Source organism: Pseudomonas lini, assembly GCF_964063345.1.
Classification (GTDB): domain Bacteria; phylum Pseudomonadota; class Gammaproteobacteria; order Pseudomonadales; family Pseudomonadaceae; genus Aquipseudomonas; species Aquipseudomonas lini_B.
In genome coordinates this window covers 3612113-3727455 of the sequence record NZ_OZ061318.1, presented here as the reverse complement: position 1 = coordinate 3727455, position 115343 = coordinate 3612113, and the positions used below count along the sequence as shown (strand labels likewise).

The following is a 115343-nucleotide window of genomic DNA, read 5'->3' as shown; positions in this document are numbered from 1 at the left end:
CGAGGCCTGCATTATCGGCAGCGTCGCCACTCAACACATCTACGGGTTGCTGTTTCGGGTGCTGTGGCCGTTGTGCGCCGGGCGTTCGTTCGTACGTCAACAACTGGCCTTCCCGGAAGACCTGCAACGCGCCAGCCGCGAACACCCGGCCTTCGCCTGGGTCACCAGCCCGGCGCTGCTCAAACGCATGGGCGACAACCTCGACTGGCCAGCTCTGAGCGCAGTGCGCCGAGTATTTTCCTCCGGTGGCGCGTTGCCCGCTGAAGCGGCGCAAAGCCTGTATGAACGCCTGCAACAGTGGCCGACAGAAATTTTCGGCAGCTCGGAAACCGGCGGCATCGCCTGGCGTCAGGGCCAGAATCTCTGGCAGCCCTTCGCCGACGTTGCACTGAGCCAGGACAGCGATGGCGCCCTGCTGATCGCCTCACCGTACTTGCCGGCCGGCCATATCGAACACACCGCCGATGCCGCGCGCATCGCCGCCGACGGCCGTTTCGAGCTACTGGGACGGCTGGACCGAATCGTCAAACTGGAAGAAAAACGTATCTCGCTGCCGATGCTCGAACAGGCGCTGATGGCGCACCGCTGGGTTGCCGAAGCGCGCCTCGGTGTGGTTCAGGAAAACCGCGCCTCATTAGGGGCGCTGATGGTACTCAGCGAACAAGGCCTGCATGCCTTGCGCAATCAGGGTCGACGCAGCCTCACTCAAGCCTTGCGTCAGCATCTGAGTCAGCATTGTGAAACGCTGGCCCTGCCACGCCGCTGGCGCTTGTTGCGGCAACTGCCGCTGAACGCGCAAGGCAAACTGCCCCAGGCCGAGGTTGAAGCCTTGCTGCTGGCGCCCCGCCCAAAGGCGCCACAAGTACTGGAGCAGTTGGAAGTCGATGGCGAGTGGAACCTGCAACTGGCCGTCCCGCCAGACCTGGCGTATTTCAGCGGCCACTTTCCCCGAGCGCCGGTATTGCCCGGCGTGGTGCAGGTGGATTGGGCATTGAGCCTGGGCCAGCAATTGATGGATCTGCCGGCAAAATTCGCCGGTATGGAAGTGCTGAAATTCCAGCAACTGGTACGCCCCGGTGATGAAATCCAGTTGCACCTGCGCTTCGACTCGGCGCGCAGCAAATTGTATTTCGCCTATCGCAATGAAACCGCCACCTGCTCCAGTGGGCGGATTTTGCTGGAGGCCTCAGGCGATGCATAACCTGTGGCGAGGGAGCTTGCTCCCGCTGGGCTGCGAAGCGGCCCCAAAATCAACCGACGTAGACTTCATTGCGAGCGCTTCGCACTCGAACGGGAGCAAGCTCCCTCTCCACAGTAAGCGCCTTCACAACAAGGGTTCGGTGGAGATTTCTGATCATGCATAACCCCTGCGCCGTAATCCCGGTCTACAACCACGAAACCGCAATCACCGCCGTGGTCGATGCCCTGCTTGCCAGCGGCCTGCCATGCATTCTGGTGGACGATGCCAGCAGCCCGGCCTGCGCCAAGGTCCTTGACCGACTGGCCCTGCGTGACCGGGTTTACCTGATCAGGCTCACCATCAATCAAGGCAAGGGCGGCGCGGTGATGACCGGTTTGCGCGAAGCTTCGCGCCTGGGCTTCAGCCATGCCTTGCAGGTGGACGCCGACGGCCAGCATGACCTGCAAGACGTCAAAGTCTTCATCGAGCATTCGCGGACCCATCCAGAGTCAGTGATCTGCGGTTATCCGCAATATGACGCCAGCGTCCCGAAGGGGCGTTTGTACGCCCGCTACCTGACTCATGTGATGGTCTGGATCAACACCCTGTCGTTGCAGATTCGCGACTCGATGTGCGGCTTCCGCGTCTACCCGTTGCCGCCAACCCTGGCACTGATCGACTCGGCCAGGATCGGCAAACGCATGGACTTTGACTCCGACATTCTGGTGCGCCTGGCCTGGCGCAATCAGCCGATGCAGTGGCTGAAAACCAAGGTCCATTATCCTTCGGATGGCGTCTCGCATTTCCGTCTGTTCCACGACAATGTACTGATTTCGAGCATGCACACCCGGCTGTTCTTGGGCATGTTGCTGCGGGCACCGGTGATCCTCTGGCGACGGTGGCGAGCATGAGCGACAACGCAGACAAACAACACTGGGCCGACCGCCAGGAACGCGGCAGCTTCTGGTTGATGAAGTTCACCGCGCTCTGCGCAAAAGTCTTGGGTCGTCGACTGCTGAGCCCGTTGCTGTACGGCATCGTGCTGTACTTTTTCCTGTTCGGGCGCAGCGCCCGCCAAAGCGCCTGGCAATACCAGCAGCGGCTTGCCGACTGGAGCGGTCGTAGCGAATTGCGCCCGAGCCATTGGCGGGTGTTCGGCCAGTTCATGGCCTTCGCCGACTCCATGCTCGACAAACTCGATGTGTGGAACGGCAAGCTGAGCATCGATCAAATCGAAATCATCGACCCGGCACTGCTGCGCAATAAACTGCGCGGCACACGCGGGCAAATGCTGGTGGGCGCGCACCTGGGCAATCTCGAGGTTTGTCGGGCGCTGGCCGAGATCGGTGAGAAAGTCACCATGAACGTGCTGGTGCATACCAAGCACGCCGAACAATTCAACCGTCTGCTGGGCGAAGCCGGGGCGACCAATCTGCGGCTGATTCAGGTCAGTGAGCTGGACCCGGTGATCATGCTGCAACTGCATGAACGCCTCGAACGCGGCGAATGGCTGGCGATTGCCGGCGACCGCGTGCCGCTGCATGGCGGGCGCAGTGTCACGGTGGATTTTCTCGGCCATCAGGCAGCGTTCCCGCAAGGCCCGTGGCTGCTCGCCGGTCTGTTGAAATGCCCGATCAACCTGATGCTGTGCCTGAAGAAACCCACGGGCGACTATCGACTGACCCTCGAACCGTTCGCCGATGCCATCGTGTGGAAACGCAGCGACCGCGAACAGGTCATTCAACAGTGGGCCTCCCGCTACGCCGAACGCCTGGGTCACTATTGCCTCGAAGCGCCCCAACAATGGTTCAACTTTTACCCTTTCTGGAAGATCGATGACGACGCCAACGCTTGAGCCGGTAACCTTCGGCGAACTCCCTTTGCGCATCGAAGACGTACTGGCCCTGGCCAACCGTCAGGTGCCGACGCAGTTGCAGAGCGACGCTGAGTTTCGCCAGCGCATCGCCAAGGGCCCACAGTTCCTTGATTCCCTGCTGGACAAGGAAGGCGTGATCTATGGCGTGACCACCGGTTATGGCGATTCCTGCGTGGTAGCGGTGCCCCTGCACCACGTCGAAGCCCTGCCCCGTCACCTGTATACCTTCCACGGTTGCGGCCTGGGCAAACTGCTCGACGCCCAAGCCACGCGCGCGGTGCTGGCAGCGCGTTTGCAGTCGCTGTGCCACGGCGTTTCCGGGGTACGCGTGGAGCTGCTGGAGCGTCTGCAAGCCTTCCTCGAACACGACATTCTGCCGCTGATTCCGGAAGAAGGTTCGGTGGGCGCCAGCGGTGATCTGACGCCGCTGTCCTACGTCGCCGCGACCTTGTCCGGCGAGCGCGAAGTAATGTTCCGTGGTGAGCGCCGACAAGCCGCCGATGTGCACCGCGAACTGGGTTGGAAGCCGCTGGTGTTGCGCCCCAAAGAAGCGCTGGCGCTGATGAACGGCACCGCCGTGATGACCGGCCTCGCCTGCCTCGCTTACGCTCGCGCCGATTACCTGCTGCAACTGGCCACGCGCATCACCGCGCTGAACGTGGTCGCTTTACAGGGCAACCCGGAGCACTTCGACGAGCGCCTGTTCGCCGCCAAACCCCATCCTGGGCAGATGCAAGTCGCCGCGTGGCTGCGCAAGGATTTGGCGATCGATGCGCCGACCGCGCCGCTGCATCGCCTGCAAGACCGCTATTCCCTGCGTTGTGCGCCGCACGTGCTCGGTGTACTGGCCGACAGCCTTAATTGGCTGCGCTCGTTCATCGAGATCGAACTCAACAGCGCCAACGACAACCCGATCATCGACGCCGAAGCCGAACGCGTGCTGCACGGCGGGCACTTCTACGGCGGCCATATCGCGTTCGCCATGGACAGCCTGAAAAACCTGGTGGCCAACGTCGCCGACTTGCTCGACCGTCAGCTCGCGCTGCTGGTGGACGAGCGTTACAACCATGGCTTGCCGAGCAATCTGTCCGGCGCCACCGCCGACCGCGCGATGCTCAATCACGGCTTCAAGGCCGTGCAGATCGGCACCAGCGCCTGGACCGCCGAAGCCCTGAAAAACACCATGCCGGCCAGCGTCTTCTCGCGCTCCACCGAGTGCCACAACCAGGACAAAGTCAGCATGGGTACCATCGCCGCCCGCGACGCCATCCGCGTGTTGGAGCTGACGGAACAGGTCGCCGCCGCCACGCTGTTGGCCGCCAACCAAGGCGTCTGGCTGCGCGGCCAGGCTGAAGACGCGCGCCCACTGCCACCGGCCCTGGCCGCGATGCACGAAGAATTGGCCAAGGACTTCCCGCCAGTCATCGAAGACCGTGCCCTGGAAGGCGAATTGCGCCTGTGCCTGCAACGCATCGCCGAACAACACTGGAGGCTGCATGCGTAGCAAGGGAGTGCTTCACACCGACACGGAAATCCTCGTACCGTTCTTTGATGTCGACACCATGAACGTGGTCTGGCACGGCCATTACATCAAATACCTGGAAGTCGCTCGCTGTGCGTTGCTGGACAAGATCGGCCACAACTACGACGCCATGGTGGCGTCGGGTTATGCGTGGCCGGTGATCGACTTGCAGCTGCGCTATGTGCGCGGTGCCGTGTTCGGCCAGAAGCTGAATGTGCGCGCCAGCCTGGTGGAGTGGGAAAACCGCCTGAAGATCAGTTACCTGATCAGCGATCTGGCCACCGGCGAGCGCCTGACCCGCGCCTGTTCCGTGCAGGTCGCCGTCGACATGAGCAGCCGCGAAATGCAGTTGGCTTCACCGAAGGTGTTTACCGACGCGGTTGAAAGGATGCTGCCATGAATTCGCTCCTCAAATGCCTTGGCACTTTGGTGTTGCTCGGGCTTTCATCATTGGCGCAGGCCTTCGATCTACAACAGCTCAGCGATCAACTGGCCAAACCCTATGTGATCCACGGCAGCTTCATCCAGGAAAAACACCTGCGCGCCCTGCCCCAGCCACTGACCAGCAAGGGCACCTTCGTTCTGGCGAAGAATCACGGCCTGCTCTGGCTGCTGAAAACCCCGCTGCAACAGGACTACCGCATCAGCGACAAGGGCATTGCCCGGCGTGATGCCAGCGGCTGGAAAATGCTGCCGAACAAGAGTGCCGGCGCCGAGCAGAACCGTTTGTTCCTCGCGGTGCTGCAAGGCGACAGCAGTGGCCTGCAACGGGATTTCGAGCTTTCGCTGAGCGGCGATGCACAAAACTGGCAGCTGACCCTGACCCCGCGTTCGATGCTGCTCAAGCAGGTGTTCAATCAGATCAACATTGACGGCGGCGAACTGGTGCATAGCATCGAACTGCTCGAAACCCAGGGTGACCGAACGCTGTTGCGCATGCAGGACAGCACCAGCGCACAACCTTTGAGCGATGCGGAGCAACATGACTTTGCTGAGTGAACGGATGCTGCCGCGGCTGTTTCTGATCCTGCTGCTGGCGGTGCTCGCACTCGCGGGCTGGCAATGGCGTGACGACGCGCCGCTGTCGGCCAACCTGATGGAACTGGTGCCAGGCACCGCACCGGACGCGCTGGAACTGCGCGCCGAACAACGCATGCAAGAACCGCTGAACCGGGAAATGCTGGTGCTGGTCGGCCATAAAGACCGCCAGCAAGCCATCGCCATGGCGCAAAAACTCGGCGAGCAATGGCAGGCCAGCGGCGTGTTCGAAAAGGTCCAGTGGAACCTGCAGGCCGACTTGCCGGCGCTACGCACACAATTGCTGCAAGGCCGACTGGCGATGTTGTCGGCGGCCGACCGGCAGCAGCTCATCGAGCACCCCGACGCGTTTATTCAGCAACGGGTGCAAGCCCTGTTCGACCCGTTCACCGGGTTCAGCCTGGTGCCGAGCCAGGATGACTGGCTGGGCCTGACCGGGCGCATCCAGAACAGCCAGCCGCAACACGGCTCGGTGCAACTGGACATCGGCAGCGGTGCGCTGGTTGCCGATGCCGACGGCAAGAGTTGGGTGATGCTGCGGGCGCGAACCGCTGGCAACGCATTCGACATGAACCTGCCGCTGCAAGTGGCCGACCTGCTCCAGCACAGTCGCGAAGAAGCCGCCCAGGCGGATGTGCAACTACTCGCCGCCAGTGGCCTGCTGTATGCCGCCAGCGGTCAACGGCAAGCCGCGCGCGAGATGACCTGGGTCGGCGGCGGCGCCACGGTCGGGATTCTGTTGCTGCTGTTGCTGGCCTTCCGGCGTTGGCGGGTATTGCTGGCATTCGTCCCGGTGCTGGTGGGCATGCTGTTCGGCGCGGTGGCCTGTGTGGCGCTGTTCGGTCACATGCATGTGATGACACTGGTGCTGGGCTCTAGCCTGATCGGCGTGGCGGTGGATTACCCGCTGCATTACCTGTCCAAAAGCTGGAGCCTGAAGCCCTGGCACAGCTGGCCGGCATTGCGCCTGACCCTGCCGGGGCTGACGCTGAGCCTGATCACCAGTTGCATTGGCTACCTGGCCCTGGCCTGGACGCCGTTCCCGGCCCTGACCCAAATTGCCGTGTTCTCCGCCGCCGGCCTGCTTGGCGCCTACCTGTCGGCAGTGTGCCTGTTGCCGGCGCTGCTCAAGGGCGTGGATCTGCGGCCGGCGAAATGGCCGATGCGCATCGCCGAGAAGTTGCTGGAGCTGCGTGAAACGTTGCTCAAATACGTACGCACGCCGGTACTGCTCGCGCTGTTGATCGCCTTCTGTGTCGGCGGTCTGTTGCAACTGCAGAGCAAAAACGACATTCGCCAATGGGTCGGCACGCCGCAACAACTGACTGACGAAGCCCAGACCATCGCACGCATCACCGGCTATCAACCCACCAGCCAGTTCTTCCTGGTGCGCGCGGCCAATCAGCAGGAATTGCTCGAACGCCAAACAGCACTGAGCGAACGCCTGGATCAGTTGGTCAATCTGGAAAAACTTCAGGGCTATCTGTCGCTCAATCAACTGGTCAGCCAGCCGAGCGAACAGCGCAAAGTGCGTGAAGCACTGAGCAAGCTGCCGCAGTTCTGGCAACCGTTGCTCGACCTCGGCGTGCCGGCCGCCGCGTTGCAGGCCGAGGTGGCAACGTTGCAGGCGCTGCCCATCGAAGATATCGACGCAGCCCTGGCCGGTCCATTGGCCGAACCCTACCGCACGCTGTGGCTGGGGCCGACCGATGACGGCGTGGCCGCGATGGTCAGCCTGCAAGGCCTGAATAATCCCGCGCTGTTGCGGGTCCAGGTGCAGGACTTGCCGGGCGTGGAACTGGTGGACCGCCTCGGCGAACTGAACCAGGTTTTCGCCGCCACTCAGATCAGCGCCGCTGAATTGAAACTCGCCTCCTGCGTGTTGATCGTGCTGGTGCTGATCCTGCCATTCGGTTTCGGTGGCGCGCTGCGAATTGTCTCTCTGCCGTTGCTCGCGGCTCTGTGCAGTCTGGCAAGCCTGGGTTGGCTCGGTCAGCCGCTGACACTGTTCAGCCTGTTCGGCCTGTTGCTGGTGACGGCCATCAGCGTCGACTACGCGATCCTCATGCGCGAACAGATCGGCGGCGCCGCGGCGAGTCTGCTGGGCACCTTGCTGGCAGCGGTGACCACTTGGCTGTCGTTTGGCCTGCTGGCGGTGTCCAGCACACCGGCGGTGAGCAATTTCGGCCTGTCGGTGAGCCTCGGCCTGGCATTCAGTTTCATTCTGGCGCCGTGGGCCGGACGACAAGTCCACATCGCACCGATTACGGAGCCGGCAGCATGATGGTCGCGGCGTTCTGGTTGATGGCCCTGGTGTTGTTCGCCACGGCTACCCGTGTCGGCCGTCATTTCGGTCTGATTCCGATCGTCAGCCAGTTGCTGCTGGCTACCTTCGGCCTGCCGCTGCTGATGTACTTCTGGATCGAACCGGGCTGGCACCTGAGCGGTGCCGACCTGATCTCGCCGGACTGGCTGAAGAACCTCTACAGCCTGAGCTTTGCCTTGCTGCTGGGGCATATTCTCAGCGACGTGATCGACCTGCGACTGGAACGCCAGAGCCTGAAAATCGCCCTGCCGAGTTTCTCTATTCCGTTTGCCTGCGGGCTGGCGACGGCGGTCTGGCTGTTGCCGCCGCAGCCGTGGATCAGCTCGCTGGCGGTCGGTCTGCTGTTCGCCATTACCGCGATTCCGGTGTTGTATCTGTACCTGCGACACATCAACTACCCACCCGCTGCCACCCGACGCCTGGTGCAGACCGCGATCCTGATTGACCTGACCTGCTGGACTCTGTTTGCGTTTGCCCAGGGCAGCCTGCACCTGAGCAGCCTCTTGCTGCCGCTGGCCGGCGCCTGTCTGCCGTTGTTGCTGCGACTGCTGGGGTTGCGCCAACCGTTGCTGCACAGCGGCTGCTTCTTCGCGCTGCTGGTGGTCGCCGAACACTTCAAGCTCAATGCGCTGATCTTCGGCATCGGCTATCTGCTGTGCATGGCCGCGCTCAAGGTGCCATTGGTGCTGCCATTGTCGGCGGCGTGGATGAGCCGTTTGCAGACCTGGATCGCCATCCCGCTGATCCTCACGTTCGGCATCGTGCAGATCAACGTACACCGCGCCATCGACAGTCTCGACGGGGTGCAACTGGCCGCGCTCCTGCTGTTGCCGATCGCCAGCAAACTGCTGGGCAACTGGCTGGGTCTGGGCTGGGCCGGTGCCTCGTTTGAAGGTGCCAGCCGCTGGCGGGAAAGCCTTTTACTGAATATTCGCGGCTTGAGCGAGATCGTCTTTCTCAACCTGCTGCTGCAACAGCAGCTCATCAGCCCGGCGCTGTATTTCGCGCTGATGTTGATGGGCCTGATCGCAACCCTGCTGCCGGCACTCGCCGGCATGCACCGAATCCCTTTGAACATCGCCGCCCCGGCAAGGAGCACCCGTGCCAACAGTTGAAATGGAACGTCGTCAGGTACTGGTGATCGGCGCAGGCCCCTCGGGTGCCATCGCCGCCGCGCTGCTCAAGCGTAAAGGTCATGATGTGCTGATGATCGAGCGCCAGCATTTCCCACGGTTTTCCATCGGTGAAAGCCTGTTGTCCCACTGCCTGGATTTCGTCGAAGAAGCCGGCATGCTCGAGGCGGTAAATGCTGCGGGTTTCCAGCGCAAGAACGGTGCAGCGTTCGCTTGGGGCAATCAGTACAGTGCCTTCGATTTCGGCGACACGTTCACCAACGGCAAGCCGACGACGTTCCAGGTCCAGCGCGCCGACTTCGACAAGCTGCTGGCCGATCAGGCTGAGCTGCAAGGTGTCGATGTCCGTTATGGCGAAGCCATCGTCAGCGCCGATTTCAGCCTGCCGAAACCGCAGCTCGACGTGCTTCGCGAAGACGGCAGCCAATACCGCGTCGAGGCCGACTTCGTGCTCGATGCCAGCGGCTACGGTCGCGTGCTGCCGCGCTTGCTGGACCTTGAAGCGCCGTCGAACTTCCCGGTGCGCCAGGCCGTGTTCACCCATGTCGAAGACTGTATCGACAACCCGGCTTTCGACCGGGAGAAAATCCTCATCACCACCCATCCGACCCAGCGCGATATCTGGTTCTGGACTATCCCGTTCAGCAACGGCCGTTGCTCGGTGGGCGTGGTGGCGGCGGCCGAACACTTCGAAGGCCGTACCGAGAATCTGGACGACTGCCTGCGCGGTTTCATCGCACAAACCCCAAGCCTGGCCGGTGTACTGAACAACGCCGTGTGGGATACGCCCGCGCGGACCATCGGCGGTTACTCGGCCAACGTCAAAACCCTGCACGGCAAAGGTTTCGCCCTGCTGGGCAATGCAGCGGAATTTCTCGACCCGGTGTTCTCTTCCGGTGTGACCATCGCCATGCGTTCGGCGAGCATGGCCGCCGGGGTACTGCACCGCCAACTGCAAGGTGAAAGCGTCAACTGGCAGACCGAATTCGCCGAACCGCTCAAGCGCGGCGTCGACACCTTCCGTTGCTACGTCGAAGGCTGGTACGCGGGGACCTTTCAGGATGTGATTTTCTATCAGGGCGGCACAGCGGAAATCCGCCGCATGATCAGCTCGATCCTCGCGGGTTACGCCTGGGATGAACGCAACCCGTTCGTCAGCGAACCCAAACGTCGACTGCGAATGATCTCGGACCTTTGCGCACAGGATCCGACATGAGTTATTTGAGCGACAACTATGTCGAAGAGACCCGTTTTGGTTTCTGGTTCCTGCGCAGTCACACCTGGCAGCACCATGTATTGCGCGTGGCGATCAATGACTTGCGCGATCTGTTCAGCGCGCCGTTGCCCGATGATCCGGTATTACTGGATGCCGGTTGCGGCCAGGGCAAGTCGTTCCAGTACCTGCGCCAGACCTTCGCGCCTCGGCGCCTGATCGGGCTGGATGCCGACCCTCACAGCCTGAGCCTGAGCGGCGAAGAAGCGGCCCGCCAGGGCATGGATGTGGAGCTGATCGGCAGTGACTGCGCGAGCATCAAAATACCGGACGCCAGCGTCGATCTGTTGTTCTGTCATCAGACCTTCCATCACCTTGTCGAGCAGGATCAGGCCTTGGCCGAGTTCTATCGAGTGCTCAAGCCGGGCGGCTATTTACTGTTCGCCGAGTCCACCGAGGCTTACATTGATACGTGGGTGATTCGCTGGCTGTTCCGCCACCCGATGCACATGCAAAAAAGTGCCGCCGGCTACCTGGACATGATTCGTCGGCAGGGTTTCGAATTCGGCCCGCAGAACGTGTCTTACCCTTACTTGTGGTGGAGCCGCGCCAAGGATTTCGGCCTGCTCGAACGCTTCGGCTTGCGCCAGCCGAAACCCTTTGGCCAACGGGAAGAAACCCTGGTCAATGTAGTCGCGCGCAAGCCCCTTGAAGGGTGTGCCTGATGATCCGTTTCCTGCTTCTGGGTTGTGTCCTGTTGCTGAGCGCTTGCGCCAGCCAGGCACCGCTGCCCGAGCGAACCCCGAACCTGGCGTTGCCGCTGCAACTGCACATCGAACGGCAGATGGCCGAGCAACGTCAGGACTGGCTGCTGGTGATCCAGCGTGAAGGCCCGAGCATTCGCTGGTCGATGATGGACCCTTTGGGGATTCCCGTGGCACGGCAGAAACTGATCGATGGCCAATGGCAGGCCGACGGTCTGCTGCCGCCCAATCCGGAGGCCCGGGAGCTGTTCGCTGCCTTATTGTTTGCGTTGACCCCTGCGGGCGAGTTGCACAGCAACTATCCCGCCGCCCGGCAGGAGGGCGGGCAACGGTCCTTGTCACCGCGCTGGAACATCCGCTATTCACAACCAAGCTATTCACAACCACTGAGCTTTGAATTGAACGTGTCCCAAGGCCCGCACTATCGCGTCACTCCGTTAGGCGAGCACACGCCATGACGGCCTATCTGAACGCCCTCGGGGTGATCTGCGCCCTGGGCCGCGACAAGCAGGAAGTCGCCCGCAACCTGTTTGCCGGCGATTGCTCGGGCATGCGCAGCGAGGCTGGCTGGGTCGTGGAACGCTCGCTGCCGGTCGCGGCGGTGCGTGGTGAGCTGGCGCCGATTCCGGCTGAGCTGGCGCATCAAAGCAGTCGCAACAATCAGTTGCTGCTGGAGGCTGCACTGCAAATTCGCGAAGACATCGAGCGGGCGATCCAGACCTACGGCCGCGACCGTATCGGCGTCATTCTCGGTACCAGCACCTCGGGCATTCACGAGGCCAGCAGCGGTCTGACCCATTACATCCGAGAGCATCAGTTCCCCGCCGATTATGACTATCAGCAACAGGAACTCGGCGCGCCGGCGACGTTTCTCGCCGACTGGCTGCAATTGAGCGGCCCGGCCTATGTCATTTCCACCGCCTGTACCTCCAGCGCCCGCGCGCTGATGAGTGCCCAACGACTGCTCGACCTGGGCATGTGCGACGCCGTGTTGTGCGGCGGTGTCGACAGTTTGTGCAAGCTGACCCTCAACGGCTTCTCGGCCCTGGAAGCGGTGTCCGAACAGCGCTGCAACCCGTTTTCGGCAAACCGCAACGGTATCAATATCGGCGAAGCGGCGGTGCTGTTTCTGATGAGCAAAAATGCCGGCAACAGCCAACCGATTGCCCTGCTCGGCAGTGGCGCCAGCTCCGATGCACACCATATTTCCGCGCCGGAACCGACCGGCCGTGGCGCCCTGCAAGCGATGCGCAAAGCCTTGAGCCGCGCAGGCCTGCAACCGCAGCAGATCGGTTACCTGAACCTGCACGGCACCGCCACCCAACACAACGACGCGATGGAAAGCCTGGCCGTGACGACGCTATTCCCGCAAGGCGTGCCCTGCTCGTCGACCAAACCGATGACCGGCCATACCCTCGGCGCTGCCGGTGCCCTGGAAGCAGCGTTCTGCTGGTTGAGCCTGAGCGCGGACAACCGCGAGCAATCCCTGCCGCCCCACATCTGGGACGGCCAGCCCGACCCCGAATTGCCGGCCCTGGATTGGGTGACCCCGACCGACCACCTGACGTCCATTGCACCTCGCTATCTGATGAGCAATTCCTTTGCCTTCGGTGGCAATAACGTCAGCCTGATTATCGGAGACGCTCCATGATTACCTGGCCGCTCGCCGAACTGCTGCCGCATGCCGGTGACATGATCCTCATTGAGCAAATCCTGTCGTTCGATGACGAGCAGATTCACACCCGACTCACCGTCAAACCCGACGGCCTGTTCAATCGCCCCGACGGCAGCCTGCCGGCCTGGGTCGGCATCGAGCTGATGGCCCAGAGCGTCGCCGCGTACGCCGGCTGCCATGCGCGTCAGAAAGGCAATGCGGTGGAACTGGGTTTCCTGCTCGGCACCCGTAAATTCGAATGCAACGTGGAACATTTCCCCGCGGGCACCGAGTTGACCATCCATGGGATACGCTCGCTGGAAGACGACAACGGCATGGGTGTGTTCGAATGCCACCTCACCGCCCCCGGCATCCACGCCACTGCCCGGCTGAACGTGTTCCGCCCGCCTCAGGCCGCGCAATATCTTCATGAACCCCAAGGAGTCGAGTGATGACTGAATCCGTACTGGTCACCGGCTCCAGCCGTGGTATCGGCCGCGCCATTGCATTGCGTCTGGCCCAGGCTGGGCACGACATCGTGTTGCACTGCCGCAGCGGCCTTGCGGACGCCGAAGCCGTCAAGGCCGAAGTCGAGGCTCTGGGCCGCAACGCTCGCATCCTGCAATTCGACGTGTCCGACCGTGGCCGTTGCAAAGCTATTCTTGAAGCCGATGTCGAAACCCACGGCGCCTATTACGGCGTGGTGCTCAACGCCGGCCTGACCCGCGACGGTGCTTTTCCAGCCCTGAGTGAAGAGGATTGGGATTTGGTGATGCGCACCAATCTCGACGGTTTCTACAACGTGCTACACCCGGTGATGATGCCGATGATCCGTCGTCGCGCCGCCGGACGGATTGTCTGCATCACCTCTGTTTCCGGGTTGATCGGCAATCGCGGCCAGGTCAATTACAGCGCCTCCAAGGCCGGTTTGATCGGCGCAGCCAAGGCGCTGGCGATTGAACTGGGCAAACGCAAAATCACGGTTAACTGTGTCGCACCCGGCCTGATCGACACGGCGATGCTCGACGAAAACGTGCCGGTGGAAGAACTGATGAAAATGATCCCCGCACAACGCATGGGCACCCCGGAAGAGGTGGCTGGTGCGGTGAATTTCCTGATGTCGGCGGAAGCGTCGTACATCACCCGGCAGGTTCTGGCCGTCAACGGAGGCCTGTGCTGATGAAGCGCGTCGTCGTCACCGGCATGGCCGGCATCACCTCACTGGGCAGCGACTGGGACACCATCGCCGGCAACTTCGCGGCCAACCGCAGCGGCATTCGCCGCATGGACGAGTGGGATCGTTTTACCGAACTCAACACGCGTCTGGCCGGACCGATCGATGACTTCAAAGTGCCGAGCCACTGGACCCGCAAGCAGCTGCGCAGCATGGGCCGCGTCTCGCGGCTCGCTGTTGGTGCTGCTGAGCAAGCGTTGGCGGACGCCGGTCTGCTGGGTGACGAGTCGATCAAGGACGGGCGCATGGGCGTTTCCTGCGGCTCGTCCACCGGCAGCACCGACGAGATCAAGGCGTTCGGCAAAATGCTGCTCAACTCAGTGGCCGAAGGCTTGAACGCCAACTCCTACGTGCGGATGATGCCGCACACCACGGCGGCGAATATCAGCATCTTCTTCGGCCTCACTGGCCGGCTGATCCCGACCTCCAGCGCCTGCACCAGCGGCAGCCAGGGCATCGGTTATGCCTACGAATCGATCAAGTTCGGCCGTCTGCCGCTGATGCTCGCCGGCGGTGCCGAAGAGCTGTGCCCGACCGAAGCCATGGTGTTCGATGCGCTCTATGCCACCAGCCTGAAAAACGATGCCCCGCAAACCAGCCCTCGCCCTTACGACTCCGGCCGCGATGGCCTGGTAATTGGTGAAGGCGGCGGCATGCTGGTGCTCGAAGAGCTCGAACACGCCTTGGCACGCGGCGCACATATCCATGCCGAGATCGTCGGTTTCGGCAGCAACGCCGACGGTCAGCACGCCACCCGCCCGGAGCAGCTCACCATGCGCCGGGCCATGGAGCTGGCGCTGGAAGACGCCGGGCTCGAACCGACCGCCATCGGTTATGTAAATGGTCATGGCACCGCTACAGAACAGGGCGACATTGCCGAAACACTGGCAACCAGCGCGTTGTTCGGCGAACACATGCCGATCAGTTCACAGAAGAGTTTCCTCGGTCACACTCTGGGAGCCTGCGGCGCGCTGGAGTCCTGGTTCAGCATCGAAATGATGAACCGCGACCGGTACGTACATACTTTTAACCTCGATGAGATCGATCCGCAGTGCGGCAAGCTCGATTACCTGCGCGGTGAATTCCGGCAGATGAGCAATGAGTACGTGATGAACAACAATTTCGCTTTTGGTGGGGTTAACACCTCGTTGATTTTCCGCCGCTGGCACTGACCTAACCACTTATGGAGTGAAGGGAATGACTCAGTTTCACCGCATCGTCGCCTTGCTGGCCCTGGCCTTTGTGCTGGGCGGCTGTACCAGCAAGCCGGTGTATAACGCCAAGGAAGACTTTTCCGCCGACCTGGGTTTCACCCAATCGCAGATGAGCCGCGCCATCGTCACCGCCCTGAATGACCGCGAATGGGTCGTGCAATCGGTACGTCCGGGCATGATCAAGGCCGCCATCACCGTGCGTGGCCGGCACCACGCCGAAGTCGATATCCCGTTCACCCCGACCTCGTTCGAAATCGACTACCGCAGCAGCTACGGCCTGGACTACAAGAACGGCAAGATCCACGGCAACTACAACCGCTGGGTCAACAAACTGCGTGACAACGTCCTCAAAGAGCTGTCCTTCGATCCAACCATCGAGCAGGTCAACGAACTGGGCATCATCAAGCAAGGCGCCGAAGAGCCGACCTATCTGAGTTTTCGCGAAGGCGTAAAACGTGCCACCGACGCCGGCCTGCTGGACGGTAGCGTCAAGTTCTACCTGGCCGGTGAAACCTTGCCCAAGCAGGTGCGAAAACTCGACACCGTGAGCAGCAGTCGCAAGACCAACGGCTCCAATAAATCGGATCAGGACGCCTGCTTCTGGGCCCTGCAATCGGCCCTGGCGACCTTGCAGGACGCTGCGAAGAAAGCCGATGCAAACGCGGTGATCAACATCGCCAGTGTCGACAAGCGCGACCTCTACAAAGACACCGAAAAATTCCAGTGCCGCGCCGGGCTGGTGGTATCCAGCGTAGCGTTGCGTGGTGATTTGGCGCACGTCGACTGAGGCAGTCGTGCGAAACGACAAAGGGCGCCTTTCGGCGCCCTTTTTACAAACAGGTCGGGTTGTCATCGCCCTTTACCTGTCTGGCTCTGCGATGGCTGGTTAACCAGGATCCTCAGAGTCTTACAAGCCCCTTTCGGGAACGCGGCTAGTACCGTTCAAGAATCTATCCCTGCTGCGAGCACGCTCAATCGTCTCAAGCACTTTGGCCATAAACTTCAAATCGCCTCTCATTGCATCCATGCAAACTTCTAGATATTCAGTCCTCTCCTCCTCTGTTTTGAGGTAGTCAGCGGAGTCCCATCGACTGAATTGTTCGGTCATGGTTTTCATTCCTGTTGGTGCCTTCGGATAAACTTCGCTTCCTGAAATTTCCGAGTAGTAACACTGACAATAAAGTTACCCAGGACCAGGAAAGCACACAAGTCGGTGGTTTCTGATGCATTTGTAGGCCATGCCGCAATATTCCGTAGTCACCAGCACAAACCGTAATTCAACCACTCCGATCCCACGAAGACGGCTTTGCCAAAGGGGCGCACCCAGCGAAGAAATAAAACTAAGGAAAGCGCCGTCTGTCATTTCGGAAACGTCCCACAGCGAGACCTTAAGCTTCGCGGTAGGGTCAATGTCTCAGTTACATGTCGGGATTACCCCAAGGATGAAAAAAGAATGAATAACAAGGCAGTCGTCGTTTTCAGTGGTGGACAAGACTCAACAACCTGCTTGATCCATGCTTTGCAAACTTATGATGAAATACACTGCATTACGTTTGACTATGGTCAGCGCCATCGCGCAGAGATTGAAGTGGCGCAACAGCTCTCAAAGAAGCTTGGGGTGACAGTGCACAAAGTACTAGACACATCACTACTGAACGAGCTGACCATTAGCAGCTTAACCAGAGATAACATTCCAGTCCAAACCACAAACAGTTCTGGGGACGTGCCAAACACTTTCGTACCAGGCAGAAATATACTATTTTTAACCTTGGCCTCTATTTATGCCTATCAAGTGCGTGCTGAAACTGTAATCACGGGTGTTTGTGAAACAGATTTCTCTGGCTATCCGGATTGTCGGGATGAGTTTATCAAGACGCTGAATAATGCCATTGAATTGGGAATGGACTATAAGCTGCACATTGAAACCCCGCTTATGTGGCTGAACAAGGCAGAGACTTGGGCCTTGGCCGATCACTACAAAAAATTGGACTTGATCCGCGAGCACACATTGTCTTGTTATAACGGAATTAAGGGAAGTGGGTGCGCCAATTGTGATGCTTGTAATCTTCGCGCAAAAGGGTTGAAGGCATTTATGGCAAACAGAACAGAGATCACTAACAGTCTAAAAATAAAACTGGAATTATAAAGAACAACATACTACAGGGGAGCGGGCTATTGACAGCCCAGCTCACCTCCATTTCTATGCAGATTAGGCCCCAGCTATATATTTTTTAAACAACGACCTTGCTCCGTAAGCGGGCAAGATATTAAAAACAGCGAAACACATTTTTATAGCTATCTGAAGATAGATTATATTAAGTATGTCACCATTTGACATGGTGCCATAAAACGCAATAAAGCAGAAAATAAAGCTATCTATTATCACCGCAAAAAAAGTACTAAAAAACACTCGCAAAAATAGAAATCTGGAGTTCGTGAGCTCTTTTATTTTACACAACAAATAAGAGTTAACATATTCGGAAAAAAGAAAAGAAATAGAGGATGCGACTAACACAGACGAAACATGACCAACAACCTCGCCATAGTGCATATCAAGTTTCCAACTGGGTAAACCTGGGAGGTAGCTGGTGATACTGAGCAAAACGATGATAAAAGCATTACTTGCAAAAGCAAACAATATAGCTTTTTTTGCAAGTCTAAGACCATAAGACTCATTCAACAAATCGACTATTAAAAACGTCAGCGGATATAGAAACACGCCCGGAGTAACCACAACATCAAATCGCTCTAAATAAACAAGTTTTGTGGCAGCAACGTTCGTGAAAACATAAAGCGCAAATAAAGCCAAATTGAGAACTACGTAAGTCATCCAAGACCGTTCATGACGATCATTTACTTCATATGCGGTTAATGCAGCCCCACCGGAATAAAATTTTCTGTACACATCCTTTATCTCCCCTTTATTTAAATTATCCAGCACTTCACTTTTCAACAGATCACCTAACTTTAACTTTACAACCCTCCCTGTAGAGATCACCATAATAACAGCTAGACTTTTAGTATTTTCAAACCCTAACAATTTATATTTACTGTTTTCGATCTCATTATCCCCGACCATTAAACCTCTCCTCTAATACATCTCCAACAACACAAATAACATCAGAATCAAAACAAGACTCATTGGTTACAAATAATTTTTTTGTTATTTTGTCGTACACCAACTTCTCTTTATCGCTGTTCAAAAAACCTTTTTTGACGATTAACAGATCTCCCGGCTCATTCACACCACCCACTTCACTCTCTAGCAGCACGCCTATTACGTTGCAAGCAGAACCGAAATAATAAGTAAGAGGGTAAATCGTAGCCAGCTCACCGATTCGTTTGTCCAAGCTCTGAATTAGCAAACTCTCCTTAATTATAGGAACTGCCGCCGGGTTCATATTCCCAAGCAAAGAGACACTACTTTCAATTGTTTCCTTTACTTCAAAATCAACAGTCTCTATTTCTTTGTAGGACACACCAAAAAAATCAGAAATTTTTTGAATCGTAGACTGCTGAACGTTTACCACCCTCCCTTCCAGAATATTGTATATCGTGGTCCGGGTTAATCCGCTCGCATTGCATAAGGATAGCTGTGTCTCTCCACGACTTTTAATCAAGTACTTAATATTATTCTTCAAGTTTTCCGTTTTTTCTTTCTTGTACATTAAATATCTACCATTTCTTATAGCTTGAGCAAACTGCACGCCCTCGATGAAAACACAGAAGCATCTCTGCGTGACATCAGCATCCTACACCTCTGGGAGCTGTACAAAAATTAATGTCGTGAACACGACAAACAATCGTTAAATAATATTTCGCTTCCAACTCTTCAGGTGGTCGCTCTGTTGCAATTGACCACCCAACTTAGAGAAACTTCCCACAGCCATTTCTTACAGCAACTTCCTACAGAAATCATTCAACCTTGAATGAATCATTTAATTACATAGATGTTCATTTATTTGATTAATAAAATTGAATTCTCTGGTAATAATTCAACCGAGCCGTCAATTCACGTAACGCTGCCAAGGGACTGGCACCTTCTCAAACCTTGCAAGGAGCTACGCCATGAAAAAGACCACCCCAGAATCCCCAGACCTCCCAACCGACGACACCGTCGATTTATCCAAACTCTCCGAAATCATCGAACGCCGCGTCAGCGCCCGTCTGCGCAAACCAGACCGCCCCGACCCGGTCAGCCACTTCTTCACCATCGTCCCGAATGCCGACACGGCATCCCTGCTCTGTCACGCCTGCGAAACACTTGCCTCGCTGAATGTCATGACCACCGATCTCGCTTGCGAGCTGGAAGGTTCGCGCCGCAATTTGGCGCTGGCCATTCAGCAACTGGCCGTACTGGGCGAGTTATTGGTCAATCGAGCGCTAGACAACCTGGAACCACCCGTAGGGTCGTCTGAGGCTCCATCAAACAACCAACGCTGAGTAGTTCTGTTTTTTACCAAATGGAGGTTTCTTGTCATGGATCGATACATGCCTATCACCGGCATCGACTGCACCATCGCATCGTTAGTAATCGACACCGAAGCGCCGCTGGACGTGTTGCACGAAACAGCGGCCTATCGCATTCGCACCGCGACCCAACTGCTGGAAAATTTCGCGTTTGGCGAGGGCGTTCACAGTGAGTTGGCGCGGGTGTTAGTGACGTCATTGCGCGATGGTTGCGATTTGATGGATGTCATTGGTCGACGATTGCAGGTGCAGGTCTCGGTGTAGTGCCTGGTAAAGAAAAACGGGTGACCTCACTGAGGTCACCCATCGTTACGGCTTCAAAGGCTCTACCTTACGCGTCAACAACTCCACAAACGCCTTGGCCATCGGCGACTTCTGATCTTTGCGTTGCACCAGCCACACCGCCGACACCGCTTCCGGATCCAGCAACTGGCGGTAGACCACGCCATCAATACGCATCCGCTGATAAGACGCCGGCAACACCGACACCCCAAGCCCCGCCGCCACCAACCCGATGATGGTCATTGCCTCGCCAGCCTCTTGCGCAAAGTGCGGGCTGAAACCGGCATCCCGCGCCAGGCTGAGCAGCTGTGCGTACAGACCACTGCCATAGCTGCGTGGGAAAAATACGAACGGTTCGAGGGCAAGGGCTGACAGGAACAGGCCGTCTTCGCTGCCGCTTACCAACGGATGCTTGGAGCTGAGCACCGCCACCAGTGGCTCGCGCGTCAGTTCCACCACGCTGAGTGAGTCCGGCAAGCCCAGCGGTCGCATGATGCCGACTTCGATCGACTCATCCACCAGCGCATCGGCCACTTGGGTGCTGCTCATTTCCCGCAGATGCAAATGCACCGCCGGAAAGCGCTGGCGAAACGAGAAAATTGCCTGGGGAATGGTCGAGTTGAACGGTGCCGACGAGGTGAAGCCGATCTTCAGCTCACCCAACTCGCCGAGTTGTGCCCGTCGTGCAACATCCGCCGCTTTGTCGACCTGAGCCAGCACCAACCGCGCCTCTTCCAGAAACAGCCGACCGGCCTCACTGAGTTCGACCCGACGATTGGTCCGCTCGAATAACCGGGCGCCGACCTCCTGTTCCAGCGCCTGAATCTGCTGGCTCAGCGGTGGTTGCGAGATGCCCAGCACTTGGGCTGCGCGGCCGAAGTGCAGTTCTTCGGCGACGGCGATGAAGTAGCGCAGGTGGCGCAATTCCATAAAAACTCCATTAGGTCGTAGAACCTATCAAACAGGTCGAACAATATATTGGATAGAAACATTAGCCAGCTATATGATTTTTTCATTGCCTGACCGGCTGCACTCTCCGAGGTCCAAAGTGAAAACTGCTGTCGCCCCACTCGCCCATGAAATTCCGCCCGCCGCGCGGGACGATGTCGTCACCGAGCTAAGCGAGATCTATATCGAGAAAGGCACGCCAATGTTCATGCGCACGGTGCTGGCGCTGTTTTCGGGCGGTTTCGCGACCTTTGCCTTGCTGTACTGTGTGCAGCCGATGATGCCGCTGCTGTCCCGCGAGTTTTCCATCAACGCGGCCCAGAGCAGCCTGATCCTGTCGGTCGCCACCGGCATGCTCGCCATCGGCTTGCTGATCACCGGCCCCATCTCTGATCGCATCGGGCGTAAACCGGTGATGGTCGCCGCGCTATTCGCCGCCGCACTCTGCACCATGGCCAGCGCGATGATCCCAAGTTGGCAAGGCGTGCTGGTGATGCGGGCGCTGGTGGGGCTGTCGTTGAGCGGTCTGGCGGCGGTCGCGATGACTTACTTAAGCGAAGAAATCCATCCGCAGCACCTTGGCCTGGCCATGGGGTTATACATCGGCGGCAATGCCATTGGCGGCATGTGTGGACGGTTGATCGTCGGGGTATTGATCGACTTCGTCAGCTGGCACACGGCGATGCTGGTCATCGGTGGCCTGGCGCTGATTGCCGCAGCGGTGTTCTGGAAAATCCTCCCGGAATCGCGCAACTTCCGCGCCCGCTCATTGCATCCGCGTAGCTTGCTCGACGGCTTCACCATGCACTTTCGCGATGCCGGTCTGCCGCTGTTGTTTGTCGAAGCGTTCGTGCTGATGGGCGCGTTCGTCACGCTGTTCAACTACATCGGGTATCGCTTGCTGGCCGAGCCGTACCATATGGACCAGGCCTTCGTCGGGCTGCTTTCGGTGGTGTACCTGTCGGGCATCTACAGCTCGGCGAAAATCGGCGCCCTGGCCGACCAGCTCGGCCGGCGCAAAGTGCTCTGGGCAACCATCGTGGTCATGCTCGCGGGCATCGCCCTGACCATGTTCACACCGTTACCGCTGGTGATTCTCGGCATGCTGATCTTCACTTTCGGCTTCTTCGGTGCGCATTCGGTGGCCAGTAGCTGGATTGGCCGTCGTGCGATCAAGGCCAGAGGACAGGCGTCATCGCTGTACCTGTTCAGCTATTACGCCGGGTCGAGTATCGCGGGTACGGCGGGCGGTGTGGCTTGGCACTTGGGTGGCTGGAACGGGATCGGGTTGTTTATTGGCGGGTTGTTGGTGATTGCGTTGTTGGTGGCGTTGAAGCTGGCGAAGTTGCCGCCGTTGGTCAATTTGAAGGCATGACGCACAACCCTGTGGGAGCGGGCTTGCCCGCGATAGTGATGGTCGGTCCAGTACATGTGTTGTATGAGATGACGCCATCGCGGGCAAGCCCGCTCCCACAATGAACTGCATCCACTTCTCATTTTCTGAACCACCAACAAAAACGCCCGGCATATGCCGGGCGTTTTTTATCGGATCACGATCACTCGTGATACTGCGCCGACAGTTCATGCACCGCGCGCAGGAACGCACCAGCATGTTCCGGGTCGACTTCCGGCGTGATGCCATGGCCGAGGTTGAACACGTGGCCGCTGCCTTTGCCGTAGCTGGCGAGGATCCGGCCGACTTCGGTGCGGATGGCTTCTGGCTTGGCGTAGAGCACGGTCGGGTCCATGTTGCCTTGCAGGGCGACTTTGCTGCCGACACGCTGACGGGCTTCGCCAATGTCGCAGGTCCAGTCCAGGCCCAGCGCATCAGCGCCAGCGTCGGCGATGCTTTCCAGCCACAGGCCGCCATTCTTGGTGAACAGGATGACCGGTACCTTGCGGCCTTCGTGTTCGCGGATCAGGCCGCTGACAATTTTGCGCATGTAGGCCAGGGAAAATTCCTGGTACGCCGCCGCCGAGAGGCTGCCACCCCAGCTATCGAAGATCTGCACCGCTTGCGCGCCGGCCATGATCTGGCCGTTGAGGTAGCTGGTGACGGTCTGCGCGAGCTTGTCCAGCAGCAGGTGCAAGGCTTGCGGGTTGTCGTAGAGCATGGTTTTGGTCTTGCGGTAGTCTTTCGACGAGCCGCCTTCGACCATGTAGGTGGCCAGGGTCCATGGGCTGCCGGCGAAGCCGATCAACGGCACGCGGCCGTTCAGTTCGCGGCGGATGGTGCTGACCGCGTCCATGACGTAGCCGAGGTCTTTGTGCGGATCAGGAATCGGCAGGGCTTCGATGTCGGCCAGGGTGCTGATGACTTTCTTGAAGCGCGGACCTTCACCGGTTTCGAAGTACAGGCCTTGGCCCATGGCATCGGGGATGGTCAGGATGTCGGAGAAAAGGATCGCCGCGTCCAGTTGCGGATAGCGGTCGAGCGGCTGCATCGTGACTTCGCAAGCGAACGCCGGGTTCATGCACAGGCTCATGAAGTCGCCGGCCTTGGCACGGCTGGCGCGGTATTCCGGCAGGTAGCGACCGGCCTGACGCATCATCCACACAGGGGTGACGTCTACGGGTTGCTTGAGCAGGGCGCGAAGGAAACGGTCGTTCTTCAGGGCAGTCATGTCGGCATCCGGAAAAAAAGTGCGGGCATTTTCTCAGAGCGCGACGCAAAAGGCACGGCAAGAGCCGATCCTTTTGTCTATCGGGTCAATTTGTCGCGGTGGAACGCAGCTTTCGCAACACCAAAAAACACTGTGGGAGCGCCGGTCGACGCTCGATTGCCTGCGATGCGAACACCTCGGTCTTTCAGTTAGACCGAGGCGATGCTATCGCTGGCAAGCCAGCTCCCACAGGAATTGCATTCCAATGTTGGAATACGAGTCAGACGCCCAGGTAATCCAGGATCCCTTCAGCGGCATTGCGGCCTTCGAAGATCGCCGTTACCACCAGGTCGGAACCGCGCACCATGTCGCCACCGGCGAAGATTTTCGGGTTGCTGGTCTGGTGCTTGTACTGACCTTGTTCCGGAGCCACGACGCGGCCCTGGCTGTCGGTCTGGATGCTGAACTGCTCGAACCACGATGCCGGGCTTGGACGGAAACCGAAGGCGATGACCACGGCATCAGCCGGGATGATCTCTTCGGAACCCGGGATCGGCTCGGGGCTGCGACGACCACGGGCGTCCGGTTCGCCGAGACGGGTCTCGACCACCTTCACGCCTTCGACACGATCTTCACCCACGATAGCGATCGGCTGACGGTTGTAGAGGAATTTCACGCCTTCTTCCTTGGCGTTCTTCACCTCTTTGCGCGAGCCCGGCATGTTCGCTTCGTCACGACGATACGCACAGGTCACTGACTTGGCACCCTGACGGATCGAAGTACGGTTGCAGTCCATCGCCGTGTCGCCACCGCCCAGCACCACGACCTTCTTGCCTTTCATGTCGACGAAATCTTCCGGCGACTTTTCAAAACCCAGGTTGCGGTTGACGTTGGCAATCAGGAAGTCCAGCGCGTCATACACGCCCGGCAGGTCTTCACCGGCAAAGCCGCCCTTCATGTAGGTGTAAGTACCCATGCCCATGAACACGGCATCGTATTCTTCGAGCAGTTGCTCGATGGTCACGTCCTTGCCGATTTCGGTGTTCAGGCGGAACTCGATGCCCATGCCGGTGAAGACTTCGCGGCGATTGCTCAGCACGGTCTTTTCCAGCTTGAACTCGGGGATCCCGAAGGTCAGCAGACCGCCGATTTCCGGGTTCTTGTCGAACACCACCGGGGTCACGCCGCCACGTACCAGCACGTCGGCACAGCCCAGGCCGGCAGGGCCCGCGCCGATAACCGCGACACGCTTGCCGGTCGGTTTGACCTTGGACATGTCCGGGCGCCAGCCCATGGCGAACGCGGTGTCGGTGATGTACTTCTCCACCGAACCAATGGTCACCGCACCAAAACCGTCGTTAAGGGTGCAGGCACCCTCGCACAGACGATCCTGGGGACAAACCCGGCCGCAGACTTCCGGCAGGGTGTTGGTCTGGTGCGACAGCTCGGCGGCCTGGAGGATGTTGCCCTCGGCCACCAGCTTGAGCCAGTTGGGAATGAAGTTGTGCACAGGGCACTTCCATTCGCAATACGGGTTACCGCAACCCAGGCAGCGGTGGGCCTGGTCGGCCGACTGCTGGGGTTTGAAGGGTTCGTAGATTTCCACGAACTCTTTCTTGCGTTGACGCAACAGTTTCTTCTTCGGATCTTTGCGCCCGACGTCGATGAACTGGAAGTCGTTATTCAGACGTTCAGCCATTGTTAAAACCTCATCAAACTCTTCAGGCGCATATCACTGCGGGTTGGCACGGGTGCTGGAAAGCAACGATTTCAGGTTGGCAGCCTTGGGCTTGACCAGCCAGAAACGGCGCAGATAGTCATCGAGGTTTTCAGCGAGGTTACGACCCCACTCGCTGTCGGTTTCCTCGACGTATTCGTTCAGCACGCGTTGCAGGTGGCTGCGATAGGCTTCCATCGCCTCACCGCTGATCCGCTGGATTTCCACCAGTTCGTGGTTGACCCGGTCAACGAAAGTGTTGTCCTGGTCGAGCACGTAGGCGAAACCGCCGGTCATGCCTGAGCCGAAGTTGTAACCAGTCTTGCCCAACACACAGACGAAACCACCGGTCATGTATTCGCAGCAGTGATCGCCAGTGCCTTCCACGACGGTGTGAGCACCGGAGTTACGCACCGCGAAACGCTCGCCCGCGGTACCGGCGGCGAACAGCTTGCCCCCGGTGGCGCCATACAGGCAGGTGTTGCCGATAATGGCGCTGTCCTGAGTCTTGTAGAGGCTACCCTTCGGCGGAACGATGACCAGCTTGCCGCCGGTCATGCCCTTGCCGACGTAGTCGTTGGCGTCGCCTTCCAGGTACATGTTCAGGCCGCCGGCGTTCCACACACCGAAGCTCTGACCCGCCGTGCCTTTGAAGCGGAAGGTGATCGGCGCGTTGGCCATGCCCTGGTTGCCATGCTTGCGAGCAATTTCACCGGAGATCCGTGCGCCGATGGAGCGGTCGCAGTTGCAGATATCCAGGGCGAAATCGGCGCCGCTCATGTCGTTGATGGCCGAGGTGGCCAGGTCGACCATTTTCTCGGCCAGCAGGCCTTTGTCGAACGGCGGATTGCGGTCGACCTGGCAGAATTGAGGCTTGTCTGCCGGGATGTGATCGCTGCCCAGCAATGGCGTCAGGTCCAGATGGTTCTGCTTGGCGGTCTGGCCTTCGAGGATGTCCAGCAGATCGGTGCGACCGATCAGCTCTTCGAGGGAGCGTACGCCCAGTTTGGCTAGCCACTCACGGGTTTCTTCGGCGACGTAGGTGAAGAAATTCACCACCATGTCGACGGTACCGATGTAGTGATCCTTGCGCAGCTTCTCGTTCTGAGTCGCAACGCCGGTGGCGCAGTTGTTCAGGTGGCAAATACGCAGGTATTTGCAGCCCAGAGCGATCATTGGCGCGGTGCCGAAGCCGAAGCTTTCAGCGCCGAGAATGGCAGCCTTGATCACGTCGAGGCCGGTTTTCAAGCCGCCGTCGGTCTGTACCCGGACCTTGCCGCGCAGGTCGTTGCCGCGCAGCGTCTGGTGGGTTTCGGCCAGGCCGAGTTCCCACGGTGCGCCCGCGTACTTGATCGAGGTCAGTGGCGATGCACCGGTACCGCCGTCGTAGCCGGAAATGGTGATCAAGTCCGCGTAGGCCTTGGCCACACCGGCAGCGATGGTGCCGACGCCGGCTTCTGCAACCAGCTTCACCGAGACCAGTGCCTTCGGGTTGACTTGTTTCAGGTCGAAAATCAGCTGCGACAAGTCTTCGATCGAATAGATGTCGTGGTGCGGCGGAGGCGAAATCAGGGTCACGCCCGGCACTGCATAACGCAGCTTGGCGATCAGACCGTTGACCTTGCCGCCAGGCAGCTGACCACCTTCGCCGGGCTTGGCGCCCTGAGCGACTTTGATCTGCAGCACTTCAGCGTTGACCAGGTATTCCGGGGTGACCCCGAAACGGCCAGTCGCGACCTGCTTGATTTTCGAGCTCTTGATGGTGCCGTAGCGCGCCGGGTCTTCGCCGCCTTCGCCGGAGTTGGAACGCGCACCGAGGCGGTTCATGGCTTCGGCCAGGGCTTCGTGAGCTTCCGGCGACAATGCGCCCAAAGAGATGCCCGCGGAGTCGAAGCGCTTGAGCACCGATTCCAGCGGTTCGATCTCGCTGATGTCCAGCGGCGTGTCCAGGGTTTTGACTTTGAACAGGTCGCGGATCATCGACACTGGACGGTTGTCCACCAGCGCCGTGTATTCCTTGAACTTGCTGTAGTCTCCCTGCTGCACAGCGGCTTGCAGGGTGCTGACCACGTCCGGGTTGTAGGCGTGATATTCGCCACCGTGGACGAACTTCAACAGACCGCCTTGCTGGATTGGCTTGCGCGGGCTCCAGGCTTCGGCCGCAAGGGCTTTCTGCTCGGCTTCGATATCGACGAAACGCGCACCCTTGATGCGGCTTGGCACGCCACGGAAGCTCAGTTCGCAGACTTCTTCGGACAGGCCGATGGCTTCGAACAACTGTGCACCACGATACGACGTGATGGTCGAGATACCCATCTTCGACAGGATCTTGAGCAGCCCTTTGGTGATGCCTTTGCGGTAGTTCTTGAACACCTCGTAGAGGTCGCCCAGTACTTCACCGGTGCGGATCAGGTCGCCCAGCACTTCGTAAGCCAGGAACGGATAGACCGCCGAGGCGCCGAAACCGATCAGCACCGCAAAGTGATGCGGGTCGCGAGCAGTAGCGGTTTCTACCAGGATGTTGGAGTCGCAACGCAGGCCTTTTTCGGTCAGGCGGTGGTGTACCGCACCGGTGGCGAGCGAAGCGTGGATCGGCAACTTGCCCGGGGCGATGTGACGGTCACTCAGCACGATCTGGGTGCGACCGGAGCGAACGGCTTCTTCAGCCTGATCGGCAACATTGCGCACCGCCGCTTCGAGGCCGACGCTCTCGTCGTAGTTGAGGTCGATGATCTGACGCTCGAAGCCTGGGCGATCGAGGTTCATCAGCGAACGCCACTTGGCCGGGGAAACGACCGGCGAGCTGAGGATCACGCGCGAGGCGTGTTCCGGCGACTCCTGGAAGATGTTGCGCTCGGCGCCGAGGCAGACTTCCAGCGACATGACGATGGCTTCGCGCAGCGGGTCGATCGGCGGGTTGGTCACCTGCGCGAACTGCTGGCGGAAATAGTCGTACGGCGTGCGCACACGCTGGGACAGCACAGCCATCGGCGTATCGTCGCCCATGGAGCCGACGGCTTCGTAGCCTTGCTCACCCAATGGGCGCAGCACCTGGTCGCGCTCTTCGAACGTGACCTGATACATCTTCATGTACTGCTTGAGCTGATCGACGTCGTAGAACGCCGAACCGTGGTCGTTGTCTTCCATGGTCGCCTGGATGCGCAGGGCATTCTTGCGCAGCCATTGCTTGTACGGATGACGGGACTTCAAGCGGTTGTCGATGGCATCGGTGTCGAGGATCTGACCGGTTTCGGTGTCCACGGCAAAGATCTGGCCCGGACCAACGCGGCCCTTGGCGATCACGTCTTCAGGCTGGTAGTTCCAGACACCGATTTCCGAGGCCAGGGTAATGAAGCCGTTCTTGGTGGTAACCCAACGCGCCGGACGCAGACCGTTACGGTCGAGCAGGCACACCGCGTAACGACCGTCGGTCATTACCACGCCGGCCGGACCGTCCCACGGCTCCATGTGCATCGAGTTGTATTCGTAGAACGCACGCAGATCCGGGTCCATGGTTTCGACGTTCTGCCACGCAGGCGGAATGATCATCCGCACGCCACGGAACAGGTCGATGCCACCGGTGACCATCAGCTCGAGCATGTTGTCCATGCTGGAGGAATCGGAACCTACACGGTTGACCAGCGGGCCGAGTTCTTCCAGATCCATCAGATCGTTGGTGAACTTGGTGCGACGGGCCTGAGCCCAGTTGCGGTTGCCGGTGATGGTGTTGATCTCGCCGTTGTGGGCGAGGAAGCGGAATGGCTGAGCCAGCGGCCATTTCGGCAGGGTGTTGGTGGAGAAACGCTGGTGGAACACGCAGATTGCGGTTTGCAGGCGCTGGTCGCTCAGGTCTGGATAGAAGGCGGTGAGGTCCGCCGGCATCATCAGGCCTTTGTAAATGATGGTCTTGTGGGAAAAGCTGCAGATGTAGTGATCGACGTCGGCGGCGTTGGCCACGGACGAACGACGACGGGCGCTGAACAGCTTGATCGCCATGTCCTGATCGCTCAGGCCGTCACCACCGATGAACACTTGTTCGATCTGCGGCAGGCGCTCGAGGGCCAGGCGGCCGAGGACGCTGGTGTCGATCGGCACTTTGCGCCAGCCGACCAGGGTCAGGCCTTCGGCCAGGATCTCGCGGTTCATGTTCTCGCGAGCGGCTTCAGCTTTGACCGGGTCCTGGTTGAAGAAGACCATGCCCACGGCATATTGCTTGGGCAGTTCGACGCCGAAGGTTTCCTGGGTAATCGCACGCAGGAATACATCCGGCTTTTGAATCAGCAGACCGCAACCGTCACCGGTCTTGCCGTCGGCGTTGATCCCACCGCGGTGGGTCATGCAGGTCAGGGCCTCAATGGCCGTTTGCAAAAGGGTATGACTGGGCTCGCCCTGCATATGGGCTATCAGGCCGAAACCGCAGTTATCCTTGAATTCATCTGGTTGGTACAGACCTGCTTTCATAGACACTTTCTCACCAGGCTGCCTCTTGTCGAGGCAAATTTCTTTTCAATTCAACCGGTTACCATCCACGCCGAACGTACGCCAGCTTTGCGGGGGCAAAAGGGAGGTCATTGTACACACCGACACCGAGGCTCACAAATTTGACGACGAAATGTCGCAAATCTATGTCGCATTTGTGAAAGGTTTAAAGCGATATGCTGTGCTAGTCAAAACTTTTTTAATTTTGACCGCAACGACTCAAAGACCACTATGACGCAGACACCACAAGGCACGCGGCCTGGAGGGGCGGCATGCGCTTGCAGAAATTTTGAGGTGCTTGGAGAGGCGGCCTGGGTAAGGCCGCCGAATCTTCAGCGAGTTGTTGCCAGTTCCTGTTGGACGCTGGCGACAGTGCGAGGCCAAGGTTTACCAGCCTGAACCTTCGCTGGCAAGGCCTTGATGGCGGTAACGGCTGCATCGCGGTTGGCGAAGCTACCGTAGGTGATGACGTAAAGCGGCTTGCCGTTGAGTACTTTCTTGAAATAACGGTACTCGCCGCCCTGCTCCTTGACGAAGCTCTGCGCGGCCGATTCGGAGCTGGTGCCAAGGATTTGCACCACGTAGTTACCCGGCGCCTGGCCTGCGTACCAGCCGCCACCGGCGGCTTTAGCCACGGCGACAGGCTTCTCGGCAGGTTTGGCGGCGACGACCGGCTTGGCGGGCGCTGGAGCCGGTTTGGCAACAGGTGCAGGTGCGGGCTTGGCTGTAGCGACCTGAGTCGGCGCTGGAACCGGTTTGGCGGCAGGCGTTGGCGCCGGGCCCGGCTGGATGCCGGCAGGCGGCGCAGTCGTGGTCACGGTTGGCGGTGTAGCGCTGGAGCCTTCGACCGGCACGCCGTCGTCGCCTTCGGTGATACCACCGGCGGCTTCGGCCAATGGACCACGCATCACCGGCTGCGAGTTGCCGACCAACGGCAACGGCATCGGTTGCGAATTACCGGCGAATTCGACGGATGGAGCGCCACCACTGTCAGGTTGTGGCGAGCCCTGGCCCAGCGGCAGTTGCGCCTGTTCGTTGGCAGGCGCACCGGTGGTCGGCGCTTTGCTGCGACCCGGCATCAACCAGGCGGCAGCTACCGCGACCACGACCACGGCGGAAATCGCCAATACGTGTTTCTTCGGCATGTTGAACCCCATACTTGGACGCTTCACCGCTGAGCGGCTGGCAATCATTGCTTCGATCATCGCATCGCGGGCGACCTGGTTGATGGTGCCAGGCCAACCGTCGGAGCTTTCGTGAATATCAGAGATCTGATCTGCGGTGAAAAGTTCGATACCCCGGCCAGCGCCTTCAAGACGCTGGTCCAGGTATTCGCGGGTTTCTTCTTCGGTATAAGGCTGCAATTCGATGACGTGGAAGCGCTCTTCCTCCAGGCTCAGCGCTTCAAGTTGGGCAATCAGCGAGGACTCCCCGAACAGGAACACGTGCGGGCGACCTTCCGGTGCACCAGCGGCCAAGGCCAGCAAGGCTTCCAGCGCGGATTCGTCGAGTTGCTCGGCATCATCCACCAGCAAATAGACTTCCTGCCCCGTGAGGGCAAGCTGTACCACTTGGGCCAGGATCGCGCCGATTTCGGCCTGCTCGACGTCCAGCGCCTGAGCCACCTGACGCAGCATACCGGCTGCATCGCCGGCACCACGGGCGGAAACCACCACGCTCTGCACTGACTGTTTGTTGGTGCTGGCCACCAGGGCCTGACGCAACAGGGTTTTGCCGCTGCCTTGAGGGCCAGTGACCACCAGCAACAACTGGCTGTAACGGGCCAGATGATGCAACTGCCCCAGCACCGGTTTGCGCTGGGCCGGGAAAAATTTGAAGCCAGGCACCCGTGGAGCGAAAGGGTCATGACTTAACTGGTAATGGCCGAGGAAAGCCTCGTCGGCATGCAAACTAGTCATCGGGATCTTATTAACCTTTAAGCTGAGCCAAGGCGCGGTAATCCGCCCCCAGCGTGGCCTGTAAAACCTCTTTCGGATAATCGTCGGTCACCACTGCTTCGCCCATGCGGCGCAGCAGCACCAGGCGCAAACGACCGTCGATCACTTTCTTGTCAATTGCCATGTGTTCGAGAAAATCGGCTTCGCTCATCTCTTCCGGCGGAATGACCGGCAGGCCGGCACGCTGGAACAGACGAATACCGCGATCACGTTCCTGTTCACTGATCCAGCCCAGGCGCGCAGACATTTCCAATGCCATTACGGTGCCGGCAGCGACTGCTTCGCCATGCAACCAGACACCATAGCCCATGTGGGTTTCGATCGCATGGCCGAAGGTGTGGCCCAAGTTCAACGTGGCACGCACACCGGTTTCTTTCTCGTCGGCACCCACCACCGCAGCCTTGGCCGCGCAGGAGCGTTCGATGGCGTAAGTCAGGGCGGTCTGGTCCAGCGCTCGCAGGCGATCGACGTTTTCTTCGAGCCAGGTCAGGAATGGCTCGTCGCAGATCAGCCCGTATTTGATGACTTCTGCCAGCCCGGCAGACAGTTCGCGGGGCGGCAAGGTGTTGAGGGTGGCGGTATCGATCAGCACCACGTTGGGCTGATAGAAGGCGCCGACCATGTTCTTGCCAAGCGGGTGATTGATCCCGGTCTTGCCGCCCACCGAGGAGTCGACTTGCGACAACAACGTGGTTGGTATCTGGATGAAATCGACGCCACGCTGGTAGCAGGCAGCCGCAAAACCGGCCATGTCACCAATCACACCGCCACCGAGGGCGATTACCGTGGTGCGGCGGTCGTGCCGTGCGGTCAGCAGACCGTCGAAAATCAGCTGCAGGGTTTCCCAGGTTTTGAAGGCTTCGCCATCGGGCAGCACCACGGAAATCACCGAGAACTGCGCAAGACTGCGGGTCAGACGCTCGAGGTAGAGCGGCGCGACGGTCTCGTTGGAGATGATCGCCACCTGCCGCCCGCGGATATGCGGTGCCAGCAGTTCAGGCTGATCCAACAAACCTTCGCCAATATGAATCGGGTAGCTGCGCTCGCCTAGATCGACCTTGAGTGTCTGCATGTGTCCCCACAGTGAAGATTGAATCAGGCATCCTGCCTTCAGTTTACGAATTCCATGGCGCCTGCTGGTGCGACGCCGTTCGGTAGTCAGCCGCCACAACCTTGAGCGGCTGCGACAGGACGCCGAGGATAGCGCATTTCGCGCCGCGCATTAACGGGGCGGTAGCTGCTGCAAGCGTTCGAGGATGTCGAGCACCACCATTCGCGGTGGCCGCTCATCGGTTTCAACCACCAGGTCGGCGATCTCCCGATACAGCGGATCACGGATCGCCAGCAAGTCCCGCAGGGTCTTGGCCGGATCGGCGGTGCGCAACAGTGGCCGGTTGCGGTCGCGAGCTGTTCGGCCGACCTGCTGCTCGACAGACGCATGCAGATAGACCACCCGACCACCGGCGTGCAGCGCTCGACGATTGGCTTCGCGCATCACGGCGCCGCCACCGGTCGCCAACACCACGCCGTCGAATGCGCACAGCTCGGCAATCATCGCCTGCTCGCGGTCACGAAAGCCCGGTTCGCCTTCCTTATCGAAGATCCACGGGATATTGGCGCCCGTGCGCAATTCAATTTCCTTATCGGAATCTTTGAATGGCAGGCGCAGCTCTTTGGCCAGCAAACGGCCGATGGTGCTTTTTCCAGCCCCCATCGGTCCAACAAGAATCAAATTTCGCACAGAATCAATGACTCACAGCAATCGCCTGATTGTTCATGATACGCGGAGTGAGAAATACCAGCAGCTCGGATTTTTTCTCCGAAACCACATCACGCCGGAAAAGGCGGCCAAGATACGGCACATCACCGAGAAATGGCACCTTATCTACAACCTTGCTCTGAGTATTTGAGAAAACCCCACCAATGACGATAGTCTCGCCGTCGTTAACCAACACCTTGGCGTTGACCTCGTTTTTCTTGATCGGCGGTACATCCTGCACTTTGTTCAGGTAGTCCGGTTCGTCCTTGGTGACCTTGACCTCCATGATGATTCGATTGTCTGGCGTGATCTGCGGGGTCACTTCCAGGGACAGCGAAGCTTCCTTGAACGACACCGAGGTGGCGCCGCTGGAACTGGCTTCCTGATAAGGAATCTCGGTGCCCTTGAGGATTTTCGCGGTTTCCTTGTCGGACGTGACCACCTTGGGCTGCGAGACGATTTCCCCGTTGCCGGTTTTCTCCATGGCTGAAAGCTCAAGGTCCAGCAGCACATTGTCGGTAATGAAGGCGATGCCGATCCCCGAGGTGTTGCCAGAGGTCCCCAGGTCGACGAACGGCGAGTTAGTGCTGGTGCTTCCCGGAGTACCAATGGTGGTCGAAGAGCCGTTGACCCCGGATGTGTTCCAGTTACCCTTCTGCGCCGAACCACCCCAGCGTACGCCTAGGCTTTTGTCGTAATCGACGTTGGCTTCGACGATGCGTGCCTCGATCATCACCTGACGCACCGGGATATCCAGCTGCGCAACAATGCGACGCAGCTCGTCGAGGCGATCCTGGGTCTGGTAGGCAATGATGTTGTTGGTCCGCTCATCGACAGTGATCGAGCCACGCTCATCGGTTTTTGCGTCGTCACTAGTCACCGACTTGAACAACTCAGCGATGTCCTTGGCCTTGGCGTAGTTGACTTGCAGCAGCTCACGACGCAGCGGCGCCAGTTCCGCGATCTGTTTTTGCGACTCCAACTCCTGACGCTCACGAGAGGCGATTTCAGAGGCGGGCGCCACAAGGAGCACGTTACCGATCTTGCGCTTGTCTAAATCTTTGGTTTTCAGCACCAGGTCCAGCGCTTGATCCCACGGCACATTCTGCAGACGCAACGTGATGCCGCCCTGCACCGTGTCGCTGGCCACCAGATTGAGGTTGGTGAAATCGGCGATCAGTTGCAGCACCGAGCGCACATCGATGTCTTGAAAATTCAGCGAGAGTTTTTCGCCGGTGTAGGCAAAGCGTTCGGTGTTGCGCTTGTGCAAGTCATCGACAGTCATCGCCCGGATGCTGACGGTCAGTTTGTTGTCGGTCTGGTAGGTCGAATAATCGAAGGCGCCACTGGGCTCGATACTGATAATGGCCCGGTCGCCCGTGGCGCTGGCGTTGACGAACTGCACCGGCGTAGCGAAATCCTTGACGTCGAGGCGTACACGCAACCGTTCAGGCAGTTGGGTCTTGGTGAAACCGACGATGATTTTGCCATCGCGTTCCTGGATGTCCGGGGCGATCGACGGATCCGACAGATCAATGATCACATTGCCCTCACCCTGGGTGCCGCGCTGGAAATCCACGCCCCGGATGGCTTTGCCCACGGGCGCATTGGCCCTGGCGGGCGCTGGTGTCGCAGTGGCTGCGCGCGGTGCGTTGGTGATCGGCTTGGGCGCCTTGTTACCGGCCCCTTGCCCGACGACCACGAACAGATTGTTGCCTTCGACGCGGGCGTTGTATGGAGTCAATTGAGTCAGGCTGATGATCAGCCGTGTGCGGTCCTTGGCCTCAACCACCGTGGCGCTGCGGGCATTGCCGCCGCCCAGGTCCCGATTCTTGCTCGCCAGCTGACTGGTAACCCCCGGCAGGTCCAGCGCAATCCGCGCAGGCTGCTCTGTCGTGTAACCGTGGGGCTGCGGCGGCGGCCCATCGAACGACAACTTCAACTCGACACGGTCACCGGGCAACGCAGCGACATCCAGCGCTTTGAGGTTGGCCGCCACTACCATCGGCGACAGAAACGCTATCCATAGCGAAATACCGAAGGTTGAGAAAATCCTGTTCATTATTCGAGTTCCACTATGAGTGCTCTTTCAAAGGGATGGTTCGCGGCCGTTCCAGCCAGGCACCTTCGCCATCGGGAACGATTTCGACCACGTCGACTTGCGAACCGCTGATGGCGACGATCCGCCCATCGTTACGCCCCAGGTAATCGCCGACTTTCAGCCGATGCACGCCGCCCGCCCCGCGCAACAGCGCAAAGGAGCCAGCTGCATTGGAGATGGTGCCGACCATTTCAAATTGCTCGATGTTGAAACCTTCGAGGTACTGCTTGACCCGGTTGGGGTCGGGTTTGACGTTGCGCGAGCCATGCTTCTGGCCGGCCAGATCGACTCTGACCTGCCGGGAGAACGGGCTACGCAGGTTGGCAGCGTTATAGGTGAATGTCGGGTAAGACCGGAATGTCGGCGTTGGTTCAATCTTGCCGGGCGCACGCAGGCGCACTTCGTTCAGATAGGCGTCCAGATCACTGAAATCAGTGTCAGCGCCACAACCGGCCAGGACGACCAGACACATACCCATCGACAGGCAACGAATCGGGCTCATTTCTGCAACCCCTTGTCGTTGTAGCGATAGGTCTTGGCAAGGATGCTCATGCGCAACTTCGGACCATCAGGACTGGCCGGCGCCAGGTCGAAATCATGCAGGGTGACGATCCGCGGGAGCCCGGCCACGCCGCTGACGAAAGTGGCCAGGTCGTGATAAGCGCCGGTGACGGTGATCTGGATAGGCAGCTCGATGTAGAACTGCTGGGTGACCTCTCGAAGCAGCTTGATCTCTTCGAACTCCAGGCCGCTGCCCAGACCGGCGCGGGTGATATCTTCCAGCAGGCCGGGCACTTCGGTGTCGCTGGGCAATTGCCGTAATAGCATGCCGAAGGAGTTCTCCATTTCCTTCATCTGCTGGGTATACAGCTCCAGATTTGCCGCCATATGGGCTTTGGTCGCGAATTGCTCCCTGAGCGTCGACTCTTCTTCGCGCCTGAGTTCCAAGTGGTTTTGCAGATCGCTGATCAAGAAGCTGTAGCCCAGGGCCAGCACCAGAACCATCAGCAGGACACTCGCCAGAACCTTGATCGCCGGTGGCCAGGAACCCAGGTTGTTGGTGTCCAGATCGTTGATGTCGATCTGGCGTAACCCTTCGAACCATTCGGACAGTTTCATTTAGCGCCCCCCACAACTGCGGGCTGAGTCTGACGGACGGTCAACTGAAAAACATTGGCCTGATCCAGCTGACCGGCGGTGGTCGCTTTGACTTCCGTAAGGTTTGGCGCATCGAACCAGTCGGAGGCATCAAGATTGCGCATCAGATCCGAAACACGATTGTTGGACTCCGCCGCGCCGGTGATAGACAACGTCTTGCCGACCATTTTCACTTCGGTGAAATAAACTCCTTCCGGCAAAGTACGCGCCAATTGATCGAAAATCCTCCCGCTGATCGGCCGGTTGCCTTGCAGGTCCTGAATAATGCGCATGCGCTCGACGAGTTGCTGTCGACGGGCCTTCAAGTCGCTGATCTGCTTGATCCGCTCGTCGACCACAGCAATCTGCTTGCTGATGTAATCGTTACGCGCAACTTGCCGATCAATGGCGCTGTTAATGACCTGGTCCGCGATCAGCAATGCCCCCACTGACCCCACCAGCACACCGACCAACGCCAACAAAAAGCGTTTGCGACGCCCTTCGCGCAACTCTTCACGCCAGGGTAAAAGATTGATCCGCGCCATCAGTCGAAACTCCTGAGGGCCAGCCCGCAGGCAATCATCAGTGCCGGGGCATCGCTCGCCAGGGCCCCGGCGTTGACCTTGCTGCTCAGGGTCATGTTGGAGAATGGATTGGCGACCTGGGTCGGCGTACCCAGTCGCTGCTCGATCAATCGCTCCAGCCCGGGGACCGAGGCGGTGCCGCCGGCCAAGAGGATGTGATCGACCGAGTTGTACTGGCCGGAGGCAAAGAAAAACTGCAACGAACGCGACACCTGCTGCACCAACGCATCACGAAACGGCTGCAAGACCTCGCTGACGTAATCGTCCGGCAAACCACCCTGCTTCTTCGCCAGCCCCGCCTGCTCGACCGTCAGGCCATAACGACGCTGGATCTCTTCCGTCAATTGACGGCCGCCGAACAATTGTTCGCGGGTGTAGATGATCCGGCCATTGTGCAGCACGCTCAGGGTGGTCATGGTGGCACCGATATCGACCACCGCCACGGTCAGACGCTCCTGAGAAGCAGCCAACTGGGTTGCCAGCAGGCCGAACGACCGCTCCAGGGCATAGGCTTCGACGTCGACCACTCGCGCGGTCAGCCCGGCCAGAGCCAGGGCCGCTTCGCGGACCTCGACGTTTTCCTTGCGACAGGCCGCCAGCAGCACATTGACCCGTTCGGGGTTGCGCGGCGACACGCCCTGCACTTCGAAATCGATCGCCACTTCATCCAGAGGATAAGGAATGTACTGATCGGCCTCGATCTTCAGCTGGTTTTCCATCTCGTCGTCGGAAAGGCCGGCGTCCATCTCGATGGTCTTGGTGATCACCGCTGAACCGGCCACCGCCACGGCAACGTTCCTGAGGCTGGTTTTGGCCTTGGATAGCACCCGCGCAAGAGCCTGCCCCACACCTTCGAGCTCGGCGATATTTTTCTCGACCACGGCACTGGCGGGCAGCGGTTCGACCGCATAGGCCTCGACCCGATAGCGGTCGCCCTGGCGACTTAGCTCCAGCAGCTTCACCGACGTGGAGCTGATGTCGATCCCCAAAAGCGTATTGGCTTTTTTATTGAAGAGTCCTAGCACTACCAATTCCCTATGACTATCCGTGAGTTACGGACTCTGTAATATCCATTGCGTTCAATACCCCCCGTCTTGACAGAAGCGCAAATGACGCCCCCGACGGAAAAATGCTTATAATGCCGAGCGTTTTTTCCGCTTTCACTGCAAGCGCGGGTCATTCTCTGTATAGCCTGAACCCTGATGCCTAATTCATTCTTTGCCCTGGATATCCAAAAGCCTTGATTCGTCTGCTGAAATTTTTCGGTTGGTCCATCGTCGCCGTTTTCTGCGGACTGCTCCTGGGTCTGAGCGGCGCTTTTCTTTACCTTAGCCCCGGATTGCCATCCGTGGAGGCGCTGAGAAGTATTCAGTTGCAGATTCCTTTGCGGGTGTACAGCAGCGACAACAAGTTGATCGCAGAATTTGGTGAAATGCGCCGTACGCCGATCCGTTTCGCCGACATTCCCCCCAACTTCATTAATGCGTTACTAAGTGCTGAAGACGACAATTTCGCCAACCACTACGGCGTCGATCCGAGCAGCCTGATGCGTGCCGCTACCCAACTGGTAAAAAGCGGACACATTCAGTCCGGCGGCAGCACCATCACCATGCAGGTGGCGAAGAACTTCTTCCTCACCAGCGAACGCAGCTTCTCGCGCAAAACCACCGAAATCCTCCTGGCGCTGCAGATCGAACGACAGCTGACCAAGGACGAGATCCTCGAGCTATACGTCAACAAGATCTATCTGGGCAACCGCGCCTATGGCATCGAGGCGGCGGCGCAGGTCTATTACGGCAAGTCGATTCGTGACGTCAGCCTGGCGCAGATGGCGATGATCGCCGGCCTGCCAAAAGCCCCGTCACGCTTCAACCCGCTGGCCAACCCGGCCCGCAGCAAGGAGCGTCGCGACTGGATCCTTGGGCGCATGTACAAGCTCGGCAAGATCACCGAAGCCGACTACACCACCGCGATCAATGAGCCGCTGAACGCCAGCTACCATGTGCCGACCCCGGAAGTGAACGCTCCGTACGTCGCCGAAATGGCCCGTGCCGAAATGGTCGGCCGCTATGGCAGCGATGCGTATACCGAAGGTTTCCGTGTCACCACCACGGTGCCGAGCGATTTGCAGGAAATGGCCAACACCGCGGTTCACGAAGGCTTGATGACCTACGATCAACGGCACGGTTATCGCGGCCCCGAGTCACGTCTGCCGGGTAAAACCCGAGAGGCCTGGATCCTGGAGCTGACCAAGCAGCGGACCATCAGCAGCCTGGAACCGGCGATCGTGACCCAGGTCGACAAGAACGGCGTGCAGGTGCTGACCCGCACCGGCGAAGAACACGTTGCCTGGGACACCATGAAGTGGGCTCGCCCCTTCCTGAACACCAACAGCATGGGCGCCAATCCGAAGCAGCCGTCGGATGTCGCACAGGTTGGTGATCTGATTCGCGTGCAGCGTCAGCCAGACAATTCGCTCAAATTCAGCCAGATTCCGCAGGCTCAGGGCGCACTGGTTTCCCTCGATCCGCAGAACGGTGCTATTCGTTCGCTGGTCGGCGGGTTCGCCTTCGAGCAGAGCAACTACAACCGCGCCATGCAGGCCAAGCGTCAGCCGGGTTCAAGCTTCAAGCCATTCGTCTACAGCGCCGCCCTGGACAACGGCTATACCGCCGCCAGCCTGGTGAACGACGCACCGATCGTGTTCGTCGACGAGTACCTGGACAAGGTCTGGCGTCCGAAGAACGACACCAACACCTTCCTCGGCCCGATCCGCATGCGTGAAGCGCTCTACAAGTCGCGCAACCTGGTATCGATCCGATTGTTGCAAGCGCTGGGTGTCGACCGCACCATCGACTACATCAGCAAGTTCGGCTTCAACAAGCAGGACCTGCCGCGCAACCTGTCGCTGGCCCTGGGTACCGCGACCCTGACGCCAATGGAAATCGCCACCGGCTGGAGCACCTTCGCCAACGGCGGCTACAAGATAACCCCGTACATCATCGACAAGATCGAAAGCCGCAACGGCGACACGCTGTTCGTTGCCAACCCGCCGAGCGTTCCAAAAGGCGCCGTCGCCAGCGATGGCATCGCCGTGCCGGCCTCCAACACCTTCACGGTCAACGCCATTCCAGGCGAAGCACCGAGCACCCAACCAGCGCCGCAAGCGCCAGCCGTGGCTGAGCGCATTGTCGACGGACGCACCACCTACATTCTCAACAGCATGCTTGAGGACGTGATCAAACTCGGTACCGGCCGCCGTGCGCTGGCCTTGGGTCGCAGCGACATCGCGGGCAAGACCGGCACCACCAACGAATCCAAGGACGCCTGGTTCTCCGGCTACAACGCCGATTACGTGACCACCGTCTGGACTGGCTTCGACCAACCGGAAAGCCTGGGCAAACGCGAGTTCGGCGGCACCGTCGCCCTGCCGATCTGGATGAACTACATGGCGGCGGCCCTTAAAGACAAGCCGCCTCACACCCAGGCGGAGCCGGAAGGCATCCTCAGCCTGCGGGTTGACCCGGTCAGCGGCCGTGCAGCCAGCCCTGGCACACCAGGCGCCTACTTCGAACTGTTCAAGGCCGAAGACACGCCACCGTCGGTGAACGAGCTGGGTAACGGCAATGTGCCGGGCAGCCCGCTGCCAGCGGATGAGGCAGCGCCGATCGATTTGTTCTGATCGTGTAGCAACACCCAAAAGCCCCGTCCTCGAAAGAAGTGCGGGGCTTTTTATTGCCTGCCGGTTATGCGCTGAATGACCCGACCCCTTCGCGGGCAAGCCCGCTCCCACGGGGATCGCGCTGGTTCACAACCCCTGATAGCGCCACAGAACTTTGTGGGAGCGGGCTTGCCCGCGAAGAGGCCCTTACAAACGATACAAAACTCTCAGATACAAAAAAGCCCCGACTCAGAGCGAGCCGGGGCTTTTGGTTGAAGCGCTACAACGGCTTAGCCGTTGAACACGTCATCCACGCTTTTCAGCGGGTAGTTCTTCGGATACGGCAGGGTCGCCACACCGGTCTCGATCGCAGCCTTGGCCACGGCATCGGAGATCAGGGTGATCAGACGGGCATCCATTGGTTTCGGAATGATGTACTCACGACCGAATTCCAGCTTGATGCCGCCGTAGGCGTCGCACACTTCCTGAGGCACTGGCAGCTTGGCCAGTTCACGCAGGGCGTTGGCCGCAGCCACTTTCATTTCTTCGTTGATGCGCTTGGCGCGAACGTCCAGGGCACCGCGGAAGATGAACGGGAAGCCCAGTACGTTGTTGACCTGGTTCGGGTAGTCCGAACGGCCGGTGGCCATGATCACGTCGTTACGGGTGGCGTGAGCCAGTTCCGGGGAGATTTCCGGATCCGGGTTCGAGCACGCGAACACGATCGGGTTGGCCGCCATCGATTTCAGGCCTTCAGCGCTCAGCAGGTTCGGGCCGGACAGGCCAACGAACACATCAGCGCCTTCCAGCGCGTCAGCCAGGGTGCGCTTCTCGGTCGCGTGAGCGAACACAGCCTTGTACTGGTTCAGGTCGTCACGGCCGGAGTGGATCACACCGGTACGGTCAACCATGTAAATGTTTTCGATGTTGGCGCCCATGCTCACCAGCAATTTCATGCAGGAGATGGCGGCTGCACCAGCGCCCAGGCAGACGATCTTGGCGTCAGCCAGGGTTTTGCCAGCGATTTCCAAGGCGTTGATCATGCCGGCCGCAGTAACGATTGCGGTGCCGTGCTGGTCATCGTGGAATACCGGAATATCGCACTGCTCGATCAGAGCACGTTCGATCTCAAAGCACTCAGGTGCCTTGATGTCTTCCAGGTTGATGCCGCCGAAGGTAATGGAGATACGCTTGACGGTGTCGATGAAGGCTTGTGGGCTTTCGGAGTCGACTTCGATGTCGAACACGTCGATGCCAGCGAAGCGCTTGAACAGCACGCCCTTACCTTCCATAACCGGCTTGGAAGCCAATGGGCCGAGGTTACCCAGGCCGAGAATCGCGGTGCCATCGGAAATGACTGCAACCAGGTTGCCCTTGCCGGTGTATTTGTAGGCCAGTTCAGGATCGCGGGCGATTTCGCGTACTGGTTCGGCTACGCCGGGGCTGTAGGCCAGCGACAGATCGCGGGCGGTAGCGGTGGCCTTGGTGAGCTCGACACTCAGCTTCCCTGGACGGGGATGGGCGTGATATTCGAGAGCGGCAGTTTTCAAATCAGACATAGGGGCATTCCGCTTTTTACTGTTGGACAGACGGACCGCCGAGGATACTCGCCTCGCAAAGTCCTCACAAGACTGACCAGTCACCCCTGTCAAGCGCCCGGCCCTACGACTTTGGGCCAAGAGCCACGGAACACAAGGGATATACTGTTCACAATCAATAGAAAAAATGTCTACAATTTTTTCTTATGGCGCCGCTTGCAACATCGCCGGATCGGTCAGCGGCAGAAGCCAGCGCGCCTGCCCCGGCTTCAACCCACCGCGGCGCGAACGATCCAGCACCCAGCCACGAGCCTCGATTTGCTTGCCCTTTAGCTTTTCAAGCGATGCAACATCGAATTGATCCAGCATATTGGGTGCAACCCGCAATACAACCGAATCCTGCAACTCGATCCAAACCCCGCCGCGATTGCGCTGAACCTTGCTCACACGACCACTGAGCATGGCGAAGCCGGACGCGCTGATCTGCTCCGCTTTCAGTACAGGCGATTGTCGCCACAGCCCGAGACCGGCCCGACGAGCACTGCGTTCGGCCGCTTGCTGGCAGGCGACCAAATCGACATTCGGTGCCACCGCCACCTGAAAACCGAGGCCCTCGGCGAGCAGCTGTGCTTCGAGGTTGGCACCATCGATGCCATAGACATGGGCCAGAGTCCGGCCGTAATGGTCTTTGCTTTCTTTACCCGGCAGCAAACCGACGCGCCCGTCGCTGGCGACCACCAGAGCTTCAAGGCGTTTGCGCGCGGCCACGGCGAACGGCTCGTCGGAACGCCCCTGTTTGCCCAGTTCCGGTGTGTTCAATCCGATCATTCGCACACTGCGGCCATCGCGCAGGCGCAAGGTGTCGCCATCCACCACCCGCTGCACCGCGACCGACGTCAGCCCGCTCGGCGCCGGGCAGAAGGCCTGAGCACCGGAAAGCCAAATCGCGGACACAAAAAAGGCGCCCGCGAGGGACGCCTTTTTCATCAGCAAGGAAAAGCCCATCGGGCCCTTCAACCTTACTCTGCAGCAGCTGGAGCTTTCTTGCCGAAAGCGCCGAAACGGTCTGCGAAGCGCTGTACACGACCGCCAGTATCCAGAGTCTTCTGCTTACCGGTGTAGAACGGGTGGCATTCGTTGCATACGTCGATCGCCAGAGGCTTGGCCAGGTTCGAACGAGTTTCGAACTTGTTGCCACAGCTGCAGGTAACTGCGGTGATTTCGTATGTTGGATGGATATCGGCTTTCATGATGTATTCCTCAGGCTAGCGTGCCGCCACTCAACACCATTGTTGAATACCGCACGTAATTAGGCCGCGGATTCTACCAGACCTTTGCAATCACGCAAGCTGTCGCTTAAACCAGTCGTCTGCTAGGCTCCCGGCCTTCTTCATCGCCCTCTCATCGAGAAAACAATCGCGTGCCCAACGCCATTCTGCGCCTCGCCCTGCCTTCGCCCCTGCGCCGCCTGTTCGATTACCGTGCCCCGGCCGGAGTCTTGCGCGCCCAGTTGCACCCGGGCATGCGCTTGCGGGTGCCGTTCGGTCGGCGAGAGATGATCGGGATTCTGGTGGAGGTCACCGACACCAGTGAAGTGCCGGTAGAAAAGCTCAAACCGGCCCTGGCGCTGCTCGACGCCACGCCGCCGCTGCCGCCCGCGCTGTTCAAGCTGTGCCTGTGGACTTCTCAGTATTACCAGCACAGCCTTGGCGACACGTTGAGCTGGGCACTGCCGGTACTGTTGCGACAGGGTGAACTGGCCGAAGCTCGTCAGGAGCGCTTCTGGTCCGCCGCGCCCGGCGCGAGCCTTGACGACCCGCGCATCGCCCGCGCCCCGCGACAACGTGAAGCACTGGCGACCCTGGCTCAGCATCCCCACGGCGTCGCTCATCAGCTTCTGAGCAAACTGATGTTGAGCAAGGACAGCCTCGATCTGTTGCTGGCCAAGGATCTGGTGCAGGTGGACATCCGCAGGCACGCGCCCGGTGTGCGCCACGAACACTGGCTGGCGCAACCGGAACTGCCGCTCAACCCGGAGCAGCGCGCCGCTTACGAGGCGATTCGCGCCGGGTTCGACAGTTATCACGCGTTTCTGCTGGCCGGCGTCACCGGCAGCGGCAAGACTGAAGTCTATTTGCAGCTGATCCGCGAAACCCTCGAGGCCGGCAAGCAAGCCCTGGTGCTGATCCCGGAGATCAACCTCGGTCCGCAAACCCTGGCGCGCTTCGAGCAGCGCTTCAATGCACGCATCGCGCTGATCCACTCCGCCGTCAATGACCGCGAACGCCTGGAAGCCTGGCTGGCGGCACGGGATGGCGAGGCCGACATTATTATCGGTACCCGTTCGGCACTGTTCACGCCGATGAAGAACCCCGGCCTGATCATCATTGATGAAGAGCACGACGGCTCTTATAAACAGCAGGAAGGCCTGCGCTACCACGCCCGCGACCTGGCCCTGGTCCGCGCCCGGCAGGAAAACATCCCGATTGTCCTCGGCTCCGCCACTCCTTCGCTGGAAAGCCTGCAAAACGCCTACACCGGTCGTTACGGCCTCCTACGCCTGAATGAGCGGGCCGGTGGCGCCAAGCAACCGCGTTTCCTGCGCCTGGACGTGAAAAGTCGCCCGCTGGACAGCGGCATTTCCGGGCCGATGCAGCAAGCCATCGGTCAGACCCTGGCCGCCGGCCAGCAGGTGTTGGTGTTCCTCAATCGTCGAGGATTCGCCCCGACGTTGCTCTGCCACGACTGCGGCTGGATGTCCGAGTGCAAGCGTTGTGATGCGCGGATGACCGTGCACCAACGCTCAGGCGAATTGCGTTGCCACCATTGCGGCGAAGTCGAACGAGTGCCCCGCCATTGCCCGAAATGCGGCAAGGTTGATTTGCGACCCGTGGGCGCCGGTACCGAGCGCGCCGAAGAACGTCTGGGGATTCTGTTTCCGGACGTCCCCGTACTGCGAGTCGACCGCGACAGCACTTCACGCAAAGACGCGATGAATCAACTGTTCGCCACCATTCAGAAAGGCCAGCCGTGCATTCTGGTCGGCACACAGATGCTTGCCAAAGGGCATCACTTTCCAAGGGTGACCCTGGTGTCGATTCTCGATGCCGACGGCGGACTGTTCTCCGGCGACTTCCGTGCCAGCGAACGCATGGCGCAGTTGATCGTCCAGGTCGCCGGGCGCGCGGGACGGGCCGAAGAGCCGGGCAAAGTGATTATCCAGACGCACTTGGCAGATCATCCACTGCTGGTGCAACTGACCGAACAGGGCTATTTCGCCTTTGCCGAACAGGCGTTGAGCGAACGCCGCTCCGCAGGGCTTCCGCCGTTTGCGCATCTCGCGCTGCTGCGGGCCGAAGCACATAAACCGGGGCAAGCCGAAGGCTTCCTTGACGAGGCGTGCAGCGAGGCCGAGCGTTTGCTGGCCGAGCAGAATCTGACCGGCATCGAGTTGCTGGGGCCAGTGCCGGCACCGATGGAGCGCCGGGCCGGGCGTTATCGCGCGCAGTTGTTGTTGCAGGCCACGGCCCGGGCGCCGCTGCATCGATTGTTGAGCAGTTGGTTGCTGGTTTTGGAACAGATGCCGAGTGGGCGGGCGGTGCGTTGGTCGCTGGATGTGGATCCTGTGGATTTGTATTGAATTCAAGATCGCTATCGCGGGCAAGCCCGGCTCCCACAGGGATTAGCGTTGTTCACATGCTCTACGTCATACCACTTACCCTGTGGGAGCGGCGGTGCGACGATTCGACTTGCCCGCGATAGCGGCCGAATTGTCACCACATATCCATAACCTGCCCGCTATAGTTGGCAAGCCCGTCTTCGCCACGGATAATACCCAGTTTTTCCACCAGCGCATCGAAGCGCCGCCGCGCTTGCGGTCGACAGAGAACACCATGAAAGACACCATTCGCCAGCTGATCCAACAAGCCATCACCCAACTCGTCAACGAAGGTGTGTTGCCTGAAGGCCTGTCGCCGGCGATCCAGGTGGAAAACTCCCGTGACAAGAAAAACGGCGACTTCGCCAGCAACATCGCCATGATGTTGGCCAAACCGGCGGGCATGAAGCCGCGTGACCTGGCCGAGAAAATCATCGCCGCGCTGCCGGCTGACGAAAACGTCTCCAAAGCCGAAATCGCCGGCCCTGGTTTCCTGAACTTCTTCCAGAACACTCAAGCCCTGGCGACCCGCCTGGACGCGGCGCTGGCCGACGACCACATCGGCGTGCGCAAAGCCGGCCCGGTGCAGCGCACCGTGGTAGACCTGTCGGCCCCGAACCTGGCCAAGGAAATGCACGTAGGCCATTTGCGTTCGACCATCATCGGCGACGGCGTGGCCCGGGTCCTGGAATTCCTCGGCGACGAAGTGATCCGCCAGAACCACGTTGGCGACTGGGGCACTCAGTTCGGCATGTTGATGGCTTACCTGCAGGAAAACCCGATCACCAGCGATGAGCTGTCGGACCTGGAAAACTTCTACCGCGCCGCCAAGCAGCGCTTCGACGAATCCGCAGAGTTCGCTGATCGCGCCCGTGGCCTGGTGGTCAAGCTGCAAGCCGGCGACCCGGACTGCCTGGCGCTGTGGACCAAGTTCAAAGACATCTCGCTGTCGCACTGCCAGAAAATCTACGAACTGCTGAACGTCAAACTGACCATGGCCGACGTGATGGGCGAAAGCGCCTACAACGACGACCTGATCAACGTGGTCAACGACCTCAAGGCCGCTGGCCTGCTGGTCGAGAGCAACGGCGCTCAATGCGTGTTCCTCGACGAGTTCAAGAACGCCGATGGCGACCCGCTGCCGGTGATCATCGTCAAGGCTGATGGCGGCTACCTCTACGCCACCACCGACCTGGCGGCCGTGCGTTATCGCAGCGGCGTGCTGAAAGCTGATCGCGCGCTGTACTTCGTCGACCAGCGCCAGGCCCTGCACTTCCAGCAAGTGTTCCAGGTCGCGCGCCTGGCCGGCTTCGTGACCCATCCGATGGAAATGGAACACATGGGCTTCGGCACCATGAACGGCGCCGACGGCCGTCCGTTCAAGACCCGTGATGGCGGCACCGTGAAGCTGATCGACCTGCTGACCGAAGCCCAGGAACGCGCCTACACGCTGGTGAAAGAGAAGAACCCGGAATTAGCCGAAGACGAGTTGCGCAACATCGCCAAGGTCGTGGGCATCGGCGCCGTGAAATACGCCGACCTGTCCAAGCACCGCACCAGCGACTACAGCTTCAACTTCGACCTGATGCTGAACTTCGAAGGCAACACCGCGCCATACCTGCTGTACGCCTACACTCGCGTGGCCGGTGTGTTCCGCAAGCTCGGCAAGGACTTCAGCGAAGTCGAAGGGCAGATAGTCCTCGAAGCCGCGCACGAACATGAGCTGGCGGCGAAACTGGCGCAGTTCGGCGAAATCCTCAATAACGTGTCCGACAAAGGCACGCCGCACATCCTCTGCACCTACCTGTACGATGTTGCCGGCCTGTTCTCCAGTTTCTACGAGAACTGCCCGATTCTCGGCGCCGACACCCCGGCGCAAATGCAGAGCCGTCTGCGCCTCGCCGCGCTGACCGGCCGCACTCTCAAGCAAGGCCTGGAACTCTTGGGTCTGGAAACTCTGGAGCGTATGTAAGTTGGCTGCCAAGAAAAAACCTGCACCCAAGCGTGGCGCCAGCCGTTACCAAGCTCCTGCAAAGCAACCGATCCCGGGCTGGCTGTGGATGGCCATCGGCCTGACGGTCGGCGCGTTCATTGTGTTTCTGATGAAGCTGGAGCCGGGCAAGGGCAGCGACAGCGTCAAGCGCGAGAAGATCGAGCAGCAGAAAGCCACCAAGATCGCCGAGGCCAACAAGACTCCGCCGAGCCCGACGCAACCGGTGAAGCCGAAGTACGACTTCTACACCTTGCTGCCGGAATCGGAAGTCATCGTGCCGCCGGATGCGGTGCCGGAGAAAACCCTGCCGACGCCACAAGTGCCGGCCATTCCGACCACGCCGGTGACGCCAGCGGAAGCGGCGAAGATCGACACGGCCCGGGCTCAAGCGGCATTGGCCGGCATCACCCCGCCACCAGCGCCTCCGGTGGCAAAAGCGGCACCGGTGACTAAGTTCTTCCTGCAAGCCGGTTCGTTCCGCAAGGAAGCCGACGCCGACAAGGTGCGTGCGCAGATCATCCTGCTGGGTCAGGCCGTAGCGGTTGAATCCGGCACTGTGAAGGACGAGACCTGGTATCGGGTTCTGGTCGGCCCGTTCAGCAACCGCGAACAGCTGACCACCGCCCAGAAGCAACTGGCTGGCAGCGGCTTCAGCAACCTGTTGTTACAACAACGCCAGAGTCGCTGATCCCGCGTCTGATCGTTCCCACGCTCTGCGTGGAAATGCCTCAAGGGACGCTCCGCGTTCCGGCGCCGAAAGGGACGCAGAGCGTCCCGGGCTGCATTCCCATGCAGAGCGTGGGAACGATCGTCTGTCAGGCACCGCTCGTCCCCCGCCGCGTCCTACAGTTGAAAAACGCTCCACCACCCCCATATGAGTTGGCATAAGGCATTTTCGCCCCGCTGCGTGGAGACTCTCCCTTGACCACCATCGTTTCAGTTCGCCGCCACGGCAAAGTCGTCATGGGCGGCGACGGCCAGGTTTCGCTCGGCAATACCGTGATGAAAGGCAACGCGAAGAAAGTTCGCCGCCTCTACCACGGCCAGGTTATCGCCGGTTTTGCCGGGGCCACCGCTGACGCCTTCACCCTCTTCGAGCGTTTCGAAGGCCAGCTCGAGAAACATCAGGGCCACCTGGTTCGCGCCGCCGTCGAACTCGCCAAAGAATGGCGCACCGACCGCTCCTTGAGCCGCCTCGAAGCAATGCTCGCGGTCGCCAACAAAGATGCCTCCCTGATCATTACCGGCAACGGTGACGTGGTTGAGCCCGAAGAAGGCCTGATCGCCATGGGTTCCGGCGGCGGCTACGCCCAGGCTGCCGCGAGTGCCCTGCTGAAGAAAACCGATTTGTCGGCGCGGGAAATCGTCGAAACAGCGCTCGGCATCGCCGGCGACATCTGCGTATTCACCAACCACACCTTCACCATCGAGGAGCAGGACCTCGCGGAGTAAGCCTGTTTCGGCCTAGCGCCACGGCTCACTTTTGCTTGAGGACCGCCAATTATTATGCCCATGACCCCCCGTGAAATCGTCCACGAACTCAATCGCCATATCATCGGCCAGGACGATGCCAAACGCGCCGTCGCCATCGCCTTGCGCAACCGCTGGCGCCGGATGCAGCTGCCCGAAGAGCTGCGCGTTGAAGTCACCCCCAAGAACATCCTGATGATCGGCCCGACCGGTGTCGGCAAAACCGAGATCGCCCGTCGCCTGGCCAAGCTCGCCAACGCGCCGTTCATCAAAGTCGAAGCGACCAAGTTCACCGAAGTGGGCTACGTTGGCCGCGACGTCGAATCGATCATTCGTGATCTGGCCGACGCCGCGATCAAGCTGCTGCGCGAACAGGAAATGACCAAGGTTCGCCACCGCGCCGAAGACGCCGCCGAAGAACGCATCCTCGACGCTTTGCTGCCACCGGCACGCATGGGCTTCAGCAATGAGGACTCCGCACCGTCCCAGGATTCCAACACCCGTCAGCTGTTCCGCAAACGCCTGCGTGAAGGTCAGCTGGATGACAAGGAGATCGAAATCGAAGTGGCCGAAGTGTCCGGCGTCGATATCTCCGCGCCACCGGGCATGGAAGAAATGACCAACCAGCTGCAGAGCCTGTTCGCCAACATGGGCAAGGGCAAGCGCAAAAACCGCAAGCTCAAGGTCAAGGAAGCGCTGAAACTGGTTCGCGACGAAGAAGCCGGTCGCCTGGTCAACGAAGAAGAACTGAAGGCCAAGGCCCTGGAAGCCGTTGAGCAGCACGGTATCGTGTTCATCGACGAAATCGACAAAGTCGCCAAGCGCGGCAATTCCGGTGGCATCGACGTGTCCCGCGAAGGCGTACAGCGCGACTTGCTGCCACTGATCGAAGGCTGCACCGTTAACACCAAACTGGGCATGGTCAAGACTGACCACATCCTGTTCATCGCTTCCGGTGCGTTCCACCTGAGCAAGCCAAGCGATCTGGTGCCGGAGCTGCAAGGTCGCCTGCCGATTCGCGTCGAGCTCAAGGCCCTGAGCCCGGAAGATTTCGAGCGCATCCTCAGCGAGCCGCATGCATCGCTTACCGAGCAATATTGTGCATTGCTGAAAACCGAAGGGCTGAACATCGAGTTTCAACCGGACGGCATCAAGCGCCTGGCCGAGATCGCCTGGCAGGTCAACGAGAAGACCGAGAACATCGGCGCTCGTCGCCTCCACACTCTGCTCGAACGCCTGCTCGAAGAGGTGTCGTTCAGCGCCGGTGATCTGGCCAGCACCCATGAGGACAAGCCGATCCTGATCGATGCCGACTACGTCAACAGCCACTTGGGCGAATTGGCGCAGAACGAAGACCTGTCCCGTTATATCCTGTAGGTCTCAATCTGTGTGAGCGGGCTTCTGTGGCGAGGGAGCTTGCTCCCGCTGGGTCGCGAAGCGGCCCCAAAATCGTCGGATGCGGTTTATCAGCAAGACCCATTCGCCGGATTTACGGCTGCTGCGCAGCCGAGCGGGAGCAAGCTCCCTCGCCACAGGTCACCCGTCGACACAGGGCCTCCATACAAACGGACGACCGGCCCCATGACGACCCAACTCCCCACCGACATCAAACTCCACAAAGCCTCAAAAACCCTGACACTGAAATACGCGTCCGGCGAGGAATATCACCTGCCCGCCGAGTTCCTTCGCGTGCACTCTCCTTCCGCCGAAGTCCAGGGCCACGGCAAACCTATCCTGCAATTTGGCAAGATCGGCGTAGGCCTGAGCAAGGTCGAACCGGCCGGTCAGTACGCACTGAAATTGACCTTCGACGACGGCCACGACAGCGGCCTGTTCACTTGGGAATATCTGTACCAGCTGGCAGTGCGCCAAGAAGATCTCTGGAACGATTATCTTGCGGAACTCAAAGCGGCTGGAAAGACCCGTGATCCGAATGAATCCGTCGTCAAGCTGATGCTCTAGGTCAGGCCTCTGGCTATTTAGAGGGCATTTTCTAATTCCATCTGTTTGAATGCTTCGCTGCGGTGGCAACGATTGGCCCGCTTGCGAAAAAAATTAAACTCGGGTAACCAATGGAGCTGGCAAGTTCCGTGCAGTGCTCTCTGAACTAAAAAAGCAGCGATGCGCAATTTACAGTCACCCGAGCAGTAGTACCTGGCGTGCTGTGTGATTACACAGCTGGACTCAGGTACTCGTCTCAGGACAATGGAGCGTCGTAGATGAGTAACAAGCTTAACGATGACTTGAAATTTCAGGCTTCGGAAAACACCTTGGGGCTGAATCCTGTTGTTGGACTACGTAGAAAGGATCTCTTGGGCTCTGCCCGCATGGTGCTGAGCCAGGCCCTCAGACAACCCATCCACAGTGTCAGGCATGTCGCCCATTTCGGCATCGAACTCAAGAACGTGCTGTTGGGTAAATCCGAGCTTCAACCGCAAAGTGATGACCGTCGCTTCCTTGACCCGGCGTGGAGCCAGAACCCGCTCTACAAACGTTATTTGCAAACTTATCTGGCGTGGCGCAAGGAGCTTCACGCGTGGATCGATGACAGCAACCTCTCGCCCAAGGACGTCGCTCGTGGGCATTTCGTGATTAACCTCATGACCGAAGCCATGGCCCCGACCAACACGGCGGCCAACCCGGCGGCGGTCAAACGTTTCTTCGAAACCGGTGGCAAGAGCCTGCTCGACGGCCTCTCCCATCTGGCCAAGGATCTGGTGCATAACGGCGGCATGCCGAGCCAGGTCAACATGGGTGCATTCGAAGTCGGCAAGAGCCTTGGCGTGACCGAAGGCGCAGTGGTGTTTCGCAACGACGTGCTGGAGCTGATCCAGTACCGACCGATCACCGAGCAGGTGCATGAACGCCCGCTGCTGGTGGTGCCGCCACAGATCAACAAGTTCTACGTATTCGACCTGAGCCCGGACAAGAGCCTGGCGCGCTTCTGCCTGCGCAACAACGTGCAGACGTTCATCGTCAGCTGGCGCAACCCGACCAAGGAGCAGCGCGAGTGGGGTCTGTCGACCTACATCGAAGCGCTCAAGGAAGCGGTCGATGTCGTCACCGCGATTACCGGCAGCAAAGACGTGAACATGCTCGGTGCCTGCTCCGGCGGCATCACCTGCACCGCCCTGCTGGGTCACTACGCAGCGATCGGCGAGAAGAAGGTCAACGCCCTCACCCTGCTGGTCAGCGTGCTGGACACCACCCTGGACAGCGATGTGGCCCTGTTCGTCGACGAGCAGACCCTCGAAGCCGCCAAGCGCCATTCCTATCAGGCCGGTGTTCTGGAAGGTCGCGACATGGCGAAAGTTTTCGCCTGGATGCGCCCCAACGACCTGATCTGGAACTACTGGGTCAACAACTACTTGCTGGGTAATGAGCCGCCGGTTTTCGACATTCTGTTCTGGAACAATGACACCACCCGGTTACCGGCAGCGTTCCATGGCGACCTGATCGAGATGTTCAAAAACAACCCATTGATCCGCTCCGATGCCCTGGAGGTGTGCGGCACGCCGATCGACCTCAAGCAGGTGACCGCCGACATCTTTTCCCTGGCCGGTACCAACGATCACATCACTCCGTGGAAGTCCTGCTACAAATCCGCGCAGCTGTTCGGTGGCAAGGTCGAGTTCGTGCTGTCCAGCAGCGGGCATATCCAGAGCATTCTGAACCCTCCGGGCAATCCGAAAGCGCGCTACATGACCAGCACCGACATGCCGGCCAAAGCCGAAGAGTGGATGGAAAACTCCACCAAGCACACCGATTCCTGGTGGTTGCATTGGCAGGCGTGGCAGGCCGAGCGTTCGGGCAAACTGAAGAAATCCCCCGCCAACCTTGGCAACAAGGCCTATCCAGCGGGTGAAGCTTCGCCGGGTACTTACGTGCATGAGCGTTGAGCTTCAAATAACTCGTAGTCCGCGGCACTGGGAGGTGCCGCGATTTCTACCCATTACTCGCGAGGCCAGCCTCGAACATTCTGCGACGGCCCGGGACGGCTCGGTCAGCGTTTAAAACCTACAGGGCTCCGTGCATGCCGCAACCGTTCGTCTTTCGTACCGTCAACCTGGATGGCCAGACCCTCCGCACAGCGGTACGCCCCGGCAAGCCTCACTTGACGCCCTTGCTGATTTTCAACGGCATTGGCGCCAACCTGGAGCTGATATTCCCGTTCGTCCAGGCTCTGGATCCGGACCTGGAAGTCATCGCCTTTGACGTACCCGGCGTCGGCGGCTCATCGACTCCCAACCGCCCGTATCGCTTTTCGGGCCTGGCGAAACTCACTGCACGAATGCTCGACTATCTCGATTACGGGCAAGTCAACGTGATTGGCGTTTCGTGGGGTGGCGCCTTGGCGCAGCAGTTCGCCCATGACTATCCCGAGCGCTGCAAGAAACTGGTGCTAGCGGCCACGGCAGCCGGCGCCGTGATGGTGCCGGGCAAGCCGAAAGTGCTGTGGATGATGGCAAGCCCCAGGCGCTACATCCAGCCATCCCATGTGATCCGCATCGCACCGATGATCTATGGCGGCTCGTTCCGTCGCGATCCGACCCTGGCTGCCAGTCACGCCGCCAGGGTCCGCTCGGCAGGCAAACTCGGTTATTACTGGCAGCTGTTCGCCGGCCTCGGCTGGACCAGCATTCACTGGCTGCACAAGATCAACCAGCCAACTTTGGTGTTGGCCGGCGACGATGACCCACTGATTCCACTGATCAACATGCGCATGCTGGCCTGGCGAATTCCCAACGCCCAACTGCACATCATCGACGACGGCCATCTGTTTTTGATTACCCGGGCCGAAGCGGTGGCACCGATCATCATGAAGTTTCTTGAGGAGGAACGTCAGCGTGCAGTAATGCATCCACACCCGGCGCCATCGGGCGGTTAACCGACCCAGGCATTTATTTATGAAAAGGAGTTGGCAGGACGCCGTGCCGCGCAACAACCCGCAACAGCGTCTATGGTGTTTTGTTCGGGTGTGTTTGTTTTTGGCCTGACGACGAAGGAGTGTTAACTCATGCGCGACAAACCAGCGAAGGGCTCTTTGCCCACTCCCGCTGCATTCATCAATGCACAGAGTGCGGTTACCGGTCTGCGCGGCCGGGACCTGCTTTCGACCTTGCGCACCCTGGCCACCCACGGCCTGCGCAATCCGGTGTATACGGCCCGGCACGCCTTGAAGCTGGGCGGTCAGTTGGGCCGCGTACTGTTGGGTGAAACGCTGCACCCGACCAACCCGCAGGACAGTCGCTTTGCCGACCCGACGTGGAGTCTCAATCCTTTTTATCGCCGCAGTCTGCAGGCTTATCTGAGCTGGCAGAAAGAAGTCAAAAGCTGGATCGACGAGAGCAACATGAGCCCGGACGATCGTGCCCGCGCCCACTTCGCCTTTGCCTTGATCAACGACGCCGTGGCGCCGTCCAACACCTTGCTCAATCCGCTGGCGATCAAGGAATTTTTCAACTCCGGCGGCAACAGTCTGGTGCGGGGTATCGGCCATCTGCTCGACGACATCCTGCACAACGACGGCCTGCCCAGGCAGGTCACCAAGCAATCGTTCGAGGTGGGCAAAACGGTTGCCACCACTACCGGCTCCGTGGTGTTTCGCAATGAGCTTCTGGAGCTGATCCAGTACAAGCCGATGAGCGAAAAACAGTATTCAAAGCCGTTGTTGATCGTGCCGCCACAGATCAACAAGTACTACATTTTCGACTTGAGCCCCGGCAACAGCTTCGTCCAGTACGCCCTTAAAAACGGTTTGCAGACCTTCATTATCAGCTGGCGCAATCCCGATGTGCGTCATCGCGAATGGGGGTTGTCGTCTTACGTAGAAGCCGTCGAAGAAGCGATGAATGTGTGCCGGGCAATCACCGGCGCTCGCGAGGTCAACCTGATGGGGGCCTGTGCCGGCGGGCTGACCATCGCTGCGCTACAAGGGCATTTGCAGGCCAAGCGGCAGCTACGACGGGTGTCCAGCGCGACCTACCTGGTCAGCATGCTCGACAGTCAGATCGACAGCCCGGCCACCCTCTTCGCCGACGAACAAACGCTGGAAGCGGCCAAGCGCCGCTCGTATCAGAAGGGCGTTCTGGAAGGTAGTGACATGGCCAAGGTGTTTGCCTGGATGCGGCCCAACGATCTGATCTGGAATTACTTCGTCAATAACTACTTGCTGGGCAAGGAGCCGCCGGCGTTCGACATCCTCTACTGGAACAATGACAACACGCGCCTGCCAGCGGCATTTCATGGCGACCTGCTGGATTTCTTCAAGCACAACCCGCTGAGTCATCCGGGTGGGCTGGAAGTGTGCGGCACGCCGATCGACCTGCAGAAAGTCACCGTCGACAGTTTCAGCGTGGCGGGGATGAATGATCACATCACCCCGTGGGATGCGGTGTATCGCTCGACATTGCTGCTGGGTGGCGAGCGGCGCTTCGTGCTGTCCAATAGCGGTCATGTGCAGAGCATTCTCAACCCGCCGAACAATCCGAAAGCCAACTACGTCGAGAATCCGAAACTGAGCAGCGACCCGCGGGCCTGGTATTACGACGCCAAGCGCGTCGACGGTAGTTGGTGGACGCAATGGCTGGGCTGGATTCAGGAACGCTCCGGCGCACAACGCGAAACCCAGATGGCCCTCGGCAACCAGAACTATCCACCGATGGAGGCGGCACCCGGTACTTACGTGCGCGTGCGCTGACGTTCAACGAACCACGGCCGCCAATGGCCGTGGCATGACTCGACCATTAAGAAGACTGGATGAAAACCCGCGACCGGATTCTCGAATGTGCCCTGCAGTTGTTCAATCAGAAGGGCGAACCGAATGTGTCCACCATGGAAGTGGCCAACGAAATGGGCATCAGCCCGGGCAACCTTTACTACCACTTCCACGGCAAGGAACCGCTGATCCTCGGGCTGTTCGAGCGCTTCCAGGCCGAATTGACGCCCTTGCTCGATCCACCGTCCGATGTGGAATTGGCGCCCGAAGACTATTGGCTGTTCCTGCACCTGATCATCGAACGCCTGTCCCATTACCGGTTTCTGTTCCAGGACCTGTCGAACCTTGCCGGCCGCCTGCCGAAACTGGCCAAGGGGATACGCAACCTGCTCAATGCGTTGAAGCGAACACTGGCGTCATTGCTGGCACAGTTGAAAGCTCAAGGTCAGTTGGTCAGTGATACCCAGGCGCTGGGCCAGTTGGTAGAACAAATCACCATGACGTTGCTGTTCTCGCTGGACTATCAGCGGATTCTCGACCGTGAAGGTGAAGTGAGACTGGTGGTGTATCAGATCATGATGCTGGTGGCGCCGCATTTGCTGCCGCCGATCAAGATTGCGACCGAGCGGTTGGCGTTGCAGTACCTTGAAGAGCACGACTAACCCTGTGGGAGCGGGCTTGCTCGCGAAAGCGCTGTATCAGTCGACATCAATGTTGAATGATGAACCGCTTTCGCGAGCAAGCCCGCTCCCACATTGGATCTATCGCTCTTTAGAATGCATGCACAAACAAAAACGCCCGACCTTCACAGGCCGGGCGTGATCGTTCCCATGCTCCGCGTGGGAATGCAGCCGGTGACGCTCTGCGTCACTGCCGCAATGGACGCGGAGCGTCCGGTGAGGCATTCCCACGCGGAGCGTGGGAACGATCATCAGGACTGACTGGTTGGCGTCGACGGAGCCGGCGCGGCAGTCTGGGTTACAGCAGGGGTCGGCGCAGCGGCGGAGTTCGCCGTGCTTACCGGGGTTGCCGGTTTGGCGGCAGCCACTGCTGGTTTCGGAGCGGCCGCTTTCGGAGCTGCCGGTTTAGCCGCTGGTTTTTTCACTGCTGGCTTTTTCGCTGCTGCGGTTTTAGCTGCAGGTTTGGCCGCCGGTTTTGCGGCAGGTTTGGCCGCCGGTTTTGCGGCAGGTTTTGCGGCCGCTTTGGCTGCAGGTTTCGCCGCGGCAGTTTTGGTTGCCGGTTTAGCGGCAGCCTTGGCCAATGGTTTGGCTACGCTTTTGGCCGCAGGTTTGGCTGCCGCGGTTTTCGCCGCAACAGGCGCAACCTTGGCACCGGTGAGTTTTTCGATTTGCTTGGTCAGGGTATCGACCTTGCTGTGCAGTGCCTTGACCTCATTGCGGCTCGGTACACCGAGGCGCGAAATGGCGCTGTTCAGACGTTTGTCGAAAGCCCCTTCCAGCTCATCCCATTTGCCCAGTGCGCGATCTTTCACGCCGCTGATGCGCGACTTGGCCGACGAAGCGGAGTCCTTGGCAGCATCGACTTTTTTGCCGACAGCGCTCTTGGTGAGCTTCTCGGCTTTCTCGCCGTCCTTGACCAATGTATCGAAGAGCTTACTGCCGTCAGTGTCAATCTTCGAGTACACGCCTAAACCAGCCAGCCAGATCTTGCGGGAGTAGTCTTCGACCTTCCCGATCCACGAGCTGCCTTCTTTTTCAGTATTCTTTTTACCAGCCATCCCGTTCTCCTTAAGATTTACGCGCGACACGTTCGAGCAATGCCGTCAGCTCATCGAGCTTAGCAGAGAGTGTCTCAACGTCATGTTTAGACGGAATGCCGATACGATTCAAGGCACTTGCGATACGTGTATCGAAAGCCCTTTCGACTTTGTCGAGTTGAAGTTCGACTTTGCCTTTGAAAGTGCTCACTTCACTCTTGGCTTCATCGATCTCGGCATTAGCCGCTTCAAGTTTTTCAGTGACTACTTTTTTGCCTTTCTTTTCAACAGCTTGACCAGCCTTGATCAGCTCTTGAACGTACTCGCTACCCTCTTGGCCGACCTTGGTGTAAGCACCCAGACCAGCGAGCCAGATCTTGCGGGCATACGATTTGACGTCGCCCAGGGCGTTAGTTTCAACGTCGACTTTTTTCTTCAAAATAACTTTGGCCATGGTGCACCTCACGCGCAGAAGGGTCGAGGAACTGCCCGCAAAGAGTCGGGCTCAGGCACAAAGTAGTGAGAATAATTAGAAACGGCACCCTAACAAGTGACATAAACAAGTGGCTATGCCACCGAACCTGTGGGAGCGGGCTTGCCCGCGAAGACGATATTCCTGCCGCAAGAGATATTGCGGATTTACAGGCCTCTTCGCGGGCAAGCCCGCTCCCACAGGGTTTCTCATTTCACAGATCAGGTCAGTGCTTTATCGAGCGCCCTTTCGATTTCCGATTTGATGGTGCCGCTCATGGCGGACATCAACAGGCCCAGTTCGACATCGACCTTGATCGAGTCCTCGCCCACATATACCGCCCCTTTTACGCCCGAGCGTCTGAGATTCAGGGTATCGCCAGACCATTGCGGTTCCAGGCCATATTGTTCGGACAGTTTCTGCGCCAACTTGTCGGCCTTCTCGCGGGCCGCTTCCTTACCCAGGCCGTGGGCACGCTCAACACTAATATGGGCCATCGAATGACTCCTGCTTTATGAATACTTCCTGAAAATCTTGACCGTTGCTGCGTCAAAACGTCCCGGTGATTGCCTATCTTACCTTCAGCCTTGCCAAGACAAAGCAGGCCACCGGGATTAGAATGTCGCGCATTCTCTTTTGGTGACAGCGATATGACTGATCAGCGCAAAGGCAGCGATGCCGAACCCACCACTCACTTCGGCTTCAAAAACGTACCGGAAAGCCAGAAAGCGGAAAAAGTCGCTGAGGTTTTCCACTCGGTAGCCGCCAAGTATGACCTGATGAACGACCTTCTGTCGGGCGGCATGCACCGTCTGTGGAAGCGTTTCGCGATCGAACTGTCGGGCGTGCGCACCGGTAACCGCGTGCTGGACATCGCCGGCGGCACTGGCGACCTGACCCGCAAGTTCTCGCATCTTGTGGGACCGACTGGTCAGGTAGTGTTGGCCGACATCAACGAATCGATGCTCAAGGTCGGTCGTGACCGCCTGCTGGATCTGGGTGTGTCCGGCAACGTCGAATTCGTCCAGGCCGATGCTGAAAAGCTGCCGTTCCCGGACAACCATTTCGATTGCGTGACCATCGCCTTCGGCCTGCGCAACGTGACGCATAAAGAAGACGCCCTGCGCTCGATGCTGCGCGTATTGAAACCGGGCGGCCGTTTGCTGGTGCTGGAATTCTCCAAGCCAACCAACGCGCTGATGTCCAAAGCCTACGACGCCTATTCGTTCGCCTTCATGCCGTTGATGGGCAAGCTGATCACCAATGATTCGGAAAGCTATCGCTACCTGGCCGAATCGATCCGCATGCACCCGAATCAGGAAACCCTGAAGTCGATGATGGTCGAGGCCGGTTTCGACCGCGTGACCTATCACAACATGACCGCAGGCATCGTCGCCCTGCACCGCGGCATCAAGCCCTGATGTTGCTGGCCGGCCTGCTCGCCAGCGTTGAACTCGGTTTGAACCGGGTGCTGCGTCTCGACAGCACGGCGCTGCCGCGGCTGGCGCATTTGAGTGGCAAGGTGATTGCCGTCGACTGCCGCAGCCCGGCGCTGCAACTGTTCATCCTGCCCAGCGATGAAGGCCTGATGCTCGCCTCCCAGTGGGAAACCGGTGCCGACTGCACCTTGCGCGCACCGGCCTCAAGCCTGCTGAAACTGGCGACGAGCAAGGATAAGACTTCGGTCCTGCATAGCCCTGAAGTCGAACTCGATGGCGACAGTGGCGTGCTGCTGGAACTGGCGGCAATCCTTCAGGACCTCGAACTGGACTGGGAGTACGAACTCTCACGCTGGCTGGGACCTGTGGCCACGCAACTGGTCGGCGGTCACCTGCGCAGTCGCGCACGCTGGTATCAGCAAGGGTTCGCCAGCCTGAACCAGAACCTGGGCGAATACCTGGCCGAAGAATCGCGCGCCCTCGTCGGTCAGCGTGAAGCTGACGCCCGTTTTAATGAACTGGACCAGATCAAGCTCGATCTGGAACGTCTCGAGGCGCGTTTTGAGCGCCTTTCCCGATCCCTCGACCCAAGCGATAACGCATGAAGCTGCTTGCCGTCCGCCGTTTGTTGCGCATCCAGCGCGTTGTGATTCGCTACCGCCTTGATGACTTGCTGTTCGCCCTGCCACTGCCCTGGTTTCTGTTGGCACTGCGCTACGCCTTGCCGTGGCGCTGGTTCCCGCGCAAGACGCTGGACCTGAGCCGTGGCGCGCGACTACGCCTGGCGTTGCAGGACCTGGGGCCGATTTTCATCAAGTTCGGTCAGATTCTTTCGACGCGCCGCGACCTGCTGCCCGAAGACATCGCCGATGAACTGATGAAGCTGCAGGACCGCGTGCCGCCGTTCGACTCGCAAGTGTCGATCCGGCTGATCGAAGAGCAGCTCGGCAAAAAGATCAGTGAAGTCTTCAGCCGTTTCGACGTCGAACCGCTGGCCTCGGCTTCGGTGGCGCAAGTGCATGCCGCGCAGCTGAAAACCGGTGAAGAAGTGGTGGTCAAGGTGATCCGCCCGGGCCTGAAACCGATCATTGCCCAGGATCTGGCATGGCTGTTCATCCTCGCCCGCGCGGCGGAAAAGCTCTCGGCCGACGCTCGCCTGCTGCACCCGGTGGACGTGGTCAGCGACTACGAAAAAACCATCTACGACGAACTCGACCTACTGCGCGAGGCGGCTAACGCCAGCCAGTTGAAGCGCAATTTCGAGGGCTCGCCACTGCTCTATGTGCCCCAAGTTTATTGGGACTGGTGCAGGCCGAAAGTGCTGGTGATGGAACGCATCTACGGGATTCAGGTCACCGACCTCGCGACTCTGGCCGACCAGCGCACCGATATGAAAATGCTCGCCGAACGCGGCGTGGAGATTTTTTTCACCCAGGTGTTCCGCGACAGCTTCTTCCACGCCGACATGCACCCCGGCAACATCTTTGTCAGCACTGTGCAACCGTGGAGCCCGCAGTACATTGCCATCGACTGCGGCATCGTCGGCAGCCTGACCCCGGAAGACCAGGACTATCTGGCGCGCAACCTGTTCGCGTTCTTCAAGCGTGATTACCGCCGTGTCGCGCAGTTGCACATCGATTCGGGCTGGGTGCCGGCGGAAACCAAACTCAACGAATTCGAAGCGGCAATCCGCACGGTGTGCGAGCCGATCTTCGAAAAACCGTTAAAAGATATCTCCTTCGGCCAGGTGCTGATGCGCCTGTTCCAGACTGCTCGACGCTTCAACATGGAAGTGCAGCCGCAGTTGGTCTTGCTGCAAAAAACCCTGTTGAATATCGAAGGCCTGGGCCGTCAGCTGTACCCGGACCTTGACCTGTGGAACACCGCCCAGCCGTTCCTCGAACGCTGGATGCGCGAGCGCGTCAGCCCCAAAGCCTTGTTAGGCAACGTGCAGAGCCAGTTCGAACAGATCCCGCATTTGGCCAACATGGCTCGCGACCTGCTCGAGCGTATGTCCCAGCCCCACGCCAACGACCCGCCGCCCCCTTGGCACAAGCGCAAGGACGACTGGTTCCTGCGCCTGCTCGGCACCGCTCACTTGGCCGGTGGCACGATACTCGCCGCCGGTGGCCCGTTGAACGATTTGGGGCATTGGCCCGCCGGAATCATGGTGGCGGTCGGTTTGTATCTGGTCGTTCGCCGATAGCCAGTTGGGTGTTCGGCTGGCACACTGTTTGAACGCTGAATTGAACATTGGCCTCAGCTATTGAAGTAGAGCCCGCTGTCGGAGTCGAAGATGAAAAACTGGCTGGACGAGATCAAGTGGGACGCCGATGGCCTCGTGCCGGCGATTGCCCAGGATCACAAGACCGGACGCGTCCTGATGATGGCCTGGATGAACCGCGAAGCGCTGGAACTGACCGCTGCCGAGAACCGTGCCATTTACTGGTCACGTTCCCGTGGCAAGCTGTGGCGCAAGGGCGAAGAGTCTGGCCACGTGCAAACCCTGCATGAGATGCGCCTGGACTGTGACGCTGACGTGATCATCCTGATGGTTGAGCAAATCGGCGACATCGCCTGCCATACCGGCCGTCAGAGCTGCTTCTACCGCGTCTTCGAGAACGGCGACTGGAAAACCGTCGACCCGGTGCTCAAAGACCCGCACGCTATCTACTCCGCAGGACACACACATGAGTGACACCCTGACCCGTCTGGCCCAGGTACTCGAAGAGCGCAAAGGCGCCGCCGCCGACAGCTCGTATGTCGCCAGCCTGTACCACAAGGGCTTGAACAAGATTCTGGAAAAAGTCGGCGAAGAGTCGGTCGAAACCATCATTGCTGCCAAGGATGCCGCCATCAGCGGTGACTGCAGCGATGTGATTTACGAGACCGCCGATTTGTGGTTCCACAGCATGGTCATGCTCGCCCAGTTGGGGCAGCATCCACAGGCTGTGCTCGATGAACTGGACCGTCGCTTCGGTCTGTCCGGACATACCGAGAAAGCCTCTCGCCCGTCCGCCTGAACATCTATTACAGAGGAACGCAACATGGGCATTTTTGACTGGAAACACTGGATCGTCATCCTGGTTGTCGTCGTGCTGGTGTTCGGCACCAAGAAACTGAAAAACCTCGGTACTGATGTCGGCGAGTCGATCAAGGGCTTTCGTAAAGCCATGAACGACGACGAGAAACCGGCCGACACGACAGCGACCCCGGCTCAACCGGTTCCACCTGTTCAGCCACAGGCCACACAGTCCGTGAACCCGCCGCACACCATCGACGTGCAGGCGCAAAAAGTCGAAGAGCCGATCCGCAAAGACTCGTGAGCACTGACTAATGTTTGGTATCAGCTTCTCTGAACTGCTGCTCGTCGGCCTCGTCGCCCTGCTGGTGCTGGGCCCCGAGCGTCTGCCGGGCGCTGCGCGCACCGCCGGCCTGTGGGTCGGGCGGCTGAAGCGCAGCTTCAACGCGATCAAACAGGAAGTTGAACGTGAAATCGGTGCCGACGAGATTCGCCGGCAACTGCACAACGAGCACATTCTGTCGCTGGAGCAGGAGGCGCGGAAGATCTTCACGCCGACTCAGCAGGAGGCTACGCCGGTTCAGCCGGTTGAGCCTCTGTCGGAGCAAACGATTCATGCTCCGATTGCAGAAACTGCACCTGCCGCTGCACCGACGGAAACGGTGAAAGCTGTTGAACCGGCGCCGGTGGTCGCGTCCGTAGAACCTGTTGCTCCTGCCGCCGCGCCGACAACACCGGCGCCTCACGACACCACTTTTCCGCCGCGAGTCTCATGAGCGATCTCCCCGAAAACGACCAGCACATGCCGCTGGTTTCGCACCTCACCGAGTTGCGCACGCGCCTGCTGCGTTGCGTGGCGGCGGTGTTCATCATTTTTGCCGGGCTGTTCGCCTTCACCCAGCAAATCTACACCTTCGTCTCCACGCCGCTGCGCCAGTACTTGCCAGCCGGCGCGACGATGATCGCCACCGACGTGTCGTCGCCGTTCCTGACGCCGCTGAAGCTGACCATGATGGTTTCGCTGTTCCTGTCGATCCCGGTGATCCTGCATCAGATCTGGGGCTTTATCGCGCCAGGCCTCTACAAGCATGAGAAGCGCATCGCGGTGCCGCTGCTGGTCTCCAGCATTCTGCTGTTCTACACCGGCATGGCGTTCGCCTATTACCTGGTGTTCCCGCTGATCTTCAAGTTCTTCGCCGCCGCCACCCCGGCCGGCGTGGAGATGATGACCGACATCAGCAGCTACCTCGATTTCGTCATGACGCTGTTCTTCGCCTTCGGCGTGGCGTTCGAGATTCCGGTGGCCGTGGTGCTGCTGGTGTGGATCGGCGTAGTCAACGTTGCCTACCTGAAAAAAATCCGCCCGTATGTGATCATCGGCTGCTTCGTGGTCGGCATGATCCTGACGCCGCCGGACATCTTCTCGCAGACGCTGTTGGCCGTTCCGATGTGGTTGCTGTTCGAGATCGGCATCCTGTTCGGTAGCCTGATCAGCAAGCGCGGCGAACATCCGGACGATCAGCCGGCTGACGATCACAACGACCAGCCGCCAGCGACTCAAGCGTGAACCTGCTGCTCCTCGAAGAGGCCGACTTCATTGCGGCCGACCGGGTGATCTTGCGCGATCGGCGGTTGACTCACATGCAGGAAGTCCATCGCTCGGTGGTCGGCGACAGCATGCGCGTCGGGCGTATTGGCGGACTGATGGGCACAGCCGAGGTGCTGCGCCTGGACGCCGATGAGGCCGAGTTGCGCGTCACCCTCGATCAGCCGCCACCGGCCAAGCTGCCACTGACTTTGGTGCTGGCCCTGCCGCGACCGAAAATGCTCCGCCGGGTGTTTCAGACCGTGGCCGCCATGGGTGTGCCGCGCATCGTGCTGGTGAACAGCTATCGCGTCGAGAAGAGCTTCTGGCAAACCCCGTTCCTGGAACCCGAGGCGATTCGCGAGCAATTGATCCTGGGTCTTGAACAGGCCCGCGACAGCGTGCTGCCAGAGATCGTCATCGAGAAGCGCTTCAAGCCCTTTGTCGAAGACCGTCTGCCGGCCATTACCGAAGGCACCTTAGGCCTGGTCGGCCATCCCGGCAACTACCCGCCCTGCCCTCGTGGCCTGAACGAACCCGTGACCCTGGCCATCGGCCCCGAAGGCGGCTGGATTCCCTACGAAATCGACTTGCTGGCCAAGGCCGGCTTGCAACCGGTGCAACTTGGCGAGCGCATTCTGCGGGTTGAAACAGCCGTCACTGCGCTGCTGGCACGCCTCTTCTAACCCCAGACACTTATCCTGTGGCGAGGGAGCTTGCTCCCGCTCGGCTGCGAAGCAGTCGTAAAACCGGTGAATGCAGTCTTGCTGGAAAAAAGCGGTGGCCGCTTCGCGCCCAAGCGGGAGCAAGCTCCCTCGCCACAAGTGCTTACTCGCCTACAGATTCCTGCCAGCCGGCCGATACAGTTCCCATAAAACCGATTAGGCCCTAGGGGAGTTGCAGCATGTACCGTTGGCTAGCCGAAAAACTGGGAAACGTAAGCGTCAATCGCAAACTGGGTATCGGCTTCGGTCTGGTGCTGCTTCTGACCTTGTTGATCACCTTCACCGGCTGGACCGGTCTGAGCGGTGTGATCAGCCGTGGCGATACGCTTGGGTTTATTTCCAGCCTCAAGGAGCTGACCAAAGACCTGCGCCTGGCCCGTCTGGATTACGAAATGCGCCGTGGCGAACAAGGCTCGGGCGCCATCAATGATCTGCTCGGCCAACTCGATAGCGGCCTTAAAACCGCACGCACACTGATCGAACAGCCTGGCGATCTAGCAATGATCGACCAGCAACTGGCCGCCGTCAGCGAGTACAAACGCACCGTCGCCGACCTGACTCAAGCCACCGCTACCCGCGAAGACGCCCGCAGCAAACTGGGCGCTACCGCCGATAACGCCGTGGCCCGGGTCGCCGAAGTCGAAAAATCCCTGTTGCAAGGCGACAGCGTCGCTCAGTTCAACAGCGTGATCGACCTGAGCAAGCTGATCCAACAAGCGCGCTTTCAAGTGCGCGGCTACACCTACAGCGGCAAGCCCGAGGCCGAGCAGCCGGCGCTGGACGCCATCGGCAATGCTCTGAAGAACCTCGAAAGCCTGCCATCTCAACTGCCGGAACAACACATTGCCAACCTGCAACAGGCGACCGACTCGCTCAAAGCTTATCGCGGGGCCGTCAGCCAGTTTCGCGACGCTCAAGTCGCCAGCGGTGCTGCTATTAAACGCATGATCGCACAAGGCGACATTCTGCTCGACACCAGCAAAAAGCTCACCGCCTCGCAAACTGTCGTACGTGACACCGACACAGCGCACGCCAAGAACATGCTGCTGTTGGCTACTGTCCTGGCGTCGGCCTTTGGTTTGTTCGCGGCCTGGGCCATCACCCGCCAGATCGTCATTCCTCTGAGCCAGACCCTCAAAGTGGCCGAGCGTGTCGCCGCGGGCGACCTGACCCACAATCTCATTTCCGAACGTCAGGACGAACTGGGCCAGCTACAGCGCGCCATGCAGAGTATGACCCTGGGCCTGCGGGAACTGATCGGTGGCATCAGCGATGGCGTGACCCAAATCGCCAGCGCCGCTGAAGAGCTGTCCGCCGTCACCGAACAGACCAGCGCCGGAGTCAACAGCCAGAAGGTCGAGACCGATCAGGTGGCCACCGCCATGCACGAAATGACCGCCACTGTGCAGGAAGTCGCGCGCAACGCCGAGGAAGCGTCCGAAGCCGCCGTCGCCGCCGACCAACAAGCCCGCGAGGGTGACCGGGTAGTCGGCGAAGCCATCGCCCAGATCGAGCGCCTGGCTACCGAAGTCGGTAACTCCACTGCCGCCATGGGCGATCTGAAGCGCGAAAGCGACAAGATCGGCAGCGTGCTCGACGTGATCAAGTCCGTGGCCCAGCAAACCAACCTGCTGGCGCTCAACGCCGCCATCGAAGCCGCCCGCGCCGGTGAAGCCGGGCGCGGTTTTGCGGTGGTCGCCGACGAGGTCCGCAGCTTGGCCCAGCGCACCCAGAAGTCCACCGAAGAAATCGAAGAGCTGATCGTCGGCCTGCAAACCGGCACTCAGCAAGTCGCGACCATCATGGACAACAGCCGCAGCCTGACAGACAGCAGCGTCGAACTGACCCGACGCGCCGGTAGCTCGCTGGAAAGCATTACCCGCACCGTGTCGGCAATCCAGTCGATGAACCAGCAGATCGCCGCCGCTGCCGAGCAACAGAGCGCGGTGGCTGAAGAGATCAACCGCAGCGTGCTGAGCGTGCGTGATGTGTCCGAGCAGACCTCGGCCGCCAGTGAAGAGACCGCGGCGTCCAGCGTTGAGCTGGCGCGGTTGGGGGCCCATTTGCAGAGGCTGGTGGGGCGGTTCAAGGTTTGAGGTGATGCGGGCATCCCGGTTCGCTTGAAACCGGAGTGATGCAATCGCGGGCAAGCCCGCTCCCACAGGATCCGCGCCGAACACAAAGTTGTGCTCAGTCAGATCATCAGCGCAAAAAAAACCCCGCTTTCGCGGGGTTTTTCATTAGGCCAACTGAGGCTGCACGCTCACAGGCTTGAGCGGCAACAGCGGCGCATGGGGATCGGCATCCACCGATGTGCGCCAGGCTTGCAGCCACTCGGCGTGGCCTTCGTTCCAGACCTGCTCATGCAAGCGACCCAGTGCCACCGGATCACTCAGCAGGGCCACTCGCTCGTTGTTGGTCAGCCCGGCAGGACCGACCTTCATCGCATGGCGAACCCGCTCGATACGCAGCCATTCGATCGGCTCGGCCTGACGGTGACGGGATGTCGCCAGCGCGCACGCCAAGGCGTTCTGTTGCGGATCGACCACTGCCCGGACGAAGCCGTCGTTCAGCGCATGCCAACGGTTTTCGTGGGTGTACTGGTCGGTTGCCAGCAACGCCTGTGGCGGATTGTATTCCTCAGGGATCAGGAACAGGCTTTCGTCACGGGACTTGAGGCCCAGGCCGACACGGCTGGAGATCACCGATACCGGGATCGACAGCATCAGCGAACCGACAATCGGCACCAGCCACCAAAGGAAGCTCGGGTTCAGCCAGATCACCAACAACGCCCAGAAGAAGCCCAGCAAGGTTTGCGGACCGTGGCGCTTGGCCGCTTCGCTCCATGGTGTGGAATCGTCGTCACGTTGCGGCGAGTTCCAGGTCGCGGCCCAGCCGAGGAACGCGGCGAGTACGAAACGGGTGTGAAAGATCATCCGCACCGGCGCCAGCAGCATGGAGAACAACATCTCCAGCAGCATCGACAGCGTCACCTTGAACTTGCCACCGAACTCTTTCGCACCCTTGGCCCAGATCAGGATGATGCTCAGCAATTTCGGCAGGAACAGCAGCACGATGGTCGTCGAGAACAGCGCAATTGCCTTGTCCGGCTGCCATTGCGGCCACAGTGGATAGAGCTGACGCGGTTCCAGGAAGTATTGCGGCTCCATCAACGTGTTGACCGCCAGCAAGGCCGTCGACAACACCAGGAACAAGAACCATAACGGCGCAGACAGGTACGACATCACGCCGGTCAGGAACACCGCACGGTGCACCGGGTGCATGCCCTTGACCAGGAACAGCCGGAAGTTCATCAGGTTGCCGTGGCACCAGCGACGGTCACGCTTGAGTTCGTCCAGCAGGTTCGGTGGCAGTTCTTCGTAGCTGCCCGGCAAGTCGTAGGCAATCCATACGCCCCAGCCGGCACGGCGCATCAGCGCAGCTTCGACGAAGTCGTGGGACAGAATCGCACCGGCAAACGCGCCTTTACCGGGCAACGGCGCCAGGGCGCAGTGCTCGATGAACGGCTTCATGCGGATAATCGCGTTGTGACCCCAGTAGTGGGATTCGCCCAACTGCCAGAAGTGCAGACCGGCAGTGAACAGCGGACCGTACACACGCGTGGCGAACTGCTGCATACGCGCATAAAGGGTGTCCATGCCCGACGCACGCGGCGCGGTCTGGATGATCCCGGCGTCCGGCGTGGCTTCCATCAGCCGCACCAGACTGCTCAGGCATTCGCCGCTCATCACGCTGTCGGCGTCGAGCACGACCATGTACTTGTAGTCACCGCCCCAACGACGGCAGAAGTCGTCGAGGTTGCCGCTTTTACGTTTTACGCGGCGGCGGCGACGACGATAGAAGATCTTGCCGAAGCCTTTGCCTTCACGGCAGACGTCCAGCCAGGCCTGCTGCTCGGCAACGCAGATGTCGGCGTCGTTACTGTCGCTGAGCACGAAAAAGTCGAAGCGATCCAGGTTACCCGAGGCCGCAACCGATTCGAAGGTCGCCCGCAAACCGGCGAACACCCGCGGCACGTCTTCGTTGCAGATCGGCATCACCAGTGCGGTGCGTGCGTCCTTGGCGATCGGCTCGTTGCCGGCGCTGGCGCCGGAAATGCGGTACTTGTCACGGCCGGTGATCAACTCGAGGAAGCCCATCAGCGCGGTCCAGAAGCCCGCCGAGACCCAGCAAAACAGAATCCCGAACATAATCAGAATGCTGGTTTGCAAGGCATATGGCAGCACTTGCGTGGCGGTTTGGGTCAGCGGTTGATGCAGGACTTCTTCGAGATCGACGAACGACCAGCCCTGGTACGGCATGATGCCTTTCATGTACCAGCCGGCGACGATCGTCTGACCGAGCATCAGCACCAGCAGAATGTAGCGGCGGATCGAACCGACGGTGCGCCAGCGAGCCGCTGGCAGCACGTTCTCATCCTTCGGCGGGGCCGGCGGATTGGTGCGACCGGTCAGCCGACGCCAGCCACGCACCAGAATATTGGTGCGCCACGGCTCGGGCACGACTTTGGTCCGACGGATCGGCGGGGTTGCCTTGAGGCAAACCCGACCACTGGCGTCGAGCACCAGCATTTCCGCGTCCGCCAGTTCTTCGGCGGAGTTCAGGGTCAGGCGCCGGCCGACCGAGGCTTGAGCAGCCTCGGTCGGCGCGTCGAACGTCGAGGACGACAGACGTTCGTGCAGTTCACTGAACGACTTGCAGCCCGCGAGTTCCGCGCGCTGCTCGTCACTCATCGGCAAATGCGCCAGATACTCGGCAAGCGTTTGTGGCTGTACTTGTGAATTACTCATCGGCGGGCAACTGATAGCTCCAGGTCTCGGTCAGGACTTGTTCAGTCGGTGCCGATTCCGTTGTGGCTGGGGCCGCTTCGGCAGCAACAGGCTGCTTGGCGTCTTTGTTGTCCTTGTCCTTGGTGTCCTTGACTTGCTGGGCTTGTGCTTCAGCCTGCTTGGCTTCCTTGTCCTTCTTCTCTTGCTGCCGGGCGGCGATCTTGTCGGCCTTGGCAACGGAAGAACTGGACGCTGGCGCCGCGGTCTTGATCGCTTCGGCAGGCGTGATGTTCTTCACCAGTGCAGCCCGCATTTCGGTGGCTTTGCCCGGATCCTTGATTTTCATCCGCAAAGTCAGGCGCCAGCCCTTGGTTTCAGGGTTGTAACGGACGCTGTTCTCGACCAGCTCTGCGTTGTCGCCAACGCTCACCTGGCTGCGCACTTCGGCATCTTCCGGCAAGGCCTGCAGGGAGGGGCCTTCGAAATCCACCAGATAGGCCACGCTGCCGTCCGGCTGACGAATCAGGTTCGACTGCTTCACATCACCCGTGGAACGCAGGGTCTGTTGAACCCAGGCGCTGTCCGGCGAATGCAGGGAGGCTTCATCGAGGGTCCAGTGCAAGCGGTAGGCAACGTCCAGCGACTGGCCAGGCTCAGGCAGTTTGTCCGGGCTCCAGAAGGCAACGATATTGTCGTTGGTTTCGTCAGCAGTAGGAATCTCCACCAGATCGACGGAGCCTTTGCCCCAATCGCCTTTCGGTTCGATCCAGGCACTTGGGCGCTTGTCGTAGCGGTCATCGAGGTCTTCGTAGTGACTGAAGTCACGGCCACGTTGCAGCAAACCGAAACCGCGCGGGTTCTCGATCGAGAAGTTGCTCACGGCCAGGTGTTTCGGATTGTTCAGTGGGCGCCAGATCCATTCACCGTTGCCGGCATGGATCGACAGACCGCTGGAATCATGCAGTTCGCGACGGTAGTTCAGCACTTTCGACGGCTGGTTGGCGCCGAACAGGAACATGCTGGTCAGCGGCGCAACACCGAGCTTGGTGACCTTGTCACGCAGGAACATCTTGGCCTTGACGTCGACGACCGTATCGCTGCCCGGACGCAGGGTCAGGCGATAGGCACCGGTGGCACGCGGCGAATCCAGCAGGGCGAAGATCACCAGATGCTTGTCGCCCGGCTGCGGCTGTTGAATCCAGAACTCGGTGAAGCGCGGGAACTCTTCGCCGGACGGCAACGCGGTATCAATAGCCATGCCGCGAGCGGAGAGCCCGTAGGTCTGCCCCTTGCCGATGACGCGGAAATAACTCGCGCCGAGCATGGTCATGATTTCGTCTTGCTTGTCGGCCTTGTTGATCGGGTACAGCACACGGAAACCGGCATAACCCAGCTGTTCGGTGGCTTTAGGATCGAACTTCACGTCGCCGAAATCGAAACGACTTGGGTCGTATTTGATCTCTTCGACGGTGTTGGCCGTGATTTCGTTGATTTTCACCGGCGTATCGAAGTGCATACCCTGGTGATAGAACGACAGCTTGAATGGGGTTTTCTGATTCGCCCATTCGGCCTTTTCAGTCAGGAACCGAATTTTTTGATAATCAGCGAATTTCATCTCGCGAAATTCATTCGGCAGGTTACTGCGCGGGGCTTCGTATTTTTGCCCGGCCAGCTCTTTTGCCTTGACCGATACGTCATCCAGATTGAATGCCCAAAGTTGGCCGGCGCTGAACAGGCAGAGCAGTGCAGAGCCTGCTACCAGAGCGCTTCGAAACCGTTTGGCAGACAATTTTGGTGCATTACAGGGACTAACAATCACGAGCAACCCTCGCCGAAAACAGATCAAAAAACCAACGGCCAGTTAAAGTGCCAGCACGGTGTGCGGTGGAAAAAAACCGACCCTGCGAACGACTCTTGCCAAGTTGGCGAGCATTGTTCCGACTCCTATGGGGCAAAATGATTCCCCAACAGGCCTCGGACAAGTCTCTACCTAAGTCAAAACGGACCAACGAACGCCGATCCCCGTAGCGCGCGATTATCTAGTAGGCCGCGTTACAACGCATCAGGGGGAACCAAGTATTTATCGGGAAAAGCCTCTGTTTTCAGCCGAAATGCACTTAAAAAGATGTTTCAAGCGCTTTTACGTCTGTAACAGGAAGGTTACCGGGCCATCATTGACCAGATGCACCTGCATATCCGCGCCGAATCTACCTGATGCCACAGTGCCATGCACCTGTTTCGCTTTACCCAATAGATAGTCGAACAACTCCTCGCCCAAAGCAGGAGGCGCCGCCGTCGAAAAACTGGGGCGCAACCCGTTTTTGGTGTCGGCGGCCAGGGTGAACTGCGAGACCAGCAGCAACCCACCGCCTACGTCCGCCAAGGACAGATTCATCTTGCCCTCGGCGTCACTGAATACTCGATAGTTAAGCAGTTTATGCAGAAGTTTGTCGGCACTGGCCGGGGTATCGTCGGGCTCGACCGCCACCAGCACCAGCAACCCCTGATCTATCGCCCCAACCATCTCCCCCGCAACCTCGACTCGCGCGCCACGCACGCGCTGCAGCAGACCCTTCATGCTTCGTCAGGCGACAGGTTGAGCATACGGCGGGCCATCAGATCAGCGGCGCGTACCAAGGCATCGGTAATACCCGATTCGGACGCCGCATGGCCGGCGTCGCGAATCACCTGCAATTCACTGTTCGGCCAGGCCTGATGCAATTCCCAGGCATTGTCCAACGGACAGATCACGTCGTAACGACCATGGACGATAACGCCGGGCAGGTGCGCGATCTTGGCCATGTCACGAATCAGTTGGTTCGGCTCGAGGAAAGCATTGTTGGTGAAGTAATGGCACTCGATACGGGCGATGGACAATGCACGCTGAGGCTCGGAGAAACGGTCGACCACCAGCGGATTCGGCCGCAGGGTGGCGGTGCGGCCTTCCCACATGGACCAGGCCTTGGCCGCGTGCATCTGAGCGATCTGATCGTTGCCCACCAGGCGTTTATGGAACGCCGAGAGCAAGTCGTGACGTTCATCCTGCGGGATCGGCGCGATGTAGTCCTGCCAGTAATCAGGAAACAGACGGCTGGCGCCACACTGGTAGAACCATTCGATTTCCTGGGGACGGCAGAGAAAGATCCCGCGCAGAATCAAGCCATGCACGCGCTCCGGATGGGTTTGCGCGTAGGCCAGGGCCAGGGTCGAACCCCAGGAGCCGCCGAACAGCACCCATTTGTCGATGCCCAAGTGCTTGCGAATCCGCTCGAGGTCGGCGACCAGATCCCAGGTGGTGTTGTTTTCCAGGCTGGCGTGGGGCGTGGAACGACCGCAACCACGCTGATCGAAGGTGACAATGCGATACAGGTTCGGATCGAAATACCGGCGGCTCTGGGCATCACATCCGGCGCCAGGGCCGCCATGAATAAACACCACCGGCAAACCTTCCGGCGAACCGCTTTCGTCGACATACAGCGTGTGGGTTTTATCGACAGCCAGATCGTGCCGGGCGTGGGGTTTGATCTGCGGGTACAAAGTCTGCATTGCGCGCTCCGTAAGGGGTCGAGGTCATCCCTGGGGGGACTTCTATTATTCTGCCGTCCGGCATCATAAACCCGAATTACTTCAATGAGCATGCCCCTTGCAGCGTCAGCGTTTGTCAGCCCGTCTTCTCAGCCAAATAGCCGAGCAGGGTTTCATAGAGTCGGTCGACCTCGGCAACCTGCCTCCGTGCCCGCAAACAGCCGTGCACCAGCCCCTCCCCGTAATAAAGCGTTGCGCTCACGCCTGCGGCGTTGAGTCGCCCGGCGTAAAGCACGCCGTCATCGCGCAGCGGGTCGAACTGTGCCACGGCGATCAATGCCGGTGGCAGACCGCTGAGATCGTCGGCGAGCAAGGGCATCGCATAGGCACCCGGTTGTCGGGTACCGCCTAAATACAACGCGTGATAACAATCCAGATCGCTGCTGCTGAGCAATGGCGCATCGGCGCATTCGCTGCGCGACGGCAATCGGTGGTCGCCACCCAGTCCCGGATAGATCAGAACTTGCGCACATGGCATTGGCTCGCCGGCATCGCGCAACGCGAGGCACAACGCAGCGGCGAGGTTGCCGCCAGCGCTGTCGCCTGCCACCAGTGTCCGCGCAGGGTCGAGCTGAAACGGTCCCGTCCGTAACGCGCGCCATACACTCAGGCAGTCATCGAACGCCGCCGGAAACGGATGCTCCGGCGCCAATCGATAATCGACGGCGATCACCAGCACCCCGAGCACCGACGCCAGTTCGGCGCAGATGAAGGCGTGGGAATCCAGATCCCCCACCACCCAACCGCCGCCGTGCAGGTACACGATGCACGGCCAACCGTTGGTCGGCGGCGTGACCGGCGGTTGCCAGGAACGCACCGCCACGCCTGCCAGTTGGAAGTCGACCACCTCAAGCTCCGCAGGACGTGGCGGGGTAAACGCCCGGCACATTTCGCTGTAGGCCTGACGCAAACCGGTAAGGCTGCTGTCGGTGCTGTTGAAGCTGAGGGTTTTCTCGACGAAAGCCGCCATGTGTTCGGAGAGTGGATAAGGAGCCATGAGCCTGCAGCCAGTCAAATAGAGGAAGTCAAAAAATTTGAACGACGCAAATCTTGTGGGAGCGTGGCTTGCCCGCGAAGAATGCACCGCGGTTTTTCAGGTATTACGCGTCATCGTTCTTCGCGGGCAAGCCACGCTCCCACAGGTTCTGCGCCCCCCCTCGCCACAGCGATCCCGCTCGACCAGTCAGTTTTTCAAACTGGCCTGAACGGTTGCCACACCCTCCTTGCCATCGAAACTACTGACACCCGCCAGCCAGCGCCGAAGATCTTCGGGATGATCACGCAACCATTGCCTGGCGACCTCCTGCGGCGTCTTGCGCTCCATGATCGGCACCATCAACTGGCTTTCCTGGGCGGCGGTAAAGGTCAGGTTTTCCAGCAGCCGGTTCACGTTCGGGCAACGCTCGGCATAATCCGGCGCGGTCACGGTGGAAACGGTCGCCGCGCCTTCGTTCGGCCCATAGACGTCTTCGCTGCCGGTCAGGTAGGCGATGTTCATGTTGATGTTCATCGGATGCGGGGTCCAGCCGACGAACACCACGAACTCCTTGCGATTGACTGCCCGTTGCACGGCGGCGAGCATCCCGGCCTCACCGGACTCGATCAGTTTGAAATCCTTCAAGCCAAAGTGATTGGCCTCGATCATGGTTTTGATCGTGGTGTTGGCCCCGCTACCCGGCTCGATACCGTAGATCTTGCCGCCGAGCTGATCCTTGAACCTGGCGATGTCGGCGAAGGTTTTCAGGCCCGCCGCCGCAACATAGTCAGGCACGGCAAGGGTCGCCTGGGCATCCGAGAGGCTCGGTTTGTCCATGACCTTCACCTGATTGACGGCCACAAACGGCGCGATGTTTTTGTCCATCGCCGGTTTCCAGTAACCGAGGAAGATATCGAGGCGTTTGTCGCGGATGCCGGCGAAGATGATTTGCTGCACGGCGCTGGTTTGTTTGCTTTCGTAGCCGAGGCCATTGAACAATACGTCAGCCATGCCACTGGTGGCGATCACATCAGTCCAGTTGACCACGCCCATGCGCACGGTCTTGCAGGAAGCGGGATCGTTGGCGAAAACGCTGGTGCTCAGAAGAGCAGTGCCGCAGAGGATTGAGAGACAGCGGGTGAACAGTCTTTTCATCGGGAAGGCTCGCTCGGCAGCAGATTATTATGGGCCCGGTGTCTTCATGCACCGTGCCCATAACATTACGCAGCGTCGAGAGGGTAAAAGCGCCCTGTGGCGACCGTGTTTTGCACGGTGGCGACTGTCGATCGCTCCCACGCTCTGCGTGGGAATGATCAGTCAGCGATCAGTCAGCCGTAGTGCTTTTCGCCCCACGCCAACAACCCTTGCAGCAATTCCCTCAGCACCACTTGCGTCGGTGCCGCCAGGTCCGGGCGATAACGGAATGGCTCGAACTCTTCCATGTAGGTGCACTGACCCAACTCCAGTTGCACGGCATGAATGTTCTCGGACGGGTTGCCGTAATGCCGGGTGATGTGCCCGCCCTTGAAGCGACCGTTCAGCACATGGCTGTAATCCCCATGCCGTGCGCAGATGGCTTCCAGTTGGCTGGCCAATTGTGGATCGCAACTGGCGCCGTTGAAGGTGCCGAGGTTGAAGTCCGGCAGCTTGCCGTCGAACAGGTGCGGGATGATCGAGCGGATCGAGTGCGCATCGAATAGCAGCGCGTAGCCGAATTCGGCTTTCAGCCGCGCCAGTTCTTCCTGCAAGGTGCGGTGATACGGCGTCCAGATCTGCTCCAGATAAGTCGCCCGCTCTGCAGCCGATGGCTCCAGCCCTTCGCGGAACAACGGTATACCGTCGAACAGCGTCGCCGGGTACAGACCGGTCGTGGCGCCGACATACAAAGGCTTGTCGTCGGACGGTCGGTTCAGGTCGATGACAAACCGCGAGTACTCGGCCGCCAGGGTGCTGGCGCCCAGCTCGGTGGCGAACTCGTAAAGCCTTGGGATGTGCCAGTCGGTGTCCGGCAGGCTTTTCGCGTCGGGAATCAATCCCGCTTCGACCACTGGGGTCAGGCGCAGGCCGGCGTGGGGCATGCTGATCAGCAGCGGCACGCGGCCTTGTTTGAAGTTCAGAACCTTATCCACAACTGCTCTCCTAAACGCTTGTTTCGACGCCGTGACGCACGACGCGTTTTTCCAGTTCGCCGCCCAGCCAGTACGACAGGTCGGCCGGTCGATCAATCTGCCAGGCGACGAAGTCTGCGACTTTGCCGGCTTCCAGCGAACCGTGAGTCTCAGCCATGCCCAGAGCGGTGGCCGCATGAATCGTGGCGCCAGCCAGAGCCTCTTCCGGGGTCATGCGGAAACAGGTGCAGGCCATGTTCAGCATCAAGCGCAACGACAGCGCCGGCGAAGTGCCCGGGTTAAGGTCGCTGGCGATGGCGATTTTTACGCCGTGTTTGCGCAGGGCTTCCATCGGCGGCAATTGGGTTTCCCGCAGGAAGTAGAACGCGCCGGGCAGCAATACCGCGACGGTGCCGGACTTGGCCATGGCGATGGCGTCGTCTTCGGTCATGAATTCCAGGTGATCGGCGGACAACGCGTGGTAACGCGCCGCCAGGCTCGACCCGTGCAGCGACGACAATTGCTCGGCATGCAGCTTCACCGGCAAGCCGAGGTTCTGCGCAGCGACGAAAACCCGTTCGACCTGTTCCGGCGAAAATGCCAGGTACTCGCAGAAAGCGTCCACCGCATCCACCAGCCCTTCGGCGGCCAGGGCCGGGAGCATTTCGCTGCAGATGTGATCGATGTAGTCGTCGGCGCGATCAACGTATTCCGGCGGCAGAGCGTGGGCGGCCAGGCAGGTGCTGCGCACGCTGACCGGCAATTCGGCGCCGAGACGGCGGATCACCCGCAGGATTTTGCGTTCGCTGGCCAGGTCCAGGCCGTAGCCGGACTTCATCTCGACCGTGGTCACGCCGTCGCGCATCAGGCTCTTCAGGCGCTTGGCGGCGCTGAAGAACAGCTCGTCTTCGGAGGCTAAGCGAGTGGCGCGCACGGTGCTGGCAATGCCACCGCCGGCCGCGGCAATTTCCGCATAACTGACGCCTTGCAGACGTTGCTCGAATTCACCACTGCGGTTACCGCCGAACACCGTGTGGGTATGGCAGTCGATCAGGCCCGGAGTCACCCAGGCCCCTTTAAGATCATTGACTGCCGGGTACTCGCCTGACGGCAGTTCGCCGCGCGGACCAATCCACTCAATGTGCGCACCTGACGTCACGATGGCCGCATCCTCGATGATCGAGTAGATGCCTCGCGCCATCGTTGCGACGTGGCAGTGTTGCCAGAGAGTTTTCATCCGTGGCCTCCGTTAGGTTATCGATGAGAAAAAAAGGGTTCCTGCTCCACCGGCATCATCTTTCCTGCCGCCGGTTTGACCCACGTCAGGTAGGCCAGCACCAACAACACAATCCAGACCACGCCGACGATCAACGCCGCCTGGGTATCCGGGAAATAGCCCAGCACGCCGAAAATGAACAGCATGAAAGCAATCGCCGCCATCGGCGCATAAGGCCAGAACGGCACAGGGAACTTCAGTTGTGCGACCTGCTCGGCGCTCATGGAACGACGCATCGCTACCTGAGTGAACAGAATCATCAACCAGACCCACACCGTGGCGAAGGTTGCGATGGAGGCGATCAACAGAAACACGTTTTCCGGAATCAGGTAGTTCAGCAACACGCCCAGCAGCAGCGCACTGCTCATCACCACCACCGTCAGCCATGGCACGCCATTGCGCGACAAACGGGCAAAGCCTTTGGGGGCGTGCCCTTGCTGAGCCAGGCCATACATCATGCGGCCCGCGCCGAAGATGTCACTGTTGATGGCCGACACCGCCGCCGAGATCACCACGATGTTGAGGATGGTCGCCGCCGAACTGATTCCCAGGTTGTCGAAAATCTGCACGAACGGGCTGCCTTGGCTGCCAATCTGCTGCCAAGGAAAGATCGACATCAGCACCAGCATCGTCAGCACGTAGAACAGCAAAATACGCAGCGGTACGGCATTGATCGCTTTGGGCAGCACACGCTGCGGATCTTTGGCTTCACCGGCCGTTACGCCGATGATTTCAATGCCGCCAAACGCAAACATCACCACGGCAAACGAAGCGATCAGGCCACCCACGCCGTTGGGCATGAAGCCGCCATGGCTCCAGAGGTTGCTGATGTCGGTCACCTGGGCGCCGGGCGCGGTGCTGATACCGAACAGCATGATGCCGAAGCCACCCAGGATCATCGCAACGATGGCCGCGACCTTGAGCAGCGACAGCCAAAATTCCATTTCACCGAAGACTTTGACGTTGCACAGGTTCAAGCCGCCGACCACCGAAACGATGCCGAGTACCCAAATCCAGCGAGCGACTTCCGGAAACCAGAATCCCATGTAAATACCGAACGCGGTGACGTCGGCCATACCGACGATGACCATTTCGAACGCATAGGTCCAACCGAGGATGAAGCCTGCCATCGGCCCCAGGTAGGTGCTGGCGTACTGGCCGAAAGAGCCGGCCACCGGGTTGTGCACCGCCATCTCGCCGAGGGCGCGCATGACCATGAACACCGCCGCGCCACCGATCAGGTAAGCGAGCAATACCGCAGGCCCGGCCATCTGAATGGCCGAGGCAGAACCGTAAAACAGCCCGGTGCCGATCGCCGACCCCAGCGCCATGAAGCGAATATGTCGGGCAGAGAGCCCGCGTTTCAAACCTTTTGTTGGCTGTTGCATTTCTCGTCCTTAATTATTCTTATCCGACGCAAAATCGAATCGCGAGCAGGCTCGCTCCCACAGGGGTATGCATTCTAATGTGGGAGCGAGCCTGCTCGCGAAAAGGCCATCACAGGCTAGGCAACAACTTCGCCGTAACCAGCTCATTCAGGCAACGCGTGGCCAACAACTCGCTCGCCGCATTGATGTCTGGCGCAAAGAAACGGTCCTTCTCATAAAACGGTACTTCAGCCCGCAAAATCGCCCGAACCTTTTCCAGTTTGGCCGAGGTTTTCAGACCTTCACGCAGGTCGAGGCCCTGAGCCGCCGCCAGCCATTCAACCGCCAGAACCCCACGCGTGTTTTCCGCCATTTCCCATAGACGCTTGCCCGCCGCCGGAGCCATGGAAACATGGTCTTCCTGGTTGGCCGACGTCGGCAGACTGTCCACCGAATGCGGATGAGACAGCGCCTTGTTCTCGCTGGCCAATGCCGCCGCAGTCACCTGGGCGATCATGAAGCCGGAGTTCACGCCGCCATTGGCCACCAGGAACGGCGGCAACTGCGACATGTGCTTGTCCATCATCAACGAGATGCGGCGTTCGCTCAGGGAACCGATTTCGGCGATGGCCAGGGCCATGTTGTCGGCGGCCATGGCCACCGGCTCGGCGTGGAAGTTACCACCGGAGATCACGTCGCCTTCAGCGGCGAACACCAGCGGGTTGTCCGATACAGCGTTGGCTTCAATGGCGAGTACTTCGGCGGCCTGACGGAACTGGGTCAGGCAGGCGCCCATGACTTGCGGCTGGCAGCGCAGGGAGTACGGGTCCTGGACCTTTTCGCAGTTCTGGTGCGAGTCGGATACTTCACTGCGCTCGCCCAGCAGATCGCGGTAAGCGGCAGCGGCGTCGATCTGGCCTTTCTGGCCGCGAGCGGCGTGGATACGCGCGTCGAATGGCGAGCGCGAGCCCAATACCGCTTCAACCGTCATACCACCAATGGCCAGTGCGCCAGCAAACAGGTCCTCACCTTCGAACAAACCGCGCAATGCATAAGCGGTAGACACCTGAGTGCCGTTGAGCAGCGCCAGGCCTTCTTTCGCAGCGAGGGTCAGCGGGGTCAGGCCAGCGACTTTCAGTGCTTCAGTGGCTTCCATCCACTCGCCCTTGTAGCGAGCCTTGCCTTCGCCCAACAGCACGAGAGACATGTGGGCCAACGGCGCCAGGTCGCCGGAAGCACCGACCGAGCCTTTCAACGGAATGTGCGGGTAAACCTCGGCGTTGATCAGCGCGATCAGCGCGTCGATCACCACACGACGAATCCCGGAGAAACCACGGCTCAGGCTGTTGACCTTGAGCACCATGACCAGGCGCACCAGCGCGTCACTGATCGGCTCGCCAACACCGGCCGCGTGAGACAGGACCAGCGAGCGCTGCAGGTTTTCCAGGTCTTCGCTGGCGATGCGGGTCGAGGCCAGCAGGCCGAAACCGGTGTTGATTCCATACGCAGTGCGGTTCTCGGCGAGGATTTGTTCCACGCAGGCGACGCTGGCTTCGATTTGCGCCGAAGCGCTGTTGTCGAGGGTGATTTTGACCGGGTGCTGATAAACATCACGCAGTTGGGCAAGGCTCAGTTGGCCGGGAATCAAATTAAGCGCAGTCACATCATTCTCCTTTTGAGAGCTTCTTATTAACTCACCAGACGCTCCGGAGATGTCCGTTGTCCGTCGCGTCCCGCTTTTGGGGAGACGCGCCTTGGCACGCTGGTGTTGTTGGAATCAATTGAGGTTGGGTAAAGCCTTGTGCAACAACATGGGGTCTTTCAAAACACTGGCAGCGGCGGCAATGTCCGGTGCCAACCAACGGTCCTGGTCGTAGGCCGGGACTCGCTCACGCAGCAGACGCCACGCGGTATCGGTGCCAGCGCCAAAGCGTTGCTCTTTGAGGAATTCAAACGCCTGGGATGCCAGCAAATATTCGATGGCGAGGATCTGCGTGGAGTTTTCCAACGCGCGATGCAGCTTCAGCGCGGCGTTGGTGCCCATGCTCAGGTGATCTTCCTGCAAGCCCGAAGTGACATAGTTATCGAGCACCGCCGGTTGCGCCAACTGGCGGTTTTCCGCACACAGGGAAGCGGCAACGTACTGGACGATCATCATCCCGGAATTCACCCCGGGATTGGCCACCAAAAACGCCGGCAGACCGCTGACGTGCGGGTTGATCAAGCGGTCCAGGCGACGCTCGGCGATGGAGCCGATTTCGGCCATGGCAATCGCCAGCAAATCCGCCGCCAATGCGACGGATTGACCGTGCGGATTGGCCTGGGACACCACCCGGAAGTTGTCCGGCGTGCCCAGCAGCATCGGGTTGTCGGTGACAGAGTTGAGTTCGGTTTCGATCTGCTTTTTCGCGTGTTCAAGTTGATCGCGAGCGGCGCCGTGGACTTGCGGGATCGAACGGATGCTCAACGCATCTTGAGTCCGAATGCCCTTGCTGCTGGCAATCACTTCACTGCCATCGAGCAACGCCCGCAGGTTGATGCCGACTTGCTGCATGCCCGGATGGGGTTTGAGCGCGATGATCTCGGCGTCGAATGCGGCAATCTGGCCGCGCTGGGCTTCGAAGCTCATGGCGCCGATCACATCGGCCCACTGCACCAGACGCGTCGCATCGGCAATTGCCAGACAGCTGAGACCGGTCATGCATGGCGTGCCATTGACCAGGCACAAGCCATCTTTGGCGCCGAGCTGAACCGGTTGCAGACCTTCCTCGCTCAACGCCTGCTGCGCGGAAACGATCTGCCCGCGATAGCTGACATTGCCGACACCCAGCAGCGTGATTCCGATGTGGGCCATGTGGGTCAGGTAGCCCACCGAACCCTGGGACGGCACTTGCGGGGTGATGCCGCGATTGAGCAGTGCCAACAGCGCTTCGACCACCCGGCGATGAATGCCGGATTTGCCATGGCTGTAGTTGCGAATAGCGGCGCAGATGATTGCGCGGGTCTGTTCGTCGGCCAACGGTGCGCCGACGCCACAGGCGTGACTGAGCAAGGTGTTGCGCGACAGTTGGCTGAGTTGTTCGCCTTTGAGCGAGACGTTGCACAACGCACCCAGGCCGGTATTGACGCCGTAGGCACGCTCGCCGCTGGCGACGATGCGCTGGACGATCGCCTGGGCATTTTCGATCCGCGCCCAGATCTGGGGCGACAGCTCGAGCTGCGCGCCATGACGGGCTACGGCAACCACATCCTGCCAACGCAACGGGACGTCGGCGATAACGATTTTTTCAGCCTGGGACATCTTCAACCTCGTGCGTACAACCTGAATATTGATGCAGCTTTACTGGCCTCATCGCGGGCAAGCCCGCTCCCACAGTGTTCTGTTGTGTAAACAAAATTTGTGCAACACAACCTTTCCCTGTGGGAGCGGGCTTGCCCGCGATGAGGCCCGCCCGATCACCGCAAATTTCTCAAACTACCGCCGCCCGACGTTGAACAAACCGGTCCACATACTCATCCGCCGGCGAATGCAGGATCTCTCGTGGCGTGCCGACCTGAATCAGGCGGCCATCCTTGAGGATCGCGATGCGGTTGCCGATACGCACGGCCTCGTCGAGGTCGTGGGTGATGAAGACGATGGTCTTGTGCAGGGTCTTTTGCAGTTCCAGCAACTGGTCCTGCATTTCGGCGCGGATCAGCGGGTCGAGGGCGCTGAAAGCTTCGTCCATCAAGATGATGTCGGTGTCCGCTGCTAAAGCGCGAGCCAGGCCCACACGCTGGCGCATACCGCCGGAAAGCTGATGCGGGTATTTGTTTTCGTAGCCCTTGAGGCCCACGGTGTTGATCCAGTGCAACGCGCGCTCGGCGCACATTTGCTTGCTCTCGCCACGTACTTTCAGGCCGTAGGCGACGTTATCCAGCACGGTCTTGTGCGGCAGCAGGCCGAAGCTCTGGAATACCATGCTGATCTTGTGCCGGCGAAATTCGCGCAGGGCTTCCATGTCGTATTGCAGGATGTCCACGCCGTCCACCAGGATCGCGCCGCTGGTGGGGTCGATCAGGCGATTGAAGTGGCGCACCAGGGTCGATTTGCCGGAACCCGACAGGCCCATGATCACGAAGATCTCGCCAGTGCCGATGCTCAGCGACAGGTCGTTCACGCCGACCACGCAGCCGGTTTCGGCCAACACCTGGTCTTTGGTCTTGCCCTGGCCAATCATGCCCAGCGCATCCTTGGAACGGCTGCCGAAAATCTTGAAGACGTTTTTGACTTCGATCTTGCTAATGGCTTCATTGCTTTTGCTAATGGCTTCGTTGCTCATTTGCTCACCTCATGCCGTGGCCGACCATACGCCTGAGTAATGCGGTCGATGACCACTGCCAGAATCACGATCGCCAGACCGGCCTCAAGACCACGTCCGACGTTGAGGGTCTGAATCCCCACCAACACATCTTCACCCAAGCCACGGGCACCGATCATCGAGGCGATGACCACCATCGACAGGGCCATCATGGTGGTCTGGTTGATCCCGGCCATGATGCTCGGCAGGGCCAGCGGCAGTTGCACGCCAAACAGTTGTTGCCAGCGGTTGGCGCCGAAGGCGTTGATCGCTTCCATCACTTCACCGTCGACCTGGCGAATACCCAGATCGGTCAGGCGGATCAGCGGCGGCGCGGCGTAGATCACCGTGGCGAAAATCGCCGGGACCTTGCCCAGGCCGAACAGCATCAGCACCGGTATCAGGTACACGAAGCTCGGCATGGTCTGCATGATGTCCAGCAGCGGCATCAGCACTGAACGCAGGCGATTGCTGCGCGCCGAGAGAATACCCAACGGAATGCCGATCAGCACCGAGATGACCGTCGCCACCATCATCAGCGCCAGGGTCTGCATCAGCTTGTCCCAGAGGCCGACCGCACCCACCAGGAACAGCAGACCGACGATGACCGACGTGGTCACGACTTTGCGGGTCGCGTGCCAGGCAACGCCCGCCACGATTGCCAGCATCAGCCACCAGGGCGCCGCACGCAGCAGCCCTTCGAGATTGACGATGGCCCACAACAGGGTGTCGGAGATGCTGCGGAACACATCGCCGTAGTTGGTGACCAGCGAATCGACCCAACTGTTGACCCAGTCGGCGATGGAAAAGGTAAAGCTTTCGGGAAACATAAAAAGACTCTCAATCAAGGGGTTGCGATCAAGCATCCGACTGCCGCTGCCGACAGTCGGAGACACTCGACCTACAAGGCCGCGTCGATCTTTTTGGCTGCGTCTTCGCTCACCCATGCGTGCCAGACTTCAGGATGTTCCTTCAAGAAGATCTTGGCCAGTTTTGGCGATTCGATCCGCTCTTTGGCCATGCGCCCAAGGTTCTGATTCAGCAGGTCGATCGGCAGGTTGACCTTTTCCAGCACGGCCACCAGTTCTGGGGCTTGTTCGTGGAAGGTCTTGGACAGGCCGACCTTGATGGTCACGCTCTTGTCCACGCCTGGTTTTTCTTCGAGTTTGACCAGGTCGACCTGGCCCATCAGCGGGGTTGGCGACCAGTAGTAGAACAGGATCGGCTCGCCACGTTTGTAGCTCGACAGCACCGCGGCATCCAGCGCCGGGCCGGTGCCCGGACGGAAGTTGGTGTAGGTGCTTTCCAGGCCGTAGCTTTTCAGCATTTCGCTGTTATCCAGCTCACAGGTCCAGCCCGCCGGGCAGTTGTAGAAACGGCCCTTGGATGGCTCTTCCTGATCCTTGAACACGGCAGCGTATTTACCCAGATCGGCAATCGCTTTCAGGTCCGGAGCTTTAGGCTCCAGCTTGCGCTTGGCGTCGCCTTCGATCACGTAACGCGGCACGTACCAACCTTCGACAGCACCAACGACCGGAGCGCCGACACCGATAACCTTGCCGGCCTTCTCGGCCTTGTTCCAGACTTCGCTGCGGCCGACCCACTCTTCGGCGAACACTTGAATGTCATTGCTGCTCAGGGCGTTTTCCATGGTGATGGAGTTGCCTGGCAGGCTGTCGGTCTTGCAGTCGTAGCCTTTCTCCAACACGATTTGCATCACGTCGGTCAGCAGCATGCCGCTTTCCCAGTTCAGGCCGGCGAATTTCACTGGCTTGCCCGATTCGCACCAGCCTGCTGCCTGAGTGGCGCCAGCACTGGCCAGCAGGCCCATGGACAGTAATGTGGTCAGCAGGGTCTTGTTCGATTTCATTGTGTGACGCTCCTAATCATGAGTTGGCTTACGGCAGTCAAGAGGCATCCAGCCCTGTCCACGTCCAATCAGGCCTGCGCCGCAGCGCGACCGGCCCCGCTTGTTATAGGTGCTGCATCGCTGTCCTGCTCGACTGGCAGAATCAGGTGATCGGGTACTGCGCTGTGCCATTTTTTCGCGCACACGTAATACAGGCCTGCGGGAAGCACCAGACCGATGATCCAGGAAATATCCACACCACCCAGAGCGTCCACCAGCGGACCGGTATAGAACTTGGTAGAGATGAACGGCAGTTGCACCAGCACACCGAAGACATAGACGCTGATACCGAGAGGGTTCCAACGGCCGTAGCGACCGTTCGGATCGGCCAGCGCCGGCACGTCATAGCGCTCGCGAGTGATGCAGTAGTAGTCCACCAGGTTGATCGCGCTCCATGGCGTGAAAAAAGCCAGCAAAAACAGGATGAAGGACTTGAACGCACCGAGGAACGAGTGCTGGCCGAGCAACGCGATCAGGGTCGCAGTGCCGACGATGACCAGCACGAAGACCAGACGCTGCAAGCGCGTAACTTTCAGGTCACCACGGAAACCGCTGATGACGGTCGCAATGCACATGAAGCTGCCGTAGGAGTTCAGCGTGGAGATGGTGACCTTGCCGAACGCGATGCTGAAGTACAGCAGCGCAGCGGTGGCACCGGTACCGCCCAGACCCACGATGTAGGCCACTTCGTGGCCGGCGAACTGCCCGTTGGCCGAGGCGGCGGCAAGCACGCCGAGGATCATCGCCACCTGTGCGCCAATGACCGAACCTGCACCAGCGGCGAAGAAGGTTTTCACCGAGGAAGTCTTGCTCGGCAGGTAGCGTGAATAGTCAGCCACATAGGGGCCGAAGGCGATCTGCCAGGACGCCGCTAGCGACACCGCGAGCAGGAAGCTGCTCCAGCTGAAGTGGCGGATTTGCAGGAGTGCGCCAACGTCAGTCTGGCTCATCAGGCGACTGAACAGGTAAACGAAGGCAATCACGCCAATGACGCTGGCGACACGGCCGATGAAATGAATTACCCGATAACCGAGCACCGTGACCAGCACGATGACACTGGCGAAGATGAAGATACCGACGCTGTCGCTGACGCCAAACAACTGGCCCAGCGCCTGGCCGGAAAGCACGGTGCCCGTTGCGGTGAAGCCCAAGTACATCAGGCACACCAACACGATCGGGATGGCCGCGCCATACACGCCGAACTGTACCCGGCTGGAGATCATCTGCGGCAGACCAAGCTTGGGGCCTTGCGCGGCATGCAGCGCCATCACGCCACCGCCGAGCAGTTGACCGATCAACAGACCGATCAACGACCAGAACACGTCACCGCCCAGCACCACGGCCAGGGCCCCGGTGACAATCGCGGTGATTTGCAGGTTGGCACCCATCCACAGGGTGAACTGGCTCAACAGACGACCGTGTCTTTCCGCTTCCGGGATGTAGTCGATCGAACGTTTCTCGATCAACGGTTTACTGCCTGCACGATCGTCATTAACAGCCATTGTTCAACCTCTGTGGATTGTTTTAATTGTTCTGTCCGGTTTACTCGAATCCTGTGGGAGCGGGCTTGCCCGCGATGACGTCAGCACTTTCAACATCAATTCCAGCAGTGCCACCGCTATCGCTGGCAAGCCAGCTCCCACAGGTTTTTGTGTTATTTACCGGTAATCATCGGCAGGTTCAGGCCCTGCTCCTTGGCGCAATCGATCGCGATCTGGTAACCCGCATCGGCGTGACGCATGACACCGGTGGCCGGGTCGTTGTGCAGTACTCGAGCGATACGCTCGGCCGCTTCGTCAGTACCGTCGCAGACAATCACCATGCCCGAGTGCTGGGAGAAGCCCATGCCGACGCCGCCGCCGTGGTGCAGGGAAACCCAGGTCGCGCCGCTCGCGGTGTTGAGCAAAGCGTTGAGCAGTGGCCAGTCGGACACGGCGTCGGAACCGTCCTGCATCGATTCGGTTTCGCGGTTCGGGCTGGCAACAGAGCCGGAGTCCAAGTGGTCGCGACCGATCACGATTGGCGCGGACAATTCACCGCTGCGAACCATTTCGTTGAAGGCCAGACCGAGCTTGGCGCGCAGGCCCAGGCCAACCCAGCAGATACGTGCCGGCAGACCCTGGAAGCTGATGCGCTCGCGAGCCATGTCCAGCCAGTTGTGCAGGTGGGCGTCGTCCGGGATCAGTTCTTTTACTTTGGCGTCGGTCTTGTAGATGTCCTGCGGATCGCCCGACAGCGCAGCCCAACGGAACGGGCCGATGCCACGGCAGAACAGCGGACGGATGTAAGCCGGTACGAAGCCTGGGAAGTCGAACGCGTTCTCGACGCCTTCTTCCTGAGCCATCTGACGGATGTTGTTACCGTAGTCGAAGGTCGGAATACCCATTTTCTGGAAGTCGAGCATCGCTTTAACGTGCACGGCCATGGACTGCTTGGCGGCTTTGACCACGGCAGCAGGCTCGGTCTTGGCACGAGCGCGGTACTCTTCCCAGGTCCAGCCGGCCGGCAGGTAGCCGTTGAGCGGGTCGTGGGCGCTGGTCTGGTCGGTGACCATGTCCGGGCGCACCCCGCGCTTGACCAGCTCAGGCAGAATTTCAGCCGCGTTGCCCAGCAGGGCGATGGAAATCGCTTTGCCTTCCTTGGTGTATTTGGCGATGCGGGCCAGCGCGTCGTCGAGGTCGGTGGCTTGCTCATCGACATAGCGGCTGTTCAGGCGGAAATCGATGCTGACCTGCTGGCATTCGATGTTCAGCGAGCAAGCGCCAGCCAGGGTCGCGGCCAATGGTTGAGCGCCGCCCATGCCGCCGAGGCCTGCGGTCAGGACCCAACGACCTTTAAGGTCATCGTTGTAGTGTTGGCGACCGGCTTCGACGAAGGTTTCGTAGGTGCCCTGGACGATGCCCTGGCTACCGATGTAGATCCAGCTGCCGGCGGTCATCTGGCCGTACATGGCCAGGCCTTTGGCGTCGAGTTCGTTGAAGTGTTCCCAGCTCGCCCAGTGCGGTACCAGGTTGGAGTTGGCGATCAGCACACGTGGTGCATTGGTGTGGGTCTTGAACACGCCGACCGGCTTGCCGGATTGCACCAGCAGGGTCTCGTCGTCGTTCAGGTTGGTCAGGCTTTCGACGATCTTGTCGTAGCATTCCCAGTTACGTGCCGCACGACCGATACCACCGTAAACCACTAGTTCTTTAGGGTTCTCGGCGACTTCCGGGTCGAGGTTGTTCATCAGCATGCGCAGCGGCGCTTCAGTCAGCCAGCTCTTGGCGGTCAGCTTGTTGCCGCGGGCAGCGCGGATTTCGACGTTGCGGTGCTTTGTAAAAAGGGCAGCAGTAGGTTTCTGGGTATTGTCAGTCACGAAAAAGACTCCTCAGCGATCAATTCAAACCAGCCCTGGCAGTGGGCGAGCCAGCCTGTGCGCGTCAAAGCGCCACAAGCGAATCAGTGGACGCTGCGAGGAGTCTCGAATCGACTCATACGCATACGTCTTTACTTGTACATACAAGCATATGCAATCAAGCGGCCAACTTGCTGGATGAGTGTTCAAGAAAAGTTTTTAAAGGGCTGGAAAGCCTGTAGATCAAGGGTTCTAACGGAGATGAAATTTTTCGGGGGAATTTTGTGCGAGGACAACAGCTGTTACTTAAGCGTGGTTTTGCGCCACGCTGGGGCGTTCGGTAACAAAGTGGTGCGCAATGGGAAACGGTATGGGCTACTGCTTTTGTGGCGAGGGAGCTTGCTCCCGCTGGGCTGCGAAGCAGACCCAAACACCGGAGCAAGCGGTGTTTCAGAAGAAACCGGGATACTGAATTGACGACTGCTGCGCAGCCGAGCGGGAGCAAGCTCCCTCGCCACAGTTAACCGCGTGCGATCAGCTCGATCACACAGCACTGACCCTTGATAGAGATATCCAGCAGCCCGGCGTTACCGTCCAGTTGCAGACAATCATGGCGCCCTAGCTGAGAGGCGTTGTTACCCACCGTCACTTCAAGCTGTTCAGCCACGCTGAACACCAGCACGGTGCCGGCCGAACTGAAAAACCGCTGCTCGCCCTCCAGCCACTGCAACCGCGCGCGGTAACGGTCCGGCGCATAAATCAGGTTGAAATCGCGAATCGGTCCGCCGAGCAATGTGCAAGACACATGACTCTCGCCACTGAAAGCAAACGGGTCCAGCGGTAACAACGGGCGCGTGTCCTGACCGTCGACGCGCAAGGTCATGCCCTCGCCTTGTAGCACGGTGATCACCCGCTCATAGCCGGCAAAGGTGGAAAACCCGCCCGACTCGCCGATGTCGGCAATCGACAGGCGCCAGCCGAAACCCTCAAGGCCTGCACCTCCATCACGGGTGATTTCTTCGGTACTGCCACCGCCGTTTTTCCACGGCATGCGCGGGTAATCGGCCGCGCGTAACACTTTCAACTGGCTCATTAGGGCTCTTTATTTATGGCTCTTTATTTGTGGAACCGTCCTTCCAGACGATGACGGGAACCGGGGTGGATCAAACGGGCGGCGGTCACGGGCTGACGGCCGGACCAAGTGCGGCGACGAATCAGCAGGCAGGGCTCGCCCTTTTCAATCTGCAGCAATTTGCATTCGGACGGCTCGGCGAGAATCGCTTCGACAACGTGCTCGCCTTCAGTCAACGGCGCGACCTGATTCAGATAGGCGTAGGGCGTTTGCAGGGTGAAGTCTTGCTTGAGGTAGTCCGGCGCCACCAGCGCGTTGACGAAACGGTCTTCGATTTGCACCGGAATATCGTTTTCGAAATGCACGATCAGCGAGTGGAAAACTTTCTGGCCTTCGCGCATGTCCAGGGCCACGGCCCGCTCGGAACCGGCGGCCTCTTCTTCAAGGGTGATCACCTTGCAGGTATGGCGATGGCCACGGGAGGCGATCTCGTCGGCGATGTTGTGCACTTCAAACAAGGCAGACTGACTTTTCGGCTCGGCGACGAACGTACCGACACCCTGCATGCGCACCAGCAAGCCATCGGCGGTCATCTCGCGCAGCGCGCGGTTGATGGTCATGCGGCTGAAACCCAGCTGGTTGACCAGCTCGCTTTCCGACGGAACGCGGTAGTGCGGCGGCCAGTTTCCACTGTCGATCTGCTGGGTGATCATCTGTTTCACGCGGGCGTACAAGGGCGCCGGACTGTCGCCCAGATTGGCGCTCAGATTGGCATTCGGCGGCAATGTGGCAGAGGGAGTCGGCACGGTTAATCCTTGTTGATCAGGTAGAAGTTGCTAGCTTGCCGGAGTTTACCGAGCAGGCAAACGTCTGTATATGTATATACAAATAACACACGATGGGGTGCTGAACCATGTCCGCCTTCTTTGCCGAACGCGCGCTGCTGCCTAGTGGATGGGCCAACAATGTACGTCTTGAGGTCAGCGCCGATGGCGTGCTGACCCATATCCAGGCCGATTCTCACGCAGATGACGCCGAACGGCTGAGCGGTCCGCTACTGCCGGGAATGCCGAATTTGCACTCCCATGCCTTCCAGCGGGCCATGGCCGGGTTGGCGGAAGTGGCGGGTAATCCGAATGACAGTTTCTGGACCTGGCGCGATTTGATGTACCGGCTCGTCGGAAAAATCAGCCCGGACCAACTCGGCGTCATCGCCCGTCAGCTGTACATCGAAATGCTCAAGGCCGGTTACACCTCGGTCGCAGAATTTCATTACGTACACCACGACACGAGCGGTCAACCGTACGCAGACCCGGCCGAACTGGCACTGCGCATCAGCCAGGCCGCCAGCTCCGCCGGTATCGGTTTGACCCTGCTGCCCGTGCTCTACAGCCACTCCGGTTTCGGCGGCCAGACCCCGAACGAAGGTCAGCGCCGCTTTATCAACAGCACCGAAAACTACCTGAAACTTCAGTCGCGCTTGCAGCCTATTCTGGCGCAGCAACCGGCCCAGGCCCTGGGTTTGTGTTTCCACTCGTTGCGCGCGGTCACCCCGCAGCAGATCAGTGAAGTGCTGGCGGCCAGCGACAAGCAGTGCCCGGTACACATTCACATCGCCGAACAGCAGAAAGAAGTCGATGACTGCCTGAGCTGGAGCGGTCGCCGCCCGCTGCAATGGCTGTACGAAAACACCGAAGTCGATCAGCGCTGGTGCCTGGTCCACGCGACTCACGCCAACCCGGAAGAAGTCACGCTCATGGCCAAGGGCCGCGCCATCGCCGGCCTGTGCCTGACCACCGAAGCCAACCTCGGCGACGGGATTTTTCCAGCGGTAGACTTCCTGGCGCAGGGTGGGCGCATGGGCATCGGTTCCGACAGCCATGTGTCGTTGAGCGTGGTGGAAGAATTGCGCTGGCTGGAATACGGCCAGCGTCTGCGCGATCAGCGGCGTAATCGTTTGTATGGCGCGGATCAGCCGATGGTCGGCCGCACACTGTACGACGCCGCGCTGGATGGCGGCGCCCAGGCGCTGGGGCAGCCGATTGGTGCCCTGGAAGTCGGCAAGCGTGCGGATTGGTTGGTGCTCGATGGCAACGATCCGTACCTGGCGACGGCCAGTGGCGACGGGATTCTCAATCGTTGGCTGTTTGCCGGTGGTGATCGCCAGGTACGGGATGTGCTGGTCAACGGCCAGTGGGTCGTGCGTGATGGACGGCATGCGGACGAAGAAGAAAGCAACCGAGCCTTCACCCAAGTCCTGCGCGATCTCTTGGGCTGACACAAAAAAAATGTGGGAGCGAGCCTGTGTGGCGAGGGGGCTTGCTCTCGTTGGGGGGCGAAGCGCCCCTAGAACCAGTCACCACGATCTTGAATTTAGAAAGTGGTGACTGGTTTACGACTGCTTCGCAGCCGAACGGGGGCAAGCCCCCTCACCACATAGCCCCACACATCTAATCTTCGTTGCCAATCAGTTCGAGGTCTTGGCCATCTTGGTGTCCGACGTGCGCCAGATCAGCCGCGTCGTGTCATAACCCTGTTGACGCGCCTTGCTCAGCAGTTCTTCGCGCACTACACCATTGACCGTCGGGGTGCGTGACAGCAGCCAGAGGTGACGGCGGCTCGGGTCGCCGACAATCGCGGTCTTGTAATCATCGCTGACGTACAACACCCAGTACTCTCCCTTCGCCACACCGGGTATCAGTCGCGAGAACCAGGTATCGAACTCGACCCACAGCTTGTCGGCCTTGCCGGGCACCTGTGGATAAGCCGTGCCTTTGGCCTCTTCCCATTGCCAGTCCGACGTCAGGCAGCGGTTCAGCACCGCCATGTCACCTTCAGGCTTGAGGCTGTAATGGGCTTCGGATTGCGCGCAGTTGCGCTGAAAATACACCGGCAGACGCGCCAGTTCGTACCAGGTTCCCTGGTAGCGCTTGAGGTTGACCGTGTTGACGGTCTTGGGTGCCAACGGATCTACGCCAGAAGTGGCGCAGCCGGCCAATACCAGGCCGGCAAAAAGAACGATCAGTAACCGCTTCATTATTTTTTTCTCCCGCGGGCGCATAGCCCCGGTTTACTTCAGGCCTTGGCCAGAAAACATCAGCACTTTGTCACCGGCGTACTGCACGCTGATAAAGCTGTTTTTGTCGCCCCAGGTGCAACTGGACATGCCGAGCGCGCCCGAGCAATCGGCAGGTTTGCCCAGCAAGGTTTCAACCTCGGCCTTGGGCATGCCGGTCGACAGCTTCGAGTAATTTTCTTGATTGATCTTGCCGCACGCTGCCAACAACACGCAGAACGAGAGCAAGGCGATAGATCGCAGCGACATGGTGTAACTCCTGGGGCGAAGGGAATGGCATGGCTGCCAAGCTGAAGCTTAGAAGAGAAAACCTCCCTCTGGTTCCCTGAGCATCCGGCTATTTGTTTGGCCACCCGTCAGCCTTTTGTCGATAAATCAGCCACTTTCTCCCGTCGCTGAGTATTTCGTCGGTTTTCGCAGAAGCCGCCTAATCTTTGACGCTGGCCAGTCGACATAGAAGCAGTGCAAAGCCTTCCACTGCGGCAAATTGACACCCTTGTTGATCAGCCCTTCGCGGTAGCTCATTTAATGACCAGAAACATGAAGTTCAGCCACAAAATCCTGTTGGCAGCCGCTCTTGTGGTGGCCGTTGCGTTCGCCTGTTTCATTCTGTTCAACGATTACCGCCAGCGGCAGACCCTGCGCAGCAGTACCGAGTCTTCGATGCAGGAACTCGGCAGCCTGACTACCAGCAACATCCAGACCTGGCTGGAAAGCCGCATCCAGTTGCTGCAATCGCTGTCCCAGCAGATCGCCGTGGACGGCAGCGCCCAGGCCAACCTCAAGCGCGCCATCGACCTGCCGGCCTACACCAGTAACTTCCAGCTGAGCTACTTCGGCGGCACCGATGGCGTGATGTTCTCGGTCCCGGCCGGCAACCGCGCCGCAGACTATGACCCCCGCGTTCGTGGCTGGTACAAGGCGGCCAACAATGCGCAACAGACCATTGTCACCGAACCCTACATCGCGGCCTCGTCGGGCAAACTGGTGATCACCGTTGCCACGCCAGTGAAGTACCAGAATCAAATGATTGGCGTCGCCGGCGCGGATATCGACCTGTCCAGCGTCAGCGCGATCATCAACTTGCTGAATTTCGGCGGTCATGGCCATGCCTTTATCGTCAGCGCCGACGGCAAGATCCTGATCCACCCGGACAGCAAACTGGTGCTCAAGAACCTGGCTGATGCCTACCCCAACGGCGCGCCGAAAATCAGCCCGGGCCTGAAAGAAATCGAACTGGATGGCAAAACCCAATTCATCTCCTTCACTCACGTCAACGGTGTGCCATCGGCAGATTGGTATGTAGCGCTGGTGCTGGATCAGGAAACGGCGTTCTCGATGCTCAGTGAATTCCGCACCTCGGCAATCATTGCCATGATCATCGCCGTGGTGATCATCATCGCGCTGCTGAGCATGTTGATCCGCGTGCTGATGCAACCGCTGCTGACCATGGGCCGCGCCATGCATGACATCGCCGAGGGTGAAGGTGACCTGACCAAGCGCCTGACCATTCACGGCCAGGACGAATTCGGTGCGTTGGGCACCTCGTTCAACCGTTTCGTGGAACGTGTTCATACCTCGATCCGCGAAGTGTCCTCGGCCACCGGCCAGGTCAACGAAGTCGCCTTGCGCGTAGTAGCTGCATCGAACTCATCGATGTTCAACTCCGACCAGCAAGCCTCACGCACCAGCAGCGTGGCTGCAGCCATCAACGAACTGGGTGCCGCCGCCCAGGAAATCGCCCAGAACGCCGCCCTCGCCTCGCAGCATTCGAGCGACGCCCGCGCCTTGGCCGAAGACGGTCAGCAAGTGGTGGATAAAACCATCGCAGCCATGCAGCAGCTGTCGGCAAAAATCAGCGACTCCTGCGGTAACATCGAAACCCTGAACAGCAACACGGTAAACATCGGCCAGATTCTGGAAGTGATCACCAGCATCTCGCAGCAAACCAACCTGCTGGCGCTCAACGCTGCCATCGAAGCAGCCCGTGCCGGTGAAGCCGGCCGTGGTTTTGCCGTGGTCGCGGATGAGGTGCGCAACCTCGCCCACCGCACTCAGGATTCGGCGCAGCAAGTGCAGAAGATGATCGAAGAACTGCAAGTCGGCGCCCGGGAAGCGGTCAGCACCATGACCGACAGCCAGCGCCAGAGCGAAAGCAGCGTCGGCATCGCCAACCAGGCCGGTGAACGCCTGGGCAGCGTGACGCAGCGCATCGGTGAGATCGACGGGATGAACCAGTCGGTGGCCGCCGCGACCGAAGAGCAGACGGCGGTGGTCGAGTCGATCAACGTCGACATCACCGAAATCAACACGCTGAACCAGGAAGGTGTGGAGAACTTGCAGTCGACCTTGCGTGCGTGTGCTGATCTTGAGCAGCAGGCGGCGCGGTTGAAGCAGTTGGTTGGAAGTTTCAGGATCTAAGGCGCTTTCACCGGCCTCATCGCGGGCAAGCCCGCTCCCACAATAATCTTTGGTGGACACAAATTATGTGTTCGACAGATCACTGTGGGAGCGGGCTTGCCCGCGAAGACGGCATCAGCCGCACTGGAGATATGTCGGCTGCCCCTGACGCAGGACTGAATTAAGACTAAACTCAGTCCTATTCAATCTGACGAGGCTCATTCCATGAAGCTTTCATCTCAAATCAAGCCGATCAGTTACCTGAAAAGCCACACTGCGGAAATCGTTAAAACGCTCACCGAGAGCCGTGAACCCTTGGTGATCACCCAAAACGGTGAAGCGAAGCTTGTGGTCATGGATGTGAGAAGCTTTGAAGAGCAAGAAGACACAATGGCTCTTTTAAAGCTCTTGGCAATGGGTAATCGAGAGATTGAGGAGGGCAAGTTTCGGGATGCCGAAGACGTCTTCGCAGAAATGGACAAGGCCGACCATCAATGAGCTTAAAGGTCGTCATTCTTCAGTCCGCCGAAACAGACCTCAAAGAAATTCGTACCTATCTCACCAAACAATTTTCTACACAGACATGGCAAAACACCTACGACAATCTGAAAGCAGCCATCCGTCATTTGGGAAGCCAGCCCTATGCCGGGTCAGTCCCGGAAGAGATTGAGAAGCTCAATCTCAGCCAATATCGACAAACTCTCTCTGGAATGAACCGGATCATTTATGAAGTGCGGGGGCAAACGATCTACGTCCACATCATTGCCGATACGCGGAAAAACCTACCAACATTGCTGATGAAGCGACTGTTACAAGGAAATCCGTGAGTTCACAGCCCATCAGAACCGCGATCCCGGCCCACTCAAAAACTCAACTTCCTCAGCCGTAGATTCGCGCCCCAACACCGCATTGCGATGGGGAAACCGTCCAAACCGCGCAATGATCTTCTGATGCCGCTCGGCATAATCCAGGTTGTCGGCAAACACCGCCCGATCTGCCTCGGGTTGCTGTTCAACCAGATCAAGAAACCGCGAAACCGCTTCGTTTTGCACCGCCAGGTTTTCGCAGTGCTCGAACACCAGATAGATAAACACCCGCTGGATCGGTCGCAGTTGCCGATCGAAATCCGCGGCAATGCCTTGCGCTACCAGTGCCTGAGCCCTGAGGTCGCCTGAAAAGGATTTCGGGGTGTCGCGAAAGATCATTCGTGGCAGTTGATCGAGCAGTAGCACCAGGGCCAGCCAACCTTCAGGGCATTGCACCCATTCGGTCAATCCGCCGGCCAGTGCCTGCTCGACCAGATCCGCGAAACGCATCCGCGCTTCGAGGTCCTGGCTGTCGCGCTTGCCGAACCATAACTTGCCCTTGTCAGCCGATATTTCGTTGGGTGATTCGAAAGATCCGAACCACCAGTCGAGTAACGGCTGCCAGGGCGCGGTCATGTTCTATTCCTTGTGGTAAGCCGTGACGCGGGCAACTTCTTCTTTCGAACCGAGGAACACCGCAACACGCTGGTGCAGGCCTTCTGGCTGGATGTCGAGGATGCGCTGGTGGCCGTCGGTAGACGCGCCGCCCGCCTGTTCCACCAGGAACGACATAGGGTTGGCTTCGTACATCAGGCGCAGTTTGCCCGGCTTCGACGGCTCGCGGCTGTCGCGTGGGTACATGAACAGGCCACCACGGTTCAGGATGCGGTGCACGTCGGCGACCATTGCGGCAACCCAACGCATGTTGTAGTTCTTTTTCAGCGGGCCTTCATCACCTGCCAGCAATTCGCCGACGTAGCGCTGTACCGGTGCTTCCCAGTGACGCTGGTTGGACGCGTTGATGGCAAATTCCTGGGTGGTTTCAGGAATGGTGATGTTTTCGTGGGTCAGTACGAAACTGCCCATTTCACGGTCCAGGGTGAAGCCTTTCACGCCATCGCCCAGGGTCAGGATCAGCATGGTCTGCGGACCGTAGATCGCGTAGCCGGCGGCCACTTGCTGGGTACCTGGCTGCAGGAAGGCCTTTTCATTCAAGGGCTCGTTCTGGGTCAGGTATTCGTTCGGGCAACGCAGTACCGAGAAGATCGTGCCGACCGGCGCGTTGATGTCGATGTTCGACGAACCGTCCAGCGGATCGAATACCAGCAGGTACGCGCCTTTCGGGTATTTGCCCGGGATCTGGTAGGCATTGTCCATTTCCTCGGACGCCATGCCGGCCAGGTGACCGCCCCATTCGTTGGCTTCGAGCAGGATCTCGTTGGAGATCACATCGAGCTTCTTCTGCACTTCGCCCTGGACGTTTTCAGTGCCCATGCTGCCCAGAACGCCACCCAGGGCGCCTTTGGACACGGCGTGGTTGATCTCCTTGCAGGCACGCGCCACCACTTCGATCAGGAAGCGCAGATCGGCAGGAGTGTTGTTGCTGCGGGTCTGCTCAATCAAATAGCGACTCAAGGTAACGCGGGACATGGAAGACTCCGGAATGGGGGGCTAAAAACCCGCGCAGTTTAACGCGAGTCGGGGCGCATTTCCTCCTATCAGACGTGATACGCCCAATAGAGTTCATGCGCGGGGTTGAGCGTAGTTCGAAATGGGGCCGCGATTGGCGGCAGTTTCAATATTTTTGGTGGCCGGAAGGACGCCTTCGCGGGCAAGCCTCGCTCCTACAGATAATCCACCAATCCTGTGGGAGCGAGGCTTGCCCGCGATCTGGCGCGAAGCGCCAGCCTAGGATTTGATTGGTGGTTTGCGCAGCAAGCTGAACGCCATGGCCCCCAAAACCAGCACGCTGAGCAACAGCACCGCCCACAATCCGATTTTCTTCCAGTTCGTGTCCGCGACCGTTGGCACGGTTGCCGCCGTCGTGACCACGACCCCACCCTCCACCGTCGCCTTGCCCAACGCCGCCAGCTTCGCAGCGCTGTAATCCGGAATCAGCGTCGACAATGGCAAGCTCGCTGCCTTCACCGTCGCACTTCCCAGCGCCAGCGTATAAGGCCCGGCCCCGCGCGCCAGGAACACCAGTTGCGTGGAGCGCACGGCAAACCGGACGGTCGGTGCTTCGGCGCCCAGACCTCCGCCGCGCTCATCCACCGTCAGCTTCAATTGCTGCACGGTCTGGCCCGGCAGCTGCAATTCGTTCTGCACCACGTCCTGGCCATTCTGGGTCAAGCGGTAGAGCAAACCGCTGGTCAGCGTTTGCCACGGCAGGCTGGTTTCCCGGCGACCCGACAACGTCACCGGTGCCAGGCTGTTGGGCTGATTCAGCTCGATCTGCAAGCGCTGGACGTTCAATCCCATGGGCAATTGCCAGATGTACTCACCGGCCTTCACGCTGGTGCCAGCCAAAGGCTGCGACCAGACCAACGGCAGCGGCAAGGTGCGAGGGTTGGTGCTTTCCAGTTGCGCCGACGTCAGCACTGGCGCCGATTGCGGTGAACTCCAGAGCAAGCGCAGGTAGCGCGCCGATTGCCCCGGCAGGCCGACTTCATGTTGCTCGACCCGTTCGTCGGCAAACGTCAGACGCGCCACCTGCCCTTCGCCCCACGACTGCCAATGCTGCAAATCGTCGCTGGCTTCGATGCTGAAACGCTGGAAACCGTCGCGATCGCTGGTCCAGTCGAGGATCAATTGCTGCAACGGCGCCTTGATGCGGCTGGCGTCGAGCAACCAACCGCGCAGCTCTTCTTCGCCCGCCTCCAACTGGCTGGACGGCTGCACTTCGATCAACGTGCCGTTGGTGTTCGATTGCACGCGCACACTCGGCGCGCGTTCGGTGGCATCCGCCGAGTTGTACAACGGGAACCACTTCACGTCGTTCAGCGTGCGGTTTTCGCGGGTCTGCGCGGGTTCTCGGGCCAGAGCATAAGCCTGAGGTTCACCGGCAGCGTTGAACACGCGCAGATCGCTGAGATCGGTTTGCCGCGCCTTCAGTTGCACGCCCAAGGGCAATTCCAGGCGATACCACGGGCCCTCGCCACTCACCGACAACGGCACCTGCGCGGCAAAGTCTGCCGGTTTTTCCTGCGCGCCGGCCGACAGCGTCACACCCAGCACCACAGCCCCCCACAAGCCCAAATTCAGCTTCTGACTCAAGACGACACTCCTTCGGTTTCAGGGGCCGGTTTTTCAACATCCGGCACAGCCTCGGCGCGCTTGGGTGGCAACGGGGCGAAATAGCCCACCACCAACAGCAACACGCCAACGCCGATAAACGACACGATCCGCGCCAGCCCGCCGCGGTTACTCAATTCAACGAAGAACAGCTTGGCGACCACCAGCGCAATCAGCGCCGCGCCGATCAGCCAGACTTCGCGGCGATGACGCAGATGCCCACCGATCATCAGACTCAGGGCCATCAGGGTCCAGACGATGGACAAGCCGGCCTGCACCAACATCGACCCAAGCAGCAGATCCAGCGCGAACGGCACGCCACCCCAATGGTGAGCCGCGCGCATCACCAGCGCGGTGAAGAAGACGAACAGCGAAACACCGGCAATCACTTGCGTGGCGTTATCGGCGTAATCCTTGCGGATCGCCAGCTGCGTCACGGCGCTGCGAGACCAGACGTAAACGCCGAACAAAGCAAACAACAGGCCCAGCTCCAGCGGGTTGATCAGCGGCACATACGGAAGTGGCTCGGCGGCGCCGTCACTGGCAATGTTCGCCAGCCAGAACCAGCCGAGCATCAACAAGGCCAACGGCGCAGCGGCATAGACCCGGTACTCGCGGGGATACTCCGATACCGGCCACGGCCACGCACGTGGCGCGGCCATCAGCACCAGATAAAGGCTCGGCAGAATCGCCCAGCCCAACCAGCGCCAGGCGTTGTACTGCTCCGACAACAGCAGCAGACCGTAACGCAGCTCCAGCGCCAGCACGCCGATCAACAACCAGCAGCCGAACACATGGGCGGTGCTCAGGGCTGTTGCGGGCAACGTCGGCGCCAAACGCCGCAGCGAGATGAAATGCACGACGAACACCGCAGTCCAAACCAGCCAGCCGAAGTTGGCGGCCGGGTGATAACGCGAATGCCAGGCCGCGAGCAGCACCAGACCCGCAGCGGGAATCAGCAAGGTGCAGAGCAAGCCCAGCGACGACCACTTCAGGCGCAGTGCCAATACCGTCCACAGCGCGACACTCACGGCGGCGACGGCCAGCAACAAAGTAGCTTGTAGATTCAACGGCGCAAAGCGCAGCACTTCGCTGACCCATGCCAGCGCCCACCAACCCGCGCCCCACACCAGCAACACTTCGGACAAGCGCTGCAGGCTCAACCCATCGAAAGCCGAAGCATGGTTGCCGAGCTGCAAACGCCAGGCCCCGACGAAGGCAGCCAGCCCCAGCACCAGCGGCGTCCAGAAACCGCTATGCGCCAGCGGCCGCAACCCTTCGCTGAGCAGCGCACCGAGCAGATCTGGCCCGGCGAACAGGAACGCAGCGCCGCCGATCACCTGCAACAGCAGACCAAAAACAAAACTCACACGCTGCTTCAGGTACAGGCTCAACCAGATGATGAACAAACCACTGGCGGCCCACACCGCACTCGCGGTTTGCCATGGCAACACGAACAGCACGGCGAGGTTGATCAGCACCAGACCGGCCAGCAACACCACTGACAAGCCGCGCAGCAGACGCACGTCACTGCGCACCATTTCGTCGCGGGCCGCGAGCAACATTCCGCCGATCAACGCCAGCCCGATCAGGGACGCGCTGAGCAAACCGCTCCAGCCGGCGCTGAACACCGCAGCAGACTCACCACCCGCCCCTTGCAGCCGCAACAGGAACAACGCACCGCCGAGCAGTTGCACGGCGAACGCGGTGAACAGGAACGTCCTCGATTGCAGGCGCAAGCCGACGAACAGCGTCGCCAACCCGGCCAGCGCCCAACTGATCGCCGTGCCGTGGGTGAAGAAGAACAGCGGCGCCAGCAGATAAAGGAACGTCAGCCCCAGGCAGGCCAATACCGGCAGCCCTTGGCGTTCCCACTTTGAGGCCTGTTCGGGCAATGCTTTGCGTAATTGGTAGAAGCTGAACAGCAGCGCCACACCGAGCATCAACGCCCCCAGCGGCGCGCCCTCGAGCAGGCTGCTCTCGCCGGTCCGCAGTTCACTGAGAAAGGCCAGTGCCGAGCCCAGTTGCAGCAGCAAGGCAAAGGCTCGCGCCAGCGGTCGTTGTTGACGCAGGCCGAGCCAGAAAATCCCCGCGCCTTCCACCGCCCAGGCGGCTGCGGTCCAACGCGCGTCGAGCCCCAAGGGAATCGCCAGGCTGGCGAAGATCACGCCAAGTGCCAGACAGGTTTCCGCCAACAACAGCGCTCGGCCGCCCATCAGCAACCGGGCCAGCCCCATGTAAATCATGCCCAGTGCCAAGGCGCTGAAAGCCGCGGCAAATTCAAGATGCTCCACCAGCGCGAACTGCAAACCGAAACCCACCAGCGGTGGCGCGAACAGCATCGTGCCGTCAACGTAATCGCCCTTGCGCGCTGACCAGTGCAGCAGTGCTTCGCGGCTATCGTCCTCGGGCGCGTCGCTCATTTCCAGCAGCTTGCGCCGAGCAAACAACAAACCGATGGCCAGGTACATCAGGAAAAACAGAATCAGGAACGGCTCGGTACTCCACAGCAATTCCGGTGTATAGGAACGCAGACCCCAGGCCAACCCGATGCCGAAGGTGCCGACAAAACCGATCAGGTTGAGCAACCGCCAGGCCTTGAACCACGCGATGGCGAGGATGCCGGCGTTGAGCAGGGCAAAGTAGCTGAACAACGCGACATGGTTGCCAGCGCCGGTGGAGGTCAGGATCGGCGCGGCGAAACCGCCTAGCGCGGCAGCGGCGGCCAAGCCTAATGCGTTCTGGGTAATGGCGAGAATCGCCGAGAACACTGTTACCACCACCAGCAGTCCCAACGCAGCCGTGGGGTCGAGCAATGGATGCAGGCGCATCGCGGCAAATACCGTCAGGTACAACACCGCAATCCCGGTGCCTTGCAGCATCAGCGCGTAATTGCTGTTGCGCAGGCGCAGCAACCAGCCCAGCGCGAGCAAGCCCAAGGCCGCCGCCGCGACACCGGCATAACGCAACTCGACCGGCACCACCATGCCTTCAGTGGCGTAGCGCAACAGGAAGGCCAGGCCGAGAAACAAGAGCACCACGCCGACCCGCAGCACGGTATTGCCACCGAACAACCAGTTGCGCGCGCCGCTGATGGCGCGCTCGATGAAGTTCGGGCCGCGAGGCGCCGCCGGTTGCTGGGGTTCACGAGCAACCGGATCGGGTTTCCAGGCATCAGCGGGCGGCGGACGACTGGCGTCGGTGGCAGCAGCTGTGATGGGTTCGAGTTCAGGCGGCAGCTCCCAGATCAATTCCGGGGTGGCGACAGGGGCTTGCTCAAGAATGATTTCAGGGGATGGAACCGGTTCGCTGGCCGCAGGTTCACTGGCTTCAGGTGTTTTGACGCCCGACACTTCCAGCAATGCCAATCGCTGCTCGACCGCATTCAGCGCAACCTGCGCCTGATCGAGCAAGCGCCGCTGTTCGGCGGTTTGAGTATTCAAGCGGCTGATGCGGATTGCCTGACCGATACCCAGCCCGAGTAAAGCGCCCAACAGCGCATCGCTGAACGACTCGTCGAGTAGCCAGCCCAGCACCAGCCCAATCAGCATGAAAATCCATTGCATGGTCGATATCCCTAAGCGGCCCATTGCCTTGTGGCGCCTGCACGGACGTCATCGCGGGCAAGCCACGCTCCCACAGGATTTACATGAGCCGTAAGGACGACATATGACCTGTGGGAGCGTGGCTTGCCCGCGATTGACCGCGCAGCGGTCACAGAAACATCCGGCAAAACTGGTGCTTAGTATATCGGTCCGGCCCAACAACCGTCGGACCTGACTCGCAATTATTGCTAAAAGTTACTCCAACGCCTTCCAGATGTCCGTAGCGTACTCGCGAATGGTCCGGTCGGACGAGAACCAACCCATCCGCGCACTGCTCAATACCGCCGAACGCCACCATTCTTTCGAGTCGTGCCAGTGAGCCTCGACGCGCATCTGAGCGTTCCAGTAGGAATCGAAATCGGCGCAGACCAGGAAGCGGTCGTAGTCCACCAGCGAATCGATCAGCGTGGTGTAACGGGACGGATCGTCCGGTGAGAACACCCCGCCGCGAATCGCTTGCAGCACGTCATTGAGTCGATGGGAGGCGGCAATGTCCGGCGCCGCGCTGAACTCATGGTTGAGCTTGCGCGCTTCCACTTGCTCGGCGCTGAGGCCGAAGATGAACATGTGTTCGGCACCGATGCGCTCGCACATCTCCACGTTGGCCCCATCCAGGGTGCCGATGGTCAGAGCGCCATTGAGGCCGAATTTCATATTGCTGGTGCCCGAGGCTTCGAAGCCTGCGGTGGAAATCTGCTCCGACAAGTCCGCCGCCGGAATGATGCTTTCGGCCAGGCTGACGTTGTAATTGGGCAAGAACACCACTTTGAGCAAACCACGTACGGTCGGGTCATTGTTGACCACCCGGGCGATGTCGTTGGTCAGCTTGATGATCAGCTTGGCCTGGTGATAACTGGCCGCCGCTTTGCCGGCGAAGATTTTCACCCGCGGCACCCAGTCGATTTCCGGCTCGGCACGAATCGCCTGATACAGCGCGACGGTGTGCAGCAGGTTGAGCAACTGACGTTTGTATTCGTGGATCCGCTTGACCTGCACGTCGAACATCGCCGCCGGGTTGATCGCGATCCCCAACCGTTCATGAATCAGGTACGCCAGGGCTTTCTTGCTGTGCAACCGCTGTTCGGCGAACTGTTTGCGAAATTCAGTCTTCTCGGCAAACGGTTCCAGCCCTATGAGGCGTTCTTCGGGGTTATCCAGCAGATCCGGGCCGAGGGCGTCGACCATCATCGAGGTCAACTCGGGGTTGGCTTGATAGAGCCAGCGGCGGAAGGTGATGCCGTTGGTCTTGTTGTTGATCCGCTCCGGATAGAGTTTATGCAGTTCGGAGAACACCGTGCTGCGCATCAACTGCGTGTGCAGGCCGGACACGCCGTTGACGCTGTGAGAACCAAGGAATGCCAGGTTGCCCATGCGCACGCGGCGACCGTTGTCTTCCTCGATCAGCGACACCGCACGCAACACGTCGAAATCGTGAACGCCCTTGGCCCGCAATGAGTCGATGTGCTGGGCGTTGATCAAATAAATGATCTGCATGTGCCGTGGCAGCATCCGCTCCATCAAACCGACCGGCCAGGTTTCCAGCGCTTCCGGCAACAGCGTGTGGTTGGTGTACGACAGCGTGTCGACGGTGACCTGCCATGCCGCATCCCACGCCACGTCATAAACGTCGACCAACTGACGCATCAACTCGGCCACGGCAATCGAGGGGTGAGTGTCGTTGAGTTGAATGGCCGCGTGATCGCCCAGGGTCAGCACCGAGGTGTGCATGTTGCGATGGCGGCGCAGCAAATCCTGCAGGGACGCGGCGACGAAGAAGTATTCCTGGCGCAGGCGCAGTTCCTGGCCGGCCTCGGTGCTGTCCGCCGGGTAGAGCACGCGGGAGATACTTTCGGCCCGGGCCACTTCGGCGACCGCACCCAAGTGGTCACCAGCATTGAAGCGTTCCAGGTGCAACTCTTCCATGGCCCGGGCACGCCACAGTCGCAGCGTGTTGACACTCGCGCCGCGCCAACCGACCACCGGGGTGTCATAGGCAATCGCCCGCACGGTTTCCGCCGGGGACCAGACTTGCCTGGATTTGCCGTTTTCATCGGTCACCGTTTCGACACTGCCGCCGAAGCCGATCGGATAGGCGACCTCCGGCCGTTCAAACTCCCACGGGTTACCGAAATCCAGCCAGTGTTCGGTCTGCTCCTGCTGCCAACCGTCGACGATGGCCTGACGGAACAAACCGTGTTCGTAACGAATGCCGTAACCATGGCCGGCGATGCCCAGGGTCGACATGCTTTCCATGAAGCACGCCGCCAGACGCCCGAGGCCTCCGTTGCCCAGTGCAGCATCGGGTTCCAGCAGACGGATGCGTTCCATGTCGACGCCAAGTTCGGTCATGGCCTCGCGGGCCACATCGAGCAGGCCGAGGTTGCTCAGGCTGTCGTAGAGCAAGCGGCCAATCAGGAATTCAAGGGAGAGGTAATAGACCCGTTTCTGGCCTTTGCGGTAGATCTGCCGGGTGTGATCCATCCAGTGCTCGACCATGTGATCGCGCGCCGCCAGGGCGATGGCTTCGAACCAGTCGTGGTCGAAGGCGTGATCCGGGTCTTTGCCCACCGCGTAGGTAAGCTTGGTCAAGACGGCGTCGCGGAATGCGGCCACCTCTGCTTCGCGAACAAGTGGTTCTTGAGTCATCGATAGGACCTCGAGCGAGCGTGAAGTTGTCTGAGCCTAGTCGGTCTGACAGACCATTGAGACTCTGGTTCGGCAGTTTTTCCCGTTAGTGCGAGATAGGTCGACATTACGGTGTCGCGTGCCAGAAACAATGCAGGGGCCGTGCCGGACACAGGGGTTATTTTGCGCCATGCGAAAAAATCTGGCGAAAGGTTGTTCAAAAATCCACCAGTCCCGGTATGATCGCGCGCCCTGATGCACACGCTGGTAACAACCGATGATGAAGCCCAACCTGATCGCCGCCGCGGAGATCGATCGCCTCGATACCTGGGCCAAGTACTCTGCCCCGATGTGCGGTTCCTGCGTGTCCAGCTGTTGCACCTTGCCGGTCGAGGTCAAGATCAAGGATCTGATCCGTATCGGCATCGTCGATGAGTTCGAGCGTGGCGATCCGCCGAAGAACATCGCCAAGCGTTTGCAGAAGGAAGGGATCGTCGAGCGCTATAACCAGAAGTCCGAGATCTTCACCCTTCAGCGCATGAGCAACAACGATTGCCTGTACCTGGATCGTAAGAGCCGTCTGTGCACTATTTATGATAAGCGTCCGGACACCTGCCGCAACCACCCGAAGATCGGACCGCGACCGGGGTATTGCGCGTACAAGCCCAAAGAAGTGGTGCGCGAGAGCAATCCGCGGACGCTGGACAAGTTCTGATCCAGAATCCCGTTGTCTGACGGGACCTCATCGCGGGCAAGCCCGCTCCCACAGTGATTTGTGGTGTTTACATAATCTGTGTTCGGCGCCGCCCCCTGTGGGAGCGGGCTTGCCCGCGATGGGGCCCGAACTGACACCGCACAAACCCCAGACAAACAAAAACGCCCCCGACCGCAAGGTCGGGGGCGTTTTTTTAAGCGCTAACTAAGTCGAAACTCAGTTGCCAGCTTTCTTGGCAGCGCGAGTACGCTCGCTTTCGCCCAGGATCTTCTTGCGAAGACGGATGGACTTAGGAGTGACTTCGCACAATTCGTCTTCTTGAACGAATTCCAGAGCCTGCTCCAGGGTGAAGCGGATAGGCGGAACCAAAGCGATGGTTTCGTCTTTACCCGAAGCACGCATGTTGTCGAGCTTCTTGCCTTTGGTTGGGTTGACGCCCAGGTCGTTGTCGCGGCTGTTGATGCCGACGATCTGACCTTCGTACACGTCTTCACCGTGACCCAGGAACAGTTTGCCGCGAGCTTGCAGGGTTTCCAGCGAGTAAGTCAGCGCCTTACCGGTAGCAACCGAAACCAGCACGCCGTTCTGACGGCCGGACATGTCGCCGGACTTCATCACGTCGTAACGGTCGAAGATCGAGGTCAGGATGCCTGCACCGGAGGTTAGGGTCAGGAACTCGTTACGGAAACCGATCAAGCCACGAGCCGGGATGTTGTACTCAAGGCGCACACGGCCCTTGCCATCCGGAACCATGTTGGTCAGGTCGCCTTTACGGATACCGATCTGTTCCATGATCGAACCTTGCGATTCTTCCGGCAGGTCGATGGTCACGTTTTCGTACGGTTCGTGCTTGACGCCGTCAACCATGCGGATGATCACTTCTGGACGACCAACACCCATTTCGAAGCCTTCGCGACGCATGGTTTCGATCAGTACCGAGAGGTGCAGCTCACCACGGCCGGAGACTTTGAACTTGTCGGCGGTGTCGCCTTCTTCAACGCGCAGAGCAACGTTGTAGAGCAGTTCTTTGTCCAGACGTTCCTTGATGTTACGGCTGGTGACGAACTTGCCTTCTTTACCGCAGAAAGGCGAGTCGTTTACCTGGAAGGTCATGGAAACGGTTGGCTCGTCAACGGTCAGCGGCTTCATCGCTTCGACGTTCAGTGGGTCGCACAGAGTGTCGGAGATGAACAGCTGGTCGAAGCCGCTGATGCAGACGATGTCGCCGGCAGCTGCTTCTTCAACGTCGATGCGGTGCAGACCGTGGTGACCCATCAGCTTCAGGATACGACCGTTACGCTTCTTGCCGTCGGCGTCGATAGCGACAACCGGAGTGTTCGGCTTGATGCGACCACGAGCGATACGGCCAACGCCGATAACACCCAGGAAGCTGTTGTAGTCCAGAGCGGAGATTTGCATCTGGAACGGACCGTCACGGTCGACTTTCGGCGCAGGTACGTTGTCGACGATCGACTGGTACAGCGGAGTCATGTCTTCAGCCATGTCGGTGTGTTCCAGACCGGCAATGCCGTTCAGGGCCGAGGCGTAGACGACTTTGAAGTCCAGCTGTTCTTCGGTAGCACCGAGGTTGTCGAACAGGTCGAAGATCTGGTCCAGAACCCAGTCCGGACGCGCGCCTGGACGGTCAACCTTGTTGATGACCACGATTGGACGCAGGCCGGCTTCGAAAGCCTTCTTGGTCACGAAACGGGTTTGCGGCATAGGGCCGTCTTGAGCGTCAACCAGCAGCAGAACGGAGTCAACCATCGACATTACGCGTTCAACTTCGCCGCCGAAGTCGGCGTGGCCCGGGGTGTCCACGATGTTGATGTGGTAGCCGTTCCAGTTGATGGCGGTGTTTTTCGCCAGAATGGTAATACCGCGCTCTTTCTCCTGGTCGTTGGAGTCCATCACGCGCTCGTCGTTGAGCTCGTTGCGCTCCAGGGTGCCGGATTGACGCAAGAGTTTGTCTACCAGGGTGGTTTTACCATGGTCAACGTGAGCAATGATGGCGATGTTGCGTAGATTTTCGATCACTTGTGTATCTCGATCAGAGGATTCGGTGTGCTGACAAGTCTTGGCAGCGATTTACAGTAGAGTCCGGCAAAGCCGTTACAGCTTGACGGCGGCGTCGGGGGGCCGGTGACGCAGGCCACAGGCAAACAGCCCCGGGCACTTAGCTCGGTCGATAAACGCGCACATTGGCATGCCCCTCACTGAGCAAATGGTGGGCATGCAGGCGACTCATCACGCCTTTGTCGCAATACAACAGGTACTGGCGAGTAGGGTCCAGTTCCTTGAAACGAGCGTTCAATGCATAAAACGGCATCGTCTGCACCTCAATGCCAGCAAGTTCCAGCGGCTCGTCTTCAGCGGCATCCGGGTGACGGATGTCGATGATGATCTGGCCCGCCAGTGCTTCGCTGACTTCTTCGATCTGCAAATCCTGGCCCAATTCGTCGATTACGCGATCGATCGGCACCAGTTTGGCGTTCTCGAGCGCACGCTCAAGTACTGCCATGTCGAATTCTTTCTCTTCATGCTCCACGCGTGGACGCTTGGCGTGGGTCTTTGGGTTCACCGAGATGACCCCGCAGTATTCCGGCATGTGCTTGGCGAAATCGGCAGTACCGATTTCGTTGGCCAGGTCGATGATGTCCTGCTTGTGACTGGCAATCAGTGGACGCAAGACCAGCTTGTCGGTCACGCAGTCGATCACGGACAGGTTCGGCAACGTCTGGCTCGACACCTGGGAAATCGCTTCGCCGGTGACCAGCGCTTCGATCTCCAGCCGATCGGCAATACGGGAAGCAGCGCGCAACATCATACGCTTCAAAACTACGCCCATATGACTGTTATCGACTTTCCCGAGAATTTCTCCCAGTACTTCCTCGAACGGCACACTGACAAATAACACGCGTTGGGAGCTGCCGTACTTCTTCCAGATGAAGTGCGCGACTTCCATGACGCCCAGTTCGTGGGCACGTCCGCCCAGATTGAAGAAGCAGAAATGGCTCATCAGCCCGCGGCGCATGATCTGGTAGGCGGCGACGGTGGAATCGAAGCCACCGGACATCAGTACAAGCGTCTGTTCCAGGGCACCCAGCGGATAACCGCCGATGCTGTTGTGCTGGCTGTGGATCACGAACAACCGTTTGTCGCGAATTTCGATGCGAACTTCGATTTCAGGCTCTTTGAGCGAGATTCCGGCGGCGCCGCACTGACGACGCAGTTGGCTGCCGACGTATTTCTCGACGTCCATGGAGCTGAATTCGTGCTTGCCGGCACGCTTGCAGCGCACCGAAAAGATCTTTCCGGCCAGGGCGTCACCGAAATGCTGCTTGCACTTGGCGACGATGTCGTCGAAGTCGCCCAACGGATATTCATCGACCTGCAGGAAATGCGCGATGCCCGGCATGCAGCTCAGGCGCTCGGTCATCTCCTTCAGGGCTTTCGGCTCGCTGACGCGGGTTTCCAGCTCGAGATTGTCCCACACACCGTTCACCACCACAGCCGGGTCCAGATCGCGGAGCACGGTACGGATGTTTTTGGCCAACTGGCGGATGAAACGCATCCGTACCGGGCGGCTCTTGATGGTGATCTCGGGAAAGACTTTTACGATTAGTTTCATGAAAACAGCGCGCGCTGGGCCAGCCGAAAAAGGGGGGCGCGGATTATAGCGGAAATTGCTCAAGGTTTAACCAGTTAATGTGCAGAAGGTTTTGCACGCACCAAAACGGGTCATTTATGGATTTCAACGCTACATTACAGGGCGAGGTTTGGCGCTTTTCGAGGCATTGCACCTTTATAAGCGTGATATTGGGGCAAAAAACCCATGGTGGGGCACTGGCATGCAATTTGCTCCCTTGTGAGGCAGGTTGCCATGGCAGAGTATTCGCGCCGGCATCACCCACATTCTAAGGGCATCCACTACTAAGCCCGAAGCCACCCGGAGGACACTATGTCGAAGTCGGTTCAACTCATCAAAGATCATGACGTCAAGTGGATTGATCTGCGCTTCACGGACACCAAAGGCACTCAGCACCACGTGACCATGCCGGCTCGCGATGGGCTGGATGAAGCTTTCTTCGAAGAAGGCAAAATGTTCGACGGTTCCTCCATCGCTGGCTGGAAAGGCATCGAAGCTTCCGACATGATCCTGATGCCGGACGACAGCACTGCCGTTCTCGACCCGTTCACCGAAGAGCCGACCCTGATCCTGGTTTGCGACGTGATCGAGCCTTCGACCATGCAAGGCTACGACCGTGACCCACGTGCGATCGCCAAGCGTGCCGAGGAATACCTGAAGTCGACTGGTATCGGCGACACCGTATTCGTGGGTCCAGAGCCTGAATTCTTCATCTTCGACGAAGTGAAGTTCAAGTCCGACATCTCAGGTTCGATGTTCAAAATCTTCTCCGAACAAGGTTCGTGGATGTCCGACCAGGACGTGGAAGGCGGCAACAAAGGCCACCGTCCAGGCGTCAAAGGCGGCTACTTCCCTGTTCCGCCGTTCGACCACGACCACGAAATCCGTACCTCCATGTGCAACGCCATGGAAGAAATGGGCCTGGTCATCGAAGTTCACCACCACGAAGTGGCGACTGCCGGTCAGAACGAAATCGGCGTGAAGTTCAACACCCTGGTTGCCAAGGCTGACGAAGTTCAAACCCTGAAGTACTGCGTACACAACGTTGCTGACGCATACGGCCGCACCGCGACCTTCATGCCTAAGCCTCTGTACGGCGACAACGGTTCGGGTATGCACGTTCACCTGTCCATCGCTAAAGATGGCAAGAACACCTTCGCTGGCGAAGGCTATGCCGGCCTGTCCGATACCGCTCTGTACTTCATCGGCGGCATCATCAAGCACGGTAAGGCTCTGAACGGCTTCACCAACCCGTCGACCAACTCCTACAAGCGTCTGGTCCCAGGTTTCGAAGCTCCAGTGATGCTGGCTTACTCGGCTCGTAACCGTTCGGCTTCGATCCGTATTCCTTACGTGTCCAGCCCTCGTGCTCGCCGTATCGAAGCTCGCTTCCCGGATCCAGCAGCTAACCCGTACCTGGGCTTCGCTGCACTGTTGATGGCTGGCCTGGACGGCATCCAGAACAAGATCCACCCAGGCGACGCAGCTGACAAAAACCTGTACGACCTGCCGCCTGAAGAGGCGAAAGAGATCCCACAAGTTTGCGGCAGCCTGAAAGAAGCCCTGGAAGAGCTGGACAAAGGTCGTGCGTTCCTGACCAAAGGCGGCGTTTTCAGCGACGATTTCATCGACGCTTACATCGCTCTGAAAAGCGAAGAAGAAATCAAGGTTCGTACCTTCGTACACCCACTGGAATATGAGCTGTACTACAGCTGCTGATCCGGTAGCGCCGCGCTACGCGGCGTGACAAAAGAGAGGCCTCCTTCGGGAGGCCTTTTTTATGGGCGACCGCCTGTCATCGGACGCCCGGTTGCGTGCATCATGGCCTTCATCCGATAAAGCCGAGATGCCTCATGCGCCTACGCCCATGCCTTGCCCTGTTCACCGCCCTGCTGGCCAACAACGCTTTTGCCAGCCCGGCACCTGCTGCCCTCGCCCCGCTGCTTGGCACCATCGAAGAACGCCTGGCAATTGCCGATCAGGTCGCGCTGAGCAAATGGGACAGCGGCAAACCGGTCGAGGACCGGCAGCGCGAGCGCGAAGTCATTGCCGGCGCCGTCGCCCTGGCACCGACCTATAAATTGAGCAACGAAGCCGTCGAACAGTTCTTCTCGGCGCAGATCGAGGCCAACAAACTGGTGCAATACGCGCACCTGTCTGACTGGCATGCGCAAGGCAAGGCGCCCAACGACCCTCGCCCCGATCTCGTCGGGCAGATCCGCCCGCAACTTGATCAGTTACAAAAACGCCTGCTGCAACAACTGGCTGATTTCGGCCCTTATCGCAACGACCCGCAGTGCCCGTCCTGGCTGGCCAAGGCCAATAAAACCAATACCCAAGCGTCACTGCGAAAGCTTGCCCAGGTACGCGCCACCGCCGAGTTGTGCAGCGCCAGCCGCTGAGTTGGTCTGCCGGCGTGCGCTGAAGTGCTCTATGCTCAGCGCTTAGTCGCCATGAACGGAACAGGGCCGGACACTTGCCCAACGGCCAATGGAAGCCTGCAATGCGCTCATTGTTGTTATGCCTGCTTGTGCTGATCGCCCTGCCCGCCGCCGCGCAGATCTACAAATACACCGACGCCAACGGCAACACCGCGTACAGCAATCAACCGCCCTATGGCGTAAAAGCTCAACCCGTGGAGTTGCCACCGCTCAACAGCGTCGAGATTCAACCGCCGAGCGAGCCTGTTGCGCCCGCGCAATCCAGCAGCAGTGAACAGCCCAACAGCGCCTATCAGGTGCTGGAGCTGACCGGTCTGCCCACTGAAGAAGCCCTGCGCGCCAACAACGGCACGTTCACTGTCGGTGTATTGATCCAACCGCGCCTGCAAGGCTCTCATCGTTTGAGGTTGTTCCTGGACGATCAACCCTACGGCCAACCGAGCAACGTCCCGATTCTGCAACTGGTGAACATCGATCGAGGCGAACACCGCCTCGCGGTTCAGGTCATCGATGGGCAAAACGTCGTGCAACAGAGCTCCACCGTGACTTTCACCGTACAACGGGTGCATAAGCCTTGAGGTTCTGGCTGTTGGTCGCCTGCCTGATCAGCCTGCCGGCAATGGCCGAGGTTTTCACCTACATCGACGCCCAGGGCAATCGGGTTTTCACCGATCAGCCGGGCACCCGTAACGCCAAGCGTGTGCCACTGGCGACCAGCAATCGAATGTCGGCCAACCCGAGCGGCGCCGCGCCCATGACGTCCGCGAAAAACCAGGCCAAGCCCCTGTTTCATTACGACATGCTTCGTGTGCTGGTGCCGGACCCGGATGCCACGATCCGTAGTACTGCCGGTGAATTGATCGTCAGCGTTACCAGCGAACCCGGCCTGCAACAGGGTCATCACTACCGTTTGCTGCTGGATGGCAAGCCCACCGCCGAGCCAGGCCCGAGCCCGGTGTTCGCCCTGAGCAACATCGACCGTGGCAGCCATCACCTGTCGGTGGAAATCCTCGACGAACAGGGCCGTACCGTCGAGCGCACGGCCAATCAACCGTTCCACATGCAGCGTATTTCCCTCGCGCAGAAACGCCAGGTCAATCCCTGCGTCCTTACCGACTACGGTCAACGGCCGGAATGCCCCCTCAAAGACAAACCCGAAGAAGAAAAAAGCTTCTTCTGGCGCTGATGCCGGTCAGTTAAGGCGCAGAACCTATGGGAGCGTGGCTTGCCCGCGAAGAACGATGACGCGCAATACCTGAAAAACCGCGGTGCATTCTTCGCGGGCAAGCCACGCTCCCACAGGATTCTCGTCGCTCAAATTTCTTCGCCACAGGCTCTGCACTTGAACTGGCCTTTCCACCGTCCCGCCCTTCTTCTAACTTCGTTCAAGTTTGCGCACTATATTGGTGCAATACACTGCACCGTACTCACATCCCAACCCATTTTGGTTCGAAAGTACCCGCGAAAGCTGGCAGAACGCCACGAAAATGAGCGTCAAACGCCTGTTTCAGGCTCTAAACGCTTCTTTTCGGAGCCTTGGTTTGGTTTTTGCATTTTCCTTGCATCGCCGCGTTATCCACGCGCATGCCCTGCTCCAAAAGAGGTCCTGATGACCATTAGCGACGCACTACACCGCTTGCTACTCGACAACCTGACCACCGCCACCATTCTGCTCGACGCCGAACTGCGCCTTGAGTACATGAACCCGGCGGCGGAGATGCTGCTGGCCATCAGCGGCCAGCGTAGCCATGGGCAACTCATCAGCGAGTTGTTCACCGAATCCACCGAGGCGCTGAATTCCCTTCGCCAGGCAGTCGAGCAGGCGCATCCGTTCACCAAGCGCGAAGCCATGCTCACCGCCCTCACCGGACAAACCCTGACCGTCGACTACGCCGTGACACCGATCCTGAGCAATGGCGCTACGCTGCTGTTGCTGGAGGTTCACCCGCGTGACCGCTTGTTGCGGATCACCAAGGAAGAGGCGCAACTGTCGAAGCAGGAGACCAGCAAGATGCTGGTACGCGGCCTCGCCCACGAAATCAAAAACCCTCTCGGCGGGATTCGCGGCGCGGCGCAGTTGCTTGCCCGTGAATTGCCGGAAGAAAGCCTGCGCGATTACACCAACGTCATCATTGAAGAAGCCGATCGCCTGCGCAATCTGGTGGATCGCATGCTCGGCTCCAACAAATTGCCGTCGCTGGCCATGTGCAACGTCCATGAGGTGCTGGAGCGCGTGGGTCAGTTGGTGGAGGCCGAAAGTCAGGGCTGCATCACTTTGGTGCGCGACTACGACCCAAGCATTCCAGATGTCCTGATTGATCGCGAACAGATGATTCAGGCCGTCCTGAACATCGTGCGCAACGCGATGCAGGCCATCAGCAGCCAGAACGAACTGCGCCTTGGCCGCATCAGCTTGCGTACCCGCGCCATGCGCCAGTTCACCATCGGCCACGTGCGCCATCGCCTGGTAACCAAGATCGAAATCATCGACAACGGTCCGGGGATCCCCGCCGAGCTACAGGAAACCATCTTCTTTCCCATGGTCAGCGGTCGCCCGGACGGTACCGGGCTCGGCCTGGCCATTACCCAGAACATCATTAGCCAGCACCAGGGCCTGATCGAATGTGACAGCCATCCAGGCCACACCACGTTCTCGATCTTTCTGCCACTGGAACAAGGAGCCACATCGACATGAGCCGTAGTGAAACCGTGTGGATCGTCGATGACGACCGTTCTATCCGTTGGGTCCTGGAAAAAGCCTTGCAGCAGGAAGGCATGACCA

At 59.5% G+C, this 115343-nt stretch carries 99 protein-coding genes (2 of these 99 running past the window's edge); 52 read left to right on the top strand and 47 right to left on the bottom strand.

Annotated features, from left to right (window positions below; all coding sequences use genetic code 11):
* The 17 genes from AB3226_RS16935 to queC all read left to right on the top strand — a co-directional run.
* A protein-coding gene (locus tag AB3226_RS16935; protein ID WP_367373885.1) for an AMP-binding protein crosses the window boundary here: on the top strand, nucleotides 1-1201 show its 3' portion. Its footprint begins 482 nt before the window's first position; only the last 1201 of its 1683 coding nucleotides appear in the window; its start codon lies off the left edge, out of view; it ends in the stop codon at nucleotides 1199-1201.
* Between the two features lie 155 nt (nucleotides 1202-1356).
* The gene (locus AB3226_RS16930) at nucleotides 1357-2091 is read left to right on the top strand and encodes a glycosyltransferase family 2 protein (protein ID WP_367373884.1); all 735 of its coding nucleotides are present in this window, start codon (nucleotides 1357-1359) and stop codon (nucleotides 2089-2091) included.
* Nucleotides 2088-3035, top strand: a complete 948-nt coding sequence (locus AB3226_RS16925; RefSeq protein ID WP_367373883.1) for a glycosyl transferase — start codon at nucleotides 2088-2090, stop codon at nucleotides 3033-3035. The genes AB3226_RS16930 and AB3226_RS16925 overlap by 4 nt, the downstream gene beginning before the upstream one ends.
* The gene (hutH, locus tag AB3226_RS16920; protein ID WP_367373882.1) at nucleotides 3016-4560 is read left to right on the top strand and encodes a histidine ammonia-lyase; all 1545 of its coding nucleotides are present in this window, start codon (nucleotides 3016-3018) and stop codon (nucleotides 4558-4560) included. The genes AB3226_RS16925 and hutH (AB3226_RS16920) overlap by 20 nt, the downstream gene beginning before the upstream one ends.
* On the top strand, nucleotides 4553-4978 hold the full coding sequence (locus AB3226_RS16915) for an acyl-CoA thioesterase (RefSeq protein WP_367373881.1): 426 nt from the start codon (nucleotides 4553-4555) through the stop codon (nucleotides 4976-4978). Before hutH (AB3226_RS16920) ends, AB3226_RS16915 begins: the two co-directional genes overlap by 8 nt.
* Nucleotides 4975-5577, top strand: a complete 603-nt coding sequence (locus tag AB3226_RS16910; RefSeq protein ID WP_367373880.1) for an outer membrane lipoprotein carrier protein LolA — start codon at nucleotides 4975-4977, stop codon at nucleotides 5575-5577. The genes AB3226_RS16915 and AB3226_RS16910 overlap by 4 nt, the downstream gene beginning before the upstream one ends.
* Entirely contained in the window at nucleotides 5561-7900 is a 2340-nt protein-coding gene (locus tag AB3226_RS16905) for an MMPL family transporter (RefSeq protein ID WP_367373879.1), read from the top strand. Before AB3226_RS16910 ends, AB3226_RS16905 begins: the two co-directional genes overlap by 17 nt.
* Nucleotides 7897-9057, top strand: a complete 1161-nt coding sequence (locus tag AB3226_RS16900; RefSeq protein ID WP_367373878.1) for a sodium:proton antiporter — start codon at nucleotides 7897-7899, stop codon at nucleotides 9055-9057. Before AB3226_RS16905 ends, AB3226_RS16900 begins: the two co-directional genes overlap by 4 nt.
* Entirely contained in the window at nucleotides 9044-10291 is a 1248-nt protein-coding gene (locus tag AB3226_RS16895) for an NAD(P)/FAD-dependent oxidoreductase (RefSeq protein ID WP_367373877.1), read from the top strand. The genes AB3226_RS16900 and AB3226_RS16895 overlap by 14 nt, the downstream gene beginning before the upstream one ends.
* A complete protein-coding gene (locus AB3226_RS16890; protein WP_367373876.1) occupies nucleotides 10288-11013 on the top strand; it encodes a class I SAM-dependent methyltransferase in 726 nt (241 codons plus the stop codon). The genes AB3226_RS16895 and AB3226_RS16890 overlap by 4 nt, the downstream gene beginning before the upstream one ends.
* Nucleotides 11013-11510: a DUF3261 domain-containing protein gene (locus AB3226_RS16885; protein WP_367373875.1), complete on the top strand. Its 498-nt coding sequence runs from the start codon at nucleotides 11013-11015 to the stop codon at nucleotides 11508-11510. The genes AB3226_RS16890 and AB3226_RS16885 overlap by 1 nt, the downstream gene beginning before the upstream one ends.
* Nucleotides 11507-12703, top strand: coding sequence for a beta-ketoacyl-[acyl-carrier-protein] synthase family protein (locus tag AB3226_RS16880; RefSeq protein ID WP_367373874.1), 1197 nt, complete (start codon nucleotides 11507-11509; stop codon nucleotides 12701-12703). Before AB3226_RS16885 ends, AB3226_RS16880 begins: the two co-directional genes overlap by 4 nt.
* The gene (locus AB3226_RS16875) at nucleotides 12700-13158 is read left to right on the top strand and encodes a hotdog family protein (RefSeq protein ID WP_201061436.1); all 459 of its coding nucleotides are present in this window, start codon (nucleotides 12700-12702) and stop codon (nucleotides 13156-13158) included. Before AB3226_RS16880 ends, AB3226_RS16875 begins: the two co-directional genes overlap by 4 nt.
* The gene (fabG, locus tag AB3226_RS16870) at nucleotides 13158-13886 is read left to right on the top strand and encodes a 3-oxoacyl-ACP reductase FabG (protein ID WP_367373873.1); all 729 of its coding nucleotides are present in this window, start codon (nucleotides 13158-13160) and stop codon (nucleotides 13884-13886) included. The genes AB3226_RS16875 and fabG overlap by 1 nt, the downstream gene beginning before the upstream one ends.
* Nucleotides 13886-15112 carry a beta-ketoacyl-ACP synthase gene (locus tag AB3226_RS16865; RefSeq protein ID WP_367373872.1) on the top strand — a complete coding sequence of 409 codons (1227 nt, stop codon included), beginning with the start codon at nucleotides 13886-13888 and terminating at the stop codon, nucleotides 15110-15112. The genes fabG and AB3226_RS16865 overlap by 1 nt, the downstream gene beginning before the upstream one ends.
* A 25-nt stretch (nucleotides 15113-15137) precedes the next feature.
* Nucleotides 15138-15941 (top strand): hypothetical protein, encoded by an 804-nt coding sequence (locus AB3226_RS16860; protein WP_367373871.1) that lies wholly within the window; start codon nucleotides 15138-15140, stop codon nucleotides 15939-15941.
* Between the two features lie 666 nt (nucleotides 15942-16607).
* Nucleotides 16608-17300 carry a 7-cyano-7-deazaguanine synthase QueC gene (queC, locus tag AB3226_RS16855; RefSeq protein WP_367373870.1) on the top strand — a complete coding sequence of 231 codons (693 nt, stop codon included), beginning with the start codon at nucleotides 16608-16610 and terminating at the stop codon, nucleotides 17298-17300.
* 63 nt (nucleotides 17301-17363) lie between these two features.
* On the opposite strand, the gene AB3226_RS16850 is transcribed toward queC, so the two are convergent.
* Nucleotides 17364-18233, bottom strand: coding sequence for a queuosine precursor transporter (locus AB3226_RS16850; protein ID WP_367373869.1), 870 nt, complete (start codon nucleotides 18231-18233; stop codon nucleotides 17364-17366).
* Entirely contained in the window at nucleotides 18220-18822 is a 603-nt protein-coding gene (locus AB3226_RS16845; RefSeq protein WP_367373868.1) for a helix-turn-helix transcriptional regulator, read from the bottom strand. Before AB3226_RS16845 ends, AB3226_RS16850 begins: the two co-directional genes overlap by 14 nt.
* 400 nt (nucleotides 18823-19222) lie before the next feature.
* Between AB3226_RS16845 and AB3226_RS16840 the strand changes: the two genes are divergently transcribed.
* The gene (locus AB3226_RS16840; protein ID WP_367373867.1) at nucleotides 19223-19597 is read left to right on the top strand and encodes a DUF6124 family protein; all 375 of its coding nucleotides are present in this window, start codon (nucleotides 19223-19225) and stop codon (nucleotides 19595-19597) included.
* Nucleotides 19598-19633: 36 nt separating this feature from the next.
* Nucleotides 19634-19888, top strand: coding sequence for a hypothetical protein (locus AB3226_RS16835; RefSeq protein WP_063341815.1), 255 nt, complete (start codon nucleotides 19634-19636; stop codon nucleotides 19886-19888).
* Between the two features lie 45 nt (nucleotides 19889-19933).
* Here the strand turns inward: AB3226_RS16835 and AB3226_RS16830 are convergent, their stop codons facing one another.
* Nucleotides 19934-20836: a LysR substrate-binding domain-containing protein gene (locus tag AB3226_RS16830; protein WP_367373866.1), complete on the bottom strand. Its 903-nt coding sequence runs from the start codon at nucleotides 20834-20836 to the stop codon at nucleotides 19934-19936.
* Nucleotides 20837-20954: 118 nt separating this feature from the next.
* Here AB3226_RS16830 and AB3226_RS16825 point away from each other — a divergent pair, with 118 nt between their 5' ends.
* Nucleotides 20955-22229, top strand: coding sequence for an MFS transporter (locus AB3226_RS16825; RefSeq protein WP_367373865.1), 1275 nt, complete (start codon nucleotides 20955-20957; stop codon nucleotides 22227-22229).
* Between the two features lie 181 nt (nucleotides 22230-22410).
* Here the strand turns inward: AB3226_RS16825 and hemE are convergent, their stop codons facing one another.
* From hemE to AB3226_RS16770, 11 genes are all read right to left on the bottom strand, one after another.
* Complete coding sequence (gene hemE / locus AB3226_RS16820) at nucleotides 22411-23478, bottom strand: uroporphyrinogen decarboxylase (protein ID WP_030129206.1); 1068 nt, start codon at nucleotides 23476-23478, stop codon at nucleotides 22411-22413.
* A gap of 259 nt (nucleotides 23479-23737) precedes the next feature.
* Nucleotides 23738-25156, bottom strand: coding sequence for an FAD-dependent oxidoreductase (locus tag AB3226_RS16815; RefSeq protein ID WP_048396075.1), 1419 nt, complete (start codon nucleotides 25154-25156; stop codon nucleotides 23738-23740).
* A gap of 33 nt (nucleotides 25157-25189) precedes the next feature.
* The gene (gene gltB, locus AB3226_RS16810) at nucleotides 25190-29635 is read right to left on the bottom strand and encodes a glutamate synthase large subunit (RefSeq protein WP_367373864.1); all 4446 of its coding nucleotides are present in this window, start codon (nucleotides 29633-29635) and stop codon (nucleotides 25190-25192) included.
* Nucleotides 29636-29985: 350 nt separating this feature from the next.
* The gene (locus AB3226_RS16805) at nucleotides 29986-31572 is read right to left on the bottom strand and encodes an SPOR domain-containing protein (RefSeq protein WP_367373863.1); all 1587 of its coding nucleotides are present in this window, start codon (nucleotides 31570-31572) and stop codon (nucleotides 29986-29988) included.
* A gap of 10 nt (nucleotides 31573-31582) precedes the next feature.
* The gene (gene aroB, locus AB3226_RS16800) at nucleotides 31583-32683 is read right to left on the bottom strand and encodes a 3-dehydroquinate synthase (protein ID WP_367373862.1); all 1101 of its coding nucleotides are present in this window, start codon (nucleotides 32681-32683) and stop codon (nucleotides 31583-31585) included.
* Between the two features lie 150 nt (nucleotides 32684-32833).
* Nucleotides 32834-33352 (bottom strand): shikimate kinase AroK, encoded by a 519-nt coding sequence (gene aroK / locus AB3226_RS16795; protein WP_052965071.1) that lies wholly within the window; start codon nucleotides 33350-33352, stop codon nucleotides 32834-32836.
* Between the two features lie 4 nt (nucleotides 33353-33356).
* Nucleotides 33357-35432: a type IV pilus secretin PilQ gene (gene pilQ, locus AB3226_RS16790; RefSeq protein WP_367373861.1), complete on the bottom strand. Its 2076-nt coding sequence runs from the start codon at nucleotides 35430-35432 to the stop codon at nucleotides 33357-33359.
* Between the two features lie 13 nt (nucleotides 35433-35445).
* Nucleotides 35446-35973, bottom strand: coding sequence for a pilus assembly protein PilP (locus AB3226_RS16785; protein WP_367373860.1), 528 nt, complete (start codon nucleotides 35971-35973; stop codon nucleotides 35446-35448).
* Entirely contained in the window at nucleotides 35970-36590 is a 621-nt protein-coding gene (gene pilO, locus AB3226_RS16780) for a type 4a pilus biogenesis protein PilO (RefSeq protein WP_367373859.1), read from the bottom strand. Before pilO ends, AB3226_RS16785 begins: the two co-directional genes overlap by 4 nt.
* Complete coding sequence (locus AB3226_RS16775; protein WP_367373858.1) at nucleotides 36587-37153, bottom strand: PilN domain-containing protein; 567 nt, start codon at nucleotides 37151-37153, stop codon at nucleotides 36587-36589. The genes pilO and AB3226_RS16775 overlap by 4 nt, the downstream gene beginning before the upstream one ends.
* Nucleotides 37153-38217 carry a pilus assembly protein PilM gene (locus AB3226_RS16770; RefSeq protein ID WP_367373857.1) on the bottom strand — a complete coding sequence of 355 codons (1065 nt, stop codon included), beginning with the start codon at nucleotides 38215-38217 and terminating at the stop codon, nucleotides 37153-37155. Before AB3226_RS16770 ends, AB3226_RS16775 begins: the two co-directional genes overlap by 1 nt.
* 215 nt (nucleotides 38218-38432) lie before the next feature.
* Between AB3226_RS16770 and AB3226_RS16765 the strand changes: the two genes are divergently transcribed.
* Nucleotides 38433-40874, top strand: coding sequence for a penicillin-binding protein 1A (locus AB3226_RS16765; RefSeq protein WP_367373856.1), 2442 nt, complete (start codon nucleotides 38433-38435; stop codon nucleotides 40872-40874).
* Nucleotides 40875-41143: 269 nt separating this feature from the next.
* Here the strand turns inward: AB3226_RS16765 and AB3226_RS16760 are convergent, their stop codons facing one another.
* The 3 genes from AB3226_RS16760 to rpmE form a co-directional block, all read right to left on the bottom strand.
* Complete coding sequence (locus tag AB3226_RS16760) at nucleotides 41144-42412, bottom strand: malic enzyme-like NAD(P)-binding protein (protein ID WP_007899225.1); 1269 nt, start codon at nucleotides 42410-42412, stop codon at nucleotides 41144-41146.
* 183 nt (nucleotides 42413-42595) lie between these two features.
* A complete protein-coding gene (locus AB3226_RS16755; protein WP_367373855.1) occupies nucleotides 42596-43396 on the bottom strand; it encodes a thermonuclease family protein in 801 nt (266 codons plus the stop codon).
* Between the two features lie 14 nt (nucleotides 43397-43410).
* Nucleotides 43411-43641, bottom strand: a complete 231-nt coding sequence (gene rpmE, locus AB3226_RS16750; protein ID WP_007899231.1) for a 50S ribosomal protein L31 — start codon at nucleotides 43639-43641, stop codon at nucleotides 43411-43413.
* Nucleotides 43642-43811: 170 nt separating this feature from the next.
* Here rpmE and AB3226_RS16745 point away from each other — a divergent pair, with 170 nt between their 5' ends.
* From AB3226_RS16745 to AB3226_RS16700, 10 genes are all read left to right on the top strand, one after another.
* The gene (locus AB3226_RS16745; protein ID WP_367373854.1) at nucleotides 43812-46031 is read left to right on the top strand and encodes a primosomal protein N'; all 2220 of its coding nucleotides are present in this window, start codon (nucleotides 43812-43814) and stop codon (nucleotides 46029-46031) included.
* Nucleotides 46032-46284: 253 nt separating this feature from the next.
* The gene (gene argS, locus AB3226_RS16740; RefSeq protein ID WP_095052783.1) at nucleotides 46285-48021 is read left to right on the top strand and encodes an arginine--tRNA ligase; all 1737 of its coding nucleotides are present in this window, start codon (nucleotides 46285-46287) and stop codon (nucleotides 48019-48021) included.
* 1 nt (nucleotide 48022) lies between these two features.
* A complete protein-coding gene (locus AB3226_RS16735; RefSeq protein WP_123358790.1) occupies nucleotides 48023-48730 on the top strand; it encodes an SPOR domain-containing protein in 708 nt (235 codons plus the stop codon).
* Between the two features lie 233 nt (nucleotides 48731-48963).
* Nucleotides 48964-49494: an ATP-dependent protease subunit HslV gene (gene hslV / locus AB3226_RS16730; protein ID WP_007899242.1), complete on the top strand. Its 531-nt coding sequence runs from the start codon at nucleotides 48964-48966 to the stop codon at nucleotides 49492-49494.
* 54 nt (nucleotides 49495-49548) lie between these two features.
* Nucleotides 49549-50889, top strand: coding sequence for an ATP-dependent protease ATPase subunit HslU (gene hslU / locus AB3226_RS16725; protein ID WP_367373853.1), 1341 nt, complete (start codon nucleotides 49549-49551; stop codon nucleotides 50887-50889).
* 204 nt (nucleotides 50890-51093) lie between these two features.
* Nucleotides 51094-51474, top strand: a complete 381-nt coding sequence (locus AB3226_RS16720) for a gamma-butyrobetaine hydroxylase-like domain-containing protein (protein ID WP_018929151.1) — start codon at nucleotides 51094-51096, stop codon at nucleotides 51472-51474.
* Nucleotides 51475-51731: 257 nt separating this feature from the next.
* Nucleotides 51732-53411, top strand: a complete 1680-nt coding sequence (gene phaC / locus AB3226_RS16715) for a class II poly(R)-hydroxyalkanoic acid synthase (protein WP_367373852.1) — start codon at nucleotides 51732-51734, stop codon at nucleotides 53409-53411.
* 134 nt (nucleotides 53412-53545) lie between these two features.
* On the top strand, nucleotides 53546-54400 hold the full coding sequence (phaZ, locus tag AB3226_RS16710; protein WP_030129227.1) for a poly(3-hydroxyalkanoate) depolymerase: 855 nt from the start codon (nucleotides 53546-53548) through the stop codon (nucleotides 54398-54400).
* A gap of 129 nt (nucleotides 54401-54529) precedes the next feature.
* On the top strand, nucleotides 54530-56212 hold the full coding sequence (gene phaC, locus AB3226_RS16705) for a class II poly(R)-hydroxyalkanoic acid synthase (protein WP_367373851.1): 1683 nt from the start codon (nucleotides 54530-54532) through the stop codon (nucleotides 56210-56212).
* A 59-nt stretch (nucleotides 56213-56271) separates the two neighbouring features.
* Entirely contained in the window at nucleotides 56272-56892 is a 621-nt protein-coding gene (locus AB3226_RS16700) for a TetR/AcrR family transcriptional regulator (RefSeq protein ID WP_367373850.1), read from the top strand.
* Between the two features lie 269 nt (nucleotides 56893-57161).
* Here AB3226_RS16700 and AB3226_RS16695 read toward each other — a convergent pair whose 3' ends face one another.
* From AB3226_RS16695 to AB3226_RS16685, 3 genes are all read right to left on the bottom strand, one after another.
* Nucleotides 57162-57968, bottom strand: a complete 807-nt coding sequence (locus AB3226_RS16695; RefSeq protein WP_367373849.1) for a phasin family protein — start codon at nucleotides 57966-57968, stop codon at nucleotides 57162-57164.
* A 10-nt stretch (nucleotides 57969-57978) separates the two neighbouring features.
* Nucleotides 57979-58401, bottom strand: a complete 423-nt coding sequence (locus tag AB3226_RS16690) for a phasin family protein (RefSeq protein WP_007899266.1) — start codon at nucleotides 58399-58401, stop codon at nucleotides 57979-57981.
* Nucleotides 58402-58640: 239 nt separating this feature from the next.
* On the bottom strand, nucleotides 58641-58916 hold the full coding sequence (locus AB3226_RS16685; protein ID WP_367373848.1) for a polyhydroxyalkanoic acid system family protein: 276 nt from the start codon (nucleotides 58914-58916) through the stop codon (nucleotides 58641-58643).
* A 153-nt stretch (nucleotides 58917-59069) separates the two neighbouring features.
* On the opposite strand from AB3226_RS16685, the gene ubiE reads away from it, so the two are divergent.
* The 10 genes from ubiE to AB3226_RS16635 all read left to right on the top strand — a co-directional run bounded on the left by ubiE (nucleotide 59070) and on the right by AB3226_RS16635 (nucleotide 67286).
* Nucleotides 59070-59840 carry a bifunctional demethylmenaquinone methyltransferase/2-methoxy-6-polyprenyl-1,4-benzoquinol methylase UbiE gene (gene ubiE, locus AB3226_RS16680; protein ID WP_008005057.1) on the top strand — a complete coding sequence of 257 codons (771 nt, stop codon included), beginning with the start codon at nucleotides 59070-59072 and terminating at the stop codon, nucleotides 59838-59840.
* The gene (locus AB3226_RS16675; RefSeq protein WP_367373847.1) at nucleotides 59840-60463 is read left to right on the top strand and encodes an SCP2 domain-containing protein; all 624 of its coding nucleotides are present in this window, start codon (nucleotides 59840-59842) and stop codon (nucleotides 60461-60463) included. Before ubiE ends, AB3226_RS16675 begins: the two co-directional genes overlap by 1 nt.
* Nucleotides 60460-62064, top strand: a complete 1605-nt coding sequence (gene ubiB / locus AB3226_RS16670) for a ubiquinone biosynthesis regulatory protein kinase UbiB (protein ID WP_367373846.1) — start codon at nucleotides 60460-60462, stop codon at nucleotides 62062-62064. Before AB3226_RS16675 ends, ubiB begins: the two co-directional genes overlap by 4 nt.
* 90 nt (nucleotides 62065-62154) lie before the next feature.
* Nucleotides 62155-62556, top strand: coding sequence for a phosphoribosyl-AMP cyclohydrolase (gene hisI, locus AB3226_RS16665; protein ID WP_007899278.1), 402 nt, complete (start codon nucleotides 62155-62157; stop codon nucleotides 62554-62556).
* On the top strand, nucleotides 62549-62881 hold the full coding sequence (locus tag AB3226_RS16660; RefSeq protein WP_258619206.1) for a phosphoribosyl-ATP diphosphatase: 333 nt from the start codon (nucleotides 62549-62551) through the stop codon (nucleotides 62879-62881). The genes hisI and AB3226_RS16660 overlap by 8 nt, the downstream gene beginning before the upstream one ends.
* A 24-nt stretch (nucleotides 62882-62905) precedes the next feature.
* Nucleotides 62906-63184, top strand: coding sequence for a twin-arginine translocase TatA/TatE family subunit (locus AB3226_RS16655; RefSeq protein ID WP_367373845.1), 279 nt, complete (start codon nucleotides 62906-62908; stop codon nucleotides 63182-63184).
* 10 nt (nucleotides 63185-63194) lie between these two features.
* Complete coding sequence (gene tatB, locus AB3226_RS16650) at nucleotides 63195-63656, top strand: Sec-independent protein translocase protein TatB (protein ID WP_367373844.1); 462 nt, start codon at nucleotides 63195-63197, stop codon at nucleotides 63654-63656.
* Complete coding sequence (tatC, locus tag AB3226_RS16645) at nucleotides 63653-64447, top strand: twin-arginine translocase subunit TatC (protein ID WP_367373843.1); 795 nt, start codon at nucleotides 63653-63655, stop codon at nucleotides 64445-64447. Before tatB ends, tatC begins: the two co-directional genes overlap by 4 nt.
* Nucleotides 64444-65151 (top strand): 16S rRNA (uracil(1498)-N(3))-methyltransferase, encoded by a 708-nt coding sequence (locus AB3226_RS16640; protein ID WP_367373842.1) that lies wholly within the window; start codon nucleotides 64444-64446, stop codon nucleotides 65149-65151. The genes tatC and AB3226_RS16640 overlap by 4 nt, the downstream gene beginning before the upstream one ends.
* A 218-nt stretch (nucleotides 65152-65369) precedes the next feature.
* Nucleotides 65370-67286, top strand: a complete 1917-nt coding sequence (locus AB3226_RS16635) for a methyl-accepting chemotaxis protein (RefSeq protein ID WP_367373841.1) — start codon at nucleotides 65370-65372, stop codon at nucleotides 67284-67286.
* Nucleotides 67287-67430: 144 nt separating this feature from the next.
* On the opposite strand, the gene mdoH is transcribed toward AB3226_RS16635, so the two are convergent.
* The 18 genes from mdoH to hutC form a co-directional block, all read right to left on the bottom strand.
* A complete protein-coding gene (mdoH, locus tag AB3226_RS16630; RefSeq protein WP_367373840.1) occupies nucleotides 67431-70001 on the bottom strand; it encodes a glucans biosynthesis glucosyltransferase MdoH in 2571 nt (856 codons plus the stop codon).
* Nucleotides 69994-71799, bottom strand: coding sequence for a glucan biosynthesis protein G (locus AB3226_RS16625; RefSeq protein WP_367373839.1), 1806 nt, complete (start codon nucleotides 71797-71799; stop codon nucleotides 69994-69996). The genes mdoH and AB3226_RS16625 overlap by 8 nt, the downstream gene beginning before the upstream one ends.
* A 321-nt stretch (nucleotides 71800-72120) precedes the next feature.
* Nucleotides 72121-72558, bottom strand: coding sequence for a D-aminoacyl-tRNA deacylase (dtd, locus tag AB3226_RS16620; protein ID WP_367373838.1), 438 nt, complete (start codon nucleotides 72556-72558; stop codon nucleotides 72121-72123).
* Nucleotides 72555-73526, bottom strand: a complete 972-nt coding sequence (pip, locus tag AB3226_RS16615) for a prolyl aminopeptidase (RefSeq protein ID WP_048396065.1) — start codon at nucleotides 73524-73526, stop codon at nucleotides 72555-72557. The genes dtd and pip overlap by 4 nt, the downstream gene beginning before the upstream one ends.
* A 115-nt stretch (nucleotides 73527-73641) precedes the next feature.
* Complete coding sequence (locus tag AB3226_RS16610) at nucleotides 73642-74562, bottom strand: alpha/beta hydrolase (protein ID WP_367373837.1); 921 nt, start codon at nucleotides 74560-74562, stop codon at nucleotides 73642-73644.
* A gap of 186 nt (nucleotides 74563-74748) precedes the next feature.
* Complete coding sequence (locus AB3226_RS16605) at nucleotides 74749-75696, bottom strand: choline ABC transporter substrate-binding protein (protein WP_367373836.1); 948 nt, start codon at nucleotides 75694-75696, stop codon at nucleotides 74749-74751.
* A 173-nt stretch (nucleotides 75697-75869) separates the two neighbouring features.
* A complete protein-coding gene (gene hutG, locus AB3226_RS16600) occupies nucleotides 75870-76670 on the bottom strand; it encodes an N-formylglutamate deformylase (protein WP_367373835.1) in 801 nt (266 codons plus the stop codon).
* Nucleotides 76671-76680: 10 nt separating this feature from the next.
* Complete coding sequence (gene hutI / locus AB3226_RS16595; protein ID WP_367373834.1) at nucleotides 76681-77886, bottom strand: imidazolonepropionase; 1206 nt, start codon at nucleotides 77884-77886, stop codon at nucleotides 76681-76683.
* 17 nt (nucleotides 77887-77903) lie between these two features.
* Nucleotides 77904-79313, bottom strand: a complete 1410-nt coding sequence (locus AB3226_RS16590; RefSeq protein WP_367373833.1) for an amino acid permease — start codon at nucleotides 79311-79313, stop codon at nucleotides 77904-77906.
* A gap of 109 nt (nucleotides 79314-79422) precedes the next feature.
* Nucleotides 79423-80955: a histidine ammonia-lyase gene (gene hutH / locus AB3226_RS16585; protein WP_367373832.1), complete on the bottom strand. Its 1533-nt coding sequence runs from the start codon at nucleotides 80953-80955 to the stop codon at nucleotides 79423-79425.
* A 114-nt stretch (nucleotides 80956-81069) separates the two neighbouring features.
* Nucleotides 81070-82593 carry a histidine ammonia-lyase gene (gene hutH, locus AB3226_RS16580; RefSeq protein ID WP_367373831.1) on the bottom strand — a complete coding sequence of 508 codons (1524 nt, stop codon included), beginning with the start codon at nucleotides 82591-82593 and terminating at the stop codon, nucleotides 81070-81072.
* A 169-nt stretch (nucleotides 82594-82762) separates the two neighbouring features.
* The gene (locus AB3226_RS16575) at nucleotides 82763-83614 is read right to left on the bottom strand and encodes a glycine betaine/L-proline ABC transporter ATP-binding protein (protein ID WP_258619181.1); all 852 of its coding nucleotides are present in this window, start codon (nucleotides 83612-83614) and stop codon (nucleotides 82763-82765) included.
* Nucleotides 83611-84462, bottom strand: a complete 852-nt coding sequence (locus AB3226_RS16570; RefSeq protein ID WP_030129253.1) for a proline/glycine betaine ABC transporter permease — start codon at nucleotides 84460-84462, stop codon at nucleotides 83611-83613. The genes AB3226_RS16575 and AB3226_RS16570 overlap by 4 nt, the downstream gene beginning before the upstream one ends.
* Before the next feature lie 71 nt (nucleotides 84463-84533).
* Nucleotides 84534-85502 (bottom strand): ABC transporter substrate-binding protein, encoded by a 969-nt coding sequence (locus AB3226_RS16565; RefSeq protein ID WP_367373830.1) that lies wholly within the window; start codon nucleotides 85500-85502, stop codon nucleotides 84534-84536.
* A 68-nt stretch (nucleotides 85503-85570) separates the two neighbouring features.
* Entirely contained in the window at nucleotides 85571-87043 is a 1473-nt protein-coding gene (locus AB3226_RS16560) for a cytosine permease (protein WP_367373829.1), read from the bottom strand.
* A 152-nt stretch (nucleotides 87044-87195) separates the two neighbouring features.
* Nucleotides 87196-88899: a urocanate hydratase gene (gene hutU / locus AB3226_RS16555; protein ID WP_367373828.1), complete on the bottom strand. Its 1704-nt coding sequence runs from the start codon at nucleotides 88897-88899 to the stop codon at nucleotides 87196-87198.
* Nucleotides 88900-89398: 499 nt separating this feature from the next.
* Entirely contained in the window at nucleotides 89399-89971 is a 573-nt protein-coding gene (locus tag AB3226_RS16550) for a HutD family protein (protein WP_367373827.1), read from the bottom strand.
* A 23-nt stretch (nucleotides 89972-89994) separates the two neighbouring features.
* The gene (gene hutC, locus AB3226_RS16545; protein WP_231669701.1) at nucleotides 89995-90663 is read right to left on the bottom strand and encodes a histidine utilization repressor; all 669 of its coding nucleotides are present in this window, start codon (nucleotides 90661-90663) and stop codon (nucleotides 89995-89997) included.
* 200 nt (nucleotides 90664-90863) lie between these two features.
* Here hutC and AB3226_RS16540 point away from each other — a divergent pair, with 200 nt between their 5' ends.
* Nucleotides 90864-92228 (top strand): formimidoylglutamate deiminase, encoded by a 1365-nt coding sequence (locus AB3226_RS16540; RefSeq protein ID WP_367373826.1) that lies wholly within the window; start codon nucleotides 90864-90866, stop codon nucleotides 92226-92228.
* A 189-nt stretch (nucleotides 92229-92417) separates the two neighbouring features.
* Here AB3226_RS16540 and AB3226_RS16535 read toward each other — a convergent pair whose 3' ends face one another.
* Together AB3226_RS16535 and AB3226_RS16530 are read right to left on the bottom strand one after the other, a co-directional pair.
* On the bottom strand, nucleotides 92418-92987 hold the full coding sequence (locus AB3226_RS16535) for a lipocalin family protein (protein WP_367373825.1): 570 nt from the start codon (nucleotides 92985-92987) through the stop codon (nucleotides 92418-92420).
* A 33-nt stretch (nucleotides 92988-93020) separates the two neighbouring features.
* On the bottom strand, nucleotides 93021-93275 hold the full coding sequence (locus AB3226_RS16530; protein ID WP_008068804.1) for a hypothetical protein: 255 nt from the start codon (nucleotides 93273-93275) through the stop codon (nucleotides 93021-93023).
* 279 nt (nucleotides 93276-93554) lie between these two features.
* Between AB3226_RS16530 and AB3226_RS16525 the strand changes: the two genes are divergently transcribed.
* The 3 genes from AB3226_RS16525 (at nucleotide 93555) to AB3226_RS16515 (ending at nucleotide 96253) form a co-directional block, all read left to right on the top strand.
* A complete protein-coding gene (locus tag AB3226_RS16525; RefSeq protein WP_367373824.1) occupies nucleotides 93555-95447 on the top strand; it encodes a methyl-accepting chemotaxis protein in 1893 nt (630 codons plus the stop codon).
* A 204-nt stretch (nucleotides 95448-95651) separates the two neighbouring features.
* Nucleotides 95652-95924: a type II toxin-antitoxin system Phd/YefM family antitoxin gene (locus AB3226_RS16520; RefSeq protein WP_367373823.1), complete on the top strand. Its 273-nt coding sequence runs from the start codon at nucleotides 95652-95654 to the stop codon at nucleotides 95922-95924.
* Nucleotides 95921-96253, top strand: a complete 333-nt coding sequence (locus AB3226_RS16515; RefSeq protein ID WP_367373822.1) for a type II toxin-antitoxin system RelE/ParE family toxin — start codon at nucleotides 95921-95923, stop codon at nucleotides 96251-96253. Before AB3226_RS16520 ends, AB3226_RS16515 begins: the two co-directional genes overlap by 4 nt.
* 12 nt (nucleotides 96254-96265) lie before the next feature.
* Here the strand turns inward: AB3226_RS16515 and AB3226_RS16510 are convergent, their stop codons facing one another.
* The 5 genes from AB3226_RS16510 to AB3226_RS16490 form a co-directional block, all read right to left on the bottom strand.
* Nucleotides 96266-96868, bottom strand: coding sequence for a DUF924 family protein (locus tag AB3226_RS16510; protein ID WP_367373821.1), 603 nt, complete (start codon nucleotides 96866-96868; stop codon nucleotides 96266-96268).
* 3 nt (nucleotides 96869-96871) lie between these two features.
* Nucleotides 96872-97882 carry a class 1 fructose-bisphosphatase gene (locus AB3226_RS16505; protein ID WP_038978569.1) on the bottom strand — a complete coding sequence of 337 codons (1011 nt, stop codon included), beginning with the start codon at nucleotides 97880-97882 and terminating at the stop codon, nucleotides 96872-96874.
* A 258-nt stretch (nucleotides 97883-98140) separates the two neighbouring features.
* Complete coding sequence (locus tag AB3226_RS16500) at nucleotides 98141-99508, bottom strand: DUF3999 domain-containing protein (RefSeq protein ID WP_367373820.1); 1368 nt, start codon at nucleotides 99506-99508, stop codon at nucleotides 98141-98143.
* Nucleotides 99505-103092 (bottom strand): DUF2339 domain-containing protein, encoded by a 3588-nt coding sequence (locus tag AB3226_RS16495; RefSeq protein ID WP_367373819.1) that lies wholly within the window; start codon nucleotides 103090-103092, stop codon nucleotides 99505-99507. Before AB3226_RS16495 ends, AB3226_RS16500 begins: the two co-directional genes overlap by 4 nt.
* 234 nt (nucleotides 103093-103326) lie before the next feature.
* Nucleotides 103327-105777: a glycogen/starch/alpha-glucan phosphorylase gene (locus AB3226_RS16490; RefSeq protein ID WP_367373818.1), complete on the bottom strand. Its 2451-nt coding sequence runs from the start codon at nucleotides 105775-105777 to the stop codon at nucleotides 103327-103329.
* A 256-nt stretch (nucleotides 105778-106033) separates the two neighbouring features.
* On the opposite strand from AB3226_RS16490, the gene AB3226_RS16485 reads away from it, so the two are divergent.
* Complete coding sequence (locus tag AB3226_RS16485; protein WP_030129267.1) at nucleotides 106034-106471, top strand: YkgJ family cysteine cluster protein; 438 nt, start codon at nucleotides 106034-106036, stop codon at nucleotides 106469-106471.
* A gap of 216 nt (nucleotides 106472-106687) precedes the next feature.
* On the opposite strand, the gene typA is transcribed toward AB3226_RS16485, so the two are convergent.
* Nucleotides 106688-108508, bottom strand: coding sequence for a translational GTPase TypA (gene typA, locus AB3226_RS16480; RefSeq protein ID WP_007907857.1), 1821 nt, complete (start codon nucleotides 108506-108508; stop codon nucleotides 106688-106690).
* A gap of 139 nt (nucleotides 108509-108647) precedes the next feature.
* Nucleotides 108648-110102, bottom strand: a complete 1455-nt coding sequence (thiI, locus tag AB3226_RS16475) for a tRNA uracil 4-sulfurtransferase ThiI (protein ID WP_008005335.1) — start codon at nucleotides 110100-110102, stop codon at nucleotides 108648-108650.
* A gap of 330 nt (nucleotides 110103-110432) precedes the next feature.
* Between thiI and glnA the strand changes: the two genes are divergently transcribed.
* The 6 genes from glnA to ntrC form a co-directional block, all read left to right on the top strand.
* The gene (gene glnA / locus AB3226_RS16470) at nucleotides 110433-111839 is read left to right on the top strand and encodes a glutamate--ammonia ligase (protein ID WP_007907861.1); all 1407 of its coding nucleotides are present in this window, start codon (nucleotides 110433-110435) and stop codon (nucleotides 111837-111839) included.
* Between the two features lie 134 nt (nucleotides 111840-111973).
* Nucleotides 111974-112522 carry a chorismate mutase gene (locus AB3226_RS16465; RefSeq protein WP_367373817.1) on the top strand — a complete coding sequence of 183 codons (549 nt, stop codon included), beginning with the start codon at nucleotides 111974-111976 and terminating at the stop codon, nucleotides 112520-112522.
* Nucleotides 112523-112623: 101 nt separating this feature from the next.
* Nucleotides 112624-113139 carry a DUF4124 domain-containing protein gene (locus tag AB3226_RS16460; RefSeq protein ID WP_367373816.1) on the top strand — a complete coding sequence of 172 codons (516 nt, stop codon included), beginning with the start codon at nucleotides 112624-112626 and terminating at the stop codon, nucleotides 113137-113139.
* On the top strand, nucleotides 113136-113747 hold the full coding sequence (locus tag AB3226_RS16455) for a DUF4124 domain-containing protein (RefSeq protein WP_367373815.1): 612 nt from the start codon (nucleotides 113136-113138) through the stop codon (nucleotides 113745-113747). Before AB3226_RS16460 ends, AB3226_RS16455 begins: the two co-directional genes overlap by 4 nt.
* A gap of 423 nt (nucleotides 113748-114170) precedes the next feature.
* On the top strand, nucleotides 114171-115256 hold the full coding sequence (gene glnL / locus AB3226_RS16450; RefSeq protein ID WP_367373814.1) for a nitrogen regulation protein NR(II): 1086 nt from the start codon (nucleotides 114171-114173) through the stop codon (nucleotides 115254-115256).
* Nucleotides 115253-115343, top strand: the 5' portion of a protein-coding gene (gene ntrC / locus AB3226_RS16445) for a nitrogen regulation protein NR(I) (RefSeq protein WP_007897405.1). It continues 1346 nt past the right edge of the window; 91 of the gene's 1437 nt are visible here — the first part of the coding sequence; it begins with the start codon at nucleotides 115253-115255; its stop codon lies beyond the right edge, outside the window. The genes glnL and ntrC overlap by 4 nt, the downstream gene beginning before the upstream one ends.

Coding starts and splice junctions, on each gene's coding strand:
- AB3226_RS16930 (WP_367373884.1), top strand. CDS start 1,357: ATGCATAACCCCTGCGCCGTAATCCCGGTCTACAACCACGAAACCGCA.
- AB3226_RS16925 (WP_367373883.1), top strand. CDS start 2,088: ATGAGCGACAACGCAGACAAACAACACTGGGCCGACCGCCAGGAACGC.
- hutH (WP_367373882.1), top strand. CDS start 3,016: ATGACGACGCCAACGCTTGAGCCGGTAACCTTCGGCGAACTCCCTTTG.
- AB3226_RS16915 (WP_367373881.1), top strand. CDS start 4,553: ATGCGTAGCAAGGGAGTGCTTCACACCGACACGGAAATCCTCGTACCG.
- AB3226_RS16910 (WP_367373880.1), top strand. CDS start 4,975: ATGAATTCGCTCCTCAAATGCCTTGGCACTTTGGTGTTGCTCGGGCTT.
- AB3226_RS16905 (WP_367373879.1), top strand. CDS start 5,561: ATGACTTTGCTGAGTGAACGGATGCTGCCGCGGCTGTTTCTGATCCTG.
- AB3226_RS16900 (WP_367373878.1), top strand. CDS start 7,897: ATGATGGTCGCGGCGTTCTGGTTGATGGCCCTGGTGTTGTTCGCCACG.
- AB3226_RS16890 (WP_367373876.1), top strand. CDS start 10,288: ATGAGTTATTTGAGCGACAACTATGTCGAAGAGACCCGTTTTGGTTTC.
- AB3226_RS16885 (WP_367373875.1), top strand. CDS start 11,013: ATGATCCGTTTCCTGCTTCTGGGTTGTGTCCTGTTGCTGAGCGCTTGC.
- AB3226_RS16880 (WP_367373874.1), top strand. CDS start 11,507: ATGACGGCCTATCTGAACGCCCTCGGGGTGATCTGCGCCCTGGGCCGC.
- AB3226_RS16875 (WP_201061436.1), top strand. CDS start 12,700: ATGATTACCTGGCCGCTCGCCGAACTGCTGCCGCATGCCGGTGACATG.
- fabG (WP_367373873.1), top strand. CDS start 13,158: ATGACTGAATCCGTACTGGTCACCGGCTCCAGCCGTGGTATCGGCCGC.
- AB3226_RS16865 (WP_367373872.1), top strand. CDS start 13,886: ATGAAGCGCGTCGTCGTCACCGGCATGGCCGGCATCACCTCACTGGGC.
- AB3226_RS16860 (WP_367373871.1), top strand. CDS start 15,138: ATGACTCAGTTTCACCGCATCGTCGCCTTGCTGGCCCTGGCCTTTGTG.
- queC (WP_367373870.1), top strand. CDS start 16,608: ATGAATAACAAGGCAGTCGTCGTTTTCAGTGGTGGACAAGACTCAACA.
- AB3226_RS16850 (WP_367373869.1), bottom strand. CDS start 18,233: ATGGTCGGGGATAATGAGATCGAAAACAGTAAATATAAATTGTTAGGG.
- AB3226_RS16845 (WP_367373868.1), bottom strand. CDS start 18,822: ATGTACAAGAAAGAAAAAACGGAAAACTTGAAGAATAATATTAAGTAC.
- AB3226_RS16840 (WP_367373867.1), top strand. CDS start 19,223: ATGAAAAAGACCACCCCAGAATCCCCAGACCTCCCAACCGACGACACC.
- AB3226_RS16835 (WP_063341815.1), top strand. CDS start 19,634: ATGGATCGATACATGCCTATCACCGGCATCGACTGCACCATCGCATCG.
- AB3226_RS16830 (WP_367373866.1), bottom strand. CDS start 20,836: ATGGAATTGCGCCACCTGCGCTACTTCATCGCCGTCGCCGAAGAACTG.
- hemE (WP_030129206.1), bottom strand. CDS start 23,478: ATGACTGCCCTGAAGAACGACCGTTTCCTTCGCGCCCTGCTCAAGCAA.
- AB3226_RS16815 (WP_048396075.1), bottom strand. CDS start 25,156: ATGGCTGAACGTCTGAATAACGACTTCCAGTTCATCGACGTCGGGCGC.
- gltB (WP_367373864.1), bottom strand. CDS start 29,635: ATGAAAGCAGGTCTGTACCAACCAGATGAATTCAAGGATAACTGCGGT.
- AB3226_RS16805 (WP_367373863.1), bottom strand. CDS start 31,572: ATGACTAGTTTGCATGCCGACGAGGCTTTCCTCGGCCATTACCAGTTA.
- aroB (WP_367373862.1), bottom strand. CDS start 32,683: ATGCAGACACTCAAGGTCGATCTAGGCGAGCGCAGCTACCCGATTCAT.
- pilQ (WP_367373861.1), bottom strand. CDS start 35,432: ATGAACAGGATTTTCTCAACCTTCGGTATTTCGCTATGGATAGCGTTT.
- AB3226_RS16785 (WP_367373860.1), bottom strand. CDS start 35,973: ATGAGCCCGATTCGTTGCCTGTCGATGGGTATGTGTCTGGTCGTCCTG.
- pilO (WP_367373859.1), bottom strand. CDS start 36,590: ATGAAACTGTCCGAATGGTTCGAAGGGTTACGCCAGATCGACATCAAC.
- AB3226_RS16775 (WP_367373858.1), bottom strand. CDS start 37,153: ATGGCGCGGATCAATCTTTTACCCTGGCGTGAAGAGTTGCGCGAAGGG.
- AB3226_RS16760 (WP_007899225.1), bottom strand. CDS start 42,412: ATGTCTGATTTGAAAACTGCCGCTCTCGAATATCACGCCCATCCCCGT.
- AB3226_RS16755 (WP_367373855.1), bottom strand. CDS start 43,396: ATGGGCTTTTCCTTGCTGATGAAAAAGGCGTCCCTCGCGGGCGCCTTT.
- rpmE (WP_007899231.1), bottom strand. CDS start 43,641: ATGAAAGCCGATATCCATCCAACATACGAAATCACCGCAGTTACCTGC.
- argS (WP_095052783.1), top strand. CDS start 46,285: ATGAAAGACACCATTCGCCAGCTGATCCAACAAGCCATCACCCAACTC.
- hslU (WP_367373853.1), top strand. CDS start 49,549: ATGCCCATGACCCCCCGTGAAATCGTCCACGAACTCAATCGCCATATC.
- AB3226_RS16720 (WP_018929151.1), top strand. CDS start 51,094: ATGACGACCCAACTCCCCACCGACATCAAACTCCACAAAGCCTCAAAA.
- phaC (WP_367373852.1), top strand. CDS start 51,732: ATGAGTAACAAGCTTAACGATGACTTGAAATTTCAGGCTTCGGAAAAC.
- phaZ (WP_030129227.1), top strand. CDS start 53,546: ATGCCGCAACCGTTCGTCTTTCGTACCGTCAACCTGGATGGCCAGACC.
- phaC (WP_367373851.1), top strand. CDS start 54,530: ATGCGCGACAAACCAGCGAAGGGCTCTTTGCCCACTCCCGCTGCATTC.
- AB3226_RS16700 (WP_367373850.1), top strand. CDS start 56,272: ATGAAAACCCGCGACCGGATTCTCGAATGTGCCCTGCAGTTGTTCAAT.
- AB3226_RS16695 (WP_367373849.1), bottom strand. CDS start 57,968: ATGGCTGGTAAAAAGAATACTGAAAAAGAAGGCAGCTCGTGGATCGGG.
- AB3226_RS16690 (WP_007899266.1), bottom strand. CDS start 58,401: ATGGCCAAAGTTATTTTGAAGAAAAAAGTCGACGTTGAAACTAACGCC.
- AB3226_RS16685 (WP_367373848.1), bottom strand. CDS start 58,916: ATGGCCCATATTAGTGTTGAGCGTGCCCACGGCCTGGGTAAGGAAGCG.
- ubiE (WP_008005057.1), top strand. CDS start 59,070: ATGACTGATCAGCGCAAAGGCAGCGATGCCGAACCCACCACTCACTTC.
- AB3226_RS16675 (WP_367373847.1), top strand. CDS start 59,840: ATGTTGCTGGCCGGCCTGCTCGCCAGCGTTGAACTCGGTTTGAACCGG.
- ubiB (WP_367373846.1), top strand. CDS start 60,460: ATGAAGCTGCTTGCCGTCCGCCGTTTGTTGCGCATCCAGCGCGTTGTG.
- hisI (WP_007899278.1), top strand. CDS start 62,155: ATGAAAAACTGGCTGGACGAGATCAAGTGGGACGCCGATGGCCTCGTG.
- AB3226_RS16660 (WP_258619206.1), top strand. CDS start 62,549: ATGAGTGACACCCTGACCCGTCTGGCCCAGGTACTCGAAGAGCGCAAA.
- AB3226_RS16655 (WP_367373845.1), top strand. CDS start 62,906: ATGGGCATTTTTGACTGGAAACACTGGATCGTCATCCTGGTTGTCGTC.
- tatB (WP_367373844.1), top strand. CDS start 63,195: ATGTTTGGTATCAGCTTCTCTGAACTGCTGCTCGTCGGCCTCGTCGCC.
- tatC (WP_367373843.1), top strand. CDS start 63,653: ATGAGCGATCTCCCCGAAAACGACCAGCACATGCCGCTGGTTTCGCAC.
- AB3226_RS16635 (WP_367373841.1), top strand. CDS start 65,370: ATGTACCGTTGGCTAGCCGAAAAACTGGGAAACGTAAGCGTCAATCGC.
- mdoH (WP_367373840.1), bottom strand. CDS start 70,001: ATGAGTAATTCACAAGTACAGCCACAAACGCTTGCCGAGTATCTGGCG.
- dtd (WP_367373838.1), bottom strand. CDS start 72,558: ATGAAGGGTCTGCTGCAGCGCGTGCGTGGCGCGCGAGTCGAGGTTGCG.
- pip (WP_048396065.1), bottom strand. CDS start 73,526: ATGCAGACTTTGTACCCGCAGATCAAACCCCACGCCCGGCACGATCTG.
- AB3226_RS16610 (WP_367373837.1), bottom strand. CDS start 74,562: ATGGCTCCTTATCCACTCTCCGAACACATGGCGGCTTTCGTCGAGAAA.
- AB3226_RS16605 (WP_367373836.1), bottom strand. CDS start 75,696: ATGAAAAGACTGTTCACCCGCTGTCTCTCAATCCTCTGCGGCACTGCT.
- hutI (WP_367373834.1), bottom strand. CDS start 77,886: ATGAAAACTCTCTGGCAACACTGCCACGTCGCAACGATGGCGCGAGGC.
- AB3226_RS16590 (WP_367373833.1), bottom strand. CDS start 79,313: ATGCAACAGCCAACAAAAGGTTTGAAACGCGGGCTCTCTGCCCGACAT.
- hutH (WP_367373831.1), bottom strand. CDS start 82,593: ATGTCCCAGGCTGAAAAAATCGTTATCGCCGACGTCCCGTTGCGTTGG.
- AB3226_RS16575 (WP_258619181.1), bottom strand. CDS start 83,614: ATGAGCAACGAAGCCATTAGCAAAAGCAATGAAGCCATTAGCAAGATC.
- AB3226_RS16570 (WP_030129253.1), bottom strand. CDS start 84,462: ATGTTTCCCGAAAGCTTTACCTTTTCCATCGCCGACTGGGTCAACAGT.
- AB3226_RS16565 (WP_367373830.1), bottom strand. CDS start 85,502: ATGAAATCGAACAAGACCCTGCTGACCACATTACTGTCCATGGGCCTG.
- AB3226_RS16560 (WP_367373829.1), bottom strand. CDS start 87,043: ATGGCTGTTAATGACGATCGTGCAGGCAGTAAACCGTTGATCGAGAAA.
- AB3226_RS16550 (WP_367373827.1), bottom strand. CDS start 89,971: ATGAGCCAGTTGAAAGTGTTACGCGCGGCCGATTACCCGCGCATGCCG.
- hutC (WP_231669701.1), bottom strand. CDS start 90,663: ATGATCACCCAGCAGATCGACAGTGGAAACTGGCCGCCGCACTACCGC.
- AB3226_RS16540 (WP_367373826.1), top strand. CDS start 90,864: ATGTCCGCCTTCTTTGCCGAACGCGCGCTGCTGCCTAGTGGATGGGCC.
- AB3226_RS16535 (WP_367373825.1), bottom strand. CDS start 92,987: ATGAAGCGGTTACTGATCGTTCTTTTTGCCGGCCTGGTATTGGCCGGC.
- AB3226_RS16530 (WP_008068804.1), bottom strand. CDS start 93,275: ATGTCGCTGCGATCTATCGCCTTGCTCTCGTTCTGCGTGTTGTTGGCA.
- AB3226_RS16525 (WP_367373824.1), top strand. CDS start 93,555: ATGACCAGAAACATGAAGTTCAGCCACAAAATCCTGTTGGCAGCCGCT.
- AB3226_RS16520 (WP_367373823.1), top strand. CDS start 95,652: ATGAAGCTTTCATCTCAAATCAAGCCGATCAGTTACCTGAAAAGCCAC.
- AB3226_RS16515 (WP_367373822.1), top strand. CDS start 95,921: ATGAGCTTAAAGGTCGTCATTCTTCAGTCCGCCGAAACAGACCTCAAA.
- AB3226_RS16510 (WP_367373821.1), bottom strand. CDS start 96,868: ATGACCGCGCCCTGGCAGCCGTTACTCGACTGGTGGTTCGGATCTTTC.
- AB3226_RS16505 (WP_038978569.1), bottom strand. CDS start 97,882: ATGTCCCGCGTTACCTTGAGTCGCTATTTGATTGAGCAGACCCGCAGC.
- AB3226_RS16495 (WP_367373819.1), bottom strand. CDS start 103,092: ATGCAATGGATTTTCATGCTGATTGGGCTGGTGCTGGGCTGGCTACTC.
- AB3226_RS16490 (WP_367373818.1), bottom strand. CDS start 105,777: ATGACTCAAGAACCACTTGTTCGCGAAGCAGAGGTGGCCGCATTCCGC.
- AB3226_RS16485 (WP_030129267.1), top strand. CDS start 106,034: ATGATGAAGCCCAACCTGATCGCCGCCGCGGAGATCGATCGCCTCGAT.
- thiI (WP_008005335.1), bottom strand. CDS start 110,102: ATGAAACTAATCGTAAAAGTCTTTCCCGAGATCACCATCAAGAGCCGC.
- glnA (WP_007907861.1), top strand. CDS start 110,433: ATGTCGAAGTCGGTTCAACTCATCAAAGATCATGACGTCAAGTGGATT.
- AB3226_RS16465 (WP_367373817.1), top strand. CDS start 111,974: ATGCGCCTACGCCCATGCCTTGCCCTGTTCACCGCCCTGCTGGCCAAC.
- AB3226_RS16460 (WP_367373816.1), top strand. CDS start 112,624: ATGCGCTCATTGTTGTTATGCCTGCTTGTGCTGATCGCCCTGCCCGCC.
- glnL (WP_367373814.1), top strand. CDS start 114,171: ATGACCATTAGCGACGCACTACACCGCTTGCTACTCGACAACCTGACC.